This is a genomic window from Synechococcus elongatus PCC 11801 (assembly GCF_003846445.2).
GTDB lineage: Bacteria > Cyanobacteriota > Cyanobacteriia > Synechococcales > Synechococcaceae > Synechococcus > Synechococcus elongatus_A.
The window spans coordinates 1,587,195-1,699,218 of sequence record NZ_CP030139.2 but is presented as its reverse complement, the minus strand read 5'-3'; the positions used below and the strand labels follow the sequence as shown (position 1 = coordinate 1,699,218).

General features: G+C 55.8%; 113 protein-coding genes, 4 tRNA genes, 2 pseudogenes and 1 riboswitch (2 of these 120 only partly in view). Of the genes and pseudogenes, 51 read left to right on the top strand and 68 right to left on the bottom strand.

All coding sequences use genetic code 11. From position 1 onward, the window contains the following. The 4 genes from DOP62_RS08320 to DOP62_RS08305 form a co-directional block, all read right to left on the bottom strand. On the bottom strand, positions 1-729 hold the 5' portion of the coding sequence (locus DOP62_RS08320; protein ID WP_208675666.1) for an agmatine deiminase family protein. The gene continues 660 nt to the left of window position 1, outside the view; the window shows 729 of its 1,389 coding nt (coding positions 1-729); the start codon lies at positions 727-729; the stop codon falls past the left edge of the window. 122 nt (positions 730-851) lie between these two features. Further along, positions 852-2,120: an FGGY-family carbohydrate kinase gene (locus DOP62_RS08315; protein WP_208675668.1), complete on the bottom strand. Its 1,269-nt coding sequence runs from the start codon at positions 2,118-2,120 to the stop codon at positions 852-854. A gap of 11 nt (positions 2,121-2,131) precedes the next feature. Next, complete coding sequence (gene metK / locus DOP62_RS08310) at positions 2,132-3,385, bottom strand: methionine adenosyltransferase (RefSeq protein ID WP_208675669.1); 1,254 nt, start codon at positions 3,383-3,385, stop codon at positions 2,132-2,134. 96 nt (positions 3,386-3,481) lie between these two features. After that, a complete protein-coding gene (locus DOP62_RS08305; RefSeq protein ID WP_208675671.1) occupies positions 3,482-4,180 on the bottom strand; it encodes an N-acetylmannosamine-6-phosphate 2-epimerase in 699 nt (232 codons plus the stop codon). 164 nt (positions 4,181-4,344) lie between these two features. Between DOP62_RS08305 and DOP62_RS08300 the strand changes: the two genes are divergently transcribed. Then, positions 4,345-4,833 (top strand): SgcJ/EcaC family oxidoreductase, encoded by a 489-nt coding sequence (locus tag DOP62_RS08300; RefSeq protein WP_208675673.1) that lies wholly within the window; start codon positions 4,345-4,347, stop codon positions 4,831-4,833. 73 nt (positions 4,834-4,906) lie between these two features. Here the strand turns inward: DOP62_RS08300 and DOP62_RS08295 are convergent, their stop codons facing one another. Further along, complete coding sequence (locus tag DOP62_RS08295) at positions 4,907-5,158, bottom strand: DUF6761 family protein (protein ID WP_208675675.1); 252 nt, start codon at positions 5,156-5,158, stop codon at positions 4,907-4,909. 262 nt (positions 5,159-5,420) lie between these two features. Between DOP62_RS08295 and DOP62_RS08290 the strand changes: the two genes are divergently transcribed. The 5 genes from DOP62_RS08290 (at position 5,421) to DOP62_RS08270 (ending at position 10,861) form a co-directional block, all read left to right on the top strand. Then, the gene (locus DOP62_RS08290) at positions 5,421-6,128 is read left to right on the top strand and encodes a response regulator transcription factor (RefSeq protein WP_208676864.1); all 708 of its coding nucleotides are present in this window, start codon (positions 5,421-5,423) and stop codon (positions 6,126-6,128) included. Between the two features lie 93 nt (positions 6,129-6,221). Continuing rightward, the gene (locus DOP62_RS08285) at positions 6,222-7,025 is read left to right on the top strand and encodes a hypothetical protein (protein ID WP_208675677.1); all 804 of its coding nucleotides are present in this window, start codon (positions 6,222-6,224) and stop codon (positions 7,023-7,025) included. A gap of 46 nt (positions 7,026-7,071) precedes the next feature. Next, the gene (mnmG, locus tag DOP62_RS08280) at positions 7,072-8,979 is read left to right on the top strand and encodes a tRNA uridine-5-carboxymethylaminomethyl(34) synthesis enzyme MnmG (protein WP_208675679.1); all 1,908 of its coding nucleotides are present in this window, start codon (positions 7,072-7,074) and stop codon (positions 8,977-8,979) included. 23 nt (positions 8,980-9,002) lie between these two features. Beyond that, positions 9,003-9,863 carry a hypothetical protein gene (locus DOP62_RS08275; RefSeq protein ID WP_208675682.1) on the top strand — a complete coding sequence of 287 codons (861 nt, stop codon included), beginning with the start codon at positions 9,003-9,005 and terminating at the stop codon, positions 9,861-9,863. Between the two features lie 80 nt (positions 9,864-9,943). After that, on the top strand, positions 9,944-10,861 hold the full coding sequence (locus DOP62_RS08270; RefSeq protein WP_208675684.1) for an FTR1 family iron permease: 918 nt from the start codon (positions 9,944-9,946) through the stop codon (positions 10,859-10,861). Between the two features lie 140 nt (positions 10,862-11,001). On the opposite strand, the pseudogene cysE reads toward DOP62_RS08270, so the two are convergent. Then, a pseudogene (gene cysE, locus DOP62_RS08265) lies at positions 11,002-11,608 on the bottom strand (serine O-acetyltransferase); the annotation flags it as partial. A gap of 60 nt (positions 11,609-11,668) precedes the next feature. Next, complete coding sequence (locus tag DOP62_RS08260) at positions 11,669-12,193, bottom strand: redox protein (RefSeq protein WP_208675688.1); 525 nt, start codon at positions 12,191-12,193, stop codon at positions 11,669-11,671. Between the two features lie 112 nt (positions 12,194-12,305). Here DOP62_RS08260 and DOP62_RS08255 point away from each other — a divergent pair, with 112 nt between their 5' ends. The 4 genes from DOP62_RS08255 (at position 12,306) to lysS (ending at position 16,957) form a co-directional block, all read left to right on the top strand. Then, entirely contained in the window at positions 12,306-13,190 is an 885-nt protein-coding gene (locus DOP62_RS08255; protein ID WP_208675690.1) for a LysR family transcriptional regulator, read from the top strand. Between the two features lie 53 nt (positions 13,191-13,243). Then, entirely contained in the window at positions 13,244-14,509 is a 1,266-nt protein-coding gene (locus DOP62_RS08250) for an ABC transporter substrate-binding protein (protein WP_370538770.1), read from the top strand. A 96-nt stretch (positions 14,510-14,605) separates the two neighbouring features. Beyond that, entirely contained in the window at positions 14,606-15,373 is a 768-nt protein-coding gene (gene rpaB, locus DOP62_RS08245; protein WP_208675692.1) for a response regulator transcription factor RpaB, read from the top strand. A 69-nt stretch (positions 15,374-15,442) separates the two neighbouring features. Next, positions 15,443-16,957: a lysine--tRNA ligase gene (lysS, locus tag DOP62_RS08240; RefSeq protein ID WP_208675694.1), complete on the top strand. Its 1,515-nt coding sequence runs from the start codon at positions 15,443-15,445 to the stop codon at positions 16,955-16,957. A gap of 71 nt (positions 16,958-17,028) precedes the next feature. On the opposite strand, the gene DOP62_RS08235 is transcribed toward lysS, so the two are convergent. After that, the gene (locus DOP62_RS08235) at positions 17,029-17,994 is read right to left on the bottom strand and encodes a protochlorophyllide reductase (protein WP_208675696.1); all 966 of its coding nucleotides are present in this window, start codon (positions 17,992-17,994) and stop codon (positions 17,029-17,031) included. Between the two features lie 207 nt (positions 17,995-18,201). Then, entirely contained in the window at positions 18,202-18,675 is a 474-nt protein-coding gene (locus DOP62_RS08230) for a hypothetical protein (RefSeq protein WP_208675699.1), read from the bottom strand. Here DOP62_RS08230 and DOP62_RS08225 point away from each other — a divergent pair. Next, complete coding sequence (locus DOP62_RS08225; protein ID WP_208675701.1) at positions 18,664-19,320, top strand: O-methyltransferase; 657 nt, start codon at positions 18,664-18,666, stop codon at positions 19,318-19,320. The genes DOP62_RS08230 and DOP62_RS08225 overlap by 12 nt on opposite strands. Positions 19,321-19,332: 12 nt before the next feature. Here DOP62_RS08225 and DOP62_RS08220 read toward each other — a convergent pair whose 3' ends face one another. Next, positions 19,333-20,031: a phosphoadenylyl-sulfate reductase gene (locus DOP62_RS08220; protein WP_208675703.1), complete on the bottom strand. Its 699-nt coding sequence runs from the start codon at positions 20,029-20,031 to the stop codon at positions 19,333-19,335. Positions 20,032-20,072: 41 nt separating this feature from the next. Beyond that, the gene (locus tag DOP62_RS08215; RefSeq protein WP_208675705.1) at positions 20,073-20,333 is read right to left on the bottom strand and encodes a hypothetical protein; all 261 of its coding nucleotides are present in this window, start codon (positions 20,331-20,333) and stop codon (positions 20,073-20,075) included. 219 nt (positions 20,334-20,552) lie between these two features. Between DOP62_RS08215 and DOP62_RS08210 the strand changes: the two genes are divergently transcribed. From DOP62_RS08210 to infA, 3 genes are all read left to right on the top strand, one after another. After that, entirely contained in the window at positions 20,553-21,749 is a 1,197-nt protein-coding gene (locus DOP62_RS08210) for an NAD(P)/FAD-dependent oxidoreductase (RefSeq protein ID WP_208675706.1), read from the top strand. Between the two features lie 9 nt (positions 21,750-21,758). Next, the gene (locus DOP62_RS08205; protein ID WP_208675708.1) at positions 21,759-22,412 is read left to right on the top strand and encodes an HAD-IA family hydrolase; all 654 of its coding nucleotides are present in this window, start codon (positions 21,759-21,761) and stop codon (positions 22,410-22,412) included. Positions 22,413-22,484: 72 nt separating this feature from the next. Beyond that, the gene (gene infA, locus DOP62_RS08200; RefSeq protein ID WP_011243906.1) at positions 22,485-22,697 is read left to right on the top strand and encodes a translation initiation factor IF-1; all 213 of its coding nucleotides are present in this window, start codon (positions 22,485-22,487) and stop codon (positions 22,695-22,697) included. 104 nt (positions 22,698-22,801) lie between these two features. Here the strand turns inward: infA and DOP62_RS08195 are convergent, their stop codons facing one another. Together DOP62_RS08195 and rimO are read right to left on the bottom strand one after the other, a co-directional pair. Then, on the bottom strand, positions 22,802-23,296 hold the full coding sequence (locus tag DOP62_RS08195; RefSeq protein WP_208675710.1) for an SRPBCC family protein: 495 nt from the start codon (positions 23,294-23,296) through the stop codon (positions 22,802-22,804). 5 nt (positions 23,297-23,301) lie between these two features. Further along, the gene (gene rimO / locus DOP62_RS08190; RefSeq protein ID WP_208675712.1) at positions 23,302-24,660 is read right to left on the bottom strand and encodes a 30S ribosomal protein S12 methylthiotransferase RimO; all 1,359 of its coding nucleotides are present in this window, start codon (positions 24,658-24,660) and stop codon (positions 23,302-23,304) included. Positions 24,661-24,842: 182 nt separating this feature from the next. On the opposite strand from rimO, the gene btpA reads away from it, so the two are divergent. Next, the gene (gene btpA, locus DOP62_RS08185; protein ID WP_370538769.1) at positions 24,843-25,706 is read left to right on the top strand and encodes a photosystem I biogenesis protein BtpA; all 864 of its coding nucleotides are present in this window, start codon (positions 24,843-24,845) and stop codon (positions 25,704-25,706) included. 71 nt (positions 25,707-25,777) lie between these two features. Then, positions 25,778-26,701, top strand: a complete 924-nt coding sequence (gene argF / locus DOP62_RS08180; protein ID WP_208675714.1) for an ornithine carbamoyltransferase — start codon at positions 25,778-25,780, stop codon at positions 26,699-26,701. A gap of 27 nt (positions 26,702-26,728) precedes the next feature. Here the strand turns inward: argF and DOP62_RS08175 are convergent, their stop codons facing one another. Further along, complete coding sequence (locus tag DOP62_RS08175) at positions 26,729-28,996, bottom strand: ATP-dependent helicase (protein WP_208675716.1); 2,268 nt, start codon at positions 28,994-28,996, stop codon at positions 26,729-26,731. A 120-nt stretch (positions 28,997-29,116) separates the two neighbouring features. Here DOP62_RS08175 and DOP62_RS08170 point away from each other — a divergent pair. Next, a tRNA-Ala gene (locus DOP62_RS08170) sits at positions 29,117-29,189 on the top strand. 61 nt (positions 29,190-29,250) lie between these two features. Here the strand turns inward: DOP62_RS08170 and DOP62_RS08165 are convergent. The 7 genes from DOP62_RS08165 to DOP62_RS08135 form a co-directional block, all read right to left on the bottom strand. Beyond that, on the bottom strand, positions 29,251-29,490 hold the full coding sequence (locus DOP62_RS08165) for a hypothetical protein (protein WP_208675718.1): 240 nt from the start codon (positions 29,488-29,490) through the stop codon (positions 29,251-29,253). 70 nt (positions 29,491-29,560) lie between these two features. Beyond that, positions 29,561-30,259, bottom strand: a complete 699-nt coding sequence (locus DOP62_RS08160; RefSeq protein WP_208675720.1) for a hypothetical protein — start codon at positions 30,257-30,259, stop codon at positions 29,561-29,563. A 21-nt stretch (positions 30,260-30,280) separates the two neighbouring features. Next, complete coding sequence (gene glgA / locus DOP62_RS08155) at positions 30,281-31,678, bottom strand: glycogen synthase GlgA (protein ID WP_208675722.1); 1,398 nt, start codon at positions 31,676-31,678, stop codon at positions 30,281-30,283. Between the two features lie 42 nt (positions 31,679-31,720). Beyond that, positions 31,721-34,420, bottom strand: a complete 2,700-nt coding sequence (locus DOP62_RS08150) for a bifunctional diguanylate cyclase/phosphodiesterase (protein WP_208675724.1) — start codon at positions 34,418-34,420, stop codon at positions 31,721-31,723. Positions 34,421-34,492: 72 nt separating this feature from the next. Next, positions 34,493-35,212, bottom strand: a complete 720-nt coding sequence (locus DOP62_RS08145; RefSeq protein ID WP_208675726.1) for an LOG family protein — start codon at positions 35,210-35,212, stop codon at positions 34,493-34,495. A gap of 8 nt (positions 35,213-35,220) precedes the next feature. After that, positions 35,221-36,549: a PhoH family protein gene (locus tag DOP62_RS08140; RefSeq protein ID WP_208675728.1), complete on the bottom strand. Its 1,329-nt coding sequence runs from the start codon at positions 36,547-36,549 to the stop codon at positions 35,221-35,223. A gap of 58 nt (positions 36,550-36,607) precedes the next feature. Beyond that, positions 36,608-37,534 carry an NAD(P)H-dependent glycerol-3-phosphate dehydrogenase gene (locus DOP62_RS08135; RefSeq protein WP_370538768.1) on the bottom strand — a complete coding sequence of 309 codons (927 nt, stop codon included), beginning with the start codon at positions 37,532-37,534 and terminating at the stop codon, positions 36,608-36,610. Positions 37,535-37,801: 267 nt separating this feature from the next. Here DOP62_RS08135 and tig point away from each other — a divergent pair, with 267 nt between their 5' ends. The 5 genes from tig to DOP62_RS08110 all read left to right on the top strand — a co-directional run bounded on the left by tig (position 37,802) and on the right by DOP62_RS08110 (position 42,948). Next, on the top strand, positions 37,802-39,226 hold the full coding sequence (tig, locus tag DOP62_RS08130; protein ID WP_208675730.1) for a trigger factor: 1,425 nt from the start codon (positions 37,802-37,804) through the stop codon (positions 39,224-39,226). A gap of 91 nt (positions 39,227-39,317) precedes the next feature. Next, positions 39,318-40,040: an ATP-dependent Clp endopeptidase proteolytic subunit ClpP gene (clpP, locus tag DOP62_RS08125; RefSeq protein WP_275937696.1), complete on the top strand. Its 723-nt coding sequence runs from the start codon at positions 39,318-39,320 to the stop codon at positions 40,038-40,040. Between the two features lie 12 nt (positions 40,041-40,052). Further along, complete coding sequence (gene clpX / locus DOP62_RS08120; protein WP_208675732.1) at positions 40,053-41,399, top strand: ATP-dependent protease ATP-binding subunit ClpX; 1,347 nt, start codon at positions 40,053-40,055, stop codon at positions 41,397-41,399. Further along, positions 41,396-42,238, top strand: a complete 843-nt coding sequence (locus DOP62_RS08115; protein ID WP_208675734.1) for an alpha/beta fold hydrolase — start codon at positions 41,396-41,398, stop codon at positions 42,236-42,238. The genes clpX and DOP62_RS08115 overlap by 4 nt, the downstream gene beginning before the upstream one ends. A gap of 23 nt (positions 42,239-42,261) precedes the next feature. Further along, positions 42,262-42,948, top strand: coding sequence for a lecithin retinol acyltransferase family protein (locus DOP62_RS08110; RefSeq protein WP_208675736.1), 687 nt, complete (start codon positions 42,262-42,264; stop codon positions 42,946-42,948). A gap of 95 nt (positions 42,949-43,043) precedes the next feature. Here the strand turns inward: DOP62_RS08110 and DOP62_RS08105 are convergent, their stop codons facing one another. Then, positions 43,044-43,328 carry a DUF4278 domain-containing protein gene (locus DOP62_RS08105; RefSeq protein ID WP_208675738.1) on the bottom strand — a complete coding sequence of 95 codons (285 nt, stop codon included), beginning with the start codon at positions 43,326-43,328 and terminating at the stop codon, positions 43,044-43,046. 36 nt (positions 43,329-43,364) lie between these two features. After that, a riboswitch (Glutamine riboswitch) is annotated at positions 43,365-43,421 on the bottom strand. Positions 43,422-43,709: 288 nt separating this feature from the next. On the opposite strand from DOP62_RS08105, the gene rpsB reads away from it, so the two are divergent. Beyond that, entirely contained in the window at positions 43,710-44,465 is a 756-nt protein-coding gene (gene rpsB / locus DOP62_RS08100) for a 30S ribosomal protein S2 (RefSeq protein WP_208675740.1), read from the top strand. A 102-nt stretch (positions 44,466-44,567) separates the two neighbouring features. Continuing rightward, on the top strand, positions 44,568-45,233 hold the full coding sequence (tsf, locus tag DOP62_RS08095) for a translation elongation factor Ts (RefSeq protein WP_011243889.1): 666 nt from the start codon (positions 44,568-44,570) through the stop codon (positions 45,231-45,233). An 83-nt stretch (positions 45,234-45,316) separates the two neighbouring features. On the opposite strand, the gene DOP62_RS08090 is transcribed toward tsf, so the two are convergent. Then, positions 45,317-46,216, bottom strand: a complete 900-nt coding sequence (locus DOP62_RS08090) for an alpha/beta fold hydrolase (RefSeq protein ID WP_208675742.1) — start codon at positions 46,214-46,216, stop codon at positions 45,317-45,319. 108 nt (positions 46,217-46,324) lie between these two features. On the opposite strand from DOP62_RS08090, the gene DOP62_RS08085 reads away from it, so the two are divergent. Further along, entirely contained in the window at positions 46,325-46,705 is a 381-nt protein-coding gene (locus DOP62_RS08085; RefSeq protein WP_208675744.1) for a hypothetical protein, read from the top strand. Here the strand turns inward: DOP62_RS08085 and DOP62_RS08080 are convergent. Continuing rightward, positions 46,696-47,982, bottom strand: a complete 1,287-nt coding sequence (locus DOP62_RS08080) for a GGDEF domain-containing protein (RefSeq protein ID WP_208675746.1) — start codon at positions 47,980-47,982, stop codon at positions 46,696-46,698. The two genes, DOP62_RS08085 and DOP62_RS08080, sit on opposite strands and share 10 nt — an antisense overlap. Before the next feature lie 219 nt (positions 47,983-48,201). Between DOP62_RS08080 and DOP62_RS08075 the strand changes: the two genes are divergently transcribed. Beyond that, complete coding sequence (locus tag DOP62_RS08075) at positions 48,202-51,429, top strand: sensor domain-containing diguanylate cyclase (protein WP_261790000.1); 3,228 nt, start codon at positions 48,202-48,204, stop codon at positions 51,427-51,429. Here DOP62_RS08075 and DOP62_RS08070 read toward each other — a convergent pair. From DOP62_RS08070 to DOP62_RS08050, 5 genes are all read right to left on the bottom strand, one after another. Further along, entirely contained in the window at positions 51,412-51,945 is a 534-nt protein-coding gene (locus tag DOP62_RS08070; RefSeq protein WP_208675748.1) for a J domain-containing protein, read from the bottom strand. The genes DOP62_RS08075 and DOP62_RS08070 overlap by 18 nt on opposite strands. Positions 51,946-51,950: 5 nt before the next feature. Continuing rightward, entirely contained in the window at positions 51,951-52,550 is a 600-nt protein-coding gene (locus DOP62_RS08065; RefSeq protein ID WP_208675750.1) for an ATP-dependent Clp protease proteolytic subunit, read from the bottom strand. A gap of 42 nt (positions 52,551-52,592) precedes the next feature. Beyond that, on the bottom strand, positions 52,593-53,279 hold the full coding sequence (locus DOP62_RS08060) for an ATP-dependent Clp protease proteolytic subunit (protein ID WP_208675753.1): 687 nt from the start codon (positions 53,277-53,279) through the stop codon (positions 52,593-52,595). 143 nt (positions 53,280-53,422) lie between these two features. Further along, the gene (locus DOP62_RS08055; RefSeq protein WP_208675755.1) at positions 53,423-53,968 is read right to left on the bottom strand and encodes a thylakoid membrane photosystem I accumulation factor; all 546 of its coding nucleotides are present in this window, start codon (positions 53,966-53,968) and stop codon (positions 53,423-53,425) included. Positions 53,969-54,134: 166 nt separating this feature from the next. Next, on the bottom strand, positions 54,135-54,596 hold the full coding sequence (locus DOP62_RS08050) for a cupredoxin domain-containing protein (protein ID WP_208675757.1): 462 nt from the start codon (positions 54,594-54,596) through the stop codon (positions 54,135-54,137). A gap of 107 nt (positions 54,597-54,703) precedes the next feature. On the opposite strand from DOP62_RS08050, the gene rplS reads away from it, so the two are divergent. The 3 genes from rplS to DOP62_RS08035 all read left to right on the top strand — a co-directional run bounded on the left by rplS (position 54,704) and on the right by DOP62_RS08035 (position 55,465). Beyond that, positions 54,704-55,066 carry a 50S ribosomal protein L19 gene (gene rplS / locus DOP62_RS08045; RefSeq protein ID WP_208675759.1) on the top strand — a complete coding sequence of 121 codons (363 nt, stop codon included), beginning with the start codon at positions 54,704-54,706 and terminating at the stop codon, positions 55,064-55,066. A 46-nt stretch (positions 55,067-55,112) separates the two neighbouring features. Continuing rightward, positions 55,113-55,185, top strand: a tRNA-Trp gene (locus tag DOP62_RS08040). A 206-nt stretch (positions 55,186-55,391) separates the two neighbouring features. Beyond that, positions 55,392-55,465 (top strand) — tRNA-Asp (locus tag DOP62_RS08035). A 93-nt stretch (positions 55,466-55,558) separates the two neighbouring features. On the opposite strand, the gene DOP62_RS08030 is transcribed toward DOP62_RS08035, so the two are convergent. The 3 genes from DOP62_RS08030 to DOP62_RS08020 are packed head-to-tail and all read right to left on the bottom strand — an operon-like array spanning position 55,559 to position 57,049. Beyond that, entirely contained in the window at positions 55,559-55,906 is a 348-nt protein-coding gene (locus DOP62_RS08030) for a c-type cytochrome (RefSeq protein ID WP_208675761.1), read from the bottom strand. A gap of 16 nt (positions 55,907-55,922) precedes the next feature. Beyond that, positions 55,923-56,630 carry a uracil-DNA glycosylase gene (locus DOP62_RS08025; RefSeq protein WP_208675763.1) on the bottom strand — a complete coding sequence of 236 codons (708 nt, stop codon included), beginning with the start codon at positions 56,628-56,630 and terminating at the stop codon, positions 55,923-55,925. Between the two features lie 38 nt (positions 56,631-56,668). Then, positions 56,669-57,049 carry a VOC family protein gene (locus DOP62_RS08020; RefSeq protein ID WP_208675765.1) on the bottom strand — a complete coding sequence of 127 codons (381 nt, stop codon included), beginning with the start codon at positions 57,047-57,049 and terminating at the stop codon, positions 56,669-56,671. Between the two features lie 114 nt (positions 57,050-57,163). On the opposite strand from DOP62_RS08020, the gene DOP62_RS08015 reads away from it, so the two are divergent. The 4 genes from DOP62_RS08015 (at position 57,164) to leuD (ending at position 60,212) form a co-directional block, all read left to right on the top strand. Continuing rightward, on the top strand, positions 57,164-58,342 hold the full coding sequence (locus tag DOP62_RS08015) for a pyridoxal phosphate-dependent aminotransferase (RefSeq protein ID WP_208675767.1): 1,179 nt from the start codon (positions 57,164-57,166) through the stop codon (positions 58,340-58,342). Between the two features lie 88 nt (positions 58,343-58,430). Continuing rightward, complete coding sequence (locus DOP62_RS08010) at positions 58,431-59,138, top strand: GDSL-type esterase/lipase family protein (RefSeq protein ID WP_429614767.1); 708 nt, start codon at positions 58,431-58,433, stop codon at positions 59,136-59,138. 48 nt (positions 59,139-59,186) lie between these two features. After that, the gene (locus DOP62_RS08005) at positions 59,187-59,507 is read left to right on the top strand and encodes a hypothetical protein (RefSeq protein WP_208675771.1); all 321 of its coding nucleotides are present in this window, start codon (positions 59,187-59,189) and stop codon (positions 59,505-59,507) included. Positions 59,508-59,603: 96 nt separating this feature from the next. Continuing rightward, a complete protein-coding gene (gene leuD, locus DOP62_RS08000; RefSeq protein ID WP_370538767.1) occupies positions 59,604-60,212 on the top strand; it encodes a 3-isopropylmalate dehydratase small subunit in 609 nt (202 codons plus the stop codon). Between the two features lie 98 nt (positions 60,213-60,310). Here the strand turns inward: leuD and DOP62_RS07995 are convergent, their stop codons facing one another. After that, complete coding sequence (locus tag DOP62_RS07995; RefSeq protein ID WP_208675773.1) at positions 60,311-63,109, bottom strand: cation-translocating P-type ATPase; 2,799 nt, start codon at positions 63,107-63,109, stop codon at positions 60,311-60,313. Positions 63,110-63,202: 93 nt separating this feature from the next. Between DOP62_RS07995 and DOP62_RS07990 the strand changes: the two genes are divergently transcribed. Then, a complete protein-coding gene (locus DOP62_RS07990) occupies positions 63,203-64,276 on the top strand; it encodes an ATP-binding protein (protein WP_208675776.1) in 1,074 nt (357 codons plus the stop codon). On the opposite strand, the gene DOP62_RS07985 is transcribed toward DOP62_RS07990, so the two are convergent. From DOP62_RS07985 to hoxU, 8 genes are all read right to left on the bottom strand, one after another. Further along, positions 64,273-64,518 carry a HypC/HybG/HupF family hydrogenase formation chaperone gene (locus DOP62_RS07985; protein ID WP_208675778.1) on the bottom strand — a complete coding sequence of 82 codons (246 nt, stop codon included), beginning with the start codon at positions 64,516-64,518 and terminating at the stop codon, positions 64,273-64,275. The genes DOP62_RS07990 and DOP62_RS07985 overlap by 4 nt on opposite strands. Then, a complete protein-coding gene (hypF, locus tag DOP62_RS07980; protein WP_208675780.1) occupies positions 64,466-66,778 on the bottom strand; it encodes a carbamoyltransferase HypF in 2,313 nt (770 codons plus the stop codon). Before hypF ends, DOP62_RS07985 begins: the two co-directional genes overlap by 53 nt. Positions 66,779-66,849: 71 nt before the next feature. Next, positions 66,850-67,578 carry a hydrogenase nickel incorporation protein HypB gene (hypB, locus tag DOP62_RS07975; protein WP_208675782.1) on the bottom strand — a complete coding sequence of 243 codons (729 nt, stop codon included), beginning with the start codon at positions 67,576-67,578 and terminating at the stop codon, positions 66,850-66,852. After that, positions 67,579-67,914, bottom strand: a complete 336-nt coding sequence (hypA, locus tag DOP62_RS07970; RefSeq protein ID WP_208675784.1) for a hydrogenase maturation nickel metallochaperone HypA — start codon at positions 67,912-67,914, stop codon at positions 67,579-67,581. Then, positions 67,902-68,354 carry a hydrogenase maturation protease gene (locus DOP62_RS07965; protein WP_208675786.1) on the bottom strand — a complete coding sequence of 151 codons (453 nt, stop codon included), beginning with the start codon at positions 68,352-68,354 and terminating at the stop codon, positions 67,902-67,904. The genes hypA and DOP62_RS07965 overlap by 13 nt, the downstream gene beginning before the upstream one ends. A 13-nt stretch (positions 68,355-68,367) precedes the next feature. After that, positions 68,368-69,795, bottom strand: coding sequence for a Ni/Fe hydrogenase subunit alpha (locus tag DOP62_RS07960; RefSeq protein ID WP_208675787.1), 1,428 nt, complete (start codon positions 69,793-69,795; stop codon positions 68,368-68,370). A gap of 9 nt (positions 69,796-69,804) precedes the next feature. Further along, on the bottom strand, positions 69,805-70,359 hold the full coding sequence (locus DOP62_RS07955) for an oxidoreductase (protein WP_208675790.1): 555 nt from the start codon (positions 70,357-70,359) through the stop codon (positions 69,805-69,807). Continuing rightward, complete coding sequence (hoxU, locus tag DOP62_RS07950) at positions 70,347-71,063, bottom strand: bidirectional hydrogenase complex protein HoxU (RefSeq protein WP_208675792.1); 717 nt, start codon at positions 71,061-71,063, stop codon at positions 70,347-70,349. The genes DOP62_RS07955 and hoxU overlap by 13 nt, the downstream gene beginning before the upstream one ends. A 158-nt stretch (positions 71,064-71,221) precedes the next feature. Here hoxU and DOP62_RS07945 point away from each other — a divergent pair, with 158 nt between their 5' ends. Next, on the top strand, positions 71,222-72,388 hold the full coding sequence (locus tag DOP62_RS07945) for a cysteine desulfurase family protein (protein ID WP_208675794.1): 1,167 nt from the start codon (positions 71,222-71,224) through the stop codon (positions 72,386-72,388). 45 nt (positions 72,389-72,433) lie between these two features. Here DOP62_RS07945 and rplI read toward each other — a convergent pair whose 3' ends face one another. Continuing rightward, positions 72,434-72,892: a 50S ribosomal protein L9 gene (rplI, locus tag DOP62_RS07940; RefSeq protein WP_208675796.1), complete on the bottom strand. Its 459-nt coding sequence runs from the start codon at positions 72,890-72,892 to the stop codon at positions 72,434-72,436. A 289-nt stretch (positions 72,893-73,181) separates the two neighbouring features. Here rplI and DOP62_RS07935 point away from each other — a divergent pair, with 289 nt between their 5' ends. After that, positions 73,182-73,742 carry a GNAT family N-acetyltransferase gene (locus DOP62_RS07935; protein WP_208675798.1) on the top strand — a complete coding sequence of 187 codons (561 nt, stop codon included), beginning with the start codon at positions 73,182-73,184 and terminating at the stop codon, positions 73,740-73,742. Between the two features lie 107 nt (positions 73,743-73,849). On the opposite strand, the gene DOP62_RS07930 is transcribed toward DOP62_RS07935, so the two are convergent. Further along, positions 73,850-74,686: an acyl-CoA desaturase gene (locus tag DOP62_RS07930; protein WP_208675800.1), complete on the bottom strand. Its 837-nt coding sequence runs from the start codon at positions 74,684-74,686 to the stop codon at positions 73,850-73,852. An 84-nt stretch (positions 74,687-74,770) separates the two neighbouring features. On the opposite strand from DOP62_RS07930, the gene DOP62_RS07925 reads away from it, so the two are divergent. Beyond that, complete coding sequence (locus DOP62_RS07925) at positions 74,771-76,006, top strand: aminotransferase class I/II-fold pyridoxal phosphate-dependent enzyme (RefSeq protein ID WP_425336545.1); 1,236 nt, start codon at positions 74,771-74,773, stop codon at positions 76,004-76,006. A 46-nt stretch (positions 76,007-76,052) separates the two neighbouring features. Continuing rightward, complete coding sequence (locus DOP62_RS07920) at positions 76,053-79,055, top strand: AAA family ATPase (protein WP_208675804.1); 3,003 nt, start codon at positions 76,053-76,055, stop codon at positions 79,053-79,055. Between the two features lie 59 nt (positions 79,056-79,114). Here DOP62_RS07920 and DOP62_RS07915 read toward each other — a convergent pair whose 3' ends face one another. From DOP62_RS07915 to DOP62_RS07900, 4 genes and pseudogenes are all read right to left on the bottom strand, one after another. Continuing rightward, a complete protein-coding gene (locus DOP62_RS07915) occupies positions 79,115-79,270 on the bottom strand; it encodes a DUF29 domain-containing protein (protein WP_261790001.1) in 156 nt (51 codons plus the stop codon). 21 nt (positions 79,271-79,291) lie between these two features. Further along, positions 79,292-79,393, bottom strand: a pseudogene (locus DOP62_RS07910) (DUF29 family protein); the annotation flags it as partial. 112 nt (positions 79,394-79,505) lie between these two features. Beyond that, positions 79,506-80,123 (bottom strand): hypothetical protein, encoded by a 618-nt coding sequence (locus tag DOP62_RS07905; RefSeq protein WP_208675806.1) that lies wholly within the window; start codon positions 80,121-80,123, stop codon positions 79,506-79,508. Between the two features lie 71 nt (positions 80,124-80,194). Beyond that, positions 80,195-80,413: an NAD(P)H-quinone oxidoreductase subunit O gene (locus tag DOP62_RS07900; protein WP_208675808.1), complete on the bottom strand. Its 219-nt coding sequence runs from the start codon at positions 80,411-80,413 to the stop codon at positions 80,195-80,197. Positions 80,414-80,999: 586 nt separating this feature from the next. On the opposite strand from DOP62_RS07900, the gene DOP62_RS07895 reads away from it, so the two are divergent. Next, entirely contained in the window at positions 81,000-81,551 is a 552-nt protein-coding gene (locus DOP62_RS07895) for a hypothetical protein (RefSeq protein WP_208675810.1), read from the top strand. Positions 81,552-82,202: 651 nt separating this feature from the next. Here DOP62_RS07895 and DOP62_RS07890 read toward each other — a convergent pair. Next, the gene (locus DOP62_RS07890) at positions 82,203-82,352 is read right to left on the bottom strand and encodes a prepilin-type N-terminal cleavage/methylation domain-containing protein (protein ID WP_370538766.1); all 150 of its coding nucleotides are present in this window, start codon (positions 82,350-82,352) and stop codon (positions 82,203-82,205) included. 464 nt (positions 82,353-82,816) lie between these two features. On the opposite strand from DOP62_RS07890, the gene psb28 reads away from it, so the two are divergent. After that, entirely contained in the window at positions 82,817-83,191 is a 375-nt protein-coding gene (psb28, locus tag DOP62_RS07885) for a photosystem II reaction center protein Psb28 (protein WP_208675811.1), read from the top strand. Between the two features lie 17 nt (positions 83,192-83,208). Beyond that, positions 83,209-84,105 (top strand): thylakoid membrane protein ThyD, encoded by an 897-nt coding sequence (thyD, locus tag DOP62_RS07880; protein ID WP_208675812.1) that lies wholly within the window; start codon positions 83,209-83,211, stop codon positions 84,103-84,105. Here thyD and DOP62_RS07875 read toward each other — a convergent pair. From DOP62_RS07875 to dnaK, 10 genes are all read right to left on the bottom strand, one after another. Then, positions 84,102-84,413: a hypothetical protein gene (locus tag DOP62_RS07875; protein WP_261790002.1), complete on the bottom strand. Its 312-nt coding sequence runs from the start codon at positions 84,411-84,413 to the stop codon at positions 84,102-84,104. The two genes, thyD and DOP62_RS07875, sit on opposite strands and share 4 nt — an antisense overlap. A 167-nt stretch (positions 84,414-84,580) precedes the next feature. Beyond that, positions 84,581-85,981: an argininosuccinate lyase gene (gene argH, locus DOP62_RS07870; protein ID WP_208675814.1), complete on the bottom strand. Its 1,401-nt coding sequence runs from the start codon at positions 85,979-85,981 to the stop codon at positions 84,581-84,583. Positions 85,982-86,088: 107 nt separating this feature from the next. After that, positions 86,089-86,250: a hypothetical protein gene (locus tag DOP62_RS07865; protein WP_208675815.1), complete on the bottom strand. Its 162-nt coding sequence runs from the start codon at positions 86,248-86,250 to the stop codon at positions 86,089-86,091. A gap of 53 nt (positions 86,251-86,303) precedes the next feature. Next, entirely contained in the window at positions 86,304-87,692 is a 1,389-nt protein-coding gene (locus DOP62_RS07860; protein ID WP_208675817.1) for a PP2C family protein-serine/threonine phosphatase, read from the bottom strand. 180 nt (positions 87,693-87,872) lie between these two features. Continuing rightward, positions 87,873-89,432: a signal recognition particle-docking protein FtsY gene (gene ftsY, locus DOP62_RS07855; RefSeq protein WP_208675820.1), complete on the bottom strand. Its 1,560-nt coding sequence runs from the start codon at positions 89,430-89,432 to the stop codon at positions 87,873-87,875. A gap of 14 nt (positions 89,433-89,446) precedes the next feature. Next, a complete protein-coding gene (gene nusB, locus DOP62_RS07850) occupies positions 89,447-90,088 on the bottom strand; it encodes a transcription antitermination factor NusB (RefSeq protein ID WP_208675822.1) in 642 nt (213 codons plus the stop codon). Between the two features lie 106 nt (positions 90,089-90,194). Next, the gene (locus DOP62_RS07845) at positions 90,195-90,959 is read right to left on the bottom strand and encodes a DUF502 domain-containing protein (protein WP_208675824.1); all 765 of its coding nucleotides are present in this window, start codon (positions 90,957-90,959) and stop codon (positions 90,195-90,197) included. A gap of 25 nt (positions 90,960-90,984) precedes the next feature. Next, positions 90,985-91,152 (bottom strand): hypothetical protein, encoded by a 168-nt coding sequence (locus DOP62_RS07840; RefSeq protein WP_208675826.1) that lies wholly within the window; start codon positions 91,150-91,152, stop codon positions 90,985-90,987. Positions 91,153-91,157: 5 nt separating this feature from the next. Next, complete coding sequence (locus DOP62_RS07835; RefSeq protein ID WP_208675828.1) at positions 91,158-91,928, bottom strand: HpsJ family protein; 771 nt, start codon at positions 91,926-91,928, stop codon at positions 91,158-91,160. A gap of 191 nt (positions 91,929-92,119) precedes the next feature. Further along, entirely contained in the window at positions 92,120-94,024 is a 1,905-nt protein-coding gene (gene dnaK, locus DOP62_RS07830) for a molecular chaperone DnaK (RefSeq protein WP_208675830.1), read from the bottom strand. A gap of 179 nt (positions 94,025-94,203) precedes the next feature. Here dnaK and DOP62_RS07825 point away from each other — a divergent pair, with 179 nt between their 5' ends. Then, positions 94,204-95,070, top strand: a complete 867-nt coding sequence (locus tag DOP62_RS07825) for a shikimate dehydrogenase (RefSeq protein WP_208675832.1) — start codon at positions 94,204-94,206, stop codon at positions 95,068-95,070. Between the two features lie 11 nt (positions 95,071-95,081). On the opposite strand, the gene DOP62_RS07820 is transcribed toward DOP62_RS07825, so the two are convergent. Both DOP62_RS07820 and thiO read right to left on the bottom strand, forming a co-directional pair. Beyond that, positions 95,082-95,894, bottom strand: a complete 813-nt coding sequence (locus DOP62_RS07820) for a peroxiredoxin-like family protein (RefSeq protein ID WP_208675834.1) — start codon at positions 95,892-95,894, stop codon at positions 95,082-95,084. Further along, positions 95,830-96,969 carry a glycine oxidase ThiO gene (gene thiO / locus DOP62_RS07815; protein WP_208675836.1) on the bottom strand — a complete coding sequence of 380 codons (1,140 nt, stop codon included), beginning with the start codon at positions 96,967-96,969 and terminating at the stop codon, positions 95,830-95,832. The genes DOP62_RS07820 and thiO overlap by 65 nt, the downstream gene beginning before the upstream one ends. A gap of 57 nt (positions 96,970-97,026) precedes the next feature. Here thiO and DOP62_RS07810 point away from each other — a divergent pair, with 57 nt between their 5' ends. Further along, positions 97,027-97,422, top strand: coding sequence for a PPC domain-containing DNA-binding protein (locus DOP62_RS07810; protein WP_208675838.1), 396 nt, complete (start codon positions 97,027-97,029; stop codon positions 97,420-97,422). Positions 97,423-97,434: 12 nt separating this feature from the next. On the opposite strand, the gene DOP62_RS07805 is transcribed toward DOP62_RS07810, so the two are convergent. From DOP62_RS07805 to DOP62_RS07790, 4 genes are all read right to left on the bottom strand, one after another. Beyond that, positions 97,435-97,507, bottom strand: a tRNA-Phe gene (locus DOP62_RS07805). Further along, the gene (locus DOP62_RS07800; protein WP_370538765.1) at positions 97,473-98,213 is read right to left on the bottom strand and encodes a ComF family protein; all 741 of its coding nucleotides are present in this window, start codon (positions 98,211-98,213) and stop codon (positions 97,473-97,475) included. Before DOP62_RS07800 ends, DOP62_RS07805 begins: the two co-directional genes overlap by 35 nt. A gap of 58 nt (positions 98,214-98,271) precedes the next feature. Beyond that, on the bottom strand, positions 98,272-98,556 hold the full coding sequence (locus DOP62_RS07795) for a DUF2470 domain-containing protein (protein WP_208675840.1): 285 nt from the start codon (positions 98,554-98,556) through the stop codon (positions 98,272-98,274). Positions 98,557-98,863: 307 nt separating this feature from the next. After that, on the bottom strand, positions 98,864-99,910 hold the full coding sequence (locus DOP62_RS07790) for an agmatine deiminase family protein (protein ID WP_208675842.1): 1,047 nt from the start codon (positions 99,908-99,910) through the stop codon (positions 98,864-98,866). A 168-nt stretch (positions 99,911-100,078) separates the two neighbouring features. Between DOP62_RS07790 and DOP62_RS07785 the strand changes: the two genes are divergently transcribed. From DOP62_RS07785 to DOP62_RS07750, 8 genes are all read left to right on the top strand, one after another. Next, a complete protein-coding gene (locus DOP62_RS07785) occupies positions 100,079-100,570 on the top strand; it encodes an Hsp20/alpha crystallin family protein (RefSeq protein ID WP_208675844.1) in 492 nt (163 codons plus the stop codon). 130 nt (positions 100,571-100,700) lie between these two features. After that, on the top strand, positions 100,701-101,858 hold the full coding sequence (locus DOP62_RS07780) for a F420-0:Gamma-glutamyl ligase (protein ID WP_208675846.1): 1,158 nt from the start codon (positions 100,701-100,703) through the stop codon (positions 101,856-101,858). 57 nt (positions 101,859-101,915) lie between these two features. Next, complete coding sequence (locus DOP62_RS07775; RefSeq protein WP_208675848.1) at positions 101,916-103,094, top strand: GNAT family N-acetyltransferase; 1,179 nt, start codon at positions 101,916-101,918, stop codon at positions 103,092-103,094. Between the two features lie 7 nt (positions 103,095-103,101). Continuing rightward, on the top strand, positions 103,102-103,551 hold the full coding sequence (gene ruvX, locus DOP62_RS07770; RefSeq protein WP_208675850.1) for a Holliday junction resolvase RuvX: 450 nt from the start codon (positions 103,102-103,104) through the stop codon (positions 103,549-103,551). 5 nt (positions 103,552-103,556) lie between these two features. Next, a complete protein-coding gene (locus DOP62_RS07765; RefSeq protein WP_208675852.1) occupies positions 103,557-104,084 on the top strand; it encodes a DUF3727 domain-containing protein in 528 nt (175 codons plus the stop codon). A 3-nt stretch (positions 104,085-104,087) separates the two neighbouring features. Continuing rightward, positions 104,088-104,639, top strand: coding sequence for a YqeG family HAD IIIA-type phosphatase (locus DOP62_RS07760; RefSeq protein ID WP_208675854.1), 552 nt, complete (start codon positions 104,088-104,090; stop codon positions 104,637-104,639). A 256-nt stretch (positions 104,640-104,895) separates the two neighbouring features. Beyond that, positions 104,896-105,147, top strand: coding sequence for a hypothetical protein (locus DOP62_RS07755; protein WP_208675856.1), 252 nt, complete (start codon positions 104,896-104,898; stop codon positions 105,145-105,147). 53 nt (positions 105,148-105,200) lie between these two features. Then, positions 105,201-106,979 (top strand): cation:proton antiporter, encoded by a 1,779-nt coding sequence (locus tag DOP62_RS07750; RefSeq protein WP_370538764.1) that lies wholly within the window; start codon positions 105,201-105,203, stop codon positions 106,977-106,979. Here DOP62_RS07750 and gltX read toward each other — a convergent pair. The 4 genes from gltX to DOP62_RS07730 all read right to left on the bottom strand — a co-directional run. Then, positions 106,900-108,345, bottom strand: a complete 1,446-nt coding sequence (gene gltX, locus DOP62_RS07745; RefSeq protein WP_208675858.1) for a glutamate--tRNA ligase — start codon at positions 108,343-108,345, stop codon at positions 106,900-106,902. The two genes, DOP62_RS07750 and gltX, sit on opposite strands and share 80 nt — an antisense overlap. Positions 108,346-108,669: 324 nt before the next feature. Further along, on the bottom strand, positions 108,670-110,037 hold the full coding sequence (locus DOP62_RS07740) for a hypothetical protein (protein ID WP_208675860.1): 1,368 nt from the start codon (positions 110,035-110,037) through the stop codon (positions 108,670-108,672). 236 nt (positions 110,038-110,273) lie between these two features. Beyond that, on the bottom strand, positions 110,274-110,969 hold the full coding sequence (locus DOP62_RS07735) for an SDR family NAD(P)-dependent oxidoreductase (RefSeq protein WP_208675862.1): 696 nt from the start codon (positions 110,967-110,969) through the stop codon (positions 110,274-110,276). Positions 110,970-111,089: 120 nt separating this feature from the next. Further along, on the bottom strand, positions 111,090-112,024 hold the 3' portion of the coding sequence (locus DOP62_RS07730) for an HD family phosphohydrolase (RefSeq protein ID WP_208675864.1). Its footprint extends 757 nt past the window's final position; only the last 935 of its 1,692 coding nucleotides appear in the window; the start codon falls outside the window, past its right edge; its stop codon occupies positions 111,090-111,092.

Here is a 112,024-nt window from a genome sequence, read left to right as displayed (position 1 = left end):
TAGTTCCGTCTCAATCTCTTGTTTAGTTAGACCAGGATTGCGCTGTAGCTCGACCGCTTCTGTCAGCATCAATGTGCCTTTGCCATTAAATTCTCGATTGCCGCCCTCACTAATTAAGCTCGAGCGAAGAATGGGCAAATCAAGATCGCCAGCCACCTTGCGATCGACCTGTTCATCAGTCATCGCTACTGGATCAGTGGCAGCAAGATAACTCCAAGCATTGAAGCCAAAATCAACAACTTGAGTTTGATTCGTATTCACTGCAAAAATCGGGCCCATATCGCGAATCCAAAGGTCCTCGTGAGGAACCACGTGATAGCGAACTTGGCTAGCTGGAATCCCTGCTGTTTTGAGCCAACCATTCACGATCGCTTCTTCTTCAGATTCATTCAATAGAAAATCAATTTTGACTGTTGGTGCGATCGCTTTGACCATCGCTTCCTGCACTACCTGAGATGGATAACCCTCCCGATTTTCATAGGTTGGATAAGCCATCCAGATTGAGGCGATCGGTTCAAACTCAGCCGGCATCCGAAACGTCTTTGCTTGGCTGAGTGCTTGCCGGTAAGCAGGGCTAGTTTCTGTGACAGCATTTCCCCAAGTTGGGCGATCGCCTAGTGGTAACTTTGCTTTAACAGGGTTGCTGAACACTAGTGCGATCGCGAGCGAACAAGCCATCAAAACATAGCCCCAAGAGTATTTGAGGAACCGGCTCAACTTCTGATTCATGCGCCGCGATCGCCTCTTTAATTTGCCTGAACAGTGACACAACTGTTCACTTCAGAGTGCAAGTACTAGGGCTGAGTCAGAGGGACTATTCAGGTTCTCTTTAGCTTGCGATTCAAAGCCAGCTAGCACTGATCGCGAAAGTGATTGAGACCAAAAGCGGCTAGACGGGCAGATCCGTAGGCCGCTTCGGTGTTTGGGGCGATCGCAATGGGAACGCCGATCATCTGCTGACGAAGTTGTTGCCAAACAGGATTTTGGGCGCCGCCGCCCGCTGTCCAAATCCGTCGAAGTGGCGTTGTACCCAAGTTCTTTAAGCGCTGATAGCCCAAAGCTTCAACCCGCGTGAGTCCTTCGAGCAGTCCGTGTAAAAACTGCACTGGATGAGCAGGACGGGGTTCTAAGTGAGGCTGGCGATCGGGATCTGCGATCGGGAACCGTTCGCCTTTGCTCGGTAGCGGATAGTAATTAAGTCCACTCGCTTGGGTGGGGTCGATTTGTTGGCTAAGGTCCGCCAGCTCCGCATCAGTAAAAAACTGTCGTAGGGTCACGCCACCGCAATTGGAAGCGCCACCGGTCAGCCAGAGATCACCGAGTTTATGGCTGTATACACCGGTCTGGCGATCGCTGACTGCCACCTGACTCAGCAATTTCAGAACGATCGTAGAGCCGAGAGAAGTCACGGCTTCACCAGGTTGTTGCGCCCCACTGGCCAGAAAAGCGGCAATGCTATCAGTTGTGCCCGCGCAAATCTGACAGTCTGACGGAAAGCCTAGGTTTTTGGCGATCGCCGGCAAAATTGAACCGATCGCAACTCCTGGTTCATGGACAACCGGTAAGAGCGAGCCTAGCTCTGAATCCAGCAAAGTCTCACTGAAGCGATCGCGATCGGGCAAGTAGCCCAGCTTCAGGGCGTTGTGATAATCGCTTTGCTGGCTGCGGCCATGCAGCTGCATCGCCAGCCAATCTGCCTGCGACAGGATTTGCCAGTCTCTCGGCAAAGCACCCAACTGGTGCTGCCAAAAAACTAGTTTCGCCAGCGAAGAGCTCGAATTGAGCGCGGCATGATCTGCTGGTACCCAGTCCGCCAGCTCCACCAGATCAATCGGGCAGGCTTGGTTGTAGAGCAATGGATCGGTTTGGGGCTGACCAGCACGATCGCAGAGCAATACTGTCCCTGATGTGCCATCGATCGCAATTCGTTCAATCCGCGATCGCCAGTCAGCGGGAATGCCAATGAGCAGTTGCCACAGAGCCTCGCGCCAAACGGTTGGCCAGTCTTGGCTGTTCTGCGGAAATGCTACTGACGCAGAAACCGAGCGATCGCAGCCAAAGTCGCAGGCGATCGCTCGGGCTCCAGAGGTACCGAAGTCGAGGCCAAGGGCAACGACCACGGCGACCCGTCCTAGGCTTGGGTGGTAGCGAGAGCTTCTTGACGCAGCGTCTCGGCTTTATCCGTCTGCTCCCAAGGCAAGTCGAGATCGGTCCGGCCAAAATGGCCGTAGGCTGCAACTTCTTGGTAGAAGCGACCACCGCGCTCACCGGGCAACCGTTGCAGGTTGAAATGCTCGATGATGCCAGCGGGGCGCAGTTCAAAATGCTTGCGCACAAGGTCAAGCAGCACTTCGTCAGCGACTTTGCCGGTGCCGAAGGTCTCAACAAGCACGCTGACCGGACGAGCCACCCCGATCGCATAGCTCAGCTGGACTTCGCATTTTTCAGCCAAGCCAGCGGCCACAATATTTTTGGCGACGTAGCGGCAGGCATAAGCCGCGCTGCGGTCAACTTTGGTGGGATCTTTACCCGAGAAGGCACCACCACCGTGGCGAGAGTAGCCGCCGTAGGTGTCGACGATGATCTTGCGACCGGTTAGACCAGCATCCCCTTGAGGACCACCGATCACGAACTTGCCGGTGGGGTTGACCAAGAAACGAGTCGCACTATCGGGCTGAATCGTCAGATCGCCAAAGACGGGTAGGACCACTTTTTCCCACAGATCGCCTTTGATGCGCTCTTGGACTGCGCCCTCTTCACTGATGCCATCGATCGTGGCTTGGTGCTGAGTCGAGATCAGGATGGTGTCGATCGCAACCGGTTTGCCGTCTTCGTAGGCGATCGTGACTTGGGTTTTGCCGTCCGGCCGCAAATAATCGAGCTGCCCATTGTGACGGACGGTTGCCAGCTGCCGCGCTAGGCGGTGCGACAAGCTGATCGGCAGCGGCATCAGTTCCGGCGTTTCGTTGCAGGCATAGCCGAACATAATGCCTTGGTCGCCCGCACCAATGCTGTCAAAGCGCTCTTCGCTCGAAGCTTGGCGCTGTTCTTGAGCGGTATCAACACCTTGGGCAATATCCGGCGACTGCTTATCCAGGGCAATCAGCACCGTACAGTTGTGAGCGCCAAAGCCGCTGTCTTCACCGGTGTAGCCAATCTCCGCAATTTTGCGACGGGCCAGATCGATGAGGTTGGTTTGGGCTTGCGTAGAAACTTCGCCGGTAATTAACACCAAACCCGTGTTAACCACCACCTCTGCAGCAACGCGACTACCGGGATCCTCAGTCAGCAAAGCATCGAGAATCGTGTCTGAAATTTGGTCGCAAATTTTGTCAGGATGACCCTCGGTCACCGATTCCGAGGTGAACAGATATCGACGAGTCAACGACGGATCCTCTTACCGAAAAAGCTTGCCCAACAACCAAGGGCTAAAGCAGTCTAGCGCGGGGCTGCCCCCCTTGAGGATCATCTGAGCGACAATTTAGAGCCTTGCATTGAGCGCAGCCACATACGCCTGTACCTGTAAATCAATGCCTGTAATTGCTGTTCCAACCACTACCGCAAAGGCACCGCGATCACAGGCTTGGCGGGCCGCTTGAGCACTGGCAATTCCGCCCTCGCAGATCATGGGTGTGTTCGGAAGTTGCTGGACAGCTGCCGCTAGTAAATCCCAGCCCGGCGGTGTTTGTCCCTGTGTTGCTTCCGTATATCCATAGAGCGTCGTGCCAATGAGATCGGCTCCGGCTTCGGCAGCCGCGATCGCTGCTTCCATTGTGTCAACATCCGCCATCACGAGGCGGCCCAGTTCCTGCTGAATGCGTGGAATGATTTGGCGGAAATCTTCGCCGTCCGGACGGGGGCGCAGAGTGCAGTCCAAGGCAATGATGTCAGCTCCGGCAGCTGCGATCGCTTCGGCTTCGGCGTAGCGTGGCGTGATGTAGACCGGACTCTCAGGAAAGGTGCGCTTCCACAGGCCAATGATCGGCGTGTCGGGTAGACGATCGCGGACGGCTCGCACATGTTCGGGTGTATCCAAGCGAATGCCGATGGCTCCTCTCTGCACTGCTGCAGCGGCGATCGCAGCAATGATCTCCGGCTGATGCAGGGGTGAATCAGCGGGCGCCTGACAGGAAACAATTAGACCACCCTGCAGGCTGCGAAGTTGTTGCTGTCGATCCATCTCAGCTCAGACTGAAGCGTTGCTTTCGCATTATCGCGGGCTGAGTTGATGCTCTTCAGAGATGCTGAGTTTTTCTGCAAAACATTAAGAATGTTCAGCGGAGTGTTCATGCCTCGCCCAAGATAGGGCTGTCTGACTAGATTGAACTTGGAAAGCGATCGCCCATGAAATGGCTTCTCACCGCTTTGGTTGTTGCGGGCACCGTGACCCCAGCGTGGGCCAATCCGCCGGCCAGTCCATTGACCTGCGCACCGGTTAGTACTACTGACGTCACCGCGCTGTTTGATCGCTGGAACCAATCGCTAGCAACCCTTGATCCTGCTGCTGTTGCCCGCAACTACGCTCCCAATGCCGTTCTCTTGGCAACCGTTGCTAACGAACCGAAGACGAGTCCAGAGACAATTCAGGCGTATTTTGTTGAGTTCTTGAAGCTACGTCCTCAAGGTCAGATCAATCAGCGGACTGTCAAGCTGGGTTGCAATATCGCTTTTGATGTCGGCACCTATACCTTCAGCCTGACGGGTGCGGATGGCAAACCTCAGACAGTGCAAGCACGCTACACCTACATCTACGAACGTCAAGACGATGGGAAGTGGCTGATTGTTCACCATCATTCTTCGAAGATGCCAGATACTGCAGCATCCCAGAAATAACCTAGTGACCAGCGGCAGTGATCGCCCCCGACAAAACAAGGGGCTTGCGCCCCTTATCAGAATTGAGTTTGCCCTAGTAGCGATCGCGCTGCGCCTGCGGATACGGATAGACCTCAAAGTTTGAGGGATCGTAGAGGAAGCGAATCACTTGTTCTTCGAGCCGGTGCAGCCAAAAAGCTTCAAGGCTGCCGTTTTGCCGCAGCGCTGCCAGATAGCCTTCGATGTAGAGGCGAATGTCATCAGGTCGATAACCGCGTTCCCACAGCTGCACCATGGCATCGGTCAGTCGCTGATAGTGGCGAACGGTATCTGTATCCTGCAACATTGTGCTCCTCTCTGCACCGTCAATGGAGTAGCGAACCTTGAGTGGTCGGGCCTCTCATCTTTTCTTGAGCTTGCCAAAGACTAGGGGCTCAGATTTGGAAGAAGAGGTTAAAGATTGCTTCTCGATCATAGACAGCTTCGACCGCGATCGCGGTTCCTAAGAAGACAAGCCATTTCTGGAAACTAGCCCGTAAAGGCGAATACAGAAGCAACGAGTGCGAACTTGTTACTGTAATTTGACGATTCACAAGGGATCGATCAATGTGACGGCAGCGATCGTCCATGTCATTGAAGGTAATCCCCAGCTGCGATCGCTGTTGCGCTGGCATCTGAGTCAGTTGGGGCTCGAAGTAGCGCTAGCAGCGGGTCTGAGCGAAGCGCGTCAACTGCTGCGATCGCAATGTCCAAACTTGATTGTGCTGGCTATTGATCTGCCAGATGGTAGTGGCCTGGAGTATTGTCGTTGGCTACAGGCCCAAGATTTCGACGCCTTGATCTTGATGATTTCGGCGCGATCCGGTGAAGCGGATGTAGTGGCTGGGCTACAAGCCGGTGCGGATGACTATCTCAAGAAGCCCTTTGGCTTGCAGGAATTTCTGGCACGGGTTCAAGCCCTATTACGCCGTCAGCGCCCTCAGCCCGTCAGTCGGCTGGAGTTTGGAGAGCTGGTTGTCGATTTGGTGCAGCGCCGCGTCGAGCATCGTGGTCGTGCGATCGATCTGACCCCGCAGGAATTCAGCTTGCTTTACGTCTTGGTGCAAGCGCAAGGCCAGCCCCTCAGTCGCTCAGATTTGTTGCGGCGTGCTTGGCCAAATGCGATCGATAACCCCCGCACGGTGGATACACACATCCTGTCGCTGCGCAAAAAACTCGAACAAAACCCTCAAGCGCCCCAACTGCTGCAAACCGTACGTAATGTTGGCTATCGCTTTGCCCCGGATCTTGCGCCGACCCGTCTTGCAGTCTCTTGAAGCGCTGCTTTGGCACCAGTGCCCATTGATAAACGATCGCCAAACCCGCTTACCTGGGGCACCCTGTAAAAATCTTCCTCAGAGAAAAAGGTGATGGTCTCCCCACTTCCCGTTGGCCGCGATCGCCCATTTGAGCCGAGTCTGTACCTTGAGCGAGGCTGGCAGCTGTTTCGCCAGAACTGGCAGCTCTATGTGCCTTTTGGTCTGGTGCTGTTTGCCTTTGGTTTCATTTTGGGCATGGCCTCAAGCCTGCTCCAGATCGCTGCTTGTTTAACGATCGTGGCCTCAGTGGATGAGTGCCCAGAGTGGGTGCCTCAACTGGTTGATCTGCCCTTCAATCTGATCTCCTGGCTGGTGGGAACGCCCTTGGGTGCAGGACCTATGGTTGCTGCCCTCCTGCAGCTTCAGCACCAAACCCCGGAGTTCAGTGATTTCTTCAAGGGCTTTCGGCGCTTTTGGCCCTTGGTCCTGACCAGCTTTTTAATCGGCTTCATTATCTTTATCGTCGTCTTCGTGATCGCGCTCGTGTTCGGGGCAGTCGCCTTTTTGCTCAATCAAGCTGGAACGCCAGTAGAAGGATTGGTGGGCATTGCGATCGTGGGTGTTTTGCTGGCGATCGCGGCTGCGACCTATATCGGCGTGAGCTATTTGTTCGTGACCCCGATCGTCCTCGATCGCCAGATTAGTGTGTTCAATGCGTTGGAGCTGAGCCGTCAAGTCATTGCCCCGCGTTGGTGGTCTGCCTTTGGCTTTCTAGTTTTGCTCAGTGCCATCAATGTCCTTGGTTTTCTCGCTTGCTGTGTGGGCCTGCTGGTCACGATTCCTGTGACGCTTTGCGCGATCGCGGTCGCCTATTCCGATCAGGTTGGCTTGGAGTCTGCATCTGCAGAGGTTTAGCGAACTGCTTTCTTAGAATGAGAAAGCTGACTTCTATTGCGATCGCGTGCCCCACTCTGAAGAATTCGACGTCATTGTTATTGGCGCGGGCCATGCTGGTTGTGAGGCAGCCTTGGCAGCGGCACGGCTGGGCTGTCAAACCCTATTGCTGACCCTCAACCTCGATCGCATTGGCTGGCAACCCTGCAACCCAGCGGTGGGTGGGCCAGCCAAATCGCAACTCGCCCATGAAGTCGATGCCTTAGGCGGCGAAATCGGCAAAATGGCCGATCGCACCTATCTGCAAAAGCGGGTGCTGAATGCCTCGCGGGGACCGGCTGTTTGGGCGTTACGGGCGCAAACCGACAAGCGCGAATACGCGGCAGTGATCAAGCAGGTGTTGGAGCAGCAACCAAACCTGCGCCTACGCGAAGGCATGGTCACGGATCTGCTGATTGGGTCAAATGACGAAGTCCAAGGTGTAGAAACCTACTTTGGCTCTACATTCCGTGCTAAGGCAGTGATTCTGACCACGGGCACTTTCCTCGGGGGCTGCATTTGGGTTGGCAACAAGTCGATGCCTGCCGGTCGGGCTGGTGAATTTGCTGCGGTTGGCCTGACAGAAACACTGCAGCGACTGGGCTTTGAAACCGATCGCCTCAAAACGGGAACGCCTGCCCGCGTCGATAAGCGATCGGTGGACTACAGCCGCTTGGAACCCCAACCAGGGGATGCAGAAGTTCGCTGGTTCAGCTTCGATCCCGAAGCGTGGGTGGAGCGTGAGCAACTGCCCTGCTATTTGACTCGTACGACTGCTGAAACTCACAAATTAATCCGCGACAACCTGCACCTGACACCGGTTTATGGTGGCTATATCGATGCCAAAGGGCCGCGCTATTGCCCCAGCATCGAAGACAAAATTGTTCGTTTTGCCGATAAAGAATCCCACCAAATCTTTATTGAGCCGGAAGGCCGCGATATTCCCGAGCTGTACATCCAAGGCTTCTCGACCGGACTGCCAGAGGATTTGCAGCTAGCGTTGCTGCAAACGCTGCCGGGGCTAGAAGACTGCGTGATGCTGCGCCCTGCCTACGCGGTTGAGTATGACTACTTGCCGGCGACTCAGTGCCTGCCGACCTTGATGACGCGGCGGGTCGAAGGACTGTTCAGCGCGGGTCAACTCAACGGCACCACAGGCTATGAGGAAGCGGCTGCTCAAGGCATTGTGGCGGGGATTAATGCTGCTCGCTTTGTGCGCAATCAGGATGCGATCGTCTTCCCACGGGAAGGCAGCTACATCGGTACCTTGATCGATGACCTTTGCACAAAGGATCTGCGCGAACCCTATCGAGTGCTGACCAGCCGCAGTGAATATCGGCTGCTGCTGCGGGCAGACAATGCCGATCAGCGCATGACGCCACTGGGTCGCGAAATTGGCCTGATCGACGATCGCCGCTGGGCGCTGTTTGAGCAAAAACAAGCTCGGATTGCAGCGGAGAAAACCCGCCTCAATCAACAGCGGGTTAAAGAGCATGACCCCGTGGGACAGGCGATCGCGCAGCAAACTCAAGCCCCTATCAAAGGTTCAGCCACGCTGGCAGAGCTGTTACGCCGCCCCAACTTCCACTACGCCGATTTAGAAGCGCACGGACTCGGGGATCCAAGTTTGGCGATCGCTGAAAAAGAAGGGGCTGAAATTGCGATCAAGTACGCCGGTTACCTACAACGCCAGCAAGCCCAAGTGGATCAAGTGGTGCGCCAGAGCCAACGGGCGCTGCCAGTCGATCTGGACTACAACGCTATTACCTCGATGCGTTTAGAGGCACGGGAAAAACTAGCGCGATTCCGGCCACTGACCTTGGGACAGGCCAGTCGGATTGGCGGCGTCAATCCTGCCGATATCAACGCGCTGCTGATTTGGTTAGAGGTTCAAGAGCGTCAACGCAGCCAAGTTGAGACTGCCTTGGTACGATAAGGCCGACTTGATTGCAGAGTGCCATGACTGCTGGGCAGCCGACAGAACCAACAGAGGCCAAAACGGTCACTGCCGTACCGGTGCTGCCAACCGATTTGGAGGCGACGGTCGATCAGACGATCGATGCGGTTTTTGAACGGCTGGGCTTGAACAGTGAGCAGCGTAATCTCTGGCTGACTTCACGCACAGCCAGCCCGACATTGGTGGTCTATGCGCCGCCGCCTGTCCCGCCTGCGACGGTGATGACTCAGCCTGAAGAAGACGCGAGTCGCGATCGCTGGCGGTTAGCCTTTGCTGCGTTTGCCCTCTTAGTAGCCGCCGGCTTGAGTTTTTGGAATCTGCGGCAGTGGCAACAACAAACGGCTCAAGTGGCCTCAGGTGAAAATCAAGAGTTTGCTACTTACCTCAGTCGCAGCTTGGATTTACTGGACGCTGATCCCACCTCGGAAACGGCGACAGCTGCCAATCCTGCTGCCTCTGTACCGTCCTTGGCTGGTCTCTTGCCCCCACCCCCGCCCAGTGGTGTGACAGGGACTTTGCCTCCGCCTGCCCCCTTAACGGTCGCGCCGACTTCTGTAGGTACGCTCCCACCTCCGCCACCGCTATTACCGGCCCCGCCGGTCAGCACTGGGGGCGGTAACTCTGTGAGTCCACCCCCGACACCACCCAGCACTGCTCCTGTGGCAGCAGGTCGCACCCTGAACGGCGTCATTGACCTCGGCGATCGCTCGACTGCCCTGTTCACAATCAACGGCGCTAGCCAACAGGTCAGCGTGGGTCAGAGCCTCGGCGATGGCTACGTCGTCAAGCAGATCACCAGCCAAAGTGTGACGCTGGGACGCGGTGGTAGTCAGCAGACAATTCCGATTGGCGGTTCGTTCTAGGGCTGCGTTTTGCGAACACCTCGAGCGATCGGGCGGGAGTGTTACCCTGCGATCGCTGTCTGTGCTGCCTCTTGCAAGCCATGAACTGGACGACTGCGCTGCCAAGCTTTTTGATCACCCTGCGCGAGGGATTTGAAGCGGCGCTCGTGGTGGGCATTGTCTTAGCCTGCTTGGCCAAAGCCGATCGCCGCGACTTGAATCGCTGGGTTTATCTCGGGCTACTGGCGGGGTTGCTCGCCAGTTTGTTGCTGGGGCTGCTGCTGGGCAACGCCTTAGGCACCCTGAGTGCCGCTCAGTTTTACTACGCACCGGCGCTGCGCTTACTCCTAGAAGCCTTGCTCTGTGCGATCGCGGTTGGTTTGCTCAGTTGGATGCTGATTTGGATGACTCGGCAATCGCGATCGCTGAAGTCCGAGGTGGAGCAAGGGGTGCGGCAGGCAATTCAAGCCGGTAGTGATCGTGCGGTTTTTGGCATTGTCTTTGCTGCGGTCCTGCGCGAGGGCTTCGAGACGGTGATCTTCCTGCTGACCCAAGGGCAACGGGGTTGGCTGCCCAGTCTGGGGGCAATAACGGGTCTCAGTGGCGCTGGCCTCTTGGGCTGGGCCATTTTTCGGGGCAGCATCCGACTCAATCTGCGTCGCTTCTTTCAGGTAATGGGTGTGCTGCTGCTCATGATCACGGGCGGGTTGCTGCTGACGGCACTTCGTAAACTCGATGCCGGTTTAGGGCTGCTAGAGCAACTCAGTCAGGGTCGCTGGGGGCTTTGCCAGAGCACGGCGTCCTGCTTGTTGGGGCCGCAACTTTGGGATCTGCAAGCGCTCTTGCCCGATCGCCAATTCCCAGGACTGTTCCTCAAGCTGATTGCGGGCTACAGCGATCGCTTCTTTTTGATTCCAGCGATCGCCTACGTTGTCTTTTGGATTAGTGTGGGTGGCCTCTACTTCCGCAGCCTGCAATCGCCCCAACTCCCTAAAACACCTGCCACGCAGGAATCCTAACGGAGTTGAGTTGACTCGGGCTTAGATGCCCGCGCCGTCCAAAAACTCTTCGATCGCGCGATCGCGCAGTTGGCAGCGATCGCCCACGGGTGTGAGTTCCCCATGCTCAGATGGGTTGAGATCGAGGCCTTCGAGCCGGTCTTCCAAGGCTTCGATGCGATCGAGCAGCATCCGAATCACGCGCGCTTCCGAGTCGGGCATTTGGCTGTGATCCAGCGGATCGACGCGCACGCCAGACCGATAGATCACCCGTCCAGGAATACCGACCACCGTGCAATCCGAGGGGACATCTCGCAGCACCACAGAACCGGCACCGATGCGGACGTTCTCACCAATTTGGATATTGCCGAGCACCTTGGCTCCCGCACCGACCACAACGTTATTAGCCAGCGTTGGGTGACGTTTACCACTCTGTTTGCCTGTGCCGCCAAGGGTCACACCCTGATAGATCAGGCAGTAGTCGCCGACGATCGCCGTTTCGCCAATCACCACGCCCATGCCGTGGTCGATGAAAATGCCTTGACCGAGGCGAGCACCAGGGTGAATTTCCACCCCAGTCAGCAAGCGACTGAGATGCGACAGGAGACGCGGAATCACCGGCAAACGCTGCTGATAGAGCCAGTGGGCCACCCGATGGCAGACCAGCGCCTGAAATCCGGGGTAACACAGCAGGACTTCCAGCCCGTTGCGGGCAGCAGGATCCCGTTCGAAAATAATTCGGAAATCGGCAGCCAGCGTTTTAAACACGGGTGGCAGCAGGATAAACAATTCCCTCTATGCTGACATAGCCTGTTCTGGACTGTTGGTCTAGGCGGCTAAGTATTGGGAATGGTTGTGCAGCTCGGTCACTTCAGCCCGAGGCGCGATCGCAGGGGCGGTTTCCACAGGTTGCTGAACTTGGGCGAGCAAGCGCTGCAAGCGAGGAATTTCAGCACTGTTGTAGACCCGAAATTCGCTGCTGATGCTAGCTTGGGCCGTCCGCACACCTTGGTTCAAGACCAGAGAACCATCGGGATCGGACACAGAGCGATGGAAGGTGCCCGGTGGTAAGCGCAGGATTTCTTTGCCCGCTTCGAGGCGCACCACGTGAAACGGCTGTTCCCACGCAAAGTTGACTAAAAAGAAAGTCCGGCCGCCGGTCAGCGCCAAGAGATTGTCTTCTTGGTTGGGATGGAGATAAAACTGCCAGTTGCCTTGCTCGTCGTTATTGGGACTGACAGCGGGTCCTTCATGGAAGACTAAGTCACGAATATTGGACTCGGGTACCGTGACATCAAAGAAGCGAACGCTGGGTGTGTCGCGGAATCTTTCGTAGCTGATTAGTTCATACATAACGGTAATCTCAAGGCCCCTGGGTGGATAAACAGCACCTTAGAAGGCCGATCTCAGGGAATCAAAACGGCTGCAACAGGCTATCCATTCGCAAAATGCATAGATTGTCGTTATGAACATTACGCAACTGCAGATTCTGGCCGCAGTCGTAGAGACAGGGAATTTCTCGGCGGCTGCCCTGCAACTCGATCTCTCGCAGCCAGCCGTCAGTCGGGCGATCGCTGCGCTGGAAGATGAACTTGGCGTAGTGCTGCTGTCGCGGGGGCGGTTTGGAGCGCGTCCCACTCGGGTTGGGGAGCGAGTTGTGCAACTAGCCCAGCGAATGCTGCAACTGCACGACAGCATGGTGCATGAAGTCAATCTTGAAAAAGGTTTGCAGGGCGGCCATCTACGGATTGCCTCGTTTCGCAGTGCTGCCACCCACGTGCTACCGTCTCGGCTGGCGCTGTTTCGGCAGCGATGCCCCGGCGTTAGCGTCAGCATCATCGAAACTGACCCCCAAGGTGTCGAGCAGGCTTTGCGAGAAGGCAAAGTCGATATCGGTCTGGTGCCGCTGCCCCGATCAGAAGAGTTTGATACATGGGAAATTACCCGCGATGAATATGTCGTGCTCTTGCCCAGTCATGCCCATCCGTCCGGCCAACCGCTGACCTGGGCACAGCTCTCGCGCTATGAGTTCATCCTCTATAACTATGCGGAATGCACCACAGCGGTGCGACAGCATTGGGCAACAGCGCACCAAGAGCTCAAGGTGGCTTACGAGATCAAAGAGGATTCCACGATTGTCAGCATGGTGGCTCAAGGGTTAGGAGCAGCGATTTTGCCACGGTTGGCAGCAGTGCCAATCCCACCAGAGGTGGCTGCTCACCCCCTCCCAATTCCGCTGGAGCGGGTGATTGGCGCTGCAATCTTAGCGAGTGCGATGCAGGTGCCATCGGTGTTTGCCTTTCTGGATGTCCTGCGCCAAACTGCGCCAGAGCCACGCGCCACAGGCTAGCCTGAAAAGTCGAATCGCGATCGCCCATCCCATTTGCTTGAGGACTGTTCTGCATGATTCGCTCTTGGCGTCGCTGCTGTCTTGCAGTGATTTTGGTTGGCCTGTTATTGGGCTGTGCCCGTAGCAGTCAGAGCGATGGTGAAATCGTCTTCTGGACGATGCAGCTACAGCCGAAGTTCACGCCCTTTTTCAACGAATTAATCGATCGCTTTGAGCAGGAAAATCCTGGTGCACGGGTGCGCTGGGTGGATATTCCTTGGTCAGCGATGGAGAGCAAAATCCTGACGGCGGTTTCTGCTGGTACTGCGCCAGATGTGGTGAATCTCAATCCCGTCTTTGCCTCGCAACTGGCTGCACGAGGTGCACTGCTCGATCTCAACCAAGCGGTGACGCCGGAGCAGCGCAATCGCTATCTGCCCAATATTTGGCAGGCCAGCAGTTTGCAGGGGCAAGCATTTGGGTTGCCTTGGTACCTGACGACACGGATCACGATCTTCAACCGCAATTTGATGCAGCAGGCAGGTTTGCAGAAGCCACCGGCGACCTATGCAGAACTAGCGATCGCAGCAAAACAAATTCGCGATCGCACCGGCAAGTACGCCTTTTTCGTCACCTTCGTGCCTGAGGATTCCGGTGAAGTGCTGGAGTCGATGGTACAGATGGGCGTGAAGCTGGTCGATGACCAAGGCAAAGCTGCTTTCAATACACCCGAAGGGATTGCTGCCTTCCGCTACTGGGTCGATCTTTATCAACAGGGCTTGCTACCGCAGGAAAGCCTGACCCAAGGCCACCGCCGCGCCGTCGAACTCTATCAATCCGGTGAGATTGCACTGCTACAGACTGGTCCGGAGTTTCTGAATGCGATCGCCACCAATGCACCTGCGATCGCAGCAGTCTCGGGACCGGCCCCTCAACTTACTGGCAAAACGGGCAAGCGCAATGTGGCGGTGATGAATGTCGTTGTCCCTCAAGATGCGAGCGATCGCGAGGTTGGCCTTAAATTCGCGCTCTACGTCACCGACAGCGCCAACCAGCTCAGTTTTGCCAAGGCAGCGAATGTCTTGCCTTCCACGACCGCTTCGCTCAAGGACTATCGCCAACAGCTCCGCGATCGCGGTGATATCAGTTCAACCCTCACTCAAGCGCGATCGATCAGTGCCGCCCAAATGGACACCGCACAAGTCCTTGTCCCAGCGGCTGCAGAGATGAAGGAGTTGCAGCGTCTGATTTATGAAAACCTGCAGGCGGCGATGCTGGAACGCAAAACCGTCGAGCAAGCAGTGGCTGATGCGGCAGCAGCTTGGAACAGCAGCCGCTAGCAATTGGGCAGCTTCCTTAAGGATTTCAGGCGATCGCCACAGAGCTTGTTACAGTTGATCACATAAATAAATCTTTTGTCATAAAACGGCATCCTCATGCGATCGCTTAAAGCAGTTGAGCCTTCGACGCCGAAGGAAAAAATTTTAGTTGTGGATGACGAAGCTGCGGTGCGCCGCATCCTCACCATGCGTCTATCGATGGCCGGCTATCAGGTGGTGGTCGCCAGTGATGGCCATGAAGCTTTGGCGATGTTCGAGCAGGAAGCCCCCGATTTAATCGTCCTCGATGTGATGCTGCCCAAGCTCGATGGCTACGGGGTTTGCCGTGAGTTGCGCAAGCTTTCGGATGTCCCGATCATCATGCTGTCCGCCTTGGGCGATATTGCTGATCGCATCACCGGCTTGGACTTAGGGGCCGACGACTACTTACCGAAGCCCTTTTCCCCCAAGGAGTTGGAAGCTCGGATCGCCACCATTCTGCGTCGGCTCGACGACTCCCCAAGTGCCCTGTCTGCGCCGTCATCGCCCGGGGTCATCCGCATCAGCGATGTGGAAATTGATACCAATCGCCGCCAAGTCTTTCAGCGGGGCGAGCGAGTGCCCTTGACCTATACCGAATTCAGCTTGCTGGAACTGCTGTTCCGCCAGCCCGGTCGTGTTGTTCCCCGCGCCGAAATTCTCGAAGAACTCTGGGGCTATCCACCCCGTCGCAATGCTGATCTGCGGGTTGTGGATGTCTATGTCGCTCGTTTGCGATCGAAGCTCGAATCTGATCCGCGCAATCCTGAGCTGATCATCACGGTCCGCGGAACGGGCTACACCTCGCAGCGCCTCAAAGATTTACCCGAAGCCGCCGGTGCTTAAGGCGATCGCCGGTTAGTAAATCACGGATGATGGAACGGTACTGCTGTCCGATCGCCGGTTTCGTCCTCCATGTCTGACTTGCGCGCCACTCGCCTCGAAAAAGCTCTGCAACTGCGTGAGCTCGGCTTTGAGCCCTATGCCTATCGCTGGGATTGTAGCCACAGCGCCGCGCAACTCCAATCGCTCTATGCTGACTTGCCGGCTGGGGAAGAAGTCGATGTTGAGGTGGCGATCGCGGGTCGAATTATGGCCCGTCGTGTCTTTGGCAAGCTCGCCTTTTTTACGTTGCAGGATGAGAGCGGTCAGATTCAGCTCTACCTAGAAAAGCAACGACTGAGCGAATCGATGGCGGCGACCGACCCCGAAGCCTTCAGCCATCTCAAAGCCCTGACGGATGTGGGCGATATTCTCGGCGTCAAAGGCAGCATTCGCCGCACCGAGAAAGGCGAACTCTCGATCGCAGTCAATCAGTACGCCATTCTCACCAAGTCCCTCCAACCACTGCCCGATAAGTGGCACGGACTGACGGATGTGGAGAAGCGCTACCGCCAGCGCTACGTGGACCTGATCGTCAATCCGGAAGTGCGGGAGACGTTTCGGCGCCGCGCCAAAATTACTGCTGCAATTCGGCGCTACCTCGAAGACCAAGGCTTCATTGAAATCGAAACGCCGGTTCTGCAAGCGGAAGCGGGTGGCGCGGAAGCTCGGCCTTTCATCACTTACCACAACACGCTGGAACTCGACCTTTATCTGCGGATTGCGACCGAGTTGCACCTCAAACGCTTGATTGTGGGTGGCTTCGAGAAAGTGTTTGAACTGGGGCGCATCTTCCGCAACGAAGGCATTTCGACCCGCCATAACCCCGAGTTCACCTCGATCGAGGTCTATCAGGCCTATGCCGACTACGAGGACATGATGCGCTTGACGGAAACCCTGATCGCCCAAGTCGCTGAGCAGGTAGTGGGGTCGCTGCAAGTGCCCTACCAAGGTCAAACCATCGATCTGGCGCCGCCGTGGAAACGGGCAACCATGGCTGAACTCGTGTTGGCAGCGACGGGTATCGACTTTGAGGCACTGCCGGATCTGGAAGCGGGAATCGCAGCGGTGAAAGCAGCAGGCATTCCAGTACCGGAGGATTGCCCCAGCCTCGGCAAGCTGCTCAACCACTGCTTCGAAGAGAAGGTGGAAGCAACACTGATTCAGCCGACGTTTGTGATCGACTATCCCGTGGAAATTTCGCCGCTGGCGAAGCCGCACCGCAGCAAGCCTGGTCTCGTGGAGCGCTTTGAGCTATTCATCGTCGGGCGTGAAACTGCCAACAGCTTCTCGGAGTTAACCGATCCGGTCGATCAACGGCAGCGCTTGGAAGCCCAAGCCGCCGATAAAGCCGCAGGTAATGTCGAAGCCAACGATGTTGACGAAGACTTCTTGCTGGCGCTGGAGCATGGAATGCCGCCGACGGGTGGTCTTGGGATTGGTATCGATCGCCTGGTGATGTTGCTGACCGATAGCCCCAGCATCCGTGATGTGATTGCCTTCCCGTTGCTGCGCCCCGAAGTGACAACTGAAGCTGCGGACAGTTAGGCCGTATTCATCAGAGACAAAAACAGGGTGGAAGGCATTACGTCTCCCACCCTGCTGACCGAAATACGGATTTAGAGACCGACGAGTTTGGCGCTCAGATCCCAGAGGCGTTGTGCCGTGCGATCATCACTGGCCTTATCCGATAGCTCTTGGACGAAGGACTGACGATCTTTTTGCTGGCGGTTACCCCAGCTCCAGTGAACGCCAGAGGTTTTGAATTCTGGATCAGCAACAACTTGCGCGACCCGTTCCCCTGCGAGTTCTTGGGTGACATAACCGCCTGTGATGTTCTTTTGGAACCACGGGAAGATTTTTTGGAACAGCTTGGGCGTGTTGCGGAACAGGGGTGTATCGGCAACGCAGCCCGGATAGAGCGAGCTGAAGATAATGCCGGTGCTGTCGTGGAAGCGGCGGTGCAGCTCCCGCGTGGTGATCATGTTGCAGAGCTTACTGTCTTTGTAAGCCTTGCCGGGCTTGAATTTCTTGCCATCAATCATCGCGATCGGAGCTTTGAAACCGGCTTCTAGACCTTCAAGGTTACCGAGATCCGCCGGTGCTGGAATGGGGATTTTGCCGCCCAGTTCCTTGGAGTTCGCAGTGACCGTGCCGAGAATCACCAACCGTTTTTCAGGAGCGGGCGATCGCTTCAAATCATCCAGCAATAGATTGCAGAGCAAGAAGTGACCGAAGTGGTTGGTCGCCACCGAAATTTCGTAGCCTTCGGGACTGCGTTGCGGCTCTTTTAAGCGCGGCAGATAGACAGCAGCATTGCAGACCAAAGCATCAAGGCTGCGCCCCGTTGCACGGAACTGATCGACAAAGCGGCGCACACTAGCGAGCGAGCCTAAATCGATTTCCATCAGGCTGTAGTTCTCGGGTTTGATTCCCAAGGACTTGGCGGCCTCAGCTGCTTTCTGCAGGTTGCGGCAAGCCATCACCACGTGCCAGCCACGGGCTGCCAGCGCTTTCGCACCGTAGAGGCCCACGCCCGAGGAAGCGCCCGTAATGATGACCGTGGGTTGCTGCGTCTCGCTCATCTCGCTCAGACTCCTAAATGCAATGCACCGCGAATCTTGTTTGAGTCTCCCACGCCAAACGCCAGAAACCGCGCCGGTAAAGGATTTTAAAGCTATGGAAAGATTGAGAAAGCTTGCGAGTTTGCAATAGTTTCAGCTTTTGCTCTCAGAGATCAGGCAAGCGATTCTCAGAACTGATTGATGACCAGCGATCGCTCGCCAACCGCTTCAAGCTAAGGGAATGGCGTAGGTTGACCACTCTTGGCGATCGCTCTGGGATGACGGCTGAGGAATGGCGAGCCGCCAAGTACGAGCTTGGGGCTGACGTTGCAGATACAGCTCAAAGGGCTGGGCTTTGATCTGTTGTTTTTGACCCGATTGCTGCAGTTGCCAATCGGCTTGACCCAGTACCCGAAAGGCAGGACGACCACCAATTTCGAGGGGTTGGCGATCGCGGATTTTGAGTTTTCGCACCCGAATGATTGGTGTCGCCAGCCGGAGCTGATCACTGAGCTGGGTTTCGGTTTGCTGAAGTTGCAGCGTCAGACCGGCGCGAATCACCGCGCGATCGGGCAGGCCAAAGGCAGTACAGGCCGAGAGCAAGACAACAAGGACAACAGCCAGCCAGCGCACCGCGATCGCCCGTTCACAACAGCCGTTATTGTACGGAACGGCATTCCACCCGATTTCATGGGGCAACAAGTCTTTGTCACGGCGGCGATCGCGGACTATCTGCAGGCCATGACGACTCCTGAACCCGCGCTGCTGCAGACTTGGCGGGAACAAACCGCGACTCATGCTGCCGCAAAGTTGGGGATTACGCCGACCCAATCGCAATTTTTAGCCTTGCTCATGCAAATTGGGGGCTATCAGCGGGTCTTGGAACTGGGAACAGGCCTGGGCTACAGCACCCTGGCAATGGCGATCGCTCTGCCACAAACCAGCTCGATTTTGACCCTCGATCGCGATCGCGCCACCACGGATTTAGCCCGACAGTACTGGGAATCAGTGGGATTGAGCGATCGTATTCAACTACAGCAAGGCGAAATTCGTCCGGCTCTCCAGCAGTTGCAACAGCAGGGCGATCGCTTCGATTTCATTTGGATTGATGCCGACAAACGCGCTACATCTGACTATTTCCAAGCCGCGCGATCGCTCCTCGCTCCCAAGGGATTGATCGCGGTGGATAACGTGTTGTGGTCTGGTCGCGTCGCTGATCCTGACGATGGCGATCGCCGCACTCAAGCTCTGCGCGACTTCAATGCTGCGATCGCTGCTGATCCCACGTTGCAAGTCAGCTTGCTACCGCTTGGGGACGGTATTGCTTTGATCCGACCCTGCAACTGAGGCGATCGCAGGTTACAAGTGCAGGCCGCACTCTTGCTTTAAGCCCCTGAAACGAGTGCTGCGCTCATCACTGTCGTCCGCCTGCAGAGGACGGCTGGAATGCCAGTCGCCAACGGTGACGTAGCCCTGATCAAAGAGCGGATGGTAGGGCAGATCGTGAGCAGTCAGATATTGATAAATGTCGCGGGAGTGCCAGCCGAGAATCGGCCGAATTGCATAGCGATCATCCTTGAAGTCGACAATTTGCATCGACTGGCGATGAGCCGTTTGCTGCCGCCGTACGCCCGATAACCAAGCCGTTGCACCCAATTCCCGCAAGGCGCGATTCATCGGCTCTACCTTGCGTAGCTGGTCATAGCGGTTGAAATCCTCAACCGACTCGCTCTCCCACAACCGCCCATAGAGCGCTTCCATCCGCGCCGGACTAATTTCGGATTGATAGACCTTGAGATTCAGCTTGAGCCGTTCCGTCAGCTCTGCCGCAAACTGATAAGTCTCTGCAGGAAGATAACCCGTGTCGATCCAAATCACCGGAATATCCGGCTGCACCTGAGTAGCCAAGTGCAGCATCACCGCCGACTGAATGCCAAAACTTGTGCTGAGAACCAGCCCTGAGCCAAATTCAGTTGCTGCCCACTGAATGATCTGCGTGGCTTCTTGATCAGCAAGCTGAGCATTGATTTCGGTCAGGTTGGGCAACAAAGCAGGCATGGAATTCGTTTGAGCGATCGCAACAGAATGAAGAGCTAGAGCTAGGCCGTCGGTGCAGCGGGTTCAAGACCCTGTTCAATCTGCTGCCGCGACTCACCCCAATAGGCACTGTAGGTGTAAATGGCGTCGTTGCCTTCCTCGGTCGTTTCCCAGCGATAGATCGCCGACTTCGGTTCAACGCCCAATTCCAGCAGCTTGGCACCCATGTAATATTCCATCTGCTTGCGCGTCATCGTGCTCAGTCCGCCGGGCTTAAATTTGCTGACGCGGCGCGACATGTGGGCCTGGGTGTGCTTGGCCATAGAAGTAAAAGGGAGCAGGAATATCCTCAGTTTGACATTCCCTTTTTAGAACCATCCGCAAACTGCAGGAACTCTTTGGATCGCCCTGAATATTGCTCAGGCAACCGTTAGTTGCAGCAATCCCTGAGCCTTCCACAACGTCAGCCACGAGACCGGCGGCGATCGCGGCAAATCGTTATCCTGCAGAAGAGACAAAACCTTACAGTGGCACCGCGCATCATGGTCAGCGCCAACTCAGCAATCTGTATTCTCGGCGGTGGATTTGGCGGACTCTACACAGCACTGGCGCTCGCCCAACAGTCTTGGCAAGGTGTCACGCGTCCCGCCATTCACCTGATCGATCGCAGCGATCGCTTTGTCTTTTTACCGCTGCTCTACGAACTGATCACAGGCGAGCTGCAGGCCTGGGAAGTCGCCCCCCGCTATCGCGATCTGCTGGCGAATACGCCGATCCAATTCCATCGCGGCGTAGTGAGCGAAGTCGATCTCCAGCAACAGCGCGTCGTTCTGGAATCGGGACAAGTCTTTGAGTTTGGCCAGTTGGTATTGGCTTTGGGTGGTGAAACGCCTCGTGATCTTGCTCCTGGAGCAGAAACCCATGCGCTGCCGTTCCGCAGCTTAGAGGATGCGATCGCCCTCAATGCCCGGTTGAGCGAGTTGGAGCGTCAGCCCGATCGCCAAGTCCGCATTGCGGTGGTTGGAGCGGGTCCCAGTGGGGTTGAGCTGGCTTGCAAGCTAGCTGATCGCTTGGGCGATCGTGCCTGGATTCGCCTGATTGAGTTAGGTGAAGACATCCTGCGCAACTCGCCGGAATTTAACCGTGAAGCCGCAGAACGAGCTTTACAGCAGCGCCAGATTCTTTTGGATTTGAAAACAGGCGTGGCTGCTGTGGAAGCCGATGCGATCGTGCTGCAACGCGGCGATCAAACGGAACGACTCAGCAATATCGATCTGGTCTTGTGGACTGTGGGGAACCGCGTGCCTGCAGCGGTGGCTGCTCTGGATTTACCTAAAAATGCTCGGGGTCAACTGCAAACTCAGCTGACGCTACAAATCAACGGCTACGACAACCTGTTTGCGCTCGGGGATTTAGCAGAATTGCCCACTGTCGATGGCAAAGCGATTCCAGCTACCGCTCAAGCGGCATTTCAACAAGCCAGCTGTCTGGCTGCCAACTTGGTTGCCCAACGGCGAGATCAGTCCTTGGCTGACTTCCAGTACCAAGCGCTGGGAGAGATGCTGGCATTGGGTTCTGGCAATGCGACCCTAACGGGGTTGGGACTGACGTTAGAAGGCCCACTGGCTGCTGTCGCGCGACGCCTCGCCTACCTTTACCGGATGCCCACTCCAACGCAACAATGTCGGGTGGGTCTGAATTGGCTGCTCCAACCCTTCGACTCGCTGCTGCACTCTTAATGGCTGGTTATGGCTGATCCTCAGGTCATTTTCTTTGATGCGGTGGGGACACTCTTTGGCGTGAAGGGCAGTGTCGGTTTGGCCTATCGTCAGCTAGCACTAGAGTTTGGCGTCGATGCCAATGCACGGCGCTTGAATGACGCGTTTTATGCAGCGTTTCAAGAAGCACCGCCACTCGCGTTTCCTGAGGCACCACCGGCGCAAGTTCCTGCCTTGGAGTATGAGTGGTGGCAAGCAATCGCACGGCGCACATTTGAGCGATCGGGAGATTTAGAGCAATTTTCTGATCAGACGTTTGCCGACTTTTTCCACGCCCTCTATCGCTATTTTCAAGGGCCAGAGCCGTGGTTTGTCTACGACGATGTCTGGCCGCTGTTGGACTATTGGCGCGATCGCGGCGTGGCTTTAGGAATCATCTCCAACTTCGATAGCCGCATTTATCCCGTCCTCGATAGCCTTGGTTTAGCCCCTTATTTCAGCAGCGTCACGATTTCGCCAGAGGTCGGAGCTGCCAAACCCGATCGCCTTGTCTTCGCGACTGCTTTGGCACAACAACAGTGCCAGCCCCATCAGGCTTGGCACATTGGCGACAGTTTCCGAGAGGATGTGCGAGGCGCGCAAGCAGCAGGTCTCCAGCCAATTTGGCTGAAGCGCGAGCCTTGACGCTACAGCAAAAGGCGATCGCCCGTCCGGTCAGACTGCTAGAGTGGACAATTGGAAGTCCACAGAGCTTGCATGATTGAGACGTCTGGCGTCGTTGAACGCGAACAGGGCAACGGTTTTTATTTAGTAGTCCTCGATCAGCCCCCAGGACACCAGTGCCTGTGCCGAGCTGCTGGCAAATTGACCAAGAACAAAATTAAGGTCTTGGCGGGCGACAAAGTGACTGTTGAAGTCAGCCCCTATGATTTGGGTCGCGGTCGGATTACCTTCCGTCACCGTAAGTAATCAATCGTTGGATGCAGCACTCGTTCTAGCAAACCTTGCGGCGAGACTGCATCTTTGAAGGAACCGAATCAATCTTGCAAAAAAGCTGGGCTTTGGTGAAAAGCTCAGCTTTTTTGCTGGGGCAATTCCGATGCTTGAACCGCTTCGCTGCGGCTTTCGCACCACTGCTTCGTGACCTGTTGGCGATAGGCAAATAGGCGTTCCAGCTGTGCATCGACCACTGGACCAACACTCAACTCTGCCAGCCAACCGCCGGGCAGTGCGTATTCCACCTCATCAATCAGACGGGTGCGATCGCCCTCGCGGCTGAAGACATGACGATGCAGCCATTCCGTAAAGGGACCTTGGCTTTGGCGATCGCAAAAGCAGCGCCCTGGCTCGTAGTCATCACCATGGGTGGCAACCCAACGAATCGGCACCGGACCTAACCAGAGCCGAAACTCCGAAACAGCTCCAGGCCCCAGCCCGCCTTCCCGTCGCACAATCTCCACCGGCAACCAAGGCGGCGTCAACTGCTGCAAAACATCAGGCTGTTCGTGGAAAGCCCACACCAATTCCCGCGGTGCTTCGATAACCGTCGATCGCTGAAATCGTCGCATGAGACCTAAGTAAGACTCGGCTGACGACTGGCTTGGAACAGATCCGCAGCGCTGGCAACTTCGCCGTGCAGGTCGTAGATATCGGCGTCCGTGATCCGCACAGTGACCAAGCTGCCGAGGGCGGCTTCGCCTTGGACGTAGACCATGCCATCGACTTCGGGGGCAAAGCGTGCCGATCGCCCAATTTTGAGACCGGTGCTCGGTTGTTCTTGCTCGATTAAGACATCAACCAAACGACCAATCTGAGCACGATTACGACGTTCTGCGATCGGTTGCTGCGTTGCCATCAAGGCATCACGGCGCGCTTCCTTAACTTCATCCGGTACAGGATTCGGCAGATCGATCGCAGCCGTTCCATCTTCCGGCGAGAAGGCAAAGACACCGACGTGATCAAACTCGTGACGCTCGATGAACTGCTGAAGGTGACGGAAATGGGCTTCCGTTTCACCGGGGAAGCCAGCGATGAAGGTGGTTCGCAACACCGCATCTGGCAAGGCTTCTTTCAGTTGCTCGATGATGCGATCGTTGACGTTGCCCTGCCAAGGCCGATTCATCGCCTTGAGAATCTCGGGATGGGAATGCTGCAACGGCAGATCGAGATAGGGCAGCACGTTGTGCGTTTCGCGGATCGCGGCAATGACGTCTGGCGTCAGGCCTGTTGGATAAGCGTAGTGAATGCGAATCCACGGCACATCGACTTGACCAAGTTGGCGCAGCAGTTCCGCCAGCATCGGTTTGCCGTAGCGATCGAGGCCATAGTTGGTGGTGATTTGCGAGATCAGCACCAGCTCCTGCACACCCTCAGAGGCCAGTTGATGCGCTTCGGCCACGATCGATTCAATCGATCGCGATCGCTGCTTGCCCCGCAGGTGCGGAATGATGCAAAAAGCGCAGCGGTAGTCGCAGCCTTCCGCGACCCGCAGATAGGCGACGGCTGACGTCGTGGTGCGATAGCGCGGTAGATTTTCGTCCGCAATGAAGCTAGGTTCTTGAGAAATGGCGTTGACGCGCTCGCCACTCTCCGTGCGCTGCAGGACGTCAACAATGCGGTGATAATCGCCCGTTCCTACCAAGGCGATCGCTTCTGGCAGCTCAGCCAAAAGCTGATCCTGAAAATGCTGGGCGAGACAGCCCGCGATCACAATTTTCTTGCCCGACTCCGCCAGTTCCACCAGCGTGCGCACCGATTCTTCCCGCGCCGCTTGAATGAAGCTGCAGGTGTTGACCACCACCACATCGGCCAGCTCTTCATTGGCATCGATGCCGTAGCCTGCCTCAGCGAGCAAACCAATCATGTGTTCAGTGTCGATGCGGTTTTTCTCACACCCGAGGTGCGAGAACGCGATCGTTGGTTTGGCCGTCATGGCAGCGCGCAAACGGAATGAAGGAAAGGCGATCGCTTTCAGTGCAGATCAAGCGACAACTGAAAGTCGAATAGCTTGTCGATCCTATCGCACCACTCTGGACTCTGAAGTAGTGGCGTTCCATCCAAAGAGTATGATGCTTGTTACAGACCCGCGATTGATGGCAGCAACTCGATTCTGACGTGGATTTGCATCGTATTTTCGGAACCACAACCCCCGTCATTGGCGTGGTGCACCTGCAACCGCTGCCTACGGCAGCCCGCTGGGGCGGCAATCTGCGCGCTGTGATTGAGCGTGCTGAACAGGAAGCAACAGCCCTCGCTGCCGGCGGTGTGAACGGCATTATTGTTGAGAACTTTTTCGACGCACCTTTTCCGAAAAACCACGTCGATCCCGCCGTTGTCAGTGCAATGACGCTGATTGTGGAGCGACTGCAAAACCTCGTCACCGTTCCTTTGGGGCTGAACGTTCTGCGCAACGATGCCCACAGTGCTTTGGCGATTGCGAGTTGCACTGGTGCAGCCTTCATCCGCGTCAATGTCCTGACAGGAGTGATGGCCACAGATCAGGGCTTGATTGAAGGCGAAGCCCATCAACTGCTGCGCTACCGGCGTGAGTTGGGCAGTGATGTCCAAATTCTGGCGGATGTCTTGGTCAAGCACGCTCGACCTCTAGGCACACCGAATCTGACTGTGGCTGTGCAAGACACGATCGAGCGTGGACTGGCTGACGGTGTGATTCTTTCCGGTTGGGCAACCGGCAGCCCGCCATCACTAGAAGATTTGGAGCTGGCAAAAGCTGCCGCAGGTGATGTTCCTGTGTTTATTGGTAGCGGTGCCTCGATCGAGAACATTGGCCAACTCTTGCAAGCTGCGGATGGCGTGATCGTTTCCTCGTCGCTGAAGCGTCAAGGCAAACGCGAGCAGTCGATCGATCCGGTGCGAGTGGGCCGCTTTGTCGATACGGTACGGGCTTGCCAACAACGTCCCCAAGCGGTTGCAACTCCCAAGGCAGTCAACACCAATAGCGCTAGCCTCTCGCGTTAAAGCAGAAATACCGGTGCGCATTGCTGCGATCGCCTCTGTAGAATGAGAAGTTTCTGCAGGGGAGGCGATCGATGGGACTAGCAGGGCGCGACCTACTGACGCTAGCGGACCTTTCGAGTGCAGAAGTTCTCGAAATTTTGGAACTGGCCGCTGCTCTCAAGTCTGGTCAAACGGCCGTCCACTGTCCTAAGACACTGGGACTGATCTTCAGCAAGTCCTCAACCCGCACCCGTGTCAGTTTTTCGGCAGCCATCATGCAGATGGGCGGCCAAGTTTTAGATCTCAACCCCAACGTCACCCAAGTGGGGCGGGGTGAACCGATCGCGGATACGGCGCGCGTCCTCAGCCGCTATTTGGATGTGCTGGCGATTCGCACCTTCGCTCAGCAAGACCTCGAAGAATACGCCCACTACGCTGATATCCCCGTCATCAATGCCCTGACGGATGACTACCATCCCTGCCAAATCTTGGCGGACTTGCAGACGATCCAAGAAAACTTTGGCCAGTGGCAAGACCTAACGCTGACCTATCTGGGTGATGGCAATAACGTCGCCCATTCGCTACTGCTGGGTTGTGCCCAAGTCGGCATGAATGTCCGCATCGCCTGCCCGCCCGACTATCAGCCGCAGGAACGGATTGTCGCCAAAGCCCGTGAGATTGCGGGCGATCGCGCCAAAGTGGAAATCCTCCACGACCCGATCGCCGCTTCCCAAGGCGCTCACGTTCTCTACACCGATGTCTGGGCCAGCATGGGTCAAGAGGAAGAAGCCCAAGCGCGGGTCAAAGCTTTTACGCCCTACCAACTCAACCAAGCCCTACTGGAAAAAGCCGATCCCGCCGCGATCGTGCTGCATTGCCTGCCCGCCCACCGCGAAGAAGAAATCACGGCGGAAGTCCTTGAAGGATCGCAGTCCCGCGTCTGGGATCAGGCTGAAAACCGCCTCCACGCCCAGAAAGCAGTGCTCGCCTTATTGCTTGATACCGTCCAGTTCTGATTGCGATCGTAGCAACCTGAACGAGCCTCAGCGGCGGTGCTGAGGAAACTGGCGATAGAGCGCAGCGAGCGCCGGACAAGGGGTTTGAGGAACCAAGCGATAGGAAGAAGACCAGTAATTGGGGCCTTGCTGAGCTGACGCCATCCAGAGCAGACGTTTGGCGCGGGTCATTGCCACATAGAGCAGGCGATATTCTTCGGCTTCTCGCAATGCCTGCGCCTCAGAGACTGCGGCTGCTAGATCGGTGAAAGGTTCAACGCTGGCGCCCGTCTCAGCTTGTAAAGCACGTCGTAGTTGTAGCCGCGCGATCGCACTCCAAGGCTGGCCACCCAAAAATGCCTCACTTTGCTTGGGCGATCGCCCACCAGGAACTAGCGATTCCTCAAGAAACGGTAGAAAGACGCAGTCCCAATCCAGCCCTTTGGAACGGTGCATAGTCAGCACGGTGACTTGGCCAGATCGCGTCAATGCCAAGCCCGGATCTTCTGTTTCGATGCCGTTAAAGCGATTGCCCGCTAAAAGCTCTTGGAGATCAGCGAGTAACTGTCCCAGCGAGACGTTACTCCAAGCGCGGCGGCCCAGTTGCTCAGCAAGGGAGTCAGCGGTAGCGAGTTCACTGCCGTCATAACGCAGCGTTAGCGCCAGAAACGGAATGAGTTGATCCGGCGGTAGCTCCGATCGCGCCTTGAGGAGCTGTTGACAAAGCCGTTGGGCCGCTTGCAAGGCAGGATGTGGGTCGTCCCATAGCAATCTATTTCCTAGAAAGACTTCCGGTTCCGGCAGCAAGTCCCAAGGCAATGTGGAGAGGCGATCGCGCTGTACCAAGACCTGAAGCGCAGCCCGCAGGCGATCGCGTTCCTGCGGCCGTTCCAGAAACTGCAGCAGCGTCAGCATCTCTTCCGGAATCTGCCGATCGCGATCGCGGTCTGTAGCTTCCCAGAAATGAATGCCCTGCTGAGCCAGCGGGTCAGCCAAGCGATTGCGCAGGAAGTGCGCTTGGCTATGCTGTCGCACCAAGATGGCCGCTTGGGTCTCAGGATCGGCGCGAAACAACTCAATTAACCGCTGCTGTAAGCGATCGATGGTTTGATCCACATCAGCAGTCTGCAGCAGCTCCAGACCCAACCCAAGCGGATCGGGATTGGCATTGGGTTGAGGATCATCAGCATCGACGGGCCGAATGGCCTGCTCCCGAAATGGCTGCAGCGATCGTGCGTAGGGCCAGTGCTGATTGACCCAGTGCAGAACAAAGTTGGCGGCGGTAAAGACGGCTGCTGTACTGCGCCCCGCTTGGTCGAACATCACCAGTTGTTGCTGGCGATCGCAGGCTTCGCAGAACCGGCGAAAGAAGAGTGGATCAGCAGGTGTGAAGGTCGAGTTGATTGCCTGATTGGGATCGCCGACCCGCACCAGTTGGGGCTGGTCATCGTCGCATCTAGGGGCTAACAGCTCCAATAACTGCATCTGGAGCGGTGATGAGTCTTGGGCTTCATCTTCAAAGATGGCCAGAATTGAGGACTGCCAGTGGTGACGGGCCGGTGGATGACGGAGAACTCGCATCGCCGCCAAGACCATGTCATCGAAATCAATCAAGCTGGCTTGCTGCAGCGCCGCTTGGTAACGCTCATAGAGACCTTGCGCGATCGCCAGCAGCGGATAGTCCCCTAAGCTCGGCCAGTGTCGCAGGCGATCGGCTAAAGCCTCCGGCGAGAGACCGGAACTTTTCAGCTCGGGGATCAAAGTCTGTGCGAGATCCAGCAAAAACTCATTGCGAAGCACGCGACTGCGTCGGAGCTGTTCGGTCAGTTCGCCATCAAATCCAGTGCCATACAACAACTGCTGAAAGTGCTGGGGTTCCGCTTCAATCCACTGATCGACAGCCTGCTGTAGCAAGCGGACTTTGCGGCGATCGCCAATTAAGCTGACCTGATCCCAGTACAGATTGGAGAGTTCAGGAGCGCTACTGGCAATCTGCAGCGACAGACTGTGCAGGGTTTGAACGGTAAATCCGATCGCAGGTAGTCCCAGCTGTTGCAACGTCTCGCGGACTTTCTGACGCAGGTTGAGGGCTGCCGATCGCGTCACAGTGACCAAATAGAGTTGGCGGCGATCGCGTTGCGATTGACGAGCTAGGGCGATCGCGGCAGCCACGGCCATTCCCGTTGATTTACCCGCACCCGGAACTGCTGAAACCGCCAGGCTCCCTGCTTGCCAATCGGCTAACTGCTGCTGTCCAGCCCGCAGCTGAGCCCGAATCGTTTGGAGACAATCGGCCAGACTAGGCGTTGCAATCATCGCGGCCCATCCAGTTGGCGACAAACTGTGTCTTAACAGGCTCAACTGACTCAGCCCAGAAGACCTGAAATGCTGGCTTGACAATTGCTGGTAAATACGAAAACATAAATATCGCTAAATGGGGCTATAGCTCAGTTGGTAGAGCACTTGCATGGCATGCAAGGGGTCACCGGTTCGAGTCCGGTTAGCTCCACTCCATTTAAGCCAAACTAGCCGCCTCGGTTTAGAACTGAGCAAAACAGGGCGATCGCTGCTTAGCGAGACTCTGGCTCTTCGGCGTCCAACGCTTGGCTAATGCCTTGGTTGAGATTGGTTCGGACTTGATCAACGAGTTGATCGACTTCGCGATCGCTGCGGACATTCCCGACTGCAATAACTTGGCTCAAAAACTGCTGGGTAGCCCGCGGAAAGGCTGCCAAAAGTCGCTGTAGCCGCCGGCGAATAAGGCGAAGGTCTCGTTGGATGATTTGCTGGCGAGTCAGAGGACGAGGCATAGCAGCGACCACAAGTCTGGGATCACCATAGCCTGTTGTTGGGATGGCCTCCTATCAGACCTGTCAATGATCAGGGATCGCGACGAACAATGAGCATCTCGGAGCCAATTACCGGACTTCGAGCCAAGAGGCGATCGTCCTCATCGATGATTTCCAAGCGACGGAAACCAAGCTCCCGCGCTTGCTTGAAAACCTCTTGCGCTAGTTGATCCTGCTGAGTGGGTGAGAGGCTGACCCAACCATCACTCAGACGCAAGCGCAGACGACTGCCGACAAAGTTGGCCTCGACCCCCAGGATCAGCGCTTCACTGTAGCGATCGCTAATCGCTGACACTTCCGACTGAATGGCCTCAATCAAGCGGGCATTGGGGTCAATCTCAGTCGGGCGCGGGGGCCGTGGCGGTTCTGGTGCTGGTTTCGGCTCGGGTGGCGGGGCAACGGGAACCGCTTTCGGCGGCGGCAACAGATCAGGCGCAGGCTGGGGTTCAACCTCTGTGACGACGGGTTCTGGCAGCCGGACTTGCAGTTTGGGCCAAGGCAGCGGTTGCTGACTAATCCAGACCACGATCGCGATCGCCACACCTGCACCCAGCAAACCCAACCAGTCGCGCCCTTGCAAACGACGGTCGAGAGCCGGGCGATCGCTGGTGAGCGCCGCATCAGCTGCTTCTAGTGCCGCCAACTGCTGCCCACTCCAGCGATTGAGCCATTCAAAAAGCGCCACTTGGCTGGCTCGCCATGATCCTTGCAGCCGCTGCCAAAACCCCATGAGCGATTGCCTCCTCCGACCCTAGGCCTCCTGCAAGACATCGATCGGCAGCCCGATCGCTTCGGCGTAGAGCTGTTCGTAGGCGATCGCCGATTGCTTCCAGCTCAGATCAGCAGCCATCCCCCGTTGCTGCAGCTCCTGCCATTGCGGCTGGTACTGGTAGCTCTCCCAAGCCCGCACCAGACAGGTATAGAGGTCGAGCGGCTCGTAGCGATCGAAGCAGTAGCCATTGCCCTCGGCGTGACGCGGATCATGGTGGAAGACCGTGTCGACCAAGCCACCCGTACGGCGCACAATCGGCACACTGCCATAGCGCAGTGCCAGCATTTGGGTGATACCGCAGGGTTCAAAGCGGGAGGGCACCAAGAAGGCATCACTACCGGCGTAAATGCGGCGTGACAGCCCTTCGTCGTACATCAAATAAGTAGACATCCGGCCGGGGTAGCGGGTCGCCAACTCCCAGAGTTGGGTTTCGTAGTAGCGCTCACCCGTGCCTAGGACAACGAATTGCGCATCGCTGTAAGACAGGAAGCGATCGAGGATTTGCAGCAGTAAGTCAATTCCTTTTTGCTCGACTAAGCGAGCCACAAACCCAATCAGGAAGCGATCGGGATTGACCTCCAGACCCATCTCTTTTTGCAGGGCCAATTTATTGGCAATTCGCTTGTCGATATTGTCGCGATCGTAGTTAGCAACAATTCGTTTATCAGTCGCTGGATTGTAGCTCTCAACATCAATCCCGTTGAGGATGCCGCTCAATTTGCCACTAATGAATGAGAGCAAACCCTCGAGTTTCTCGCCGTAGGTTGGGGTTTGAATCTGCTGAGCATAGGTGGGCGACACCGTGTTGACGCGATCGGCATAGAGCAGCGCTGCTGCCATCGTGCTATCACCCTGCATATACCAAGGACACCAGGTGATTTTCTCGAGCTTCCAGCGCCAGGGGCCTTGATAGGCCAAGTTATGAATAGTGAAAACCGTCGAGATATCCGGTGACTGGTGCATCCAGACCGGAATCATGCCGGTATGCCAGTCATGGCAGTGAATGACTTGTGGTTTCCAGTAGTTCCAAGAAAACTCAGCCGCTCCATTGGCGAAGAAGGTAAAGCGCCAATCTTCATCCTCACCAAAGTAGATGCGGTGCGGATCAAAGGCAGGATGCCCCATTAGATAGAGCGGCACATCCGAACCGGGCAGTTGTGTTTCGTAGACCGCGAAGTGGTTAAACATCGCGTAGCCCCACCAAACCGGCTCAGACGGGATGTCGAGCTTGCTGTTCAGAAAGCCGTAGTACGGCATGAAGATCCGAACATCATGGCCCATGGCTTTCAGCACTTTGGGCAGCGAACCAACCACATCTCCCATGCCTCCCACTTTGGCAAAGGGAGCACATTCGGCAGCTACGAACAGAATCCGCATGCAGACCTCAGGGGGCAACGCCCTCCACTATACGCCCGCACCCTACCGGGTTTTGCTGGCCGAGCCGTGGCAGCGCAGAAACTCGGTCATATCATGGGCCGACAGCGGCTTCGAGAAGTAATAGCCCTGCCCCATATCGCAGCCGAGCTGCCGGAGCCAATGGAGTTGCGCCTCGTCTTCAATGCCTTCGGCCACAACCGCGAGTCCAAAGCTGTGAGCAAGGGCGATCGTGGCTTGAGCCACCTGACGATTGTCACCTGCTTGATTGATTTGGTGGATGAACGATCGATCAATCTTGAGGGAGTTGACTGGTAGCTTTTGCAGGTAGCTCAGTGAGGAATACCCTGTCCCAAAATCATCAATACTGAGCTTGATGCCCATTGATTTCAGCTCGTCGAGTAGCTTCAGAAGTCGCTGGTCAATATCTTCTGCAACACTCGACTCAGTAATTTCTAGCATCAATTTTTGAGCAGGGATCTCTGTCCTTTTGAGGATGTCTTTAATCCAATCCCCAAAGTCTTCATGGCAAATTTGCTGGGCGGAGATATTGACATGCAAGACGAAGCTATCTGGCATCAGCTGAGCTTGCTGCCAGAGATAAACCTGCAAACAAGCTTTTTCAAGAATAAAGTTGCCGAGACTAAAAATGAGCTTCGATCGCTCAGCCAGAGAGACGAACTCTAGGGGCGGAATCGTGCCTAGTTCAGGATGGAACCAGCGAGCGAGGGCTTCAGCTGCAACGAGGGTGCCAGTCTTGAGATCAATAATCGGTTGATAGTAGAGATCAATCTCAGCCTGTTGAATAGCTTCGCGGAGGGAAGTTTCGAGAGCGAGATTCTTCCGTGAGTTCACGGAAAGCTTATCGGAGAAGACTTGAATACCGCGGCTTAGGGGATTGCGTTTGGCCGCGTACATCGCCGTATCGGCATTGCGGAGTAATTCTTCAGCAGCTTGTACGCGTGTTGAGGTAAGACTGATTCCAATGCTGACGCCAATGTAGATTCGCTGACCTTGAACCTCAAAAGGATTGACGATTAAGTCATGCAGCTCTTCCGCCAGACTTTGAGGATAATTGGGGTCATTGGCGGGTACTAAGACACCGAATTCATCACCGCCCAGTCGCGCAAAAATCACGGGTTCCGCGATGCAGGTTTGCAGCCGCTGAGCTACTTGAGTGAGCAAACTATCTCCGGCACTATGGCCCAGAGAGTCATTGACAATTTTGAAGCGATCGCAGTCTAAAAAGAGAACAGCAAAGGGTTCTTGATGATCGACTTGATAGCGATGAAACCAAGCGTGAAGCTGCTGGATAAAGTAAGTCCGATTGGGCAGTTGTGTCAGCGTATCGAAATGCGCCAAATGCCACAGCTGGGCTTGGGCTTGTTGGCGCTCTGATGCTTCCTGCTCCAGTTTGCGATTGGTGGCCTCTAATTCTTGGACGGCTTGAGAGAGCTGTTCATTTGCTTGGTAAATAATGCGGGCATTTTCTAAGCGTTCATGAATATCCTGAAAAACAGTCATCCCCTCAGCGACATTACCCGCCTTGTCATAGATAGGAATGCCCCAAACTTCTAGAGGAACCGTGCGATCGGGCCAGCGTAGCTCAAGGTCTTCTGTGTGATTCAATTCTCCTTTCAAGGCGATCGCAAGAGGCAGTTTCTCAGGAGAAATAATTTCATCCTTGCCCGTTTGGTAAACATTGAAAAATTTCGCTAAACCCTGCAAATTCAGACTGCTGGTTGTTCGTAGAATTGCTTCGCCAATAGCGTTGACATAGGTCATGCGACCCGTCAAATCATGCACAGAAACCCCGATCGGCAGGTAGTCTAAAATTTGACGGAGATAGATTTGACTATTACGAGCTTGATTGATCACAGCATTCAGGATGAAGCTCATCACTGCAATGCTGCTGTTATAGCTCTGTAAGAGAATTAAGGCTTCATTGGTGGAGAGAACACTGAATTGACCTCTGCCGTTCGCTGTTGAAATCAAAGAAAATAAAGTGACGAGAACAACGCCGACGGCAACCCAAGTATTCTCGAACCGCAATGCCAGCCAGACAAACATGGGAATGACAAGAGAGCTGGCGGGATAGGGCCTGCCGGTAAAGGCCAAGGTCATGATCGCAAAAACGATCGAGGCAATTGCCAGTAATTCCAGCCAACGCTTGATGGGCATTTTGAAGGGTCGGAGCCCTTGCGTACCCCATAAAAAGACGATTGGAAAAAATAAAATGGCGCTACTGGCATTGCTCGTCCACCAGGTGCCGCCAACTGACCAAAAGCGACTCCAACTGACATTGCCCATCAAGCAATTGCCGGTGGTCCCAATCAAAGCAGAGACGGTTGCTTGAACTGCTGCAGCCCCTAACAGAGTCCAAACTTCATCGAGAGTTTGCAGTCGACTCGAACGGCTAATTACTCGTTTGGCAATCGCATAGCCAACTAAGCGTGAACTGGCATTGGCGATGGCCCCACTAATACTGAGCCCTACACCGAGCCCACTCATCACCTTGAGTAAAAAGTCACCGATGAGAATTCCTGGCCAGACTTGAGGCCCTGCCAAAAACAGTGCCGCTAGCGTGACTCCTGAAGAAGGCCAAATAGGACTGACTTTGGCATCAGGAAGGGTCGTATAGGCGTAGGCAAACTGAGAGACAAGAATATGAATCCCAGCAACCAGCCAAATAGCAGGCCAGTCTCTCAGGCGCGGGCGAGGGAGCCAAGCAAAAAGTGACGGCATTCGGATTCGGTAACCATGCCAGATTGCACGGGTGAGGGGAGCAGGACAACAAGCCTGCTCTTTAAGGTAGCTTTATAAAGTCTCAGTAGTCATGATTGGGCAACTTTGTTGCCAGCGAGCTTGCGCTTGCCGTAACAAAGGTAAAACTTCAGCAATATGCTCAACTGCGATCGGAATTTCTAAGTCTGCTTCACTCGCGAGGGTTGGTTGTCCTTTCGCCATGGCTGTGTGAGCCCAGATTAAAAAGTCACGCCACATTGAACCCACCAAAATTAGCGGGGTAGGCGGTAGCTTCGCGACTTGGAGCAACTGCCAGATCGTTACCAACTCCAAAAGTGTGCCAATCCCTCCCGGCATCACCACAAAGGCATCCGCCTCGAGGACAAAGTGATGCAGTCGCGAAAAAAAGTTGCTGTGCTCATGGAGCTCTTCGACATAGGGATTCGTTCCCTGCTCATGGGGTAACGCAATCCGCAAACCCACCGATCGCGTCCGATTCTCGGGGTCAGCACTGACACTGCCGGCATTTGCTGCTTCCATCAGTCCTGGTCCCCCGCCTGTAACGATATCGCAGCCTAAGTAGGTCAGTTCCTGCGCCAACCACTGGACATCGCGATAAATCGGACTGTCCTCTAGCAGCCGCGCTGAGCCAAAAATACAGACGCAGAAGCGATCGTGGGGCAATCGCGGCAGGGTCAAGATGCGATCGATCATCGCCCAGAGATCGAAAACACTGTCGCGGAGCACGCGCTCCAGCAAGTCTTTGTGCGGATTACAGTCAGGTGCAGACATTCCGGCAGTTAGAGCAAGTTGGCAGAGAGTTCAGCAAGGGGCGATCGCTCGCCACGTTCGAGGGTGATATGCCCGGCGATCGCCTCGTTTTTGAATTTCTCGACCACATAGGTCAGCCCATTGCTTGAGGCATCTACATAGGGATTGTCAATCTGGTAGGCATCGCCGGTGAGGACAATTTTGGTACCTTCGCCGGCGCGGGTCAGAATTGTTTTAATTTCGTGAGGCGTTAGATTTTGTGCCTCATCAACAATCATGAATTGACGCGGAATCGATCGCCCACGGATGTAAGTTAGCGGCTCAATTTGCAGCAGGTTCATGCTCATCAAATCTTGATAGTTTTGATGTTTGCCCGCTGGGCGATCGCCATTGTTATTGGCACCACCCAAAATGAAATCGAGGTTATCGATAATCGGCTGCATCCAAGGCGCTAACTTTTCCTGTAAATCTCCTGGCAGGAAACCCAAATCACGTCCCATTGGAAAAATCGGCCGTGAGACGAGTAAGCGACTGAACTGACGTTCATCTGCGACCTTATGCAGGCCAGCCGCGACCGCAAGGAGCGTTTTACCGGTTCCGGCCTTGCCCACTAAGGTCACCAACTGAATGCTGTCATCCAGCAATAGATCAAGGGCAAACTGTTGCTCACGATTGCGGGCATGAATGCGGCTGATGCCTATTTTGGGCGGCTGAATCAACGGCAAGACACGGCGATCGCTGGCTCGATAGCGGCCGAGCAACGTATGGGACAGATTCGTTTCATCAATCAGCGTGAGGGCTTGATTGGGGAAAAATTCGCCGCTGAGATCTAAGCCGCCATCGCGGCGAAAGGCTTGCAGTTGATCGGGCGAGAGATAGACTTCAGCTGTACCGCTGTAGAGTTCCGAAAAATCAATTTTGTCAGATTCATAATCTTCGGCGCTCAGCCCTGTTGCATCAGCTTTGATCCGGAGATTCGTATCTTTGGTAACCAGAATTGTTGGCTGACCATTTTGTTGTTGAAGCGCGAGTGCCACAGCCAGAATGGCATTGTCATTCGCATTAGCAATTAAGCCACTGGGTAGTTGTTCAAGAAATGCTTTTTCGAGCATGACAACACGCAGCTTGCCGCCGTGATCGAGAGTAATTCCCTCAATCAGATGACCTTTGCTGCGGAAGCCATCGAGAAGGCGAGAAATTTGGCGGGCATTGCGGCCCCGTTCATTCAAATCCTTTTTAAAGCGATCGATCTCTTCGATCACCGTGATTGGAATCACGAGATCGTTGTCCTCAAAGCGAAACAGCGCCATTGGGTCGTGCAAAAGCACGTTCGTGTCGAGGACGTAAGTTTTTTTCATCGCCAGAGGCTCTGCGATCGCCAGGGGTAAAGGTATTGCTGGCTACGTTCTGATTGTCTCAGACCAATTCCGCTTTCAGATCTCGTGCCATCAGCCGCTCGATCGCGGTAGCAGGAGAAATCTGATCGGCCAGTAACTCGGCCACACAGGCTGCGATCGGTAGTTCCAGTCCCTCACGACTGGCAAGTTGGGCCAGAACTCGCGCCGTAGACACACCTTCAGCCGTGGCCGCGATCGCTGTCAGTGCAGTCTCCAAACTTTCGCCTTGAGCCAGCCGAAAGCCAACTTGATAGTTACGACTGAGCGGACTAGTACAGGTTGCGAGCAGATCGCCGAGTCCTGAGAGCCCAAAAAACGTCTCAGTCCGAGCGCCAAAATAAGCGCCCACGCGCAGAATTTCTGCCAAAGCTCGCGTCACCAAAGCCGATCGCGCGTTCGACCCCAGCGAGAGCCCATCACAAGCCCCCACGGCGATCGCAATCACATTTTTCAACGCGCCGCCCAATTCTGTTCCCAGCGGATCTCGATTGGTATAGACCCGAAAGCGATCGTTGGCAAAAGCCTGCTGAACCACGGTTGCGGCTTGGCGATCGCGGCTAGCAATGACTGTCGCGGCCGGTAAGCCCTGGGCAATTTCCTTGGACAGATTTGGCCCCGAAAGGACTGTGATCGGCTGATGTGGAAAGCGATCGTTCAGAACCTGTGAGGGCGTTCGCCAACCTTGGGGATCCAACCCTTTTGTCGCACTCACCCAAATGGCGCGATCGCTGAGAGAAAGTGCGGCGACTTGATCGGCCACCGAGGCTAAACCCGCCATCGACACCGCCATGATCCAGAGATCAGCCCCAGCTAAAACAGTTGCGAGTGAGGCTTCACTGCGCCGCGACCATTGCCGGACTTCAAGGCCATTGCTGCGCAAAAGCTGAGCAAGGGTTAAGCCCCAAGCACCAGCCCCTAAAACTGCCGCAATTTTCGCCTCTTGCATGGCCTCACAACATCGACATGCCAGTCCCAGCATGGCATTGTTCCTGTCAGGGGCGATCGCAGCATGCCGTAATTGCAGCCGGAATCAATTCAGTCGATTCTGGTCAGGAGCGATGTCCATCAGATACGATCAAAGACTGCAGAAAAAAGAAGCCTCGATCCGCGATCGCCCTCCCTTTGAGATCTCGAGCGCGATCATTGGCCTACGGCAAGGCCATTGGATCATTGCCCACGCTGCAACCAGCTCCCTCAATCAGTCTGAACTCGGATGTCGCTAAAAGTTACCCAGGAGAAGCTGCCGGCCAGTCGCGTTGGTCTGCAGATTGAAGTCAGTGGCGAACAGTCGCGCCAAGTTTATGAGCGCACCCTCACCCGCCTCAGTCGCGAAATTCGCTTGCCAGGCTTCCGCCCCGGGAAAGTACCCCGTCCGGTTCTGATTCAACGCATTGGCGAAGCTGCCCTCAAGGCCAACGCCCTCGAAGACTTGGTGCAGCAGAGCCTCGAAGCCGCGATCGCCCAAGAATCGATTCCAGCGATTGGCAACTACAAACTCAGTAGTGAATTTGAAGCGCTGGTTGATAACTTCCAGCCCGGGCAACCGCTCAGCTTTGAAGCCAGCGTTGATGTACAGCCAACGGCGACTCTGACTCAGTACACCGGCCTCACCGTTGAAGTCGAAGACGTACCTTTTGATGCCAATCGCGTTGACAGCGTTTTGGCAGAGCAACAAAAACAGATGGCGACCTTGGTTCCCGTCGAAGGCCGGAATGCGGCGATCGGCGATGTGGCCGTGATCGACTTCCAAGGCATCTTGGTCGAGAGCGGCGAGGAAATTCCGGGCGGTAGCGCTACTGACTTCCAAATTGAAGTGGAAGAAGATCGCTTTATCCCAGGCTTCATCAGCGGCATCGTCGGCATGGCGATCGAAGAAACCCGCACCGTTGATGCTACCTTCCCCGAAACCTACGGTCAGGAAGAAGTCGCGGGCAAAGCCGCTCAGTTCACGATCACGCTCAAAGAGCTGAAAACCCGTGATCTGCCGGAGCTGGATGATGCGTTCGCCCAAGAAGCGAGCGAATACGAAACGCTAGAAGCATTGAAAGCAGCACTGACTGAGCGTTTTCAAGCGGAAGCGACCAATCAAGTCAAAGCCAACAAGCGCGATGCCATTCTGACCGCGCTGGCCGACCAGCTTGATGTTGAACTGCCTGAATCGCTGCTTCAACGCGAAATCTCCGCCATGATCAACGAGACGGCAACCCGCCTCTCGAATCAGGGCATGGATGTTCGCAAGCTGTTCACCGAGGATGTCTTGGAACGGCTCCGCGAAAGCTCGAAGGACGAGGCAGAGCAACGCCTGCGCCGCACGATCGCCCTCGGTGAACTAGCCAAAGTCACCGAAACCAGCGTCGACGATGAAGCCGTCGCCGTTCGGGCTGCAGAACTACTGAGCAACTACCCGCGTCCGCAAGAAATCGATCGCGATCGCCTCAACACGGTGGTTCGCGAAGAACTCCTCGAGGAAAAACTGGTGGAGTGGTTTGAAGCCAACAACAGCGTGACGCTGGTCACTCCCAAGTCTGAGGACGCGGAAGTCGACGCCTCGACTGCAACCGTTGAAACAACGGCAACAGAAGCATCAGAAGATGCCTCTGCAGAATCGAAAGCGAAGAAGGGCAAGAAAAAAGCCTAGGCCGCATTCTCACAGTCGACTAGTTCGGCGCGGCATAATTGTCGGCAGCGGGACTTTCTCGCTGCCGCTGCTGTATCCATTGCCTTCCTCTATGTTTTCGTCCCAAGCTTCTCTGCCCATTCACAGTCGACGACTGAGCGCTGGTCTCGACAGCCAGTGGCAGCAGCCGCAGATTCAAGCGATCGCAGGCTCCCAGGCTATTGTGCCGACGGTGGTGGAGCAATCAGGACGAGGTGAACGCGCTTTCGATATCTATTCCCGCCTATTGCGCGAACGGATTGTCTTCTTGGGGACAGGCGTTGATGATGCGGTTGCAGACTCGATCGTGGCGCAGCTGCTTTTCCTCGAAGCCGAAGATCCCGAGAAAGATATTCAGCTCTACATCAACTCCCCCGGTGGTTCAGTGACCGCTGGCATGGCGATCTACGACACGATGCAACAGGTCGCGCCAGATGTTGCCACCATCTGCTTTGGTTTGGCAGCCAGCATGGGCGCTTTCTTACTGTCGGGTGGAGCCAAAGGTAAGCGGATGGCTTTGCCTAGCGCCCGCATCATGATCCACCAACCACTGGGCGGCGCTCAGGGTCAAGCTGTGGATATTGAAATCCAAGCCCGTGAGATCCTGTACCACAAGAGCACGCTCAACGACCTGTTAGCGCAGCATACGGGGCAGCCGCTTGAGAAGATTGAAGTCGATACCGATCGCGACTTCTTTATGTCGCCTCAGGAAGCCAAGGCCTACGGATTAATTGATCAGGTACTTACGCGACCAACCGTGGCCATCAACGACCATAATGATGCTGTTCTCCAGTAGCGGGCAGGCGTGATGTCGAGATACGACTCTCACCTGAAGTGCTCTTTTTGCGGGAAATCCCAAGAGCAGGTACGTAAGCTCATCGCCGGACCTGGAGTTTACATTTGTGATGAATGCGTCGACCTCTGTAATGAGATCCTCGACGAAGAATTATTTGACGGCAATGCCAATCCTGCACCACCGCCGGGTGGCGTCAAACCCGCAGCTGCAGCTGCGAGTCATCAAGGGCCTCGCAAACCGAAGCGATCGCTAACGCTGTCGCAAATTCCCAAGCCCCACGACATCAAACGCTATCTTGACCATCACGTCATTGGTCAAAACGAAGCCAAGAAAATGTTGTCTGTGGCGGTTTATAACCACTACAAACGCTTGGCTTATCAGCAGTCAGCTGAAGAAGCAGGCGAAACAATTGAAATTCAGAAATCCAATATTCTGCTGATTGGTCCAACCGGCTGTGGCAAGACTCTGCTCGCTCAGACGTTAGCCAAATTGCTGGATGTCCCCTTCGCAGTTGCCGACGCAACAACACTGACGGAAGCCGGCTATGTCGGTGAAGACGTCGAAAACATTCTGCTGCGGCTCCTGCAAGTGGCTGATCTCGACATCGAGGAAGCTCAACGCGGCATCATCTACATCGATGAAATCGACAAGATTGCACGCAAGAGCGAAAATCCTTCGATCACGCGTGACGTCTCCGGGGAAGGCGTCCAGCAGGCTTTGCTGAAGATGCTGGAAGGCACCATCGCCAATGTCCCCCCCCAAGGCGGTCGCAAGCATCCCTATCAGGACTGCATCCAAATCGACACGCGCAACATCCTGTTTATCTGCGGTGGTGCCTTTGTCGGTCTGGAAAAACTCGTCGATCGCCGCTTGGGCAAAAAATCGATTGGCTTTGTCCACCCTGAAGAGACCAAAACCAAGGAACAGCGGGCGGCTGCCATCCTGCGCCACATGGAACCCGAAGATTTGGTGCAGTTTGGTCTGATTCCTGAATTTATCGGTCGGATGCCGGTGACGGCGGTGTTGGATCCGCTAGACGAAGTGGCGCTGACGGAAATCCTGACGGAACCTCGGGACGCGCTGGTCAAGCAGTATCAGAAGCTGATGCACATGGACAGCGTCGAGCTGGAATTCCGCCAAGATGCGATCGAAGCAATCGCCCGCGAAGCCTTCCGTCGCAAGACCGGAGCTCGGGCACTGCGCGGCATCGTTGAAGAGATCATGCTGGAAGTGATGTACGAGCTGCCGTCTCGCCAGGACGTCACTCACTGCACGATCACGCGGGAGATGGTTGAGAAGCGCTCCAGTGCGGATGTGCTCTTGCATCCTTCGAGTTTGCCGACACCGGAATCCGCTTGATCGCGATCGCCTCACCCCAAGGGGGGACGCTGCAAGCGGAATGGACGTTAGCTGGCGATCGCCAAGCCCCCATTCTCTATCTGCATGGATGGGGCGGCAGTCGTCGCAACTGGCAGCCCATGGCTCAGGATCTTGAGGATTGTGGGGCTGGGCTCGCTCTCGATTGGCGGGGCTTTGGGGAAGCGCGATCGCAGCCTGCGGATCAGGACTACAGCTTGCAAGCGACCGTGGCGGATTTAGTGGCCCTGCTCGATCAGCTGGCTTTGCCATCGGTGCGGATTGTGGCCCACTCCTGGGGTTGCAGTGTGGCGCTGTTGTTCGCTCAGGCTTATTCCGATCGCGTCGATCGTCTCTTGCTGACGGCTAGTGGACTGTTCAGCTATTCAGCGATCGCCTTTGCGATTTTTCAGCAGATCAGTCAACTGCTGGTGCGATCGCGATCGCCGCTCTGGCAGCAAATTCCCGGACTCGATCGCCTGATCCTGAGTCGGTTTTGCCATCAGCCGCTCGATCCAGTGACGACTCGATCCTTTCTGGAAGACTTTCTGCAAGCCGATACCGAAGCCGCGATCGGTAGCCTGCAAGATGCCGTGAGCTTGACAGCAGTCGAGCAACTCGGTCAGGCTTGGCGATCGCTCTCGGTGCCGACTCTGCTAATTTCTGGCCAGTTTGATCAAATCGCTCCCGTTGTCTTAGGGGAGCGTGCTGCTGCTCTGAGCGATCGCTGTCGGCAGGTAGTAATGCCCCAAGTCGGGCACTTACCGATGTTGGAAGATCCCACCGCTTTTGCGGCGATCGCCCGGCCCTTCCTCCAAGCAGACCGCAACTCGCTACCCTAGCGAAGAGGGAGCTTCTGAGTTCTATGGCGCAAGGCGATCATCTGGTAGTCGATCGACGCGGTGGTCTATATACCCATCACGGCATTGATATCGGTGATGGCACCGTTGTGCACTACTTGGAAGGCGAAACGATTGTTCGCACCAGCAAGGATTATTTCCGTCGCGGAGAGCAAATCCGCCTGCGCGACTATGCGGACTGTGACCCCGCCGACATCACAATTGAACGCGCCCTCAGTCGCCTAGGCGAACAACGCTACAACGTCCTTTTTAATAACTGCGAGCACTTCGCCACTTGGTGCAAAACCGGTCGCGCCAACAGTCATCAAGTTGAGCGATCGCTGGCTGTCGGAGCTGTGGGAGGTTTACTCCTTGGGGGTCCCCTCGTTCTGCCTGCCTTAGCAGCAGCCGGTGCCCTTGGCGTCCAGGGCCTGCTCAGTCAGGCCCAGCAAGCTACCGATCCGGTGCAAGCCGAACGCTTGCTGCAAGAAGCTCGTAGCTCCCTGCTGGCAACCGAAACTCAACTCGAACAGCAGTTAACCCAGCTCCAGCAAGAAGCAGAATCCTGGCAAAAAACCGCTCAAGCGGCACTGCAGCGCGATCGCGAAGACCTTGCCCGTGCAGCCTTGGAAAAGCGCTATCCGCTCAAGCGCCAAATGCAAAATCTGGAGCTGCAACTGACGGAACTGCGCCAACTGCTCTCGCGGATCTAGCAGCCAGCGATCGCCCACAAAAAAGCCTGCTGAAACTTCAGCAGGCCATCTTTGAGCATCGTCAGACTGGAAACTGAGTCAGCCTAATCAGGTCTCTAGCAGAACTGCAGGTCTTGCTTCGCCCGCATGGACTTTTGCTGCTGCCGCTGCAAGCTGCGCAGGGCATGGCGGTAGAGATGGCTGACCAGCTTTTCTTCGGTTTGGTTGGCCGAGGTCGGAGCTTGCGCTTGAGCCATTTCCACTTTCAGCGGTTGAACCGGCTCATCTTTGGAGCGAAAACGAACATCTAGCCCTTTGTATTCGGTGTAGATGCTGCTCGGCGCTGAGGCAACAGTCGGGGGGGTGTAGGGATATTTAATCCCGCGGTATGTGAGTTCCATTTTGGGTACGCGTCTCAACTACGGTTTGCATTGAGAGGCGCGTTGCTTCAGGCCAGAAGCCTTACTTCCACCCAGAAAATCTGGGCCAACGATTACCCTCGCCCCTAAACTGTAACAAATGCTACGGAATTTGTGTTTGTTTTCTGAAACACATCGAGGACAATTCTTTTGAGACCTCATCAGCGATCGCGGCAGACCGCTATTCCAATGCGATCGCAGTCGCTTTTCGCGCAGGCTGAAGTGGGGTAGTACCGCGCGATCGCGCCTGAGTGATAACCTAGAAAAAGTGTCAAATCGCACACTTCGACGTTCGGGTGTTCATTCTCAGTGATGAATCCTGTCGAGGTGGAGGCTCAAACCCGATCTGGAGAAACCCCATACATGGCAATCATTTCCCTCGCCGAAATGATGGAAGCTGGCGTCCACTTTGGACACCAGACCCGTCGTTGGAACCCTCGCATGGCGCCCTACATCTACACGGCGCGCAACGGGGTCCACATTATCGACCTTGTCAAAACGGCGCAGTGCGTCGAGTCGGCCTACCGCTGGGTGCGCACCAATGCCGAGCAAGGCAAGCGCTTCCTGTTCGTGGGCACCAAACGCCAAGCTGCCGGCATCATCGCTGAAGAAGCAACCCGTTGCGGCTCCTACTACATCAACCAACGTTGGCTGGGTGGCATGCTCACCAACTGGGCCACGATCAAAGGCCGGGTTGACCGCCTGAAAGAGCTGGAGCGGCTGGAAGAAACTGGCGCTTTAGCCCTGCGTCCAAAGAAAGAAGCAGCCGTGCTGCGTCGTGAACTCGAGCGCCTGCAGAAATATCTGGGCGGGATCAAAAACATGCGTCGTCTGCCCGACGCCGTGGTGATCATTGACCAAAAGCGCGAGTACAACGCAGTTCAAGAGTGCCAAAAGCTCGGTATTCCGATCGTGGCGATGCTCGATACCAACTGCGATCCTGACGTGGTTGATGTGCCGATTCCGGGCAACGACGACGCCATCCGTTCGGTCAAGCTGATCGTCAGCAAACTGGCAGATGCGATCTACGAAGCTCGCCACGGTGCTGTTCCAGTTGCTGAAGAGTTCGACTACGACGGCGCTGAAGACGAGTACGAAGACGACGCCGACGAAGCATAGGCAAGCGATCGCGGTGGAGTAGGCTAGTCTGCGGCCCAGTGGCCCTAAAGCGGATCCACCGCCTCATCGATCAACATTTGACCCCCACATCAAACCTGGATCATGGCTGAAATTAGTGCAAAGCTCGTCAAGGAGCTCCGGGAAAAAACCGGCGCTGGCATGATGGATTGCAAAAAGGCGCTGAACGAAAACGACGGCGACTTGCAAAAAGCGATCGAATGGCTGCGTCAGAAAGGGATTGCTTCAGCTGAGAAGAAATCGGGCCGGACTGCCGCTGAAGGGCTGGTTGGTAGCTACATTCACACCGGCGGCCGGGTTGGCGTGCTGGTGGAAGTGAACTGCGAAACCGACTTCGTGGCTCGTGGTGATAAATTCCAAGAGCTTGTCCGCAGCATTGCCATGCAAATTGCGGCTTGCCCGAACGTGGAATTTGTCAAAGTCGAAGATATCCCGGCTGAAATTGCTGAGCGGGAAAAAGCGATCGAAATGGGTCGCGACGACTTGGCGAACAAACCGGAAAATATCCGCGAGAAAATCGTGGTTGGCCGGATTGAAAAACGCCTGAAAGAATTGACCTTGCTGGATCAGCCTTACATCCGCGACCCCAACATCTCGGTTGCTGAACTGGTGAAACAGTCGATTGCTGAACTGGGCGAAAACATTCAAGTGCGCCGCTTTACCCGCTTTGTGTTGGGTGAAGGCATTGAGAAAGCCGAGAGCGATTTCGCTGCTGAAGTGGCTGCTCAAGCTGCTGCTGCCCAAAGCTAAATTGCACGGGTTAATCGACATCTATTGATGCGCTAAGGCAGATCCTCTGTGGGTCTGCCTTTTTTGTGGCGATCGCGAATCAGCTAGTGGCAAACCGCAGTTGGAGCGATCGCTTGATTGACCCAATCCCGAATCAGGCGATCGACTTGGTCCGGAACTTCATCGTGGGGACAGTGCCCCGCTTCGAGAAAATGCTCCGTTAGGTTGCGAGCATGGCGCTGGAACTGCTGGCTGCGCTGCTGACAATTCATCCAAGGATCACCGGTCCCCCAAAGCAAGAGGAGGGGACAGCTGAGTTGAGCCAAAAGTTGATCAACTGGCTCACCTTGGGGCGTCCGAAACACGGAGCGAAACACCTCAAATGCCCCCGGATCGAGGGAAGGGCGGCGAATGGCTTCGACCAGGTCATCGGTGACGGCGGTGCGATCGCAGTAGACCTTTTCCAAGGTGCGACGAATCGTTTGGGGGCGCTGTAAATTCTTGAAGACTAACCACACGGCCCAAGGCTGTCGGGTCAGACCGCGCAGGAGCGATCGCCAGAGTTTTTGCAGGGGAGAAGGTTCGGGAGGTGGTGCATCGGGCGTGAAGGGGCCAGCACTATTGAGCAGCACCACACCTTTGACCCAGTCTGAAGCAGCTGCCGCAGCACAGAGGGCAGCGTAGCCGCCGAGGGAGTTCCCTGCCACGATCGCGGGCTGACCAATCACGTCTTGAATAAAGTCAGTGAGCTGCCGTTGCCAGAGTTGTCCGCTGTAGTCGATCGCAGGTTTTGCGGAGCGGCCAAATCCTAGTAAATCAATCGCCCAGACTTGGAAGTCCGCCTGCAGGTCTGCAATATTTTTCCACCAGTGGTCGGTTGAGGCGCCAAAGCCATGCACCAACAGCAAGGGCGGGCGATCGCCCGTCGTCGCACCCGCTTGCACGTAGTAAATGTGATGCCCCTGCCAAGTCCAGGTTTGGCCTGGCACTGCTGCGATCGGCATGATCTCCCCACTCCAAAAAGGCTGGTTTGATCCTAACGATCGCCACGGGGTAAGCCCTGCGGAAAGGTCTGTGTCAGGCTGTAAAGAATCCGTCGTCTCCTGACTCCGATGTTCCTCTTCCTGCGATCGCTGTTTCCCTTTGATGCCGTCAGTGTGGCCGCGGCCGCTCTCTGGGCTGTGGCGCTCTACTTCGCCTTAGCGCCGGTCAACCGCCGCATTAGCCAGCAACTCGCTCACTGGCTTGGGGAAGCCGATCGCTCTCTCTACACATCCACTGATGAGTATGAGCGATCGCGGGAAGCCCGAGAATCCGTCAATCTTCTCTACGCCTCGATTGTCAGCACCCTGCCCCTATTGGTCTTGGGCGGTGTTTGCGATTGGGGCGTTGAGGTGAGTTTGGGACACAGCTGGGGTCTGAGTCTTGGCATGGTTGCCGCGATCGCCTGTGGGGTCTATGCCTTGGGGCGACAGTCTAGCGATCAGGGCTGATAGGGCTTGTCTGTAGAACTGGACTTGGCGTACATGATGCAGTTGCGGCCAGCAGCCTTCGCGTCATACAGTGCCTCGTCTGCTTGGTCGATCAACATCACCGAGGGCACCGTTGGATCGGGAACCATCACCGCCACGCCAATGCTGACGGTAATCCAGTCGGCCACCGGGGAATGCTCATGGGGAATCTTGAGCTGGTTCAAGTCCGACTGAAGACGCTGGGCAACGGCTTTCGCTCCTTCTAGGGTGGTACTGGGTAAGACGACGACAAACTCTTCACCACCGTAGCGAGCGACTAAATCCGTGGCACGGAGCACCGTGGCGCTCAGCAATAAACCGATTTTTCGCAAGACGGAATCACCGGCGAGGTGACCATAGAAGTCGTTGTAGTTTTTGAAGTAATCCACATCGATGAGTAACAGAGCGAGTGGGCTGTGATCGCGACAGCCCCAGAGCCAAACATCGTGGAAATATTCATCAAAGCGGCGGCGATTGGGAATCTGAGTTAGGCCATCAATACGCACCTGATCTTGCAGTTTTTGATTGGTCACTTCTAAGGTTTTGAGCAGCTGAGCCTGCGAGATCGCAATACTGAGCTGTTCAGCAACCTGCTTGAGTAGAATCACCTCGCTGTTCAGCCAAGTTCTGGGTAATGTGCAATGGTGAGCGGCCAAAAGCCCCCATAGTTTTTGCTCGTAGCGAATCGGTAAAACGAGGTTGGACTGCACTTTCAGCGACTGCAGCAGTTGTCGATAGCAGGGATTGAGCGGAGCAGTGGCAACCTGATGAATTTGATGGATATAGCCTTCGCGATACTGCTTATCCCAATCGTTTTCAAAACAGTAGTCTTCAATTTTGATTCCCAGCACTGAATACTCGGGATCTGAAACTGATTCTGCAACCACTTCACCGCGCCAGTCGGGTTGAAACTGATACACCAAAACACGATTGACCCGGAGTAGCGATCGCACCTCCGTGACAGCCGTTTCCATGACTTTATTGAGATTGAGCGACTGACGAACGCTGAGAGTGATATCTATCAAAAGCCGCTCTTGGTCGAGTTGCTTTTGATAGCTGTCGGCGAGCGTCTCTTGTTCGCGGCGCAGCTGCTCATAGCGATGACTCAAGTCGTTGAGATACCGGCGATCGCTCACCGATTGGAGGATTGCGGCGGCGGTGACAGTCACTAAACTGCTGACCAACAAGAGCCAGCCAGAACCCGGCTTTACAGTTGCTAAAAATGCGGCGGCGAGCAGTCCTGCGACAAGCCCAAACATCCACCGACTTGCAGCCGGCCACGGATGACGGGAATCGGAGGAAAGGGGCACAGACAGTCCAGCGATATGAAACTAACCGTCAAAATGCCAGCAGGCCGCTAGCACGGCGTTCTCTTCTTAGCGTAAGACGTGCCTTTAGATTTTGTTCAGGCCTGTAAACAAGTCAAGCGCGATTCGTAAATTTAAGGATACTAAAAGGGCAGGGTCGAGCTTTTGAGATTGGATTTTCCGGCTTTTCCGTCTCTGCGGCTCAAGCTGCCGCTGTATCAATCCTGTGGGTGGTTTGCGATCGCCCTTGGCCTGATTGTGTTGCTGGGCTGGGTGATTGGTAGTCCGGCGCTCACCATGCTGCTGCCGGGCAGCGCCAACACCATGAAGGTCAACACGGCTTTTTGCTTCGTCCTGAGTGGTTGGGTGCTGGTGTCAGCCAATGCGCGATCGCGCTGGCAACGACGACTGCGACTCAGTTGTTTAGGAATTGTGGTTGTCATCGCCAGCCTGACGTTGCTGCAACATGTCACGGGCTGGAATCTGGGCATTGATGAATTGCTGATTCGCGATCGCATCTCCCCTCTGGGGTCTGGCTGGCCCGGGCGCATGAGCGACCAAGCTGCCATCTCGTTTTTATTGCTCGCCGCTTCGTTGAACTGTTCCAGAAGCTGGCGTGAACCTCGACTAATTTGCAGCCAAGGGCTGGCGTTGGTCGCTGCTTGGATCGCGTTGCTTGGTCTCTTTGGTTACTTGCTCAGTATTGACACCTTTTATCTATTCCTCGATCGCAGCACTGTGATCGCCGCTAATACGGTTGTGGGCTTGCTGGTGCTCAGTATTGGTGCTCTGAGTCTGCATCCTCAGAAAGGACTACTGGCCGTGCTCAGTAGCCCTTCCTTGGGCGGCCGGTTGAGCCGTGTGTTGCTGCCCTGGTTTTTGCTGCTGCCGATCGTCTTACGCGGCATCAAAATCCTGAGTCAAAAATACTTGTCTGTCACGCCGGTTGTGGGCGATGGGCTCGTGGCGCTGACAACTACCAGTCTGCTGTTAGCACTGCTCTGGCTTTCAGCGCGATCGCTCAACCAGCAAGAAGAAAAACTTCTGGTTGCCTTGCAATCCGCCCAAGAGATCGAGCGTCGCTTTCGGCAAATTGTCATGCAAGCACCATTACCCATGGTGTTGCACCGCAATGACGGCCTCATTCTGGAAGTCAACGATGCTTGGGTGGAGTTGAGTGGCTATCGCCTTGAGGAAGCTCCAACGGTGGCCAGCTGGGTGGAGGCTGCCTACGGAACAGAAGCAGTCCCAGGGGTTCTACAGGGAATTCAGGCACAGTATGAACTGGCCCCTGGCCAACGAATGTCGAATGGTGAGTTTGTCCTGCGAACCAAATCAGGGACATTACGCACTTGGGATTTCTATTCCTCAGCGCTGGGTACGGATGCAGAAGGACGAATTTTAGTTCTCAGTATGGCGATCGACATTACCGATCGCACATTAGCTGATCGCCAACTGCGCAATCTCAGCGAAAACCTTGAGCATTTGGTCCAGATCCGCACGACGGAACTCGAGTCGATTCGCGATCAGCTAGAAACGGCGCAGCGGGTTGCCAAAGTCGGTAGTTGGGCGTTTGAAATTGCCACACAAACCATCCAGTGGTCGCCGCAACTCTTTCGTCTATTTGGCATGGATCCCTGTGAGCCGGAGCCGAGTTTCGAGGAGCATCAGCAACAGATTGATTCCCGCGATCGCAGCTATTGGCTGGAGAGTGTGCAGCGCTGCATCCAAGAAGGGATTCCCTATTCCATCGATTTCCGCGTGCTTTGGCGTGATGGCAGTATCCACTGGGTCAGCGGCCAAGGTGAAGCGGTTCGCGATGCCAACGGTCAGATTGTGCGGCTGATTGGGACTGCGATCGATATCACCGATCGCAAAGCAACGGAGTTGCGCTTGGCAGAGGCAGAGGCGCAGGCTCGCCTTTTGATTGAAAAGAACCCCGGCGTTGTCTATCGCTTTTACCCCAGTCTTCCTGATGATAAAGGCTACATCAGCCCACAAATTGAAGACCTCATTGGTGTTCCACCGTCGCAGTGGGACGCAGGACTAGCTCGCACTTGGCAAGATTTCCTTCATCCTGGCGATCGGGATTGGGTCGTGTCACAGTTTCAGGCCGCAGTAACAGAACAACGTGCCTACAGTTTTGAATATCGGATGATCCGCACCAATGGCCAAACCATTTGGGTGCGCGACCAAGGTGAAATTTTGTTTGAGCCCGATGGAACTTTGGCGATTCAGGGCCTCGCTGTTGATATTACAGCGCTCAAAGAAACAGGCTTGGCGTTACAGCAGCGCCTCCAAGAACTCAATCAGCGCAACCGAGAAATGCAGCTCTTGGGGCAGTTCAGTGATTTTCTGCAGGCCTGTTCCAGCATGGCGGAAGCCGGGCAAGTGATTGCTAGCTTTATGCCACAACTATTTCCAGACTGTCGCGGCCAGCTGAGCTTACTCCAAAAAGAGGCCAATCTTGAGACCCTCCAAGCCGTTGTGACGTGGGGACAGCCCACCCATACCCAGCCGAGTTTTCTGCTCAGTGATTGCTGGGCACTGCGCCGCGGCATGGCCTACCTCTACCATCCTGGCCAAGTTCCTGGCCCAGCTTGCCATCATGTGCAGGGAGCGATCGCCCCAGACGAGAGCATCTTTTGCTTGCCGCTCAGTGCCTTTGGTGAGATTTTGGGACATTTGCAGTTTGAGCGGTTGGTCACAGATACCAGCAGTTCAGGAGACAGCACGGCAAGACCCCTAGCAGAAACCGTTGCCGAGCAACTAGCACTGGCGATCGCCAACCTACAACTGCGGGAAACTCTGCGCCAAGAGAATCTGCGCGACCCTCTCACGGGGCTGTTCAACCGCCGCTATCTCCAGGAATTTTTTGAACAGGAGCTCTCCCGAGCGAAGCGCAATGGCGACAACATTGGCATTTTGCTGCTGGATATTGACCACTTCAAACGCTTCAACGATGAGTTTGGCCACGATGCCGGCGATGTGGTCTTGAAGCAGGTGTCTCGTGCCCTGCTCAATCAAGTGCGCGCTTCAGACGTGGTCTGTCGCTTTGGCGGTGAAGAAATTGCGATTTTGATGCCAGGGGCCAACATTGAAGTCAGTGCCCGTAAAGCGGATCAAATTCGGCAGGCGATCGCTGAACTGGTGATCGACTATCGAGATCAGACTCTGCCCCCCCTGACTGTCTCTATTGGCGTGACTGCTTTCCCCGACAGTGGCATCACGGGCGATGCACTCCTGAAAGCGGCAGACACCAGTCTGTATCAGGCCAAAGCTGCAGGACGAAACTGTGTTGTGGTCAGTCAGCCGAATTGGCGCAAGCTTGAAGAAGGCGCAATCGAAAAATCTAGTCCGATTGCCACCACCCTAGATTCATCAGGCTCGTCGAGCTGAGGCTTGTCGTCGACTGGCTTGAATTTCTTGTTGAAGACGTGGGTTATGCGGATCGGTGCGGCGCGCTTTCTCAAAGTAGGCGATCGCTCGCTGCCGCTGTTGTTGAACGAGTAACGCTTGTCCTTGCCGGAGATAGCACAGCGCTAGCCACTGCCGCACTTCCCAGTCTTCGGGCAGGCGTTGCTGCAGAGCTTCGGTTAAGGCGATCGCTTTGGCCCAGCGCCCATCGGCCAAAAGGTCTTGGAGCTGCAGGTGCAACTGGCGTTTCAGTGCGATCGCTGCAGCATCCGTTGGTGGTGGCGGTGGAATCGGTTGAGACGCTGCCGATTCTTGAAGAACGAGCAGCCGCTCATAGGCGGTCTGAATTTCCTGAAAGCGAGCCGTAGCTTGCGGATCTGGGTTGCGATCGGGGTGCCACTGCCGCGCTAACTGGCGGTAAGCCGTTTTGATGGCGATCGCGTCGGCCGTAGCGGGGAGCCCCAAACACTGCAGCCATCGCGATCGCTCTGCACTCATGGCAACTAGACAGGCCGTTCAGCGATCACTTGGTCAATCAGGCCGTACTCCCGTGCTTCTTCCGCCGACATGAAGTAGTCGCGATCGGTGTCCTTCTCAATTTTTTCGAGAGGCTGACCGGTGCGATCGGCCATGATTTGGTTCAGCAGTTTTTTGATCCGCAGGATCTCTTTGGCCTCGATTTCAATATCCGAAGCCTGACGACGACCCGTGCCACCCAGCGGTTGGTGAATCATGATCCGCGAGTGGGGCAGGGCCAGCCGTTTGCCTTTGTTGCCAGCGCAGAGCAGGAATGCACCCATCGATGCGGCCAAGCCCAAGCAGATGGTGATCACCGGCGACTTGATGTATTGCATCGTGTCGTAGATGGCCATGCCCGCTGTGACTGAGCCACCGGGCGAATTGATGTAGAGGTAGATCGGCTTGCTGAAGTCTTCCGAGTCGAGGTAGAGCAGCTGCGCGACGATGCTGTTGGCCAAACCGTCGGTCACTTCCTGCCCGAGGAAGATGATCCGCTCCATCGCCAAGCGGTTGTAGATATCGATCCAGCGTTCAAAGCTGCTCCCTGGAAGACGGTAGGGAACGCTCGGGACTCCAATAGGCATAGCGCAGGATGGGTGGAGGACAGGACGAAGACGGTCGGAAGACTAGGAGAAGCTCGGCAACGGCGCGGGCAGATCTTTGCGGCTGTCGAGAACGCGATCGATCAAGCCATACTCCACGGCCTGAGCCGGAGTCATATAAAGCATGCGATCGGTGTCACGCGCTAAGCGCTCTGGATCTTGACCGGTGTTGCGGGCAAAGATTTCCAGCATCGTGCGCTTGTTGGCCAGCACTTCTTTAGCTCGGATTTGAATATCCGAGGCTTGGCCTTGAGCGCCGGTGCGGGGTTGGTTGAGCACGATCGTGGCGTGGGGCAAGCTGGCGCGGTTGCCCGGCGTACCACCCGAGAGAATCATCGCGGCGGTGCCCATCGCCTGACCGATACAGATGGTGTGTACGGGCGGCTTGATGTAGCGCATCGTGTCGCAAATCGCGAAAGCTTCGGTTTCGTAGCCGATCGCATCGCCGGTGTACCAAGAGGTACCGGTGGAGTTGATGTAGAAGTAAATCGGCTTCTCGGGGTTATCGAATTCCAGATAGAGCAGCTGAGCAATGATCAGCTCCGTCACATCGAAACCCACTTGCCGCTTGACATCGTCAGACGAGAACAACGGCATGCCGAGGTAGATAATCCGCTCTTTGAGCAGCAACGAGGGCAGGTCTGGTGGCGGCGTCCGGTAGGACACATCCCCGTAGTAGGGTGCCTGCACTGCTTGAATCGATCCGAGCATAGCCAAGCGGTTCCGCTGAGCGACGTCTCTTCAGTCTAGCGCCCGCTTTGCCTGCCACTCGCTGTCTGACGGGAGTTGGCGATTCTCGGGATCAGAACGGGCTGCACCGTAAACAGCGATCGCCCTTCTCCGTTGGTCGTCTGCTACTGAACCAACTCTGTGTTGATCTCGTTGAGGATCCGAGGACGCGTCGTCTCCGTCTGCGATCGTGCAGGGAGATCGAGAATCGATCGCATCGCATCATCGATCGCGTCGTAGGCTACTAGCCCTGTTTGATTGAGGCGAACCTTGCCTTGCTGATCGAAGACAACGACTTGAGGCACCACACCTTGGTAATAGAAGCCAGCCTCTGTTTGATCTTTGGGGCGATCGCCCAGCAGCGTGTCGGCATTGACGGGGATGAACTCCACCGCCCGACCGTAGGGCGCTTGTAGCTGCGAAACCACACTGGCGAACTGCTTGCAATCCCGGCTGTCATCTAAATAAAAGACCAGCAAGGAGGGGCGGTGCTCTGCGATCGCCTGACTGAGCGGCATCCGAGGCGGCACCAGCGACCCATTACCGGCATAGAGCGCAAAGATGTTGCCGTCAAAGCGATCGTCTTGCAGGCTGGCCTGCGCTGCGGGCGACCAGAAATAGCTCATCCCCAAGATCAGGACGGTCAAGCAGCAGAGAACGAAGCGACGCATAACCAGCACATTGACAGCGGTGGGTCTTTATTCTCCCTCAGATACTGATCGCCCCGAAATTAAAGCTGCTGAGGGCAAGTGATTGAACAGACAGCAGCCCGCTGAAACTCCATGCTGAACCGCCTTGCAAGATCCCGCTGCGATCGCCCGAGAGGCTTCTCATTGGTTACTCAACAATCAACTGACCCGTCATCCCAGCTTCGGTATGACCAGCGATACGACAGCGTAGGTCATATTGGCCTGGCCGTTCAGGCGTGAATTGCCAAACCGCTTCACTACTGGGGCGTAGCTCTAGCTCCCGAATGTTGCCCTTAACTTCGACTCCACCGGCATCCACTTTTCGGGTCCAGATGGCATCACTGAAGTCTTTGGCGGTGAAGTAGTGCTTGAGCGGACTGGGATTGCGCAGGGTCAATTCGTAGGGTTGCCCCGCTTTGAGCCGGAGTTGATTGGGGAAAAAGCGCAACTCACCTGCGGCATTTCCTAAATCAATGCTGATACTTTGGCGGACGGCAGCCGCGATCGCGGGTCTGGGCCAGCAGAACCAAGCAGCCCAGAGGACAATCGCCAGCCAGAGCAGCCAGTGGCGCAGCCCTTGCGGCTTCCGCAGAGACCAAAGGTGACCCATGGCGCTATCCTCAAAGCTGCGAACGAAGGTATTTTTAGCGTTCCCCCTCTAGACAAGCGCCAATCAACTTCGCTAAGCTAGTGGACTGTGAGTTTTACAGCGGGTCTATGGGCGCCCAAGAAATCATCCGCTCTATCGAAGCGGAATACACCAAGTCGGACTTGCCGACGATCTACGTCGGTGACACGGTCAAAGTGGGCGTTCGCATCCAAGAGGGTGGCAAAGAGCGCGTACAGCCGTATGAAGGTGTTGTAATCGCCAACAGTGGTGGCGGTATCAACGAGAGCATCACCGTTCGCCGCATCTTCCAAGGCGTCGGTGTTGAGCGGGTCTTCCTGCTTCACTCGCCATCCGTTGCTAACGTGCAAGTTCTCCGTCGCGGTAAAGTGCGTCGGGCGAAGCTGTACTACCTGCGCGATCGCGTGGGCAAAGCAACCCGCGTCAAACAGCGCTTCGATCGCTCGATCTAAGCGATCGCCATCCGATACAATGCAAGAGGCTTTTGCCTCTGCGTTTGCGCTCTTAGTTCAGTTGGTAGAACGCAGGTCTCCAAAACCTGATGTCGGGGGTTCAAGTCCTCCAGGGCGCGTTTCTAGAAACCTCCAGTCGTAGGGCTGGGGGTTTTGTTTTATCTTGCGATCGCCCCTGTCATGAGCGATCGCTGTCCTTTTGATGGCAATTGACGGGCTATCGAGTCGAAGACGCCTAAGGGGCACAAAAACTTTGCCGCAAAGGCTTGACACCGTTTGGCAAGACAGGCATGATTATTCATGCGCTCAGTAATGAGATGCAATTGGGACTGTAGTTCAATCGGTTAGAGCACCGCCCTGTCACGGCGGAAGTTGCGGGTTCGAGCCCCGTCAGTCCCGTTCTAATCAAAATCTAGAAAGTTAGTTTCCTGTAGTTGGAAGAAGGCTAGCTTTCCTCCAACTCTTTTGACAGCTTTCCGCAGCACTCAGCGGTTATGACCGAGGCCAGCCCGCGTTGGCTTGTTCCAGCACATAGGCTGACACTGCTGCAATTTCCTCGGGGCTGAGGCGATCGCTGTAGGCGGACATGTTGTTTTTGCCTTGGCTGACAATCGTCGCGATCGCTTCAGCAGTGTCGTAACCATTTTTTTGCAAGGCTTTGAGTTGTAGGGTTTTGCCCCGGCGAATAATATTGCCGCCGCCAATGTGGCAACCGACGCACTGCGCCTCAAACAGCGCTGCTCCAGTTGCCGGTGCAGCCTGAGTGGGAATTGGGGCGATAGTCAGCCCACAGAGCAGCAGGCAGAGAGCCGTGAAGAGCGATCGCAACAAGCGGTTCATGACAGTTCTCGAGGGCTTAGGGGGTTGCGGACAATTCATCAAGGCGGCGTTTGACTTCTTGGATGTCCTGCCACATCAGCCATTTGGGGCTGCCTTGCTCCTTGGACGGATTGCGCAGGAGATAGGCCGGGTGGAAGACGGGCATACAGGCAATGCCTTGCCATTCCATCCAGAGGCCACGAATTTTGGTAATACCTCGCTTGTCACCCAGCAGCCCTTGCACTGCCGTTGCACCCGCCAAGAGGATGATCTGCGGTTGGACAAGCCGCACTTGCTCTTGCAAGTAGGGCACACAGGCAGCCATTTCTTCGGGCGTGGGCTTGCGGTTCCCAGGTGGCCGACATTTGACGATGTTGGCGATGTAGACATCACGATTGCTGTCGAGGCTGACCGCCGCCAAAATGCGATCGAGCAGTTGTCCCGCTTTGCCGACGAACGGTAAGCCCTGTAGATCTTCGTTCTCGCCGGGGCCTTCACCGATCACCATCAGCTTGGCTTGGGGATTGCCGCGCCCCACCACCGCATGGGTGCGAGTTTGACCCAACCCACAGCGCTGGCAAGCGTTACAGGGCTCAACCAGTTCTTCAACTGTGCTAAAAGTTCCTGCAGGAATCGGGACACTGGCGCTCGTTGGAATTGCTGCGCGATCGACCGTGGCTGGGGCAACGGCCACAGGTTCGGCTGCAACCCCCAAGTCGAACAGACTGATTTGATCCTCGCTCATAGCCCCAGATTGCGATCGCTGGCTCGATCTTAAGCGGGCTAGGGATCTGGGAGGGCAACCGGTGGCTCACCCTGACAGAGCAGCAGGCGGTTACCCTCGGGATCTCGGGCGTAACATTCCCGACCGTAGGTTTCCGCGATCGCCGCTGATTCGATTTGACCACCAGCTGCCAGCACGGTCTGACAAGCCGCTTCCAAGTCAGGTACATAGAGACAGAGACTCCAAGCCCCCTGTGCCGATCGCCAGCGATCGCGCTCCTCGGTGCGGGGCCGGAATAATCCCAACCGCTGACCATAAATTTGAAAGCCAGCATAGCGATCGCCCCAAACCACCTGTGGATCGCTGCCCAACAGCGCCGTATAAAACGCCTGCATCGCCACAAGGTTCTGAACAGCTAAGGTCATTTCAAGGGTGAGCATGGGTTCTGCCAGTCACAACTGCAAATTCTTCAAAAATTGATGCGTCGCGGAGCAAGCCAAGACCGTAAGATCGAAAGATTGCCTTTTTTGCCGCCTGCGCCGCCAGTCGCTTTCATGAAACTATCCGAGCGTGTGGGGCGAGTGTCACCATCGTTGACTCTCGCGATCGCTGCCCAAGCTAAAGCAATGAAAGCTGAGGGCCTGGATGTCTGCAGCTTTAGCGCCGGTGAGCCTGACTTTGAAACGCCTCTGCATATCCGTAATGCGGCAGCCCAAGCCTTGGCGGAGGGTAAGACTCGTTATGGCCCAGCGGCTGGCGAACCTGCCCTGCGAGAGGCGATCGCTCAAAAACTTCGTGGTGACAACGGGCTCGATTACCAAGCCTCCAATGTCCTCGTGACCAATGGCGGTAAGCAGTCACTCTACAACCTGATGCAGGTGCTGCTCGATCCCGGTGATGAGGTGATTATCCCCGCGCCTTACTGGTTGAGCTATCCCGAAATGGTCAAGCTGGCGGGCGGTGTCCCCGTCATTGTCGAGACTCTAGCGAGCGACGGCTTTAAGCTCCAGCCGCAGCAATTGGCAGAAGCCATTACGCCTCGGACACGACTGCTAGTGCTGAATTCCCCCTCCAATCCCACGGGGATGGTTTATAGCCGGCAAGAGCTGGAAGCGATCGCGCCGATCATCGAAGCCCACGACTTTTGGGTCGTCTCCGATGAGATCTACGAAAAGATCCTCTATGACGGTGCCGAACACCACAGCATTGGCAGCTTGAGCCCAGCCTGCTTTGATCGGACCTTGATCAGCAACGGCTTCGCCAAAGCCTACTCGATGACGGGTTGGCGGGTTGGCTATCTGGCAGGACCCAGCGAACTGATCTCTGCTGCTGCCTCACTGCAAAGCCACAGCACCTCCAATGTCTGCACCTTTGCCCAGTACGGTGCGATCGCGGCCTTGCAGGGATCTCAGGACTGTGTGGCCGAAATGTTGGCTGCTTTTACTAAGCGTCGCCAGTTGATTTTAGAGGGCCTCAACCAGATTGCCGGCTTATCCTGCCCTGTCCCCGAAGGCGCGTTCTACGTCTTTGTGGATATCAGCAAAACTGGCCTCGACTCGATGAGCTATTGCCGTCAACTGCTAGAGCAGCATCAAGTTGCGGCTGTTCCCGGTATTGCCTTTGGCGACGATTGCAGTATCCGGCTCTCCTATGCCACCGACTGTCAGACGATTGAAAAGGGTCTGGAACGACTCTACCAGTTCCAAAAAAGCCTGCTTGGTGTCTCGGTTTAAGGCCGCATTGCGAGGTCTTGTCCACCGTGACCTGAGACGAGGTGCTATCTTGATCAGCACTTTTGCTTAGTGAGCGATGGGTTCGACAATGCGACCGCTTGTCCCGCAGCGTTGGATCGCGATCGGGGACAGCACGGTTTATGGCTACGGTGATCCCGAAGGGGGTGGCTGGGTGGAACGATTGCGCCGCCAGTGGATGCGCCCCGATCGCCCCGGCCCAGTGCTCTACAACCTCGGCGTCCGTGGTGATGGAGTCGAGCAAGTTCAGCAACGGCTGCAAGCCGAATTTCGCTGTCGGGGTGAACTGCGTCGCCAGCAACCGGATGTCATCCTGCTCTCGGTCGGCGTTAATGATTCCGCCCGCATCGGTTCCCGTCAGGGACGCCAAATGTGTCCGCGCGATCGCTTTGCGGAGGCAATCCAAGCCTTGCTGCAGGAAGCAAGATCGCTCGCGCCGACCCTCGTGATCGGCATGGTGCCAGTATGCGAAGCCCAGATGCCTTTTGCAGACTGCCTCTGGTTTAACCATGAGGATCAGCGGGAATACACCGCAATCACGCAGCATGCCTGTGAGGAGCTACAGCTCCCCTATCTCGACTTGTTCAGCCGCTGGTGGGAGCTGGGTGAGGGTTGGTGGCAGTCTTGCCTAGGTCCCGATGGGCTGCATCCCAACGTCAGTGGCTACCGCGCCATATACGAAGAGGTGCAAGCTTGGGAACCCTTACAGCAGTTGCTGAGCCAGCCGAGCTTGGCCGCTGAGATCGCCAGCGTCCGAACCAGCGTCACCCATTTGTGACAGCCCTCCGCTAAACTGCAACCAATCTGCTGTCTGCCCTAGGCCCTGATGTCAGAACAAGAAACGCCGCAATTCCTCCATCCTTTGGCTGCTGCCGAGCCGACGGAGGAAGCGGGGGTGTACCTTTGCAATGCTTTTGCGGTCGCAGAGGAGCTCGTCAATGAAGCGGTCTTCGGCGAGGACTGGGAAGCGAACCTCCGTGTGGTCAAGCTGCTTCAAGATGCAGGTCTACCGGGTGAGCACATCACGGAAATGTTTGATGATTGCCGTGGGGGCTGTCGGCATGCCTGCCTGCGGATCATTGAGTACGTTGCAGATGCCTTGCTGGATGAAGCCGGCGATGAGGATATTGCCGCACAAGCCGATTGATCTTGGCTCGATCCCTGCGATCGCTGCCGATTAACTGCCAGCATTGCTCAGCGATCAGGCATGATCGTAAAAGCACTGTTTGCATGCGCGAGTGACATGGGTAGCGAAATCCTGCAAGTAACGGGTCGAGCTGTGCCTTTGGTGGGCAATGATATCGACACCGATCGCATCATTCCAGCTCGCTTCCTGCGTAGTGTCACCTTCGACGGTTTAGGGGCCAACGTTTTCATCGACGATCGCCAGCAACTCCAAGGCGAGCATCCCTTTGACCAGGCCCAGTACCAAGGCGCGACTGTCTTGGTGGTTAACCGGAACTTTGGCTGTGGTTCCAGCCGTGAGCATGCGCCCCAAGCGATCGCCAAGTGGGGCATTCAGGCGATCATTGGCGAAAGTTTCGCGGAAATTTTCTTTGGCAACTGTCTGGCGATGGGCGTCCCCTGTCTGACCGCCACAGCGGAGGATGTGGCCGCACTGCAAGCCGCGATCGCTGCTGATCCGAGCGCGCCGGTCACGGTCGATATCGAAAACTTGCAAGTCCGCTGCGGTGATTGGTCTGCAACTGTGACCTTGGCCGAAGGCCCGCTGCAAATGCTGCGGAGTGGCCAGTGGGATGCCACGGGTCAACTGGTTGCCAATGGAGAAGCGATCGCGCAAACAGCGCAAAATTTGCCTTATGTGGGTTGGCAAGCGATCGCCGCTAGCTAATCGTTAAATCTCTACAATTTTTCTACAGCAGACCGATCGTTACTGACCGTAGCGATCGGTTTTGTTTTGGGGCGATTATTTCTCGACTCTACAGCCATCTAGCGAGCTTCCCAGCGACTGATGACGAGTTTCTCTAGTTCAATCCAAACAAAGACTAAGCTGCTAAAGCCTAGGCAGATCAGTAGCTCTATCGCAGAGATGGGTTGTGTTCCAAAGAAAATTTGTAGCGGTCGCCAGTAGACCAAAAGAAGCTGTAATCCACTCGTCAACAGCACTGACCAAAGCAGAGCAGGATTCGAAAAAGGATCAATTTTCAGCGTCAGTTCTGTTTTCGATCGCACCGCGATCGCGTGCCCCATTTGTGATAGGCAAAGCACCGTAAAAACCATCGTTTTCCAGCGATCGGGACTGAGTCCTTCGACTGGAATTTGGCAATGTTGATAGGCCCAGATCATCAGTGCAATGGCGATGATCGCCAGCACAATTCCGATACGAACAATGTAATTGCCAAGCCCCCGCGCGAAAATACCTTCACGGGGATCATGCGGTGGCCGTCGCATCGTGTTGGGTTGGCCGGGTTCAACGGCCAAAGCTAAAGCAGGCACGCCATCGGTAACCAAGTTCATCCACAGAATTTGTAGTGGCGACAGTGGCACGCCGCTCAGCCCTAGCAAAGGTGCCGAGGCGATCGTCAGTACTTCGCCAACGTTGCTGCCGAGGATGTAGCGGATAAAGCGGCGGATGTTGCCGTAGACAACGCGGCCTTCTTCGACCGCCGCCACGATCGTCGAAAAGTTGTCATCCAGTAGCACCATATCGCTGGCTTCTTGGCTGACATCCGTGCCCGTAATGCCCATTGCCACGCCGATATCTGCCTGTTTGAGTGCCGGCGCATCGTTGACGCCATCGCCGGTCATGGCGACGATCTGCCCTTGTTGCTGCAAGGACTGGACAATGCGCAGCTTGTGTTCTGGAGAAACCCGCGCGTAGACACTGACCTCTCGAACCGATTGACTCAGTTCCGCTGCGCTCATCGTTTCTAGTTCTCGACCTGTCACCACAGATGATTGCAAGTCAGCAATGCCCAGTTCTGCCGCGATCGCCCTTGCGGTAAGGGGATGATCGCCCGTGATCATCAGCGGCCGGATGCCGGCAGCTCGACATTTTTCGACGGCGGCTTGGGCTTGGGGGCGAGGTGGATCCTGCATCCCAAACAGTCCTAACCAGATCAGATCCTCTTCGGCAGCCGCCACATCCTTGGGCGTAGATTCCAGCGATCGCATTGCCACGCCCAATAGGCGCAATCCCTGGCTCGCCCAGCGATCGCAGGTTGCTTGGATATGCGCTCGATGTTCATTAGTCAGCAGGAGAGTGCGATCGCCTTGGCGAATCGACTGGCAGAGAGGCAGCAATAATTCGGGCGAGCCCTTACTGATCAGCACGAGCGGCGCTTCAGTTCCCAAGAGAGTCGCTTGACCGTTGGTCACCACCACACTCATCCGCTTGCGATCGGCATTGAAAGGCAGCTCCGCCACGCGGGGCCAATCAGCAGCTAATGCCATTCGCCAAAATCCGGCCTTGGCAGCTGCCGTCACCAATGCCCCTTCCGTCGGATCACCAAGGATTTCCCAATCCCGTTCCGCCTGCTGCAAGACAGCATCGCTACAGAGCAGAGCCGCAGCTAGGAGCGATCGCAACTCGTGATCCGCAAGTGATAGGACTTCTCCCGTCTCGGTCTGAAAGCTGCCTTCGGGGGCATAGCCGTTGCCACTGACCGCGATCGCCTGCGAGGGCAAGGCTAACTGCCGCACCACCATGCGGTTCTGGGTCAGCGTCCCCGTTTTATCGGAGCAAATGGCGGTCACACTGCCGAGGGTTTCCACCGCTGGTAAACGGCGAATCAATGCCTGCCGCCGCACCATCCGCTGCGTGCCGAGTGCCAGCGTGACTGTAATCACGGCGGGTAGGCCTTCCGGGACGACTGCCACCGCCATACTCAGCGAGACTTCGACCAAGTCCCCAAAGTTGAGTCCCGGCGGTGCAAGCCAAAGACCGCCACCGATGACCAGCCCCACCAGAATCAGCGAACCGCTGACTAAGACCTGCCCGAGCTGAGTCATGCGCTTTTGCAGCGGCGTTGGCTCAGTTTGCACCGACTGCAGTGCTGCCGCAATTTTGCCCAGCTCCGTTGCCATGCCCGTGGCGGTCACGAACATTAGCCCGCGACCTTGCAGAATATCCGTTCCGGCAAAGACACAGTTATCGCGATCGCCCAGCAACGTCTCAATCGGGAACTGGGCACTAGCGTCTTTGAGAACCCCTTCTGCTTCGCCGGTCAGCGAGGCCTCACGGGTCTGTAGGTTGACGGCTTCCAGCAACCGGCCATCGGCTGGCACGCGATCGCCCGCCTCCAACAGACAGAGGTCGCCAGGAACGAGAGCACTGGCATCCACCAATAGCCGCTGCCCCGATCGCACGACCTGCACTTGCTGGGCGGCATAGCGACGGAGAGCTTGCAAGGCTTTCTCTGCACCTCGTTCTTGGAAAAAGCCCAGCGCCGCATTCAGGAAGACGACGGTGAAGATTGCGATCGCATCCTTAGGAAATGGCAGGCTGCCAGTTTGTAAGCCCTGATGAATATCCAGTCCCGCCGAGATCAGCGCCACTGCAATCAGCATCAGCAACATGACGTTGGCAAACTGATCGCGCAAAATCTGCCAGTTGCTGCGGCGATCGCCTTCGACCAACTCATTGGGTCCCAACTCTGCCAGACGTTCCGCAGCTTGCTCAGCGGTCAGGCCAGCCTGAGCATCGGTCTGGAGCTGGGTAACCACCTCTTCAGGGGGCAGGGCATGCCAAGACGCTTGCAAACGAGGACTGGAGGCAGAGTCAGTCATGGATGAGACCGAATAAATAGTGCTGACACTAATGAATAGTGCTAGCTCGTCATTTATCTTAGGGGTTCACCAGCATCTTTTAGGCTGGAGAGCATGTCTATCCCCCAATTTGCCCTGTTTGGGCACGGCCTTCCCATTGGTCGCGCTAGTGAAGCGGGGCGCCTCCAGCACTGTCTGGAACAGGATGGTGATTGCTTAATTGCGGGCGTTCCGCGCAGCGGCCGCACTGCACTTGTGCGTGCCGTTACGCAGTCCCTTGGTGGCTACTGTCTCGAAGTCGATTGCCTGCGCGCCACCAACAATCAACGCTTTTTGGCGCTCTATTTGGATGCGATCGCCACAGCTTTTACGGCACCGCTGGAACGCGAGCAGCTCCGAGACTGGGCGATCGAGCATCGCATTAGCCTGCAAGACGAGCCAACCGCTTTCAAATTTGAGCTGGGGAGCAGTAGTCGTGAACGGCAACTCAGTACTGCCATTCTGGCCTTGCCACAGGCACTGGCTGAGCGCTTCGAACAGCGCGTCGTCGTGATGTTCCGCAATTTCAGCCATCTCCAGACTTGGGATCGGAAGGGGCATTGGGAGGCACAGCTCCGCGGTGAAATTGCTCGGCAGACGCAGGTTTGTTATGCCCTGATCGCGACTGCTGCTGAACCTTGGGCGATCGCCAGTGGCTTGGAAATCATTGCGCTCAATCCACTGAGTCAAACCACAATTGAGCAGTGGCTGGATCAGCAGTTTGCTGATTTGGGTTATGGCTTCAGTCCAGAAGCCCTGCAAGCTTTTTGGGCAGCCACCCAAGGCCATCCCGGTGAAACTGAAACCTTGGCGCGGCGACTCTGGCTGCTGCAACCTAGCTTGACCATCGAGCGATCGCAGGTTGATGCAGCGGTTGATCTCTTGCTGGAAGACTTGGCGTTGACCTTCGAGTCGCTGTTGCTGTTGTTGCCCACCAGTCAGGTGCGGCTATTAGAGAGTTTGGCGATCGACCCCACCTCTAGTCCACAGGCACAGCAGTATATCCAGAAGCACCAACTCTCTCGCGGTGGCGGCTTGCAAGGTGCCTTGAATAGCTTGATGCAGAAGGGGTTGATCTATGGTCCCGAGTCGGGCTACCAGATTGCGTTACCGCTGTTTGGGCAATGGCTGCGGCGACGAGTGAGTTAACTCCCAGAGGCGATCGCAGCTGTCGCCGCCAAAGTTCGCTCGGCTTCTTCTGCATCCAAAACCGTGAGCGCAAAGCCCGCATGGACAATCACGTAGTCGCCTACCTGAGCCTCAGGCACACAGGCCAAGCTGACTTCGCGAATCGCGCCGCCAAAACTGACCCGCCCACTGCGAAATAGCCCCTCCAGATCATCCGGCTGCGTGTGAATACTGAGCAGTTGTCCCGGCACCGCTAAGCACATGCTCCGATCCTCCATACCAGTGAACAGCACAAACTTGACCGGCGGCGATGCCTCCATCATTTGGCGGCAACTGCTGCGGCCAGTAAGGCTGGAATCCAGCGGCTCGTAAAGCCGCGATCGCTCCTTCCAGTAGAAAGCGATTCTGGAAACAACCGCCACTCAAAATCACTCGTTCGAGTCCCGCTTGTTGGGCAAGAGTCACGATTAGCTGAACCAAGCTGCGGTGGAAGCGGGTTGAGATCACGGCAACTGGCAGACCTACTTGGCGATCGCGCCAAACGGCTTGCAGCAGCGATTGCCAGTCAATACCCGTTTTAGTCAGCGTCAGCGGATAGTCGACCTCAATCTCCGGCGCGACCTGATTTTCGAGCCAAGTCGCCACCTGCCCTTCATAACTCTGCTCACCCTGCCAACCGCAAATCCAAGCGATCGCCTCAAACAATCGCCCCATGCTGGAGGTTTTCAGCCCGCGATCGCGCTGGAGCCAAGTCTGCAACAGCGATCGTTCTGTTGGACTAAACGCCGCAGTCAGTTCCGGAATTTCCCAGCAGCGATCGCCTTGCCATTGCCGGAACAGAGCCAAAGCAGACCGGCGTGGTTCTTTGGCTGCGCGATCGCCCCCGAGCAGCGGCCACGGTTGGAGATGCCTCCAGCGTTGCCAGCGATCCGCCGAACAAATCAAAGCTTCACTGCCCCAAATGGTTTGATCGAGTCCCCAGCCGCTGCCGTCCCAAGCCAAGCCGAGGAACGGTGGTTGTAATTGATGTTCCGCAGCCACGGCAAGGACATGCGCCAAGTGATGCTGAACGCGCCAGCCCGATCGCGTTTCTGTTGTTGTCAGCAACGGCGCATCCGGATGAGCATCAGCGACCCAAGCTCTGGGCTGCAATCCCGTCAGCGCTTGTAAGTGCGCGATGAGCTGCTGGCGGCGATCGCGAGCAGCCAAACTTTCGAGATCACCAACGTAGGGCGCGAGTTGCAGATGTCCATCCGCCGCGATCGCGGGCGTATTTTTCTGCCAGCTTCCCAAGGCAAGTAGCGGTTCTGCAGGTGTCGCGATCGCAATCGGAGTCAGAACATAGCCTCGGGCTCGGCGCAGGACTTGAATCTGGCCAGCGATGATCCGGGCAACGGAATCATCCATCGGTAGGGCGATCGGGCGATCGTGGACGAGCCAAAGATCCGCGATCGCCTTCAAACTCTCTAGCGCTTCTACTTCATCCCAGCAGAGCGGTTCGCCGCTCCGATTGCCGCTGGTAGCGACCAAAGGCTGGCCAAAATCCCGACTAATTAAATGATGGAGCGGTGTCGCCGGCAGCATCAGCCCCAGATCCCGACAGTCCGGGGCGATCGCGGCTAGCCACGGTTCGGAAGTGAGCGATCGCAGTAAAACAATTGGCGCAGCGGGCGACTGCAAAAGTTCCGCTTCTGCAGCAGACATTTGGCAGAGCTGCTGAGCAGCTTCTAGATCCGGCACCAGCAAGGCCAGCGGCTTATGAGGCCGGTGTTTGCGATCGCGCAGTCGCTGCACAGCGGCAGTCTGACGGGCATCCACCAGCAGTTGAAAGCCACCCAGTCCTTTCACGGCCAGAATTTTGCCTTGTTGAAGTGCCGCGATCGCCTCTGTTAAAGCCTGATCACGTTCCGCCAAGACTTGCCCTGCTGCATCCCAAAGCTGAAGCTGCGGGCCACAGGTTGGGCAGGCGATCGGCTGGGCATGAAAACGGCGATCGCGCGGATCGTCGTACTCACGCTGACAGTCGGCACAAAGCAGAAAGGTTGCCAGCGTCGTGCGATCGCGATCGTAGGGAAGCTGCCGAACAATGCTGGCGCGGGGACCACAAACCGTGCAATTCAGGAATGGATAGCGATAGCGGCGATCGCGCGGGTCCCAAAGCTCTCGCAGACAGTCCGGGCAAGGGGCGCGATCGGGTGGCAGTTGAGCAGTGACCTGTGCAGAAGCTGATGAAACCGCGATCGCAAACTCGCGATCGCCTTGAAGATTTAGTCGCTGTTGCTGGATGCGATCGCAGCGACCTGCCGCAGGGAGTTCAGCTAGCAAACGCTTCTGAAATTGCTGGAGTTGGGCGATCGCTCCCTCGACTTCAATCTGTGCACCAGTCGCATCATTTTTGACCCAGCCCGTCAGCCCCAACTCACGGGCCAAACGCCAAACAAACGGCCGAAAGCCAATGCCCTGCACGACACCTTGCAGTCGCAGGCACCAACGCTCCGTTATTTCAGTGATTACCCCTGCCATGCCTAGGTCGATCGGACTGTGGCTTCAGTTTGGCGACCTGTCGAGTCGTTGAGCGCGATCGCCTCTGCAATTTAAGCTTTGACCGGCGTGGGAATCCGCGATCGCTGCGCCTGCAACCAAGCCAGCCACTCACTCCAACCCTGCCCCCGCCGACTACTGATCGGCAGAATCATCGCTGTGGGATTCACGGCTCGCAGATTGGCGATCGCGGCAGCCCGATCAAACTCCACCGCCTCCGCCAAATCCAGCTTGGTGATCAGCACCAGATCCGCACGGCTGAACGCACTCGGATACTTGAGCGGCTTATCTTCGCCTTCTGTCACCGACAGCAAGACCACCCGCCGATCTTCTCCAAGGTCAAAAGCTGCCGGACAAACCAGATTGCCAACATTTTCGATGAAGAGAATATCGATCGCGGCCAGATCGAGTTGATGGCAGGCGCGGTGGACTAAATCCGCTTCCAGATGACAGAGTTCACCGGTTTCAATCTGGATGGCTGGGGCACCTGTTGCTTGCAAGCGTTGGGCATCGCGATCGGTTGCCAAGTCGCCCACGATCGCCGCGGGCCGCAGGGTCGGCGGCAACTCTCGCAGCGTCCGTTCTAGTAGTGCCGTTTTGCCCGCCCCGGGCGACGACAGCAGATTGAGAGCGAGGACATTCGCCCGTTGAAAATGCTCGCGATTGTGCGCCGCCGCATGATCATTGCGATGCAAAATCGTTTCCGCTAAAGAAATCTGGCGGGGCTCCGGCGCAGCAATCACGACCGGATCCGTACTTTGACAGCCACAGACACCACACATCTAAACCACCTCCATCGACACCAACTGCAACTCTCGACCCTGTTGCAACTGCCAGCGATCGCTGCCACAAACACAGGCGATCGCCAAGGGCGGAGTCGCGATCGCACCACAATCGAGACAACAAAACTGCACGGGTACTGGCTCGATCGCCAAGGTCGCTGATGCTGCGATCGTTTCTGCTTGGACGAGCGAGAAGGCAAAGCGCAGCGCTTCCACATCCACGCCAGCCCAAGTTCCGAGCCGCAACGTCAGTCCCACAACCTGCTCAGCTTGGGCTTGCTCCGCTTGGGCGATCGCCGTTTCCAGCAAACTTGTTGCCAGACTTAGCTCGTGCACAGCGCCTCCTGATCGTTCCAGTTGCGAATCAACCAGAGCGCTTGTTGCACTTCTGCTAGCGTTGCCTCCGATAGCTGTTCCGAAAAATGCCACTCGTGGCCAGGAATCAGTAACCAGTAGGCCTTGGGATGATGGCCATAGAGTTGCTGACACAGACCCAGTAGGGTGGCAGGCGTCAGACTGTGGGGGTGGAGCGTTGCAGCTTCTGGACTCAGGAAACGGAGCTCAACGCCCACGTCTTCAGAATTGGGAGCAGGATAGGCATCGACAAAAATCACCATCTGCTCGTTGGCTAATTCTGCCGCCAATTCCGGCAGTAACTGATGACAGGCGATCGTCCGAAACTCATTGCCCGGCCACTGCGCGATCGCCTCGGCCACCGCGATGCCCGCACCGTCGTCGCTGCGAAGAGAATTGCCGTAGCCGATTACAAGGCTCATTACGTCTCAGAATCTAGTCACGCGACAGGCATTGATAGAGTTCCCCGTCGCTGTCGAAGATCTCGATTTTGAGGGGCATCTGTCCGGCAGCATGGGTTGAGCAGGACAGGCAGGGATCAAAACAGCGAATCCCCGCTTCGACCCGATTCAAAAAGGATTCCTGCACATCGCCGTTGCGGATGTAGCGCTGGGCAATTTGGGTCACCGTTCTGTTCATCGCCAGATTGTTTTGGCCAGTAGCAATGATCAGGTTGACGCGCTGGATCTGGCCGTTGGCATCAACGCGGTAGTGATGAAACAGCGTGCCACGGGGTGCTTCGCTGACGCCGACTGCCTCCAGACAGTTCACAGCAGCCCGCGATCGCAGCGATCCTGTTTGCAAGTTGGGATCCTCGACCATCTCGGCAATCTTCTCTAGTCCCGCCAGAATCTCAACTAGACGGGCGTAGTGATAGAGGAAGCTAGCGTTAACCGTGCCGCCAGCGCGATCGCGCAGTTCTTGCCGTTCCGCTTCCGCCCCTACTGTCCCAATGCGATCGCAGACATTGAGTCGCGCCAACGGCCCCACTCGATACATCCCCTCGGGATAACCCCACGGTTTGTAGTAAGGGAATTTGAGGTAGGACCACGGTTCCACCGCCTCACCCAAAAAGCTGGCGTAGTCATCCTCACTGAGGCGATCGGCAACGATTTGGCCAGTACTGTCGACAAAGCGCAGATGGCCGCCGTAGTGCTCCCAGTCGCCGTTATCGGCCACCAGCCCCATAAACAAGCTGGGGAAGTCACCAAAGACTTGGGTTTCCTCACGCAGATCCTGATCGAGTAGCCGTTTGAAGCGATCGAACGTGGCTCGTACTGTCGCCAGTTCTGCCGGTAAGCGATCGCGGATCCAAGCCAGTCCTTCTTCGCTGAGCGGACTCCGCACCCCACCCGGCACCGTCCAAGCCGCATGGATTTTGCGAGCCCCCAGCCACTCAATGATCTGCTGCCCAAATTGCCGCAAGCGAATGCCCGCCCGAGCGGTTTCCGGATCGGCGGCAATTAAGCCAAAGACGTTGCGTTGTGCTGGATCGCTATCCCAGCCCAAGAGGAAGTCAGGACTACTGAGGTGAAAGAAGCTGAGCGCATGGGACTGAATAATCTGCGCCAGATTCATCATCCGGCGGAGGTTTTCAGCTGCTGGGGGGATTTTCACCGCCAGAATTTTGTCGCCAGTTTTGGCCGACGCCAGTAGGTGACTAACAGGACAGATGCCGCAGATTCGCGCTGTGATCCCAGCCATTTCCGTGAAGGGGCGGCCTTCGCAGAATTTCTCAAAGCCGCGATATTCAACCACATGGAAGCGAGCCTCATGGGCATTGCCCTGCTCATCTAAAAACACGGAAATCTTGGCGTGGCCTTCGATCCGCGTCACCGGATCAATGACAATCGTGCGCGTCATACTCCAGCCTCAACCAAATTTCAGTAAGTCACGACCGGTATGAGGCGGTTCCTGCTGATCGAGCAATGCCTGCAGCAAACTACGGATGCGATCGGCGGGCGGTGGGCAGCCCGGTAAGTAATGCTCGACCGCGACCAGCTCGTGAATTGGCGTGACGCGATCGATCAGCGGTGGCACAATCCCCGGCTCATTCGGCAGTTGCGGCGTCGTGTCCGCCAGCTCCAGATAGCCCCGTTCCAGCACGGCTGTTGTCGATTCGGTTCCCCAAAGATTGCGCATCCCCGGCACATTGGCATGAATCGCGCAGTCACCAAAGGAAACGAGAACGCGGGTGCGATCGCGGACTTGATGCAGCAGCTCCAAATTGTCGAGATTGGCGACTGCACCCTCAATCAGACAGAGATCAACGCCTTCGGGATAGTCCTTGCGATCGGAAGCAACGGGACTGAAGACAACGTCGACTCGCTCCGCCAGATCAATCAGCCACTCGTCCAGATCCAAGAACGACATGTGGCAGCCCGAGCAACCTGCCAACCAAACCGTCGCCAGCTTTATCTTGTCCATCGCTGCTGTCCTCGGGCTTGGGCTAGGAAGGCCAACTTGTCGCGATCGCGGCTAATTTCGCCAGTAGTTTCGCCCTTGTGGAAGAGTGCACCAGTCGGGCAGGCATCAATGCACTTACCGCAGTTCGTGCAGGCATCGACTTCACCCCAGGGCTGATCCATGCCCGCGATAATCCGGCAATGCTCACCTCGCATCGCCACGTCCCAGACGTGCGCCCCTTCGATCTCGTCGCAGACGCGAACGCAGCGCGTGCAGAGAATGCAGCGGTTGTGATCCAGCCCAAAGAAGCGGTGGGACAGATCCACATCTCGCTTGGGATAGCGATAGGGATAGCGGCTGTGATCCATGCCGACAGCGATCGCGGCATCTTGCAGCTCACAGTTGCCATTGGCGACACAGATCGCACAGACGTGATTACCTTCTGCAAAAAACAGCTCGACGATCTGGCGGCGGTAGCTTTCAAGGCGTGGCGATCGCGTGTTGACCACCAAGCCTTCGCTGACTGGCAGTAGACAGGCCGGTTGCAGCTTCGGCGAACCTGCCACTTCGACGACACAGAGGCGACAAGCGCCAACGTCACTCACCCCTTGGAGATGGCAAAGCGTCGGAATCGGAATCCCAGCCTCACGAGCCACTTGCAGCACGGTTTGGCCAACGTTGGCTGCTAGCTCTTGATCATCAATCTGTAAGGTGACGACAGACATAGGCGGAGTCACCGCAGGGAATGCCTGACCCACAGGAGGCCAGTCGCCTCTATCCTGCCCAGTGCTAGCTCTGAGCGTCCAAAACTGAAACAGAGGCTTTAGATTCGCGATCGCCCCTGTCCCTTGCAGACTAGAGATCGGGGGCAGGAGCGGAATGGATGTCGCAGAATCCCATTTATTTGGACTATCACGCCACCACGCCCGTCGATTCGCGGGTGGTCACTGCGATGCAGCCGTTTTGGAGCGAGCAGTTTGGCAATCCCGCCAGCCGCAGTCATCGCTATGGCCTCGAAGCGGCGGCAGCCGTACAAGTCGCGCGGGAAACTCTGGCAACGGCGATCGCGGCACAACCCGAGGAGCTGATCTTTTGCAGTGGTGCCACGGAAGCCAACAATCTAGCGATCAAAGGTGTGGCCGAAGCGCAACATCAGAAGGGCCGGCACCTGATCGCTGTGGCGACGGAGCATCAAGCCGTGCTGGCTCCCTGTCGCTACTTGGAATCGCTGGGCTTTCAACTGACCGTCTTACCCGTCGATTCCCAAGGGTTGATCAGCGTTGAGCAAGTCGCCAACGCCCTCCGTCCCGACACAATTCTGGTTTCCGTGATGGCGGCCAACAACGAGATTGGCGTGCTGCAACCAATCGCAGAAATCGGAGCCCTCTGTCGCGATCGCGGGGTGGTTTTCCACTGCGATGCAGCGCAAGCCCTCGGGCGGATTCCGCTCAACGTCCATGACCTCAACGTCGATCTGCTCTCGCTCAGCAGCCACAAAGTCTATGGCCCCAAAGGAATTGGGTTGCTATACCGGCGCTCGGGCCTAGCGATCGCGCCACAAATGCACGGCGGCAGTCAGGAACAAGGACTCCGAGCCGGAACGCTTGCACCGGCTCTGATTGTTGGTTTTGCCAAAGCTGCGGAACTAGCAGTTGCCGAACAATCCACCGAATCGATCCGGCTACAGACCTTGCGCGATCGCCTCTGGCAAGAACTGCAGGCGATCGGTGGACTGCATCTCAACGGCGATGACCAACAACGCCTGCCCGGCAACCTCAACTTCAGCATCGAAGGCATCGATCCCAGTCGCCTCATCCAGCGACTTCGAGCAGCGATCGCGGTTTCCTCGGGTTCAGCCTGTAGTTCTGGCAATGCCGAGCCTTCCCACGTGCTGACTGCGATCGGGCGATCGCCCGACCTCGCTCGTGCCTCGCTGCGGATTGGTCTAGGCCGCTTCACCACTGCCGAGGAGATCGATCGCACGCTGGAGATTTTGATCTCTGCGATTCAAGCCGAGCGATCGCGCCTCACGAGCCACAAAAAAGGCTGACCCGATTCGAGTCAGCCCCATTGAAATTTAGAGATTCAGTCGAGACTAGAGTGCTGCGACTTGAATTTCGACTTCAGCGGTCACATCAGCGTGCAGTTTGACTTGCACTTTGTAGAAGCCCAGCTTGTGGATTTCCGGCAAGGTGATTTCGCGACGATCCACTTCTTGGGTGGTCGCCACTTGGATTGCTTCAGCTACATCACCATTGGTGACAGTCCCGAAGATCGCTTCGCCTTCGCCAACTTGCTTCTTGATCACAAAGCGGCCGATGGTTTCCAGCGCAGTTTTGCGAGCGACGGCAGCTTCTTTCTCAGCCACCAAGCGAGCCGCTTCACGAGCACGGCGGAATTCAACCTGCTTGAGCACACCGCGGGTCACCGGTTGCGCTAAGCCTTGGGGCAGCAAGAAGTTGCGAGCATAGCCCGGTGCAACTTCTACGAGGTCGCCATCGCGCCCCAATTTGTAGACATCTTGACTGAGAACGACTTGAACTCGCTTGGCCATGACTGCAATTCCGTGGGCTAATCCTTCTGGACACTTCCCGGCCTGTCGCTTTCTGTGATGAAGCCTTAGTCCGGAGACTCTCGCTTCGTCGGGAGTGTGAGTGGTTCCCTCGGCGAGCAAAGAAACCGCAGAACGGTTTCTGTCTGAATGTGAGCGTGTTACTGGTAGCTGCATCAAAACAGCGTTTAGCAACGCACACTGATTGAGAGCGGTAGTGAACCCGCAAACGCATATTATGACGCAAAGTCGCTCGGTTTTCGAGAGCGATCGCACGAATTGAACGGTTTCTGTGGAGTCAGGTCTCTACAATCAGAAGGGCTTTCACCACCGTCCTTTGCCTGCCCAGATTGAATTTCGTCCTGCTCAGCTTGATGACCGAGAAGCGATCGCAAAATTGCTCTCGGCTAGTTTTCATCGCCATCTCGGCACGGATAGCTGGCTCTACTGGCTGCTTTATCTGAGTATTCAATCCGACCTCAAGCAGCGGCTACAGCGCCGCAAGTCCGGCTACGACTGCTGGATCGCGATCGCCGATGGTGCGATCGCTGGTGTCATTGAGCTGGAACTCAAACAGGATTGGCCCTGGCAAACCGCCTATCCCTATTGCTCCAATCTGGCCGTTGCTGAGGCTTGGCGACGCCAAGGACTCGCCAGCCAACTCCTCCGTCATGCCGAACAAACCGCCCAAGCTTGGGGCAGCCCGCAGGTTTACCTGCATGTTCTGGAGAGCAACTATCGGGCGCGATCGCTCTATGCCAAGCAGGGCTACAGCCTGCAAAAACGCGATCGCACTTGGCAAGCCTGGATCACTGGTGGCTCTTGGCGCCTCTTTCTGTCCAAGCCCCTCTAAAGCAGAATTCCTGTCCAGATCCCAGCTCCTCTTCCAACTATCGGATAAGAAAACAACCCCTGACGATACTTCATCAGGGGCGATTCAAATCAACAGTTTGAGTGCGATTAGTTATTCGGCGACGCCACTTTAATCTTGCGAGCCAGACCCACCTTCTTCAGACCGCAGATGATCAACCAAGTCAGGTCAAATTCCCACCACTGCAAACCATGACGGGCTGAGTATTGGTAGGCATGGTGGTTGTTGTGCCAGCCTTCACCAAAGGCCAACAGTGCAACCCACCAGCAGTTAGTAGACTTATCGCCCGACTCATGGGAGCGGTAGCCAAACTTGTGGGTGGCACTATTTACCAGCCAAGTGACGTGGTAGACCACCACCAAGCGCACGAAGATGCCCCAGATGACAAAGGACCAGCCGTTACCAACCCACGCTTCGCCCCAGGCATAGAGCAGAACGGCCAACAGTACCTGGATGCCGAAGAAGTAGTTGTTGCAGAAGCGATAGACCGGATCGTTAGCGATATCCTTCGTAAACTTATCGACTTCTTTGCGAGCCGGAATTTCGTAGATCATCCACAAAAAATGGCTCCAGAGGAAGCCTTTGTTGGAATCGTGGTGATCGACGTCTTGGTCAGAATGCAAGTGATGGTGGCGGTGCAGGCCAATCCACTCAATCGGGCCGTGTTGCATCGCCAGCGTGCCGCACAGCACAAGCAGATATTCCAGCCATTTGGGAACTTCAAAGCTGCGGTGCGAAATTAGCCGGTGCCAGCCTAGGGTGATGCCAAAACAACCGGTAATGTAATACAGCGCAACCATCACGCCCACAGCAGGCCAATTAAAGTTGGCCGGCAGGAACGCTAACAGTGCTCCAATGTGAATGGCGACCATGAACAGGGCGGTCGGCCAGTTGAAGGCAAGCTTGGGTCGGATAGCAAGGGTCATTCAGCGGTGTCGAGTTCTAAATCAATTCAGCCTTTGAGCTGCTTTTCGTCCGTCAATCGCACTTTGAAGTTAAACCGCTGAGGCATGGAAATGATCACTCCCCAGCTTGTTTCTGAAGCAGAAGCAGAGCTGCTACAGATTTTTGTCGGTCTTGACGTTCAGGTCAAGGAAAACCTAGGACGGGTTTTGGAAGCGTTTCGGGCCGAGCGGGTCGGCGTTCATCACTTCGCGGGGGTTAGTGGCTATGGCCACGATGATCTTGGGCGGGAAACCCTCGACCGTCTCTATGCTCGCGTATTCGGAGCCGAAGCTGCAGCGGTCAGGATCCAGTTTGTCTCTGGAACCCATGCGATCGCCGCTGCACTTTATGGCGTTTTGCGGCCTGGGGATGAGCTTTTAGCGATCGCGGGTGCTCCTTACGACACCTTGGAAGAAGTGATTGGCACTCGTGGTGAAGGCCAAGGATCCCTCAAGGATTTTGGGGTGAGCTACCGGGAACTAGCCCTGACAGAGTCTGGTGAGATCGATTGGCAAGCACTGGCAACAGCAATTCGCCCCAACACTCGCCTTGCCTTAATTCAGCGCTCCTGTGGCTATTCTTGGCGACGCAGCCTCAGTATTGATGACATTGCGCGGATTGTGGATCTAGTCAAGTCACAAAACCCTGACACGGTCTGCTTTGTCGACAACTGCTATGGCGAATTTATCGAAACCCGCGAACCGACGATGGTCGGCGCGGATCTGATGGCCGGGTCGCTGATCAAAAATCCAGGCGGCACCATCGCACCAGCCGGTGGCTATGTAGCGGGGCGAGCTGACTTGGTGGAAGCAGCGGCCTGCCGCTTGACCGCTCCCGGCATTGGTAGCAGTGGTGGTGCCACCTTTGACCAAAATCGGTTGCTGTTTCAGGGCTTGTTCCTTGCCCCGCAAATGGTCGCTGAGGCGATGAAGGGTAGCCACTTGATTGCTTGGGTATGCGATCGCCTCGGCTATCCGGTGCAACCCGACCCATGGGAACCCCGCCGCGATGTGATTCAGGCAGTTCGTTTAGGCAGTGCCGAAAAACTGATTGCCTTTTGTCGGGCGATTCAGCAGCATTCTCCAATCGGGGCCTATCTCGACCCCGTACCCGCACCGATGCCAGGCTACGAAAGCGATCTCGTGATGGCTGGCGGTACCTTCATTGATGGCAGCACCTCGGAGTTTTCCGCCGATGGACCTCTGCGCGAACCGTACACTGTCTTTTGCCAAGGGGGCAGCCACCATGCACAGGTTGCGATCGCCTTGGAAGCTGCAATCGCTGCGATCGGTCCGGCTTGAAAGCGATCGCTAGACTACAGGGCAAGCTTCGCCTACTGCCGTTGGCATGATTCTGCTGCGTCTTCAGCTGCACCACTTCCTCAGCTACCGGGAGGCTGATCTCGCACTCGGTCGGCAGCTGGTGGTTTTGACTGGGGCTCCTGGTACTGGCAAAACGGCACTACTGGAGGCGATCGCTTGGGGGCTTTGGGGCAAGAGTCAACGCGGTGAGAGCAGTGACCTGATCCACAGTGCTGCGGACGAAATGCAGGTCAGCCTGCAGTTTCAGCAGGGCGAACATCAATTTCGAGTGCAACGGCGGCACGATCGCCAAGCAGGGACTGACCTCCAGGTCTGGCAGCGCAGTCATGATGATCAGCCTTGGTCCAATTGGGCGCAGCCGACGCTGACGGCTAGGCAAGCACGGCTCAGCCAAGTCCTTGGCTGGGATTATGCGGGCTTTTGTCAAACGGTTTATGCGCCCCAAGGACAGCCATCGCCTTGGGTACGGCGATCGCCTAGCAATCGCTATCAGCAACTCGTCCAGATCTTGCAACTGGAAACACTCACGCCGCTCGTGTTAGCAGCCCGCGATCGCGATCGCAGTTTGGAGGCGGAAGCTCAATGGTTTGCAGCCCAACTGCAACAGCTGCAGCAGGAAGCTGAGCAACAGCAGCAGATCGCTCAGGAGCGATCGCAGCGATCCCAGCACTTATCCGATCTCCAGCAGCAGCAAGCTGCTCTGGTGCAACAACTCCAGTCCTTGAATCAGCAGTGGCGGGCTGCCGAGCAACAGCAGCGCGATCACCAAGCTCTGATCTACCAGCTCCACCAGCTACAGGAGCAGATCGCCGAACAGCAACGCTTACTGGACGACAATCAGCAGCGCCAAGCGCAAGCGCAGCAGATCCTGACTCGTGCCCTCAGCATTCGGGCGGAATGGCAACAGTGGCAGCACACCCAGCAGCAAGCCAACCGCTGGTCGCAGCACACTGAAGCGCTACAAGCCTTGACCGAACAACTTCAGCAGGTGCAAGCCCAGTACGATGTCACTGTCCTGCAGCACCAGCAGGCGATCGTCGTGCTCCAACAGCAGGTGCAGGAGGGCCAAGCGGCGCTAACCCAGATTGAGCCGCTGCTACAACAGGCAACCACGATCGCGGCGGGCTATCAACAGCTTCAGCAGGCGCGACAGGAACTCGCCCAAGCGCAACAGCGGCAAGCGGTGGCTCAGCCCCTGCTCGATCAGCGGCAACAGGTACAAGCCCAGCTCGAACAGGCTCGCATTCGCCTGCAGGCCCATCTGGAAGATTTGCAAGGACAGCGCTTGCAACTTCGACAGCAGCACCGCGATCGCAGCGAACTAGAGCAAGCCCTTACGGCCGTCAGCCAAACGATTGCGCAACTGGAGCAACACCAGCGCTATCGCGACCAAGTGCAGGAAAAGCAGCAGGAGCGCCGCAACTTTCTAGCGCGTCTTCAAGCGCGACAGCGCGACTACGAAGCGCAGCTAGCCGAATTGGAGGCTCAGGCGAATGCGATCGCTCCCCATGGCCCCTGCCCGCTCTGCGACCAGTCGCTGGATGCTGATCATTGGCAGCATGTGCAGCAGCGCTATCAACAGCAGCAGACTGAGATCCAAAACCTAATCTGGGTAATCTGCGAGCAATTTGCAGTCTCTGAGCGAGAAATTCAGGTGCTGCGGCAGGAATATCGCGATCGCGCCATTGACCTCGAACCCTACAGTCAAGCCCTCGAAGAGCGCGGCAAGCTCCAAGCTCAGCTCTTGGCGCACACCGAACAAGCACAACAACTGCAGCAGATCGATCAGCAGATTCAAACCCTTGAGCGCAGCCTCGCTGCCGGCGATTTTGCGCCGGACTTACAGCGGCGGGTGCGGCAGCTCGATCGCCAAATTCAGGATCTGGGTTACCGCGATCGCGACCTCAGCCTGGCTCAGCAAGCGATCGACCAGTGGCAGGCGATCGCTGAACGCTATGCGGCTCTGCAGACGGCCCAAGCCCAGCAGCAGCACTGGCAGCAAGAACTCGCCCGCTTAGAAGTCCAATACCGCGATCGCCAACAGGCCCTCAACCAGCTGCCCGACAGTCCCCTCGGTCAGCATTTACGACAGCTGCAGCGCCAGCATCAACAGGTGGAAGCCACCTTGCGCGGTCTGACGGCTCCCCCAGCCGCCACTACGAGACAGGAGGTGGCTGAGCGCTACCAAGCGCTGCTAGAGGCAGAGCAGACCCTGCCTCGGCTGCAGGCTGAACAGGCCGGACTGGAAGCCGACCTCCAGCAGCTGCAACAGCGGTTAACTGATTGCTTGCGTCAACAAGCTGCGATCGCTCCAGCCGATGATCGCCAAACCCTCCAGACTGCGATCACCACTCTGCAAGCCCAGATTCAAGCCTTACAAGCAGAGCAAGCTAGCCAAGAGCAGGCGATCGCCCAACAGCCCGAGACTCGTGATCCGGGGATCATTCAGGCTCAACTCCACCGCACTCAAGAGCGTCTGCAGCTGATCGCACAGGAACGGCAGCCCGCCCAACAGCTTGCTGCGCTCTGCGATCGCCCCGATTGGACAGTGCCCTTGATAAACCAATGGCTCCCCCATCTTCAGGCGCGCTGCCAAGACTGGCTCGATCGCTTGGGCTGGAGACAGGGGGCGCTACAGTGGCAGGTGATTACGACTGATCACGGCATTCTCGGTCTGCAACTCAGCCTGCACACCGATCAGGGCGATCGCCGGGTCAATACTTGCTCCGACAGCGAAACCCGTCTCCTAGATCTCGCCATTCGCCTCAGTTTGGTGCAGCTGTTGGCACAACACCCTAATCGCTCGGGAACGTTGCTCCTCTGGGATGAACCCTTTGCAGGACTCGATAACGAACAGCAATCAGTGCTGCTGACAGCAATCAGTGCTGCTCTGGAGCAGGGCTTGATGGTGGCACAGGAACGAGAGCTGCCAGCGATCGCGGCTCCCCACTGGCAGGTGATCATGCGGGATCAGCAGTCGCAAATCCTGTCTACAGCAAACGCGATCGCTACGCTCGAAACGAAATAGGTTTGCTCAGGAGCAAAAGCGAGTCTGTGAGCCCTCTCTAGCCCTGACTCTTGTGTTGCCTATCCTGACTGGGGATCATTTCCATCTTCCCAAGTCACTTCTGGATTGAGGAGATCCACCAGCAAGTAGAGACAGGTTTCGGGAAAGGTTGCCAAAGGTAGGCCAGTTTCGATCGCAGCTTCAAGGCGTGATTTGAGGCTAGGGCTCTCATCCAAGAGCTGCTCAATTGCAAGCTGTTAATGAGCCATCGAAATTTGCCAGCAGCGACTGCGGCGATCGGGCTGATAGTGCCCTTTCAAGTGATGGAGGGTCAGCTGCTTAAGTGCCGAGACCAAAGCCCGACACTCGCTTTAGCCCAAGTCGGCAATCTCCTCAATCACGTTGGCCCAATCCACTTGCCTGTAGCGACTGAGGGGCATGAGTGTCCTGCGGTGAGCGATCGCAGTCTCCCTAGAGGGGATTGCGGGGTTTGAGAAGCGACGGTTTATTCGGAGATGGCTGCGGTGTTGGGGCTTGCAGCTCTGATACCTTGCAGTCTTTTTTGAGGAACAGTTCTGTGAGATGTTCGCGGCGGGCGGTGGCAGTACCCAACTCACTGCCGAGCTTCATCAACTGCCCTTGCGTAGCTTCCATCTCAGCCATTTGGGCATCAATCGCGTTGAATTGAGCGTCTTGCGCAGCAGAGCTGGCCAAACTCCCGACGGTGCCTGCGATAAATCCTGCCCCAGGGATGAGACCAGCCAAGCCGGTAATGGTGTTGATAGCACCGGCAGCACCGCCTGCTCCTCGTGCAGCTGCAGCCATGTCCCGTGCACTCTGGCTCACCTTGGTCATCAGCGCTTCATATTCGCTTTGGCGCTGAACAATGGTTTTTTCGAGGTCGGAAACTTCGGCATAGAGCTGATTGCAGGTTAGCTCTCCATCCCCGAGTTTTTTGACAGGCCCGGTGGGGAAGGCTCCGCCAAAGTCGGGATCAGTCAGGAGCGGGTCAAAATCTTGGGCAAAGGCAGCGGTACTCGAACCCAGCAGAAAGGAAATCAGGAAGGACTGAGCTAGGAGGCGTCGCATGAAGAGATCTCCCTGGGAGTAAATGTGAGCTAAGGCCTAGAGCGATCGCTGCCCTTGAGGTATGGACTAATTTACGCAGCGGCTTGCAGTTGGTCGAGGCGCAGCCAGACGTTGGGTGTGGGACGTGAGAAGCGCACTAGGGCATAGTCGCCTTTGATGTCAAGGATTTCGCCGTTAGTTTCGAGGATGTAGCTGGGGATGCGAGCGTCGCTGGCCAGTAGCTCAACACTGCCTTCAAGTTCAGTGGCGATCGCGCGGACAAGGGAACCTTTCTTGAGATCTGCAGCCATAGCATCGGTTTGGGAGGAAATACGCTCCTCATTGTAGGCAGCGGGAGCGATCGCGAAAAAAGAACTGTAGAAAACAGCATAGTGAGCCGTAACCATCAGGATTAATGATTAATGCGGTTCGGGGGAGTATCTGAATGTAGGCACTAGGTGCTCAACGACTGAAGAGACCAGTTGATTCATTAGGTTGAAGAATTGCTTGTCCGAACCTTTGTTGATTGAATGATTCTGAGCTCTTGCTAGTTGTAGCCTAGTTTTACGAGTAAGTAGCTACTATTGGTACTGGGGAATAAAGCTGAAATTAGATCAGCTTTTGTATTGGGCTCTAATTATTTGTTTGAAATCGATTCTGTCAAGAGAGTTACAAGTAAAGCTTAGGAATTAGTCCTCTGACCGTAAGGGAAACACTGTCAGTCTCACAAAGTAGCCATGGCTAAGCCCCTCAGGTCTCGATGGAAGTTTATGAATAATGACAGCAGGGGAGGGGAAGATTGAGCTTTCTATCTTTTGCGTCATTGAAAGCACAGTCTTCCAAAGATTCGGCATGATGGAGTTGTAGGGATCAATTGCTGTATGGCAGGTGTTGATCATGAAAGTGCAAGAGTGGCTAGGTAAACGGACACGGACGCGGCGGCGTTCTCGGCATCCCAAGGGTTATGTTTTAGGAATTGTCGTTGGCTTGGGAATTATCCTTGTCGTCTCTAGCACTGCATTGCTCGTTCGGGCAGCTTCGGAACGGACTTCAAGTCAACAAGATCCACAGGCTGTTGCTGCTCGAATCAATGCTGAAAATGGTCTTGACTTTCTGTTTACTCAATTAAATCGGCAATACAATTTTTTGGCTGATGTCGATAAGTCTCAGTGGGATGATCGTTATGCTTTGCTTGAAAGATATGTCCAAGTCTTAAATACGATTAAAAACAGTGGTCAGTCCGGCACTTGTGGCGGTGTTTCGCAGATTGATGCAACCAAAGCAGCATCGATCCTTTCTGGTATAGAGGGGCTGGCGGCTAATCGGCCAAGTTGGGTTACAAATGCAGCTGCAGCCGGTGATTTTCAGGAGTCGCTACTCACCCAAAATGCGGCAGGTCGCAGTTTCTTGCTGATTCTCCTACCAACCAAGTCTTCTTGGATGGTGTAGCAGCAATCCCTGCACTTGAACCTCTGCCTGTAGCTTGTACTTCACGCGTAGCTGGCTATACAGAAACTAGTGTTTCTACAAGTGGTATGAGGACTGATATCAATAATACTTCTCGCCGCTCGGTACAAATTTATTTGGGATTACCTCTAGAACGCCGAATTGCGGCAACCAATCTTTCCTGTGCCGATATCATTGCAAAAATTCGCAGTTAGTTAAACTAAAAATAATAGCAATTTTTGGATTTTATTAGGTAGCTGTAGTTTGTTTATTAGTTAATCCGATCAATTACACAAGTCCCACCAATCATGCGACCAGTTCGCACCAATCCTTGTGGTGCTGCAACTTGTACGCAACGCTGGAAAGCAGGACTTTTAGTATTGCTGAGCCGAATACTTGCAACGCTAATTGGATTCGTTCCACTTAAGATCCTGACATTGCCCGTTCCGTAAGCAACAATACTGACACCATTAAAATTGTTGTCAGCAATCGTTGTCTCAGATGGAAAAGAGCGACTATTTAGCAATCAATTAGGGTTTTTGCAGGAGTAATTCTTCGAATAATTCTTGTCACAGTAATATCACTCGACAAAAGTTTACATCCTTCTTCTATATTTGTCCGCTGAGTCTCACGTACCATTTCTAGAATGGATGCTTAAACTTCGCTCGTAGCTTGATTCGTTTGTTGTTGTCCAACAAAGCCTGCCAAGCTTGGTGTGGCAACTGCTGCCAGAATGCCGACAATGATAATCACAATTAAAATTTCAGTGATTGTAAAACCTTGGGATCGCGAGGTGCGGGTCAAAATAGAAGTTGAGCAGTTGCCGTTGCCAAACTGGATTAAACTTTGCTATGGCTGACTCTTCCATCCCAACGCGATCGCAGCATACCCCCATTCTCTCAAACTAGACTAGGATCCGCTCAGGATTCGCGATCAAATGATGTTCTGCGACAAGAGTCAGCTCATGATTAACCAGAGCCGACTCCTAAAAAAGATGCGATAGTTATAGCCAAACAATAATTAATGACTCTTTTTTAATCACTGGGTTATCTCCAACAATACCCAGACCATTTTCAACATGGCCTAACGACTCCTAAAGATCAGTTAACTACTCTCTACGAGTAGCTTGTGGGCCCCAATGACCTATAAGAAGATGGTTTGCTGATTCTGCTGATCAATGTCGCTACTGCATTTGCGATCGCTTGTTGCCTCTCCTGGATCCTATGCAAAGTGTCAGAGTAGAAGGAGAGCCACTAGGAGGCAGGGCTATGACCGACGTACTGCCCACCATTGAACTGTTTGATGGCATTGCCGAAGACCTAGATAACGTCAGCCTACGGCGCGATCGCCAGACCGGCAGCCGCAACGTCTTGCTTCGATTTCGTGCCCTCAAAGCCCTCGATCGCTTTAACAGCTTTAGGAGCCGCTTTTCCAAGGCCATTCGGCTTACTGATAGTGAAGGCGCGATCGAACTCTGGCCTGACTCCTCCAAACTCGTGTTTGGCGGGGATGACGGCGATGAACTCGATCGCGTCGAGTTTGTCATCCCGATCGACAATGAAGACCACTGGCAACGCTTCATGCGCTTTATGGAGCGCTACGCTGCGGCCAATGGCATGACCTACGGCGATCGCCAGCCATAACGACGGGAGATTTAGGTGTGAAGATTGCGATTACGGGCGCGACAGGCTTTGTCGGTCGTCGTCTAGTCGAGCGGTTGCAGGCCGAGGGGCACGAGCTACGGATCCTCAGTCAACGACCTACGGTTGCGCAGCAACTGACGGGTTGCCAAGTGTTTGATGCCGCCGATCAGGCAAGCTGGCTGGCTGCTGTAGAAGGTGCTGATGCGGTTATCAACCTAGCCGGTGAACCGATCGCTGAACAGCGCTGGACGCCTGCGCAAAAACAACGCCTCAAGGATAGTCGGGTACAAACTACACGGGCCTTGGTCAGTGCGATCGCTGCCGCCCAGCAAAAACCGGCAGTCCTCGTCAGTGCCTCGGCCATTGGCTACTACGGGACCAGTGAAACTGCGCAATTCAGCGAAGATAGCTCTGCTGGGCAGGATTACCTCGCGGAAATTTGCCAAGCTTGGGAACAAGAAGCTCAAGCAGTCACGGCTAGCGGTACCCGCCTAGTGACATTGCGGATTGGTATCGTTGTTGGTCCGGGTGGCGCAATTGGCAAGATGCTTGGCCCCTTCAAGTTGTTTGCGGGCGGTCCCATCGGTAGCGGTCAGCAGTGGGTTTCTTGGATTCAACGCGAAGATTTAGTCTCGCTGATTCTTGAGGCGATCGCCAATCCCAGCTATCAGGGCACCTACAACGCCACGGCCCCGCAGCCGGTGCGGATGATGGAACTGAGCCGAATTCTCGGGGAAGTGCTGCAACGACCCTCTTGGTTGCCGGTGCCGGGTTTTGCCTTGGAAGCCTTGTTGGGTGAAGGGGCGTTGCTCGTGCTCGAAGGTCAACAAGTGCTGCCAAAGCGCTTAGAGACGAGTGGCTTCCAATTCCGCTATCCCGATCTCAAGTCGGCCCTGCAGCAATTCCTGCCCTAACTCACCACCTGCACTGGAGCGATCGCTATGGGTGTGAGCGATCGCTTCAAGATCACCCATTGGATAGCACCACAGATCACAGTCAAGCCGCAGAGGATGAACGTCGGCGCAGCAACCACTCCGACGGCCCACCAGCTGTAGACGTGCAGCACCATCAAGATCGCGGGGAGAGAACCCGCTAAGGCTAAGCTGCGTTGCCAAACGCGGGGAGCTTCTGCCAAGACCAGCAAAATCGCACTAAAGGTCAGCAGGATGGTCAGCGGCACCAGTGCCCCACAGAGGGCAATACAGTGCTCACGCGAAAACATCGACAGACTGCACAACCAAGACACGCGATCGCGAACTCCTAGCGAGACAGAGACAAGCCGCTGAACAACAGGGCTAGGCAATTAGCCTAACGTTGATGCGGGCGAAAGGCCTTGAAACGTAACGATCGGTGAGTATTCGCTCAGGTTGGAATGAGCTGCGATCGCGCCTAGGTCGTAGACTCTAAGCGCTGCCGAACGGTGGCTAGAGCTGAGCGCACTTGCTCAAAACCTGTTCCACCTTGACTGTTGCGAGCCGCAACTACTTGTCGCGGGGCGATCGCCTCGTAAATGTCCGCCTCAAATTGTGGATGCAGTGCTTGCCACTCGTCCAAGCTCAAATCCTTGAGCAACTTACCCTGCGCTAAGCAGGTGCGGACAACACGACCCACTAAGTTATAGGCTTCGCGGAAAGGAACGCCCCGTGCGGCCAAATAATCCGCCACGTCCGTGGCATTGGAAAAGTCAGATTCGACCGCCGCGGCTAGGTGATCGGGCTGGAAGCTCAGCCCCTCTGCGAACAAGATCGTCATCGCTTCGAGACAACTTTCCACGGTTTGCACCGCATCAAACAAGCCTTCTTTGTCTTCCTGCAAGTCTTTGTTGTAGGCCAGTGGCAAACCTTTCAAGACTACGAGCATGGCTTGCAGATGCCCAAACACCCGTCCTGTTTTACCGCGCACCAGTTCCGGCACATCAGGGTTTTTCTTCTGGGGCATGATGCTGGAGCCGGTCGCGCAGCGATCGCTGAGGCGGACAAAGCGAAACTCCTCAGAAGCCCAGAGAATCACCTCTTCCGCCAAACGGCTGAGGTGCACCATGATCAAGCTGGCTGCTGCCAAAAATTCGACTAAGCTGTCGCGATCGCTGACGGCATCCAAGCTGTTGGCATAAACCCGCTCAAAGCCCAGTAATTCCGCCGTCCGTTGGCGATTGATTGGGAAGGTCGTCCCCGCTAAGGCACCCGCACCCAAAGGAGACGTATTCAGGCGCTTGCGCAGATCGCCTAGCCGCTCCCAATCACGCTCTGCCATTTCTAAATAGGCGTGGAGATGGTGCGCCAAGCTCAAGGGTTGAGCTCGCTGCAAGTGGGTATAGCCAGGAATCAACGTCTCAACATGCTGCTCAGCTTGCGCCAGCAAAACCCGCTGATACTCCCGCAGCTGCTGCCGGATGCGATCGACGCGATCGCGCAGATAGAGCCTTGTATCTGTTCCGACTTGGTCGTTGCGCGATCGGGCGGTGTGCAGCTTCTTACCGACGTCACCCAGCAGTTCCGTCAGCCGCCGTTCGACAGCAAAATGGACGTCTTCTGCATCGAGTCCCGGTTGGAATTGACCCGCCCGATACTCGCTGCGAATTTGTTCGAGCCCCGCAACGATCGCTTCCCCTTCCTCGCGGCTGATAATGCCTTGCTCTGCCAGCATTTGGGCATGGGCCTGCGACCCCGTCAGGTCATATTCGATCAACGCCAAATCAAAGCCGATACTGGCGTTGAAAACCACGATCGCCGGATGGAGTGCTGTTTCGAAGCGATCGCTCCAAGGTTGTGGGGCAGCAGCTTGGGTCACCAGACTCTGTGTAGGGAAGGCCACAGGCAATCATAGCCCTGCCTGTCCCTTCCGCAGTGAGATTTCAGGGAGTGAGTCGAGCAGCTACGGTAGCCACTCATTGTGCTTCAGCCATAGCTCGTGAATTTGGCGACGAAGTAGCCAAAAGCCACGCCAAACAGCGCTGCCCACGCTTGACCAGAACTCACAAATCCATCCCAAGATTGACGGATGTTTTGAATGACATCACTATTGCTGACATCAATCGCGAACCAGACAGCTTCTAGCATCGTTGCGCTTCCACAAGGTTGTGCACAGATTGATTTAGGGCTTAATTGTCTCGTTAAACGGCTCGCAGTACGACGAGAGTCATGTCATCTTCGTTATGGCGATCGGGACCAATGAACCGCTGGACTCGATTGAAGAGATCCGCAAGGAGTGCATCGGCCGAGAGTCGACGCCGACAGGCATCCCGAAAAGCGATCGCCACATTCTCTTCATCAAAACGGTTGCCGCGCGGATCGGAGGCGTCGGTCAAGCCATCGGTGTAGTAAAGAACTACATCGCCCGGCTGTAGTTGCACCTGCTGTTCCGCATAGGCGTTGTCGGCTTCTAGGCCAATCATCATGCCAAAGGCATCGAGCCGGTGCAGGTTACCCGTAGCTTGCCGCCAGAGTAGGGGCGGATTGTGGGCTGCATTACTAAAGGACAGCGATCGCGTGCTGGGATCGTATTCCGAGTAGAAGAGGGTAGCAAAGCGATTGGAATGCTCTAGGTCGGCGTAGATCACCTGATTGAGGTGGGCCAAGACTTGGCTGGGCCGGTGCCGATTGAGGACTTCAGCCCGCAGCATGCCGCGCAGCATCGTCATAATCAGGCCAGCAGGCACCCCTTTGCCCATGATGTCGCCGATTGCGATCGCCCAAGGGGAACCAGCATCCGGTTGCAATCGCCCTTGTTCATCGCTGTGGGTGCGAGTGGGAATGAAGTCGTAGTAATCGCCTCCGACGCGACTGGCCGTGCGACAGGCAGCTGCAATTTCTAACCCCTCAATGGCAGGACATTGGCTGGGCAGTAATTGCAACTGGATTTCAGCCCCAATTTCTAACTCGCGATCGAGACGTTCTTTCTGGCGCAGCTCAGTGGTCAGTGCATCATTTTCAATGGCAACAGCGGTTTGATCCGCAACCAAACGCACCAGCTTTTGACGGGATTCATTCCAGGTGTAACGGCTATCCAAGCTGAAGACATAGAGCCGCCCCCGTGCTTGATTGCGAACGAGAACAGCGGTTGCAAATAACTGGGCGTTTCGGCCTAGGCAGCGCTGAACTTGACGATCGATGGCTGCGATCGCCTCCGTGGGTGAGCTGACGGGAGCAGTTTCAGTCGGAAGTCTAGCGGTAATCCGCTGGAGAGCAGTTTTGAGCTGGGGATCGGTGCAATGGAGTTGAGCTTGCCAAAAGCGACCATCGGGCCGAAGGGTCAGCAATAGACTGCCTTCGGTATCCGTGACCCGACTGGCTATCAGCGGGATCAGTTCAAGGAACTGCCCTAAATTAGTGAAGCTGCGCAGGGCAAACCCTAGGGAGGCCAGCAATTCTTGGGCCTTGCGCTGTTCGCGATCGAGTCGCGCCACCAGATCTTTGAGGGCTGTGACTGGTGAAAGGCCAGCCGAACTTTCCCCCGCTGAAACTGGCGAAGCCGCTGGTTGGAAGTAGGGAAGCGTCGTCATAAAAGGACGGCCAGCTACGCTAAAAAGCGATGGGAGAAAAGTTCCCAACGGTTATAGCACCTTCTTTCTGGATTCGTGCAAATCCCAACCTAAATTGAGACTTCCTGCTGCAAACGCTCCGCACAGAAGTCAGCCACAACTCATCCCGTGCGATTAACCTGCATCAATATTCAGGAAAACTTAGCCATCCAGCAGCGCTTGAATAAATTCATAGCTGGAGAAGGGTCGGAGATCTTCAATCCGTTCACCCGCACCGAGGAAGCGAATTGGCAGCCGTAAGTCTTGGGCGATCGCCAGAGCCACGCCTCCCTTCGCAGTGCTATCCAGCTTGGTCAGAGCGACACCACTCAGCTGTGCGGCTTCGGAAAAAACTTGGGCTTGACGCAGGCCGTTTTGTCCTTGTGTGGCATCGAGAACGAGCAGCGATTCCACGATCGCATCGGGGGCTTTGCGGTCGATAATCCGCCGCACCTTGGCCAGCTCATCCATCAAGTTCTTTTTGTTCTGGAGTCGGCCTGCCGTATCCACTAACAGCAGCTCTGTTCCACGGGCTTGTGCTGCCGCGATCGCATCAAACACAACTGCAGCCGGATCGGTATTTTGGCCGGGGTTAGCAATCACTTCTACTTCGCTGCGAGCGCCCCAAACCTTAACTTGCTCGACCGCTGCAGCTCGGAAAGTATCAGCCGCCGCAATGAGACAGCGATAGCCCGACTTGGTCGCAAGGTGAGCCAGCTTGCCAATCGTGGTGGTTTTACCAACGCCATTGACGCCGCAAACCAGCCAGACATTGAGACGACCCTTTTCAGGGGCCAAGATGTAGCGACCCGATTCTTCCAGTGGTTGATCCAAGAGCTGTTGCAGCAAGGACTTGAGGTAGGCGATCGCCTGCTCCGGTGGCAGAGCTTCTTGGCGGAGCTTGTCTTGTAATTGGCTGAGGATGCGATCGGTAGCTTCCACCCCAACATCAGCCTGTAAGAGTAGGGCTTCGATTGTCTCTACAGCTTCGCCACTGAGCGGGCCTTGCCCCACTACAGCCTTGAGCTGGTTAACGAGGTTGCGGCGGGTTTTATCTAGCCCACGCCGCAGGCTGCTCAGCCAGTCGATTTCCTCAATCGAGATCTCTTCAGGACGACGGCCTTGGGCGGCGAGGACCTCTGAAGACCAAACAAAGTCGTCATCAAAAACTAGTCCTTGAGGCTCTGCCGGTTCTGCGATCGCAGGGGGCTGGGGTTCCGGCTCTGGCTCCGGTTCAACGATCGCTTCTGCTGCCAGTTGCTCTAGGCGAGCTTCCCGTTCACTGGCAGCGAGATCGAAGAAAGACGCTGGCTCGGCTGGAGGTTGGGGTTCGGGTTCCGGCTCAGCAACTGTCTCAGTGCTGATCTCCTCAGGGGAGCTAGCAGCTTCAGCGCCTGCTGGTTCCTCTGCAAGCTGGGCATCTGAGAGAGCCGGAGTCGCTGCGATCGCCTCAGCCGTAGTAGATGTCTCGGCAGGTGCTTCCTGCTGTTTGAGGTTTTGGTAGGCTGCCTTTGCCCAAGCGAGATAGTCCTCGGCGATCGCGGGAGCAGGCTCTGCAGGGGGCGGTTCCGCTATTGCAGCCGTTTGGGGTTCCTCAACGGCCTCTGTAGTGGAGCGAGCGGCATCGTCCGTCGACTCGCTCGACTCCGTGACAGCTTCGCTTGCTGCCGTGGATGGAGCCTGAGGCTGATTGAACTGACGGCGGAACCAGTCGAAAACCATAGGAACAGCAGAAGTTAGGAAGATGGGCGGGCTTCACGAGCGGCTTTGCCAAGCGTGGTGCTGAGGCGGCGCAACACCCCATTGATAAAGCGGCGGCCTTCTTCATCACTGTACCGGTTGGCTAATTCCACCGCTTCGTTGATGGCAACTTGCTCGGGCGTGCCTAGGAAGAGAATTTCGGCAGTGGCCAGTCGCAAAATGTCCTGATCGATGCGAGGCACACGGTGCAGCTGCCAGTCCACCATCACCTCGTTCAAGGTTTTGTCGATGCGTTCACGGTTGCCATTCACTTGGTGTACGAGTCGCGCCCCAAACTTGCGGACCTCTTCGCGATCAGTCAGTTGCACCCACTCGGGCAAATCGAGGGCAACGCCTGTACGGTTGATTGCGGCTTGGGTCATTTCAATCGCCTCTTGCAGCATTGCCCGCGAGCTTTCAAGGTCCGCTGATCCTAAAGTGCTCAGCAACAGGCGATCGCTGCTCTGCTTGAGTTCTGCAGAGGCTGCTTCGAGGTGGTCGCGGGCTTCAGCAGCGAGGGTCCGGGTTGCCGCCAACAACAATTCTGAGAGCACCTGATCAGAAGGCAGCTCGGCTTTCGCTGGCAGCTGGCTCAAACTGAGCAAGGCCAGTTCACGAGCAATACGGCGGGGTTGCATAGGTCGGCAAGAGGCAAAAGGCCAATCCTCACTCTAACTTGTCGCCTCCCTGAGTCCGGGTTTTGCTGCTCAACCGCCCTACTGAATCGACGGAAGGCGATCGCCCCTACAAGCGGCTCTCCTCTTCGCTCTTGCCAGTCCCCGTGGCTTCTACCAACACTTTTTCGACTGCCTCTGGCAAGCTGCTGAGCGCTGGGGTGACAGGATTACCCTTGGGTGCCACGATGCCCCCTGAAATTAGAATTTTGAAGGCGTCCTCAACCGACATCTCCAAGGTCTGTAACTCTTCCTCGCAGACCACTGCATACCAGCCGGTGGTGGGGTTTGGGGTTGAGGGGATGAAGACGCTGACTAGGGCCGCATCAGGGCGTTTGGCTTGAATGGCTTCACTGACATTGCCTGTGACAAAGCCGACGGACCAGAGCCCCTTGCGGGGATACTCGACCAACACCACGCGTCGGAACCGTGTGCCGTTGTCCTTGAGCACGGTTTCCAGCAGTTGCTTAAGTGTTTTGTAGACCGATCCTGCTAGGGGAATGGCCTGCAGTGTCCGTTCGCCAAAATCCAGCAGGAAGCGGCCAACGATGTTGCGGGCCATCAACCCGATCACCAAGATCGCCAGCAGTGGCACCGTCAGACCGACCCCGAGATTAATCAGGTTGCTCAGGAAAGGGTCAAGGTCATTAAAAGGATTGACCTGCTTAGGAATGCCCGTTAGCAGGTTGACAACCCAGCGCGAGACGATCGCCGTCAGCCAGATGGTGGTTGCCAGCGGAATGACGACCAGCAGACCCGCAATCAAGTCATTTTTGAGGTCCTGCCGCAGCCGTTGCCAAAAACTGAGGGGGCTGCGATCGGGGGCTTCAGGCATGGTCTTGGGGGAATGAGGCAAAGGGTCACAGCACAGAACTTGGGGCTGAGTCAGCGCTAGATTCCAGTCGTAACAGGCGATCGCTGACAGCCAGAACTTGCTTCACTGTGACACAATCCGCCGACCCCGCGATCGCGGCTAGAGATCGGGGCGATCGCGTACAGACACGGATTGCGAAGGTGGAAGGCTGCAACTGCTCTAAACGTTGGCTGGATTTTGGCGCAGAATGCCCCAGCTGATGCCGCCATAGCCAATGACCAGCAAGAGACCAAGAAGAGAAGTCCGGACGGTGTTGGCGGTGACTTCCCGCCGAATCGCACTGGTTTGCTTGTCTTGATTGGCTTTAAGCTCTGCCTCCTGTTTTTGCTTAGCCTCTGCTGCCCGCTGATCCACGAACCGATCGATATCCGCTTCCGGTTTCCCTACCAATTTCTCGAAGTCAGCGACTTGGTCAGGTGGAATTTGACCGCTCGCTTTCACTTGCTCAAATAGCCCCGGAGTGCCAAACAGCTGCTTCAGTTGTTGCTTCTGCTGGACGATCGCTGCTTGAAATTGCAGATCTAGTGCCTGTTGTTGCTGTTGCGCTTGCTGCTGGACTTCTGCGAGTCGTTGGGCTTGGCTGGTGAAGGCATTGCTGAGGTGAATGGGCACTGCCAGGATAAAAATGACGCTGAGCACCAAGGGCAAGATCCGTGCGATCGCCCGCACGAGCTTTTGCTGAGTGATTGCGAGTGGGTCGAGTTGCTGGGCAAGCCAATCCCCACTAAACCAAAGGGTGAGACCGACGAGTGGCACCACGCCGCGATCGATCCACTGGCTGCTCGTGGCTACGTACCAGCGCGGTTCACTCCAGTTGGCGCCCACCAGGCTAGCCACATAGTCCACAAGGACAGAGAGAACGAGGACAAGACCTACTAACCGCAAGGCTCGTGCAGCCAACGGTGCCACGGAACTCGGTGCAGCAGCCATCGATCATCTTTCGCAAGAACAGGCTCAGTGTATCCCTTGGACGGGGCGCTCGAACCGCGATCGCACGGGATCAAGAGTCGAAAGTCCGAGGACAGGCATTGGGATGATCGCCGCTTTTGATCCCATGGCTGTCATGCAAAAAGCCGGACCTTGCGGCCCGGCTGTTCATTCCCAAACTGCTAGATGAGGATCTACTTCGACTCGGAGAATTCGGCGTCGATCACATCATCATCACTGGAGCTGCTGCTAGACGAGGAGGAAGGCCCAGCCTGTGCACTGGCTGAAGCTTCGGCACTGGCTTGCTGATAGACGCTGCTGCCGGCGGCATAGAGTGCCTGCTGCAGTTGCTCGATGATCGCTTTGATCTTGTCGTAGTCTTCAGCGGCTAACGCCTCTTTCAGCTCTTTGATAAAGCCTTCAACTTTAGCTTTGTCATCAGCCGAGATCTTGTCACCCAGCTCGCTGAGTTGCTTCTCGGACTGGTAAACCAGTGTATCGGCTTGGTTTTTGAGATCGATGCGTTCGCGGCGTTCTTTGTCTGCAGCAGCATTCGCTTCTGCATCCTTAACCATGCGATCGACTTCGTTATCCGACAGGGTCGAAGCACCAGTGATGCTGATCGACTGCTCTTTACCCGAGCCTTTATCCTTCGCCGTGACATTGAGAATGCCGTTGGCGTCGATGTCGAAGATCACTTCGATTTGAGGTACGCCACGGGGAGCCGGCGGGATGCCGTCCAAGCGGAAGGTTCCCAAGCTCTTGTTGTCGTTGGCCATTTCGCGCTCGCCTTGGAGCACGTGGATTTCGACGTTGGTTTGCCCATCTGCAGCCGTCGAGAAGGTCTCCGACTTCTTGGTGGGGATGGTGGTGTTGCGTGGGATCAACTTGGTCATCACGCCGCCGAGGGTTTCCACGCCCAAGGACAGCGGCGTCACGTCGAGCAGCAGGATATCTTTGACTTCGCCAGCCAAGACACCGCCTTGAATCGCTGCACCGATCGCCACCACTTCATCAGGGTTGACGCTTTGGTTGGGCTCTTTGCCCGTCATTTGCTTGACGATCGCCTGCACCGCAGGAATCCGGGTCGAACCGCCGACCAAGACGATCTCGTCGATTTCGCTCAGAGCCAGTTTGGCGTCTTTGATCGCTTGCTCCACCGGAATCCGGCAGCGATCGATCAGGTCGGAGGCCAGCTCTTCAAATTTGGCGCGGGTCAAGGTCAGGTCGAGGTGCTTCGGCCCGTCTTGAGTTGCCGTGATGAAGGGCAGGTTGATTTCGGTTTGGGTAGCGCTGGACAGCTCGATTTTGGCTTTCTCAGCCGCTTCCGTCAGACGCTGCAGGGCTTGCTTGTCTTTGCGCAGGTCGATGCCTTCGTTCTTTTGGAATTCGCCCGCGAGGAAGTCAACGATTTTTTTGTCGAAATCGTCACCACCAAGGTGAGTGTCACCCGAGGTCGCCAGCACTTCGAAGACGCCGTCACCAACTTCTAGTACTGAGACGTCGAAGGTGCCGCCGCCCAAGTCAAAGACGAGGATGCGTTCGTTGCTCTTCTTATCGAGACCGTAGGCCAGTGCAGCAGCGGTCGGCTCGTTGATGATGCGCAGCACTTCCAAGCCAGCAATTTTGCCAGCATCTTTAGTGGCTTGACGCTGGGAGTCGTTGAAGTAAGCCGGAACGGTGATCACGGCTTGGGTAACGGTTTCACCCAGATACTTGCTGGCATCTTCTGCCAGTTTGCGCAGCACCTGTGCCGAAATTTCTTCAGGGGCAAACTGCTTGCCAGCGTTGGAGCTGTCCAGTTTGACGGCGTTGCCCGAGGTGTCAACTTTGTAGGCGACTTCGGTCAGCTCGTTCGTGACCTCATCCGGACGGCGACCGATAAATCGCTTGACCGAGTAGAAGGTATTTTCCGGGTTCATCACCGCCTGACGTTTGGCGATTTGACCCACGAGGCGGTCTTGGTTTTTTGCAAAAGCAACCACTGAAGGAGTGGTGCGGAAACCTTCCGCATTAGCAATCACAGTGGGCTTGCCGCCCTCCATGACAGCCACGCAAGAGTTGGTGGTTCCGAGGTCGATTCCGACAACTTTGGCCATAGTGCAGCTTGGGAGGGATTACATCTGCTGACGGCCAACCGCCAACAGGGATGAACTCATTCGAGTTTCGACTATCTTGCAGGCGAGCCGACCCCTCTTCCAAGGGGAGGTTCCCGAACCTCGGAGGACGGTGGGCGATCGCAGCCTAAGCTGAGAAAACACGGTTCACCCGCTTTGTTATGGCTGCTCTCACCGGTCGCACTCGCTTGCTCGGCATCATTGGCGATCCGATCGAACATTCACTATCGCCTCTGATTCAGAACGCTGCGATCGCTGAACTGGGCTTGGACTATTGCTATGTGCCCTTTCCGGTGCAAGGGGCTGATCTGGCAACTGCCCTGGCGGGCCTAGCTGTGGTTGGGGTGCAGGGTTTCAATGTCACCATCCCCCACAAGCAAGCGGTGATGCCACTGCTGAGTGAAGTCTCGGAGCTGGCGCAGTCGGTGGGTTCCGTCAACACCGTCTGGCGCACGGCTGAGGGCTGGGCAGGTACGAATACTGATGTCTTGGGTTTCCTCGCACCCTTACAAGCTCTGCGATCGGATTGGTCGGGTTGTCGAGTTGTGCTCTTGGGATGTGGAGGTGCAGCCCGAGCTGTTGTTGCTGGCTGCCTCCAGCTAGGTTGCCGTGCGATCGCAACGGTCGTCCGTGATTCCCACAAAGGGTCAGCTTTTCAGCAAAGTTGGGGCGATCGCGCTGATTCTCTGACAATTCATGATTGGTCTGAGATTCCAGACTTACTCAGCTCTGCGGATTTGATTGTCAACACCACACCGCTGGGCATGGACCCGCACATTGAGCGATCGCCCTTGGATGACCAAGCCGCTCAACAATTACGGTCAGACACGATCGCCTACGACCTGATTTACACGCCCAGCCCCACTCGCTTTTTGCAGCAGGCGATCGCACAAGGATGCCAAGCGATCGATGGACTGGAAATGCTCGTTCAGCAAGGCGCGGCTGGCCTCAAAATTTGGACTGGCGCAGAATCTGTTCCCATCGACACGATGCGATCGGTGCTCAAAGCGCATCTCGGCTTGGCCTAGGACGGGGCTGGTCAGGCCACTGGCGTTGCGGATGCAGTCGGCAGCGCTTCTAGGAAACTGAGCGGGCGATTCATGGTGGCGGAAAAGCCAAGGATGCCGCGATCGCGGTGCTCATAAATTAATTGGCGATCGCGATCGAAGAGAAAAGTACCGCCGCGTTGGGTCATGTAGCTGGCGTCGGGAACGTAGGTGCGCCAATGACCGAGGGATTCCGCCATATTCCGCAGGCGCAGAGTGGCCAGTTCCATCGGTCGTTGGAAGCCAGAGCCGCCCGCGAGGTTAAAAAAGTTGCCCTTGATCGGTGGTAGCGGGAAAGCCTGAACACTTTCTTCCGCGCCAATCAGTTGGGGCGCAGTGCGATCGCCGCGATACCCTCGAAATACTTCTGCCAAGGTGCCGTGACTCCCAATGCCCGCGCACATCAGCAGCAGATTCAGCCAAGCTTTGGCAGCGGGCGAAAAACCGGGAAGTGACCACTGTAGCCCCGGATAGAGCTGCAGTTCTCGATGCAGGCTAGCTGTGGGATCAACAAAGAGCTGATCGGCGGGGAAGCCGGTGAACTCACAGAAGCGCTGGCCTGAGTCGCGATCGCCAATGCCAACTGCTCGAACCGTAATTCCTGCGGCTTGCAGTTCTGCTTGCTGGCGCTGCAACCACTGGGCATATTCCAAGCTGTCGAAATCGCCCAACTGCGGCCAGATCAACACCAGTAGGCGATCGGCAGTTTCCGTATCGGTGAGGATTGGCGCGATCGCCCCGTCACTGACTCGTTGACGCTGACAAGCCTGCAAGAGCGGGTAAGGGTTGATGGGTGCTGGAGTCATGGATGGAGAAGCGGTCGTAGCGGAAGGCATGAAGCAGTGGATCCGTGCGGTGGTCGAGAATTTGGTCAGCGAGCAGCTGAGCGGTAATTGGGGCGAGCAGCATACCGTTGCGGTAGTGGCCGGTCGCCAAGAATAGGTTTTCAGCGGGGCCTTGCCCAAGAATCGGCCATTCATCCGGAGTTGCGGGACGATAGCCCCACCACGTTTCAACCAGCGGACAGTCCGCCAGAGCCGGAACAAGCGCGATCGCTTCAGCCATCAAGCTCTGTAGCGGCCCAGCAGTATTGCCGGGACTGAAGCCAGCTGTTGCTTCTACGGTGGCACCGACGACAATCAGGCCATCGCGCCGCGGCACGATGTAAGCCTGCTCCCCAAACAAGACGTGGCGCAGCAAATCGGGATGCGCCTGCAGCGAAAACATTTGACCCTTAACGGGATAGACCGGCAGTTGCAGCCAGTCACCGGACCAAGCACCTGTTGCCAGAACGTAGGCATCAGCTTGAACTGGGCCTTGCTCCGTCGTCGCCGATTGCAGGCGATCGCCCGTCACTACTAACTCTTGAAGAGCAACGCCTTCGTGGAGGATGACGCCACTGGCGATCGCGGCAGCTCGTAAAGCGGGATAGAGCGCGCGGCGACTGTCGACTTGTCCTTCTTGGGGAAACCACCAGCCACCAATTAAATCGGAGCGCAGAGCTGGCTGAAAGTCTCGTAAGTCTGCTGCCGAGAGCCACTGTCCCGGCGATTCTGCCGGGTGAGGATAGCGATCGCGATTGGCAGCATCACTGAGCGGCACCAAAATGCCACAGGGCCAGTAGCCGCTGTCTTGACCGCTGAGCTGTTCAATCTGTTGCGTCCAGCTGGCGTAGAGCGATCGGCTGCGCAGCCCCAGATCCAGCATGGGCCCGACTTCGATGCCTTCCGACTGGGGTGCCAACATCCCCGCCGCGACTCGGCCTGCCGCCGCCTGACTGTTTTGGCTGTAGACCTGAACCATCGCGCCCCGCAATCGCAGTTCTAGCGCGATCGCCAAGCCAATGACGCCGCCCCCAAAGACGGCTACCTCGAACGCCATTTCGCCTTCCGTATCCTCAATCTCCTAGTATGACGGCGGTTCTCGAGAGGTCAGGCCATGGAAGTTGAGGTTTTGCGGTTGCGACCAGGGCAGGATCTCAAACAAGCACTCTGGGATTGGACGCGCGATCGCCGCCCCAGTGCAGCCTGTTTGCTTAGCGCAGTCGGCAGTTTGGACACGGTTTGCCTGCGATTAGCCGGAGGCGATCGCCAACTGCACCGGCAAGGCCCGCATGAAATTCTGAGTTTGAGTGGCACGCTTTGCTTGGATGGACTGCACCTCCATCTCGCGATCGCCGCTGCCAAGGGTCAGGTCTGGGGCGGCCATCTGCTGGAAGGCTGTCGCGTTTACACCACAGCAGAGTTAGTCATTGGGAGTCTGACGGACTGGCAATTTCAGCGCCAGCTCGATTCAGAAACGAGCTATCTAGAGCTTCAGTCTAGACGGCTATAAGGCTTTCAAAAATGCCAGGAACCGGACTTGAACCGGTGACACGAGGATTTTCAGTCCTCTGCTCTACCAACTGAGCTATCCCGGCAGGGATGTCGCTGTTTTCGCAGCTTTAGTATCGTAGCAGAGCCCTCCGCTGCGTTCAAGTCCTCGAGTGCAGGAGTTTGGGAGAGTAGCAACCAGCCTCGGACGCGATCGCCCTGTGCCCGAATTGTGCGAGTAGCTTCCTGTAGCGTCGTGCCCGTCGTCAAAATGTCATCTACCAGCCACAATTCGCCGCGCTGCTGAGGCGATCGCCAGCTAAAAGCCCGATCGAGCATTTGCTGCCGCTCTTGGTGGTTGAGGCCGTGCAGGGCTTGGGTCGATTTGGGTCGGCGCAGTGCATCTGTATTGCAAGACCAGCGCAGAGACTGCGCCACGGCGATCGCGATCGCATCCGCTTGGTTGAAGCCGCGTTCCCGCAGTCGATCGGCGGCGATCGGAATCGGGATCAACTGCTTAGGCTGCGATCGCGGCCAATCTGCAAGGCTGGCGGCCATACACTGACCTAAGAACTGGGCGAGTTCGCGATCGCGCTCAAACTTGACCTGTCGTAAAGCCCGCCGGAGTAACCCTTCGTAGCGACCCCATGCCCAAACCGTGACGCCGTAGCTCTGCCACTGCCGGGGTTGGGCACAAGCTTGCAACTGCCGTCCGCAATCTAGACAAAGGATTTCAGTGGCAGGGCGCTGACAGAGCCGACAGGTCGATCGCAGCAGGAGGCGATCGCAGAATTGTTGAAGTGGAGTAAACATCGCCTCCCCTGCAAACTTGAGGGGAGAATGCCCCAAAATGCTTGATCGGCAACAGCGACTAGGCTTTGCTGGCGCGGGCCGATCGCAGCATGGCAATCAAAGTTTGGTGCGCGTCTTCAGAATCCTGCAGCTCGTGATCGAAGCTGACTTGTAGCGATCGCGATCCTGCGGCTTCCACCACGTCTAAAACCATTGCCGCCGATGTAATCCCCGTTAGGGTTGCCGCCGTTGCTTCTGTGGCACCGCCATAGACTTTGGCATAGACCAGCACCGCATCCGCATGGTCTTCATTCATGTGGCGACAGATGCGATCGCTCACCGCTGGAGTTAGTGGATCAGCCATCGTTTTTTCCTTTGCTCAGGTCATTTAGAAGCGATCTTAGACCGGTCCTCAGCTGCTCTGTCTCTAGTCCTAGAAAGAGCTGGAGCGATCGCTAGGAAAGGACGTGAGCTTTTAGCAGCAGCGCACTAATCAGGCGATAGCCACTGAAGCTGATGAAGCCCAGCAAAACAACAAAGAGAGCGACATTGAAGACATCGCGCAGGCGATCCATAAACAGTCTCGGCAGAAATGCGCCCTCACTCTATCAAGCGATCGCGCCCCCACTCGGGTCGAGCAGCAATCCGTCATAAAGCCTGCGCTGAGGCCGTTAGCGACTGAGGAGCCCAGCAGGAAGTTGCATGGTGATGCAGTGCAATGAGCCATGTTGCTCCAGCAGTGGCCGACAGTTGATGCCGATCGCCTCGCGATCGGGGAAAGCAGCGGCGATCGCCGCGATCGCTTCTTGATCAGCCGGATCGCCGTAGGTCGGCACCAAAACTGCGCCGTTGATCACTAAATAGTTGGCGTAGGTGGTGGGCAAGCGCTGGCCATCCTCGTCGAAGCAAGGTTGCGGCCAAGGCAACGGAATCAAGTGGTAGGGCTGGCCTTCGACTGTGCGTAGCGCTTTCAGTTCCGCTTCGAGTGCTGCCAGTTCGGTCGCATGACTGTCGCTGGGATCATCGCAGGCAACATAGATCAGCGTGTCATTGGGCGCGATCCGCACCAGTGTGTCGATGTGGGCATCCGTATCATCGCCTTCCAAATGGCCATGCTCCAGCCAGATCAGTCGATCGCCACCCAACTGCTGCTGAATGATCTGCGCGATCGCCTCTCGGCTTAAACCTGGATTGCGATTCGCTTCCAACAGGCATTGGCTGGTCGTAAACAATGTCCCGCGACCATCGCTTTCGATGCTGCCACCTTCAAAAATCAGCGGCACCGTTTCCAGTGGCGTACTGCCAAAAATTCCTTGCTGCCAGAGTCGCCGTGTCACTTGGTTGTCGTGATTAGCGGCAAACTTCAAGCCCCAGCCATTAAAGCCCCAGTCCAATAGCCGGAGACCGTTGGAGGTTTCCACCGTCAGCGGCCCAAAGTCGCGGCTCCAAGTGTCGTTGGTCGGCAACTCGACAATTTGGATGCGATCGCGATTCGCGGTCGTCTCTTCTAGTTGTTCCGCCACGCGATCGGGCTCTGGTGTCACGATCATTAGTTGCTCAAAGCGTGTCACCGCTTCCGCCAAGTCGCGATAGACGCGATCGACCTGATCTAATAGCGATCGCCAGTCACTGTCCGCATGGGGCCAAGCGATCAAGACGCCATCTTGGGCTTCCCATTCAGCCGGAAAACGGCGATCGCGATGTTGGCCCTGACTCATGGTGTGACTAGCAAAAAGACCCTTGTTCAGCCTAGCGGCTTCGGTTGTTTGGGTACGGTCGTTCGGTGCGAAATCCGTCCTCGTTTCGTTCCTGAAACCGAACCGCCCCTAAGCGATCGCCTTCCTAGAGTGAGGGTGTCGAGAGCAGTCCGTTAGGGAGACCTCAAAATGGCACTCGTTCGATTCAGTCCGCTCTACGAACTTGATCGTGAATTGGGCACGTTGCAACGGCAAATGAGCCGCTTCTTACACCCGTGGCCTTGGACCGAAGCAGAACTGAAAGAGTTGAGTTTTGCACCAGCGGTTGAGGTCAAAGAAACGGATGCAGCGATCGAACTTCGGGTTGAGTTGCCGGGGATTGATCCAAAGGATCTCGACCTGCAAGTCACGGCTGAAGCCGTTGTTCTCAAAGGCGAACGCCGCAGCGAAGAACGGAGCGAAGCCGAAGGTGTGCTGCGCACCGAGTTCCGCTATGGCTCCTTTGAACGGGTAATTCCGCTGCCCGCTCAGGTCAAAAACACCGAAGCACAAGCCGATTATCAAAACGGCATCTTGGTGCTGACGCTGCCGAAACGCGACGAAGAGTTACACAAAGTCGTCAAGGTCGATCTCGGTCATCTCACTGCTGCGCCAGTGAACGCGGAGGCGAGCGAGCAATAGCACCGTCTGCGTTGAGTCCTGCAATTCGTCATCTTCTGGGGCTTTGGGTTAAAGCCCCATTTTTTGTTGGTTTCCAGTCCCGAACTGCCGTAGATTGACCTAGACATCGCAGCAAGTTCAAGAGGGTGCCGTGCCACTGCTGGAAGGACTGATTGGAGTCGGAGTCGCGATCGCCGCGATCGGGGTTGGCCTCGAAGTGCAGTATCAACGGCGCGAGGGCAACAAACTCGAAGTCACCAACGGTCAGTGGCAGACCGATCGCAGTCCGGGTCGCTTGCAGCTGACCGGCCGGATTGCGCTGATCAACCGCACCCGCAAGCTGGAAATTATGGTGCCGGAGCTGGTGGCCAAAGCACGGCTCCTCTCCAAGCAAAGTTTGGAAGGGATTCGTTGGCAAACGCGGGTTGTGCCGGAGCATGAAGATGCGGCAGCCCGTACCGATGACTATTGGTTTGCCTACATCGTCAAAAAGCGCACCACAATTCGGGTTGAACTCACGATCGAGGGGCCGGAAGAAGCGATCGCGGCGCTGGAATCGGCTTGGCTGCAAATTCGCTACGTCACCTATGGCCCTCAGGGGCGAATTCCACGGCGCAAACATATTGTCTTGGCGCTGAAAGAGCTGGAACTCGACACCGCACCAACTTGGCGATCGCTGTCTCAAACTGAGCGCTTGCCGATTAAAACCCATTTACTGACGCCGCAGGATGATCCTGTGGAAGTCGTCAAACGCTATGTCTTGCCCTACAGTCAGCCCGGCGACCTGCTGGCGATCGGCGAAACACCGCTGGCGATTATGCAGGAGCGCTTCCGTCATCCCCGCGATATCAAACCCGGTTGGGTGGCGCGCCACGTCTGCTACTACTTTCAACCCACTTCCAGCTTGGCGACGGCAGTCGGACTGCAAACGCTGGTCGATGCAGTCGGACCTTGGCGAGTTTTCGGGGCGTTCCTTGGTGGCGTTTTGCTGCGCCTCGTTGGCAAGCGTGGTGGCTTCTACATCTTGGCTGGTGAACAAGCGCGGCTCATTGATGATGTGACCGGCAGTTTGCCGCCCTACGATCAATTCGTGGTGCTGGGACCGCAGGATCCACAGGCGGTTGTCGATCGCATTGAACGGGAGACCGGCCTGAAAACCGCGATCGTTGACGTCAATGACTTAAAAGCCGTGAAGATTTTGGCGGCGAGTGCGGGCTTGCCCACAGCCGTTCTTGAATCGGCGCTACGGGATAACCCCGCTGGCAATGCTGATGAGCAAACGCCGATTGTGCTGGTGCGGCCTCGCTAGCGATCGCCCCGGATCCACAAGCTAAGATCAGGGTCAAGCTGCGCTGTCAAACCACTGATGTCAACTCTGATCAACAACGCTGAATCAGTGCAAATTCGGCCGCTCCAATACCGCGATCTCACTTGGCTGGAACCCTACTGGCAGGGCGATCGCAGCGGTGGAATTAGTTGGGATGCACTGCAGCGCTGGTTTCCGTTGCTGAAGTTACTCAGCACTTTCCCCAATCCGGCTCGCCATCTGGCCGCGATCGCAGTGGCGGAATCGGGGCAAAAGCCCTGTGGCGCGATTCAAATGAGTCCGTTTAACCACAGCCGCAGTACGTGGCGAATCGATCGCGTCTTGGCACTTCTGCCCAGCCTCAGTGATGGCCAGTCGATGACTCTCGCTCAGGATGTGGGCATTCGGCTGCTACGCCACTGTTTGGAAACAGTTTGGGAAGCCCGCACTTGGATTGGTGAGGTGGACAGCAGCGATCAATCACTGATTGCGCTCTATCGCCAAACCGGATTTCAGCCCCTCGCTCAGCTCAACCACTGGAGCTTGTCGCCTGCGCAGTTAGCAACCCTAGCGCTGCGGGAACCGGATCTCCCCAATCTGTTGCCCGTCAGCAATGTCGATGCGGGACTGCTCTATCAGCTCGATACTGTTTCGATGCCACCGCTGCTGCGGCAAACCTTCGATCGCCACGTCGATGATTTCCGAATCGGCTTGCTGCGCCGCTGGAGTATCGGTTTTTGGCAGTGGTTAAATGGCCACCATCGTTGCAGTGGCTATGTGTTTGAACCGCAGCGCAAAGCCGCGATCGCCTATTTCCATCTTCAAATTGCCGAAGACAGCAGCCAGAACCACGTAGCCCGTTTGACGGTGCATCCGGCCTACACCTGGCTCTATCCCGAGTTGATTGCGCACATGGCCCGTCTGTTGGCTGCCTGTCCGGCGGCTGATCTGCACCTTTCCTCAGCGGACTACCAGCCGGAGCGGGAAGAATACCTCAAACAGATTGGGGCAGAGCATCAGGGACAGCGACTCCTGATGGCGCGATCGGTTTGGCACAAGCTGCGGGAAACGCGCTTTGTTTCGCTGGAAGGCTTGCAGCTCGCGGATGTTTTTAATGGCTTGCAGCCAGGACGTGCCCCTGCACCCGGTCGGATTGGTAGCACGGCTCCAGTTCCGATCCGTACCCGCAATGCAGAACCGCTGCTGAGCACGGGTTGGGATCTGCCGCCCGTTCTCTAGTCATTCGATGCCCCAGTACGCTGCTTTAGGTTTAGATGTTGGTCGCCGCCGAATTGGTGTGGCGGGTTGCGATCGCTTGGGCATTACTGTTCAAGGGCTGACCACAATTGTTCGGCGTGATTTTGCCAGCGATGTCGCTGCGATCGGCGCGATCGCCCAAGAACGACAGGTGGAATTGTTGGTGATTGGCCTGCCCTACTCGATGGATGGCAGCCTCGGTTCCCAGGCCAAGCAGACTCAACGCTTTGCCACGCGTCTCAGCAAGGCACTGCAATTGCCAATTACCTACGTCGACGAGCGGCTGACCTCCTTTGAAGCGGAAGAGTTGATCAAGGCTGAGGGGCGATCGCCCTCTCGTGATAAAGGCGCGATCGATCGCAAGGCAGCGGCGCTGATTCTGCAACAATGGTTGGACGAGCAGCGGGAGCCCCGCCGCTTCGGTTCCACTCAACACTGAGTTCCATGGAAGACGTCCCCACGCTCTTAGTTCAGGATGACGCTGGCCGAACGCTGCTCTGCGATCTAGAGCATCTCGTGCCGATCGATGGGCAAGAGTACGCCTTGCTCATGCCGATTGATACGCCGGTCTCCCTCTTCGCTTGGGATGATGAAGATGAGGATGCGCCTCCTCGCTTAGTCGAGGATGAAGAAGAGATTGAAATTGTATGGCCGACTGCTAGTGCAGTTCTTCAAGAGCAAAACCTGACGCTGATCCATTCAGCTGTGACGCTGACGGTTGAAGGGGAGTTGCCTGAGTTAGAGGACGAAGAAGACGAGTCGGACTTCGAGGAAGACGGCGAAGTTGAAGAAGAATTCATTCATCTGGTCAGCTTCTACCACGAGGAGCAGGAATACTCCTTCTTCGTGCCACTCGAGCCGATCTACGTGGTGGCAAAGCTAGTCGATGGCGAAGCCAAGCTACTCTCTCCGGAAGAGTTTGAGGCGATCGAAGAGCGCTTGACCGCCGAGCTTGATGAGCGGATGTCCTGAGCGATGACCCGCGACCATTTACTGCAACCTGATCTGGTCGTTCCTGGCTCGATCTTGCGGCTCCCAGCAGAACCATTGCTTGCTGCAGGCTTGCAAGGTCTAATCCTCGATGTGGATGAGACGCTTGTTCCGACCATGAGCCGTGAAATTTCGGAGGAGCTGCAGCACTGGATTGCTGAAATGCGGCAGTTCTTCTCTCTCTGGCTGGTGAGCAATAACCTCAGTCAGTCTCGGATCAGCGCGATCGCTGAAGCCCTCGATATCCCCTACTTTCTGGCAGCTCGCAAACCCTCCCGTCGCAAAATCCGTCAAGCTGCAGATGAGATGGGGCTGCCCTTGGAAAAGGTGGGAGTGGTCGGCGATCGCCTGTTTACCGATGTCTTGGCGGGCAACCGTCTTGGTGTGTTCACGGTCTTGGTCGAGCCGATGGTTTTACCCTCATCGCTGCCGCGCAGCCACTGGTGGCGCAACCTAGAAGTCCAAATTTCGCGGGTTCTTGGGGCGAAGCTCCATCCCAGTCCCCTGGCTCGGCCAGAGATGTTAAGTAAATCTTAGAAACGTCTCTGCAGGGTGCAAAGTTTGAGATCTTAGATACCGAATGAAATGGGGCGAGCCAAGATAAACGCCCTAACCGATAAAAAACCGAGGTGCTGTCCTAGGGCAGCACCTCTTTTAACGTGAGGAATTGGCAGATCTGTCTATCTTGCACTGGACCTGCCAGGTAAGCAGCGGCAGAGTGTCATGCGGGCAAGACTCGTGAGTCCTTGGCAAGCCATACTTTTATTGACACAGACCTTTTAGAGCGCTGTCTATGCCGAGAACGCCGAACGAGTACGCTATCCACCTGCTCTTTGAAGGCGGTCACCGCGAAGAAATCCGTTTCCACAATCTGCAAGAGTTCCAACGCTGGTACAGCAATGACTTTTTGCCGAAGCATGAGTCTAAGGAACTGATCAACATTCCGATTAAGAACATTCAAGGCGAGTACATGGTGGCGCGCCCCAGCAGCATCTTGGCGATGCGGGTCGAGCCGATCTTTAACTCCAGCGTTGAGCGTTTCTAGGGCTGAGGAGATCGCGTCAGGGCTAGGCTGTTAGGACAGTCTGGCCCGTTTGCATGGATTCTGGACTCGACACGACCCTATTGCTGATCGTGACTGTGGCTGCAGGCATCGCAGCTCAAGTCTTGGCCAGTTGGGCAAAGTTACCGGGAATTGTCTTCCTGTTGCTGACCGGCTTGCTGCTGGGGCCTGATGGCTTGAACTGGGTGCAGCCTGAGCAACTGGGGGAAGGGCTGGAAACCTTGGTCAGCCTCAGTGTGGCGCTGATCCTGTTTGAAGGCGGACTGAGCCTTGATCTGCGCAATCTTCTCCAAGTTTCCGGCAGCCTGCGCAATCTGATCACGCTAGGCGCAGGAATTACGATTCTGGGCGGTGCGATCGCGGCTCACAGCTTCAGTGAGTTTCCTTGGCCGTTGGCGTTCCTCTACGGTGCGATCGTGGTGGTAACCGGCCCGACGGTGACGACGCCCCTATTACGGCAAGTTCAAGCTGATCCAAAGGTCTCGACCCTGCTAGAAGGCGAAGGCGTCCTGATCGATCCGATCGGCGCGATTCTGGCGGTGGTCGTTCTTAACTTTGTCCTGAGTGGCAGTCAGGATGTGGGGTTGGTGCTGGAAGGACTGATCCTGCGGCTGGTCGTTGGGGCGATCGCCGGTAGTCTCGGTGGCGGTCTGCTGGCACTATTTTTGCGCCAAGTCCGCTTCCTCTCGGAGGAACTACGAACCCTCGTCGTTTTAGCCGCACTCTGGGCAATTTTTGGCGCAGCTCAAGCAGTGATCAGCGAGGCAGGCTTGCTGGCGGTGGTGATTGCGGGTCTGTTGCTACGGGCTGTGGCGATTCCCGATTTGGAGGCGATTAAAACCTTCAAGGGACAGCTGACGACCTTAGCAATCTCGATCCTGTTTGTGCTGCTGGCAGCGGATCTCTCGATCGCTAGTCTCTTCGCTTTGGGTTGGGGCGGCCCCTTGACCGTGCTGGCGCTGATGCTGGTCGTGCGCCCGCTCAGCATTGGCCTCTGCACTTGGGGCAGCGACCTCAACTGGGCACAAAAAGCCTTTCTGAGCTGGATTGCACCGCGCGGGATTATTTCGGCGTCGGTGGCCTCGCTGTTTGCGATTCTGCTGACCGATCGCGGCTTAGCGGGTGGCGCAGCCATTAAAGCGCAGGTGTTTTTGACGATTTTGATGACGGTCTTTTTGCAGGGACTTTCAGCGAAGACCGTGGCGAAAAAACTCGGTGTTTTGGATCGACCCGAGCAAATTGTTTTGGTTGGTGATGACCTTGAGCTACGACTTCTTACCATCTTGTTGGCGCAAAACAAGCAGCCTCATCAGGCGATCGCCCAAGTGCCAGCAGAACCCGCCTGGGAAAGCGAAAGCATCACGCTGCTACTCGGTCGCGATCAGCCGACTCCTGCCGAACAAACAGGGCTGACCGTGGTAGACCTCTGCCCACTCGACGATCGCGCCCATCTCTACAGCACCCAAATCAGCGCCGACCTCTGGCAGCAACGGTTGCAGGAGCAACGCTGCGAACTCTTCCAAATCGAGCTGAGCGATCGCCAGACGGTACAGCAGTGGCAGCAGGCGCTGGAAGCCGATCAGATTTTGCCGTTGCTGCACCAACGTGGGGAAGGCTGGGAACTGGCGCTGTTACCCGCTGTGGCCGAAACTGGCGATCGCTTTTGGGGATTGAGTCGCGATCGCCAGTTAGCGATTGACGGGCTGGAATGGCAGGATTGGCCTGCCGCTTGGGTTAGCCCTGAGCTGCCGCGATCGCAGCCTGCAGACGCGGTTGAGCTTGCCCAGCCTGATGCAGCAACACCCAGCTCGTGAGCAGATCGGGACCCTGCATCGAACCCATCAAGGCAGCGCGCAGCGATCGCATGCCGATACCTTTTTTGACGCCCGCCGCTTTGACTGCTTGATCGATCAAGCCTTTGGCGGCTTCGAGGGTCAGCGCCTCACTCGGTAGCGCCTCAAGGATTTGCTGCAGAACCGCTTTGCTACCTTCTTGGCTCAGCTGGGCGATCGCGTCTTCTTGCAGCTCAATGCTCTGACTGAAGAAGAGTTGGCTTTGGGCGACGACATCGGCCAAGGTCACGAGGCTGGGACCCAAGAGGGTCGCCAATTCTTCCAGCCAAGCCGCAGGATAGGCTGCTGTATCGACACCCGCTCCGATCAAAAATGGCTGTAGCAGTGCGACCAACTCGCTGGCAGATTTCTCTTTGATCACCTGACTGTTGAGCCAGTTGAGTTTGTCCCAGTCGAATTTGGCACCGGCTTTGTTGACGCGATCGAAGTCGAAGACGGCAGCCGCATCGGCAAGGCTGAAGCGTTCATCCATGCCTTCGACGGGCGACCAGCCGAGCAGGGTCATGTAGTTGGCGATCGCCTCGGGGAGATAGCCCAAGTTTTGGAAGTCGGAGATGGAGGTGACGCCATCGCGCTTGGAGAGTTTGCGACCTTCCTTGTTGAGGATCAGCGGCGTGTGGGCAAACTTGGGCACCGCTGCACCCAGCGCTTCGTAGAGCAGGATTTGCTTGGCGGTGTTGGCAATGTGGTCTTCGCCACGAATCACATGGCTGATCGTCATGTCGATGTCATCGACCACGACCGCGAGGTTGTAGAGCGGCTGGCCGATGGTGCCAGCGGGACTGCGGCGGGCAATCACCATGTCGCCACCGAGGTCACTGCCTTTCCAGACAACGCGATCGCGCACTAAGTCTGTCCAAGCGATTTCGCGATCGTCATCAATGCGGAAGCGAATCACGGCTTCGCGTCCTTCGGCTTGAAACGCGGCTTCTTGCTCTGGCGTCAGATCGCGGTGGCGGTTGTCGTAGCGCGGGGCTTCGTTGCGGGCGCGTTGCGACTCGCGCAGGGCTTCGAGTTCAGCTTCGGTGCAGTAGCAGCGATAGGCTTTGCCACTGTCGAGCAATTGCTGCACGGCGGCTTTATAGAGGTCGAGCCGCTGGGTTTGGTAGAACGGGCCTTCGTCCCAGTTCAAGCCCAGCCATTTGAGGCCGGTCAGGATGTTGTCGGTGTATTCCGATCGCGATCGCTCGAGGTCCGTATCTTCGATGCGCAGGATGAACTGGCCCTGATGCCGCCGCGCAAACAACCAGTTGAAGACGGCGGTGCGTGCCGTGCCGATGTGGAGGTTGCCGGTGGGGCTAGGAGCAATGCGAACGCGAACTGACACAGTGATTTCCAACGGGCTGCAGTTCTCGATCGTACGGCGTCACGGCAGCTGATTAATCCCCAACTAGAGCAATTATTCTCAATGTTGACATCCGTAGAGAGGTTACTGATTAGGCATCTTATTGAAAACCAAAGATTGGGTAGTAAATATTTGCAATATTTTCTATAGCAGCTAGAAAGCACAATAAAGTTTCCTTTAGAAACTAATGGAATCCTTCATTACTAGGTTCTTGTTTTACGTTCTTTGTGACAAGGCTAAAACAAGACAGAAATTATTCTTTGCACTATTAATTGCTACTGCTAGTAAAAACAAAACTAAGTTTAATCATACGCATGCCTCAGAAAATCGCTCAACCCAAGCCTGACCTTTCGAGTATAGTTCTTCGAAGGCAGAATCAATATTAAAAGTTGACAATAGATTATTAGCGTTTGGGAATATGCTTAGGTATTCTGAATCAGACAAAAGTACTGGTGGAAGATTGAGCTGTTCGAGTGTTATACGAGGGTTGTTAGCTTTAATTTTAAGAAAGTTTTGGTATCCAGCTTTGGCTAGTTGTTGTATCTCAGGAATTTTAGATGTCACAATCTGTTGACAAAGATCTTGTGCTTCTCGAGTCATATCAGACTGCATTTCCTCGAGGTTAATTCCAAGTTCTGAGATAGATGCTTCTACAGATGATTGAATTGCTTGCGCCGACTCATAGTTACCTTTTGGAAGGGCATGACACATCAAATAAAATAATGTTCCATAGTCGCAGGAAGATAGTCCATTTCTAAAGTATTGAACAGCATTATCATTCTCATGAAGTCTTAAAATATTTTGAATCGGACAGCTTTCGGATAGTCTAGAAAAATAATTTATTGGGACATTAAGTATAATTCTGGATAAGACAGCACAGACTCTGAATGCTAGTGCTGGATCCTCAAGGCTTAACAAGTTAGCTACAAGATGAACACATACAGAATACTCGGTAATATCTGGATTGTATAAATATTCCATTAGTACATTAGAGTACTGGCTACCTTCAATTGATTGAAATTCAGTATTAGTAGACATTAATAAAAATATATTCATCAACACTTCTTGCGCCATTGCAGACATCTCAAGTAGTGCAACCATAGATATAGGAGATCTCACTAAGAACTCATTTTTTGCATTCATAAACTGGGTGAAAGCAACTGCTCTGTCAGAAGGATTGCCCTGTTGATCAAAAAGTAAGCCTGTAGTGAGTTTATATCGCCATGGCCGAACATTAAGAGTGTTAGGTTCTCTAAGGGTATAGTACTCAGGAAGCCTGAGTTTTCTTATAAAATCATAATGTTTTTTGGCTTTATGAAAATCAGATTCTCGACCTCCTCTAACATTATTTGACTCATAAGATTCTTTCATTATTTTTAAATAATTAAGGCCCCAAATTGTCGATGTTGCATCGATAAAATGAGTGTATTCATGTACTGCCAAAGGAAAAACCTTGGCTATGGGATGATATGAGTTTTCATCTAGCAAAGTGTTTGGATCTTGGAGCGAATGTTGATAAAACTCAGAAAGCTTTTCTTTGGCAATTCTTATCTCTGGTAGCGTAAGGGAGTCTAGAGAAACTATTGTCGTATAAAAATCAAATGAACCTAGCGTATCTGTTGCAGAAAAACAATTCCATTGTTTAGATATTTCCTTGAAATTTGAGAATTTCATAAACTGCAAACAGAATTCAAAACGCCAAACTGAATTTTACTTTATCTTGATGTTTTATTGTATGTTGATTCTGTGCTTGCCTAGACTGGATTTCACTAACTGCCATAGCTCTTGTGCTGAGGACTTTCAACCTAACAGGGAGGCTTACTCAAGCTCTAGGATCAGAGTTGGGAATAGTTATGACGACTGGTAGTAGTTGCGATCGTGAAAACACCCCCGCACTAGAGACCATAGTCCTAAGCCCCTCTCCCGAGCATGGCTGGTACATCAATCTCTTTGATGCAGGTGGCTCGCGACAAAGAGAGAACACAGTCAAGAATCGACAGAAGATCACTCAAGGGAATCGCCTCGCTGCCTGTCAAGTGGGCTGCTGCAAGATCCGCTAATACTTCTGGGGTGCCCACATTACCCGGATTAATCACCGTGACCCCAATTTGCTGCGATCGCAATTCTTCCCGCAAGGCGTGAACGACTCCCCGCAGCCCAAACTTCGACGCGCTATTGGCAACCTCTCTAGCAGGGAAATTATCTCGACCCGAAAGAGCGCCCATAAAAATAATTTTTGGATTATGCGATCGCCGCAGCGCAGGCAGTAATGCTTTCACCAAGCGAATCGGCGCAAGGAGATTGACCGCAATAACCCGAGCAATATCCTCATCCGAACAGGTTTCAAAGTCATATTGGGGTGTAAACGCATGGGTTTCCCAAGTTCCACCCATGTACAGCAGCGCATCGAGGGAATCCTCCCCGATCGCTTGAGCCACCGTTTTGATTCCCGCTAACTCAGATAAATCTGCCTGAATCCACTCCCTCACCGGAGCCGCTGTTCGCGACACTGCCACAAGGCGATCGCACTGGTGGATGAGGTGTTCTGCAACAGCAAGACCGATGCCACGACTGGCTCCTGCCACCAGAATCGTCTTAAAAGACATCACTGTTTCCTAGGCTCATCAAGAGTTTGAACCAACTTTTCACTGATAGCTATCCAGCCCGCCACAACTGCAAAGTAGGTGATTTTGACAGGTCGTCGATCATCAAGTGAGCCTTGTCTCTTATCCAATCAAAGAGCTTTCCTCGTGCTGAAGCTGATTACCGAGGACTTGGAAGGTTTGCTGCTGCTGAAACAGTTGAACAAGCTGATCATTCAGTTTGCGATCGCGGGCTTCCCATTCCAGAATTTGCAGCGCTTTTTCAATCGGAACACGGCGTTTATAAGGACGATCGCTAGCCGTCAGCGCATCGTAGACGTCCGCAACTGCCATAATTTGCGCCTGCATCGGAATTTGCGCCTGCTCTAACCCGAGGGGATAGCCGCTGCCATCCAAACGCTCGTGGTGGGCATGGGCAATGTGCGGCACCTGCGCCAGCGGCCCCGTCCAAGGAATCTCCTGCAAAAAGGCAAAGGTGTGCTGAACATGCGACTCAATCGCCCGACGTTCCTGCTCAGTCAGACTGCCTTTCGGGATCAGCAGTTTTTCTTGTTCTGCGGGTGTCAGTAGCGATCGCACCTGGCCATCCCAGTCAGTCACCTGCAGCGAAGCCAGCCACTGTAACTCTGCTTCGACTTCCGCCAAGCGATCGCGGTAGGCCGGCGTTGCTAGGATTTGCGGCTGATTGAGATCCTGCAGCAGGGATCCAGCTCGTTGGAGTCGAGCGATCGTCGCTTCAAGGTCAGCCTCGCTGCCCAACTGCTGACACCAAGTACAGTCCGCAGGATGATCGAGTCCGGCCCGTTGGACAGCTTCGGTCAGGGTCGGTGCCAACCAACGACGGGCTTGCTCCAGTTGCAGTTGCTGTTGGAGTAGTTGCAGGCGATAGTGCAGCCCCTGCTGTTCAATTGGGTGCAGCTTCTGAGCCTTGTTCAGGATCGCCTCGGGTACCCCCACTTTGCCAAAGTCGTGGAGCAGGGAGGCATAGTGCAGCTCTTGCAGTTGAGCGCTGCTGAACTGATAGATCGCCAGCGTCCCTTGATCCGTAGTGTGGACTT

Coding starts and splice junctions, on each gene's coding strand:
- DOP62_RS08090 (WP_208675742.1), bottom strand. CDS start 46,216: ATGCCGATCGCAGCAGTGCCAGGCCAAACCTGGACTTGGCAGGGGCAT.
- rplI (WP_208675796.1), bottom strand. CDS start 72,892: ATGGCCAAGCGAGTTCAAGTCGTTCTCAGTCAAGATGTCTACAAATTG.
- DOP62_RS08235 (WP_208675696.1), bottom strand. CDS start 17,994: ATGAGCGAGACGCAGCAACCCACGGTCATCATTACGGGCGCTTCCTCG.
- DOP62_RS08275 (WP_208675682.1), top strand. CDS start 9,003: ATGACTGCTGGGCAGCCGACAGAACCAACAGAGGCCAAAACGGTCACT.
- DOP62_RS08160 (WP_208675720.1), bottom strand. CDS start 30,259: ATGGGGTTTTGGCAGCGGCTGCAAGGATCATGGCGAGCCAGCCAAGTG.
- DOP62_RS08175 (WP_208675716.1), bottom strand. CDS start 28,996: ATGATTGCAACGCCTAGTCTGGCCGATTGTCTCCAAACGATTCGGGCT.
- rpsB (WP_208675740.1), top strand. CDS start 43,710: ATGGCAATCATTTCCCTCGCCGAAATGATGGAAGCTGGCGTCCACTTT.
- tsf (WP_011243889.1), top strand. CDS start 44,568: ATGGCTGAAATTAGTGCAAAGCTCGTCAAGGAGCTCCGGGAAAAAACC.
- hypB (WP_208675782.1), bottom strand. CDS start 67,578: ATGTGTGGTGTCTGTGGCTGTCAAAGTACGGATCCGGTCGTGATTGCT.
- clpP (WP_275937696.1), top strand. CDS start 39,318: ATGTTTTCGTCCCAAGCTTCTCTGCCCATTCACAGTCGACGACTGAGC.
- DOP62_RS07990 (WP_208675776.1), top strand. CDS start 63,203: ATGTCTATCCCCCAATTTGCCCTGTTTGGGCACGGCCTTCCCATTGGT.
- DOP62_RS07740 (WP_208675860.1), bottom strand. CDS start 110,037: ATGAAATTCTCAAATTTCAAGGAAATATCTAAACAATGGAATTGTTTT.
- DOP62_RS07955 (WP_208675790.1), bottom strand. CDS start 70,359: ATGGACAAGATAAAGCTGGCGACGGTTTGGTTGGCAGGTTGCTCGGGC.
- DOP62_RS07785 (WP_208675844.1), top strand. CDS start 100,079: ATGGCACTCGTTCGATTCAGTCCGCTCTACGAACTTGATCGTGAATTG.
- DOP62_RS08210 (WP_208675706.1), top strand. CDS start 20,553: ATGGTCAGCGCCAACTCAGCAATCTGTATTCTCGGCGGTGGATTTGGC.
- DOP62_RS08135 (WP_370538768.1), bottom strand. CDS start 37,534: ATGCAAGAGGCGAAAATTGCGGCAGTTTTAGGGGCTGGTGCTTGGGGC.
- DOP62_RS08005 (WP_208675771.1), top strand. CDS start 59,187: ATGTCAGAACAAGAAACGCCGCAATTCCTCCATCCTTTGGCTGCTGCC.
- DOP62_RS07755 (WP_208675856.1), top strand. CDS start 104,896: ATGCCGAGAACGCCGAACGAGTACGCTATCCACCTGCTCTTTGAAGGC.
- DOP62_RS07860 (WP_208675817.1), bottom strand. CDS start 87,692: ATGACGACGCTTCCCTACTTCCAACCAGCGGCTTCGCCAGTTTCAGCG.
- DOP62_RS07760 (WP_208675854.1), top strand. CDS start 104,088: ATGACCCGCGACCATTTACTGCAACCTGATCTGGTCGTTCCTGGCTCG.
- thiO (WP_208675836.1), bottom strand. CDS start 96,969: ATGGCGTTCGAGGTAGCCGTCTTTGGGGGCGGCGTCATTGGCTTGGCG.
- infA (WP_011243906.1), top strand. CDS start 22,485: ATGATTGAGACGTCTGGCGTCGTTGAACGCGAACAGGGCAACGGTTTT.
- ftsY (WP_208675820.1), bottom strand. CDS start 89,432: ATGGTTTTCGACTGGTTCCGCCGTCAGTTCAATCAGCCTCAGGCTCCA.
- nusB (WP_208675822.1), bottom strand. CDS start 90,088: ATGCAACCCCGCCGTATTGCTCGTGAACTGGCCTTGCTCAGTTTGAGC.
- DOP62_RS07735 (WP_208675862.1), bottom strand. CDS start 110,969: ATGTCTTTTAAGACGATTCTGGTGGCAGGAGCCAGTCGTGGCATCGGT.
- DOP62_RS08145 (WP_208675726.1), bottom strand. CDS start 35,212: ATGTCTGCACCTGACTGTAATCCGCACAAAGACTTGCTGGAGCGCGTG.
- DOP62_RS08220 (WP_208675703.1), bottom strand. CDS start 20,031: ATGCCTGCTTTGTTGCCCAACCTGACCGAAATCAATGCTCAGCTTGCT.
- DOP62_RS08110 (WP_208675736.1), top strand. CDS start 42,262: ATGGCGCAAGGCGATCATCTGGTAGTCGATCGACGCGGTGGTCTATAT.
- DOP62_RS08215 (WP_208675705.1), bottom strand. CDS start 20,333: ATGGCCAAGCACACCCAGGCCCACATGTCGCGCCGCGTCAGCAAATTT.
- psb28 (WP_208675811.1), top strand. CDS start 82,817: ATGACCGACGTACTGCCCACCATTGAACTGTTTGATGGCATTGCCGAA.
- DOP62_RS08030 (WP_208675761.1), bottom strand. CDS start 55,906: ATGAACCGCTTGTTGCGATCGCTCTTCACGGCTCTCTGCCTGCTGCTC.
- DOP62_RS07775 (WP_208675848.1), top strand. CDS start 101,916: ATGTCAACTCTGATCAACAACGCTGAATCAGTGCAAATTCGGCCGCTC.
- DOP62_RS08085 (WP_208675744.1), top strand. CDS start 46,325: ATGTTCCTCTTCCTGCGATCGCTGTTTCCCTTTGATGCCGTCAGTGTG.
- ruvX (WP_208675850.1), top strand. CDS start 103,102: ATGCCCCAGTACGCTGCTTTAGGTTTAGATGTTGGTCGCCGCCGAATT.
- tig (WP_208675730.1), top strand. CDS start 37,802: ATGTCGCTAAAAGTTACCCAGGAGAAGCTGCCGGCCAGTCGCGTTGGT.
- DOP62_RS08260 (WP_208675688.1), bottom strand. CDS start 12,193: ATGTATGAACTAATCAGCTACGAAAGATTCCGCGACACACCCAGCGTT.
- DOP62_RS07765 (WP_208675852.1), top strand. CDS start 103,557: ATGGAAGACGTCCCCACGCTCTTAGTTCAGGATGACGCTGGCCGAACG.
- hypF (WP_208675780.1), bottom strand. CDS start 66,778: ATGGCAGGGGTAATCACTGAAATAACGGAGCGTTGGTGCCTGCGACTG.
- DOP62_RS07865 (WP_208675815.1), bottom strand. CDS start 86,250: ATGCTAGAAGCTGTCTGGTTCGCGATTGATGTCAGCAATAGTGATGTC.
- DOP62_RS08025 (WP_208675763.1), bottom strand. CDS start 56,630: ATGAGCGAGGATCAAATCAGTCTGTTCGACTTGGGGGTTGCAGCCGAA.
- DOP62_RS08205 (WP_208675708.1), top strand. CDS start 21,759: ATGGCTGATCCTCAGGTCATTTTCTTTGATGCGGTGGGGACACTCTTT.
- rpaB (WP_208675692.1), top strand. CDS start 14,606: ATGCGATCGCTTAAAGCAGTTGAGCCTTCGACGCCGAAGGAAAAAATT.
- dnaK (WP_208675830.1), bottom strand. CDS start 94,024: ATGGCCAAAGTTGTCGGAATCGACCTCGGAACCACCAACTCTTGCGTG.
- DOP62_RS07995 (WP_208675773.1), bottom strand. CDS start 63,109: ATGACTGACTCTGCCTCCAGTCCTCGTTTGCAAGCGTCTTGGCATGCC.
- DOP62_RS08165 (WP_208675718.1), bottom strand. CDS start 29,490: ATGCCTCGTCCTCTGACTCGCCAGCAAATCATCCAACGAGACCTTCGC.
- DOP62_RS08150 (WP_208675724.1), bottom strand. CDS start 34,420: ATGCCGTCACTTTTTGCTTGGCTCCCTCGCCCGCGCCTGAGAGACTGG.
- DOP62_RS08225 (WP_208675701.1), top strand. CDS start 18,664: ATGGGGCAACAAGTCTTTGTCACGGCGGCGATCGCGGACTATCTGCAG.
- DOP62_RS08295 (WP_208675675.1), bottom strand. CDS start 5,158: ATGTTGCAGGATACAGATACCGTTCGCCACTATCAGCGACTGACCGAT.
- glgA (WP_208675722.1), bottom strand. CDS start 31,678: ATGCGGATTCTGTTCGTAGCTGCCGAATGTGCTCCCTTTGCCAAAGTG.
- lysS (WP_208675694.1), top strand. CDS start 15,443: ATGTCTGACTTGCGCGCCACTCGCCTCGAAAAAGCTCTGCAACTGCGT.
- DOP62_RS07905 (WP_208675806.1), bottom strand. CDS start 80,123: ATGCGACGCCTCCTAGCTCAGTCCTTCCTGATTTCCTTTCTGCTGGGT.
- rimO (WP_208675712.1), bottom strand. CDS start 24,660: ATGACGGCCAAACCAACGATCGCGTTCTCGCACCTCGGGTGTGAGAAA.
- DOP62_RS08050 (WP_208675757.1), bottom strand. CDS start 54,596: ATGGGTCACCTTTGGTCTCTGCGGAAGCCGCAAGGGCTGCGCCACTGG.
- DOP62_RS07825 (WP_208675832.1), top strand. CDS start 94,204: ATGGCTGCTCTCACCGGTCGCACTCGCTTGCTCGGCATCATTGGCGAT.
- DOP62_RS08010 (WP_429614767.1), top strand. CDS start 58,431: ATGCGACCGCTTGTCCCGCAGCGTTGGATCGCGATCGGGGACAGCACG.
- DOP62_RS08065 (WP_208675750.1), bottom strand. CDS start 52,550: ATGCCTATTGGAGTCCCGAGCGTTCCCTACCGTCTTCCAGGGAGCAGC.
- DOP62_RS07945 (WP_208675794.1), top strand. CDS start 71,222: ATGTCGCAGAATCCCATTTATTTGGACTATCACGCCACCACGCCCGTC.
- DOP62_RS07920 (WP_208675804.1), top strand. CDS start 76,053: ATGATTCTGCTGCGTCTTCAGCTGCACCACTTCCTCAGCTACCGGGAG.
- DOP62_RS08195 (WP_208675710.1), bottom strand. CDS start 23,296: ATGCGACGATTTCAGCGATCGACGGTTATCGAAGCACCGCGGGAATTG.
- DOP62_RS07845 (WP_208675824.1), bottom strand. CDS start 90,959: ATGCCTGAAGCCCCCGATCGCAGCCCCCTCAGTTTTTGGCAACGGCTG.
- hoxU (WP_208675792.1), bottom strand. CDS start 71,063: ATGTCTGTCGTCACCTTACAGATTGATGATCAAGAGCTAGCAGCCAAC.
- DOP62_RS08250 (WP_370538770.1), top strand. CDS start 13,244: ATGATTCGCTCTTGGCGTCGCTGCTGTCTTGCAGTGATTTTGGTTGGC.
- DOP62_RS07930 (WP_208675800.1), bottom strand. CDS start 74,686: ATGACCCTTGCTATCCGACCCAAGCTTGCCTTCAACTGGCCGACCGCC.
- DOP62_RS08285 (WP_208675677.1), top strand. CDS start 6,222: ATGGTCTCCCCACTTCCCGTTGGCCGCGATCGCCCATTTGAGCCGAGT.
- DOP62_RS07835 (WP_208675828.1), bottom strand. CDS start 91,928: ATGGCTGCTGCACCGAGTTCCGTGGCACCGTTGGCTGCACGAGCCTTG.
- DOP62_RS08305 (WP_208675671.1), bottom strand. CDS start 4,180: ATGGATCGACAGCAACAACTTCGCAGCCTGCAGGGTGGTCTAATTGTT.
- DOP62_RS07960 (WP_208675787.1), bottom strand. CDS start 69,795: ATGACGCGCACGATTGTCATTGATCCGGTGACGCGGATCGAAGGCCAC.
- DOP62_RS08015 (WP_208675767.1), top strand. CDS start 57,164: ATGAAACTATCCGAGCGTGTGGGGCGAGTGTCACCATCGTTGACTCTC.
- DOP62_RS07895 (WP_208675810.1), top strand. CDS start 81,000: ATGAAAGTGCAAGAGTGGCTAGGTAAACGGACACGGACGCGGCGGCGT.
- DOP62_RS07820 (WP_208675834.1), bottom strand. CDS start 95,894: ATGACTCCAGCACCCATCAACCCTTACCCGCTCTTGCAGGCTTGTCAG.
- DOP62_RS08105 (WP_208675738.1), bottom strand. CDS start 43,328: ATGGAACTCACATACCGCGGGATTAAATATCCCTACACCCCCCCGACT.
- DOP62_RS07900 (WP_208675808.1), bottom strand. CDS start 80,413: ATGGCTGCAGATCTCAAGAAAGGTTCCCTTGTCCGCGCGATCGCCACT.
- rplS (WP_208675759.1), top strand. CDS start 54,704: ATGGGCGCCCAAGAAATCATCCGCTCTATCGAAGCGGAATACACCAAG.
- clpX (WP_208675732.1), top strand. CDS start 40,053: ATGTCGAGATACGACTCTCACCTGAAGTGCTCTTTTTGCGGGAAATCC.
- DOP62_RS08255 (WP_208675690.1), top strand. CDS start 12,306: ATGAACATTACGCAACTGCAGATTCTGGCCGCAGTCGTAGAGACAGGG.
- DOP62_RS08080 (WP_208675746.1), bottom strand. CDS start 47,982: ATGTTTGGGCTTGTCGCAGGACTGCTCGCCGCCGCATTTTTAGCAACT.
- DOP62_RS08055 (WP_208675755.1), bottom strand. CDS start 53,968: ATGCGTCGCTTCGTTCTCTGCTGCTTGACCGTCCTGATCTTGGGGATG.
- argF (WP_208675714.1), top strand. CDS start 25,778: ATGGGACTAGCAGGGCGCGACCTACTGACGCTAGCGGACCTTTCGAGT.
- DOP62_RS07790 (WP_208675842.1), bottom strand. CDS start 99,910: ATGAGTCAGGGCCAACATCGCGATCGCCGTTTTCCGGCTGAATGGGAA.
- DOP62_RS07985 (WP_208675778.1), bottom strand. CDS start 64,518: ATGTGCTTAGCGGTGCCGGGACAACTGCTCAGTATTCACACGCAGCCG.
- DOP62_RS07800 (WP_370538765.1), bottom strand. CDS start 98,213: ATGTTTACTCCACTTCAACAATTCTGCGATCGCCTCCTGCTGCGATCG.
- leuD (WP_370538767.1), top strand. CDS start 59,604: ATGGGTAGCGAAATCCTGCAAGTAACGGGTCGAGCTGTGCCTTTGGTG.
- DOP62_RS07875 (WP_261790002.1), bottom strand. CDS start 84,413: ATGTTTTCGCGTGAGCACTGTATTGCCCTCTGTGGGGCACTGGTGCCG.
- DOP62_RS07925 (WP_425336545.1), top strand. CDS start 74,771: ATGGAAATGATCACTCCCCAGCTTGTTTCTGAAGCAGAAGCAGAGCTG.
- DOP62_RS07795 (WP_208675840.1), bottom strand. CDS start 98,556: ATGGCTGATCCACTAACTCCAGCGGTGAGCGATCGCATCTGTCGCCAC.
- DOP62_RS08060 (WP_208675753.1), bottom strand. CDS start 53,279: ATGCTCGGATCGATTCAAGCAGTGCAGGCACCCTACTACGGGGATGTG.
- DOP62_RS07965 (WP_208675786.1), bottom strand. CDS start 68,354: ATGAGCCTTGTAATCGGCTACGGCAATTCTCTTCGCAGCGACGACGGT.
- DOP62_RS08270 (WP_208675684.1), top strand. CDS start 9,944: ATGAACTGGACGACTGCGCTGCCAAGCTTTTTGATCACCCTGCGCGAG.
- DOP62_RS08070 (WP_208675748.1), bottom strand. CDS start 51,945: ATGAGTGCAGAGCGATCGCGATGGCTGCAGTGTTTGGGGCTCCCCGCT.
- DOP62_RS07750 (WP_370538764.1), top strand. CDS start 105,201: ATGGATTCTGGACTCGACACGACCCTATTGCTGATCGTGACTGTGGCT.
- DOP62_RS08140 (WP_208675728.1), bottom strand. CDS start 36,549: ATGAAAAAAACTTACGTCCTCGACACGAACGTGCTTTTGCACGACCCA.
- DOP62_RS08300 (WP_208675673.1), top strand. CDS start 4,345: ATGAAATGGCTTCTCACCGCTTTGGTTGTTGCGGGCACCGTGACCCCA.
- DOP62_RS07810 (WP_208675838.1), top strand. CDS start 97,027: ATGGAAGTTGAGGTTTTGCGGTTGCGACCAGGGCAGGATCTCAAACAA.
- DOP62_RS08020 (WP_208675765.1), bottom strand. CDS start 57,049: ATGCTCACCCTTGAAATGACCTTAGCTGTTCAGAACCTTGTGGCGATG.